Origin of the sequence: Butyrivibrio sp. YAB3001 (assembly GCF_900112195.1) — a bacterium.
Taxonomy (GTDB): Bacteria; Bacillota; Clostridia; order Lachnospirales; family Lachnospiraceae; genus Butyrivibrio.
Genome location: NZ_FOKR01000010.1, coordinates 57,672 through 165,909 on the forward strand (window position 1 = coordinate 57,672; position 108,238 = coordinate 165,909).

The following is a 108,238-nucleotide window of genomic DNA, read 5'->3' on the forward strand; positions in this document are numbered from 1 at the left end:
TTTTATTTATCAACGATTCCAGTTTGATTTTATTCCTAAGATTCATTCTTAATGCTCCTTTAATACGAAATGTCCTTCGGCAACTTCTTCCCAGCCCTCATGCATAAATTCCGTTAACGACTTCTTATATCTTGTGCTAACCCGCGTTTTTTCAACTTCAGGGTCAGGTTTTGGCGCTGCGGATAAAAGAGCTTTTGTATACGAATGAACGGGATTTCTAAATAATTCCTTTGTTGGGGCAAGCTCTACAAGGTGTCCTTTGTACATTACTCCTACTCTGTCGCTTATAAATTCAACCATGGAAAGGTCGTGAGCAATAAACAGCATTGCAGTCTCATGATCTTTCTTTAGTTCAGATAATACTTCCACTATCTGAGCCTGAATTGAAACATCCAGTGAAGAAAGCGGCTCATCTGCCACAAGTAGCATCGGATTCATAACATAGGCCCTTGCAATATTGACACGCTGACGTTGCCCGCCGGATAGCTCTGATGGACGTCTTTGCATAAGCTGCTCATCAAGACCAACTTTTTTCATGATTTCTTTGATGCGCTCATCGGCAGCCTTTCGGTTTTTGTATACTCTGTGAATTTCCAGTGGCTCTGCGATTATGTCACGTACAGTCATTTTCATATCAAGGGCTGCGCCTGAATCCTGGGAAATAAACTGTATTTCCTTTGATATTCTGGCCTTGTCCTTTCTTGTGCGTCGCTTGGATGTGATATCTATTCCATCATAAAAAGCTTTACCACCAAGTGGCTTATACATTCCGAGAATACATCTTGCGAGTGTGGATTTACCACTTCCCGATTCTCCTACAAGAGCAAAAACCTCTCCTTTATATATGTCAAAAGAAACATGAGAAACAGCTTTTACATATGAATTCTGACCAAGCCTGAAATAATGAGTCAGGTCATGGATTTCCATCAGTTTTTCAGTTTGCTTTATATCATGGGCAGTTTTTGGGGGCGCTGTATTTGTAAGGGAGAATTGTATCTTTGGGGCTCTCTCGTCCAAAAGCCAGGTTGCGGCTTTGTGGGTAGGACTTAAATCAAAAAAAGGCGGTTCCTGTGCATAGTCAATCCTAAGAGCATATGGATTTCTTTCAGCGAAAGCATCTCCTTCAAAACCCTCTTTTAACACTGGAGGAGCTCCGGGAATGGGATATAATCTTCCATTTTCAGCAAATGAAGGCAAAGCATGCAAAAGTCCCCAGGTGTACGGATGAGTTGGCCTGGCAAATATTTCTTCGCACAATCCCTGCTCTATGATCTTTCCTGCATACATGATCGCAACTTTATCGGCAACTTTTGCAACAACGCCGAGATCATGGGTGATAAAAAGGATTGTCATGCCTGTTTTATTCCGGATTTCTTTGAGAAGATCTAATATCTCAGCCTGCACTGTAACATCAAGAGCTGTAGTTGGCTCATCTGCTATAAGAAGTTTCGGTTCCTGTGCAAGAGCCATGGCCATTACGCATCTTTGACGCATTCCGCCTGAGAGCATCCAGGGAAAAGAGCTATATCTTTCTACTGCCCGATCTATGCCAACAGCATCCATGAGATCTATAACTTTTTTCTTAAGAGCATCAGCAGTTATTTTCTTGTCATGGACACGGACAGCCTCAGCAATCTGTGCACCTATGCTATAAGTAGGATCAAGAGATGTCATGGGATCCTGGAAAACCATGGAAATATCAACACCTCTTACCCTGCACATTTCTCCATCAGAAAGACCTACGATTTCTTTTCCGTTTACAGCTATGTTCCCGCTTGTAATCTCAGTATTTGACGGTAGTATTCCCATAATGGTTTTACAGAGAACGCTTTTGCCGCATCCTGATTCTCCAACAACGGCAAAAACCTCTCCCTGCCCGATAGACAGAGAGAGGTCACGTATTGCACTTATACGTCCCTCAGGTGTATTAAATACTACCGAAAGATTTTTTACCTCAAGTATATTACTCAATAGTCCAATCCTTAACATTCCAGAAGATACCTACGCCATGATGGCCAAGAATAGTATCTTTGGTTATTCCGGTAATCTTTACGTTACTTACGTAATCAACATCAATGTAGCAGAAGAAAGTATATGCAGGATCATCAACCATAGCCTGCTGGAACTCAGAATAATACTTCTGTCTCTCAGCCTTATCTGTTGTCTGACGAGCCTTTGTAAGTGCCTCATCTACAGCAGGATTGCTGTAAGCACTGTAGTTGTTACCCTTGTCAGTTCCAAATACCTTGTAGGTATGATCATCAGCGTCAAACGGGCTTCCCCAACCAATGAGGAATGCTTCCTGGCCATCCCAGTCAATCTTGGACTTTACTTCGTACTTGGCATCAACACCAATGTCCTGAAGATTCTGACATGCAATAGCTGCAAGATCTGCTCTTACCTGATCACCTTCCTTGCAGTTGATAGTAAATGTGAGTTTCTTGCCTTCTTTTTCATAGATACCGTCAGAACCAAGTGTCCAACCGTTTTCCTCGATGATCTGCTTAGCTTTCTCAGGATCATAGGATTCCTGATTGATTGAAGCATCATTATATTCGTTTCTTGCAAGTGGGCCATATGCAGGAATGCCTTCGCCAAGAACAACGCTTGCTACCATGGCATCTCTGTCAACAGCACAGTTGAATGCATGAATGAGTTCTTTATTCTCCTTCCAGAGGTCATTGTTAAAGTTGTACATGATTCCTCTGTAGTCGGAAGTCTTCATCTGATAAACAGTGTAATTGTCTTTTCCTTCAAAATTCTTGGAATCCTTAGGTGTAAGCTGTGCAAAGTTAAGCTCGCCTGACTCAATCTGAAGAGCTTTTGCGTTGTCATCTTCAACAATCTTAAAGATGATAGTATCGATTGAAGGTGTTCCGTTCCAATATTCTTCATTTTTAACAAGGGTAATGCTCTGTCCCTCGTCCCATGCTGAAAACTTGTATGGACCTGTTCCTACAGGTGCCTTAAAGTAACCATCTTCCTGCATGTCTTTGCCTTCAAGAAGGTGAGCAGGAAGCATTCCGATTGTCATGTACTCAAGGAATGCAACGTTTGGAGCTGCAAGAGTAAACTTGACAGTGTAGTCGTCGATAACATCGATTGAAGTAACATCTTCGTAGTTAGAGAAAATCTCGGACTCATTGTCAGGATTCATGATAGCTTCGATGGTAAACTTAACGTCTTTTGCAGTGAAAGGCTCTCCATCGTGCCATTTTACATTGTTTCTTAAATGGAATGTGTAAACTCCGGCAGCATCGTCAGCATCAACGCTTTCTGCAAGTGCAGGAACAACCTCATTCTTTTCATTATGTCCCATCAGTCCGTCAAAGATGAGAAGATTTATCTCTCCGTGCTCGTCAATAGCAGGATTGATTCTTGTATAATCATTACTTCCGTATACAAGTGTCTTACCGCCTTCATTGGAAGCTGTGTCACCGCCATTTGAATTACCGCATGCTGTGAGCGCAATAATCATTGTCAGTGTGAGCAGCAATGCCATAAATTTCTTTTTCACAATAAATTTCCTCCTGTTGTGCGTTTTGAACGAACAACATTTTATCCAATGTAATCACACGCCACAAGCCCCCCTAGGGGTTATTAATTGATAAAAATGATATGCGACAATCACATCCATATCGGAGCGTTTTTTATTGAATAGGAATTTCAATAAAAAATAGATCTCCACAAACTTATGGAGACCTATTTGACTTTTTAAACTGTATTTATGATGTATTATTGGGAATTCTTCTTGAAATCCGATAGTCTCCTTCCTATTGAATCAGAAATCCAGCTCTTTTTTTCTAAAGAGCATATATGCCAGAATAATCGAAATAACACAGATTTTTGCAACGTGCCAAAGGAGTGTAAATATTGCTGTTCCACCGGTTAGAAGCAGATCTACTTTGGCACATGCAAGGGCATGTGAAAAAACGTGCCTGTCTATATGCCAGAATTTTATCACCGGAATCATATTCAGACCGCTCAGCAGTGTATCTCCCGCAAAAAGAAGAAATGCATCCACCAAAGTTGCATAGGCAACGTTCTTACTCCAGAAAAGAATAATCATGGATATGGTTGCATAACCCAGGATAAGAAAAGCATTGGTCAATATCGTACTGTACAAAAAGCTGCTCTCTGACATGTTCATGTCTGCGCCCATTACCAGACCTGTTAATGTGATAAAAAGGGTATAGATTCCATAAGAAATAAAGGTGATGATCACGCAGTTAATGAACTTGGCGACAAGGAGCCTTTTTCTTGATATTCCTCTTCCAATAAGGCACTGCATGGAATTAGACGAAAACTCATCGGCGTAGACGCTCACATAAATAGCAATCCCTATAAAAAGATTCATTGTATTTATAGCAGTTCCCTGATTAGAAGCGAAATCAAGTCCGCTTACAGTCCCGCCTCTTTTTGCCCCCAAAGACCAGAAAAATGAAATTACCAGACATATTGCAAGCACAATCCAATATGACGGCTTTCTCAGGATTCTTTTTACATCTGCAAAAATTAGATTTTTCAAAAATCAAACTCCTTTCTCCGGAAGAAATAGGTAGTGATCGCCAGTGCAGCCAAGAGATAGCAGGCTGCCGGAAGAATCTGCCACGGGAAAGCTTCCATCTCTATTCCGGTATATGCCCAGTCCAAAAGGCCATCAAAGGTATAGTCATATAATGACAGTGAAGAAAAAAACTCTATCAGGTTAAACACAAGTCTAAACACAACCGTAAATGCCACACATGCGACTATCCCCAGAACCGTGGAGCCCGAAATATACATAATCATAGCTGAAAAGACAATGTAGCCAAAATGTCTAAGCCACCTCAATATGATAAAAACAACAAGGTTTGTCTGTTGCTGCGAGCTTAATATAATTGCTGATTCTCCGTTTATTACTGCAAGGATTGCCACAATGATGACCAGGTACACGCAAAGAAGAACAATTGCCGCATCAAGAAGCTTGGCAACTATGAGCTTATCCCTTGTTATGCCATGACCAAGTACAGCCTGCATGGACTTTGAGGACAGCTCATGGGCAAAAACAGCATAGAAAGTGGGAAAAACTATAAAAAGAGCTATAGGTGCCCCGTTAAGCGACTTCTGCACACCTCTTACCAGTCCAATTGAGCCATCATTTACAACGCCTTCAAGCACCGTATATGAAATATAGATCAGCGCCAGCAAAAGCCCTATATAAATAAGCCCAACCCGAAAGATACGCTTCAAATCCGCTCTTAACAAATTTCTCATTCTGCAGATCCTCCAATGAGTTCAAAGTAATAATCTTCCAGAGTTACTTTTTCTTTTCCTTCTTTAAGAATATCAATACCATTCTCTGCCAGAATACTTTTGGCTCTTTCTAAATTACCGGCTGAGACTGTAAGTTCAACTTCGGGACGTTTAGCAGAAAGATCATCCTGTGTGATTTCTTTTGCTATAACACCTTCATGTACTATACCGAAACGGTCAGCAGTATTTTCCAGCTCTCCCAGAATATGGCTTGAAACTATGACTGTCATGCCAAACTCATCTCTGAATCGCCTTATCATATGACGAATATCTGCTATTCCCTGAGGATCAAGACCGTTGGTCGGCTCATCCAGAATGAGAATATCCGGATTACCCAGGATTGCATTGCCTATTCCAAGACGCTGTTTCATTCCAAGGGAATAGCCCTTAGCTTTCTGCTTTTCCTTACCGTCTGTAAGACCAACAACCTTTAGAACCCGGTCCACTTCCTCTTTTAATGCTTTCCCCTTAAGTCCCTTGGCTGCTGCGTAGTATTCGAGGTTTGCCCTGCCGGAAAGATAACCATAAAAATTGGATCCGACAAAGAAGCCTACCTTTGATCTGTTTGCAAACAGCTCTTTTCTATTCTGAGAACCGGCTATGGAAACATTACCTGAAGTGTATTCCGACAGACCTAAGATCATCTTAAAAATTGTGGTTTTACCTGCACCGTTCTTTCCTACCAGTCCGTAGATATCTCCCTTATTCACCTGCATGGTGACACCTTTAAGTACGTCATGTTTACCATAGCTTTTTATTATGTTATCAAGCCTTATTGCTGCATTTGAAGTCTCTGATCCCATAGTATGTCTCCTTCCTGAACAGATATCACCAGACATTGACTCTTTTTTCCGGACTCAGGTACATTCCGTCTCCCGACTTTATATCATAGGTTTCTATGAATTCATCAAATTGCTGAAGAACAATATTTATCCTGTGGAACGGAAGCGGATGCATGTCGCTTTTCATTGTATCAAGTTCATTTTCCTCAGTTGTCTGCTCTGCATACTGCCTTGCAAAAGCTCTGAAAAACTCATCATAATCAAAATCAGGCATTTCCCTTACCGCATAAAGTACTGATTTGACTCCTCCCATATCAGCAATAGCCTCATCTTTTACGGCATTTCCATTTACCTTCTGCTGTCCCGGAATCGGCCTTGCCAGTGAGAAGTATCCTGCCAGTTTTGATGCCTTTTCATCCATCTTTGACCTGTCCTGCGCTGTCATCCAGTCGATGGAGTTTTTATTATCATCAAACTGGCGCCCATACAGATCAAACTTTGTTCCATTTGAATCAAATCCATGGGTTATCTCATGGCCAATCGTAGTTCCTACGATACCTGCAAACTGCTCAAGTGATGCGTCTTCTCCGAAAGAAGCATCACACATAGCCAGATATCCCGCCATTATATAGATGCCATTCTCGTTACTATAGTACACACAGTTGACTTCAGTAGTAGTTCTGGAAACATCATAAATATCCCATTTAAATCTGTCCCAATTTGGGTCGGCGCTTTTGACTGCCATGTGAGTCTCAAGCACCCGTCTGCCCTCAGCAGCAGCATCTACAAGATTTCCTCCTTCTTCGTAGGACTTTATGTCTGCAGCCGAATAATCAGCAATATTATCCGGCCTTATGAGGTGCACTGCCATATTTTGCAGCTTTCCCCCTGCAGCGGTCCTCGTTTCTTCTGACATCCATTCTTCTTCATCAAGTATTTGTGCATACGCATTTATAAGTGCATTTGTAAATTCATTTATCTGAGCTGTCTTTTTGTCATCTGTATAATATTTTTCCAGATACAAAGTATCCAGCAATGGTAAATAACCACAGATTTTAATGTCATTTCTAAAAAGGACACTATTCTGCCCATCTGATATTCCCTCATAGTTCGCACCGCCGCTCATATACAGCCTGACCATCTTTTCATATGATTCGCGGTCGAGAAGATATTTAACTGAATCAATAGTTTGCATCATGAGGAATGACTTGATATCTTCAAGGTTCTTTTCGGTATAAATCTTATATAAAGACTTCAGATAGGAATAATCCACATAAAAACTGTCGCATTCCAAATAGCCTCTGCTGTCCAATATCTGTGAGAGCGGGTAATTCCCTTGTAATGCATTAAGCCCTTTCCTGTCGGTCTGAGCCTGGGAAAACATCTCCCCAACATTGAAGTTATCGATATTACTGTTTCTTGCAATAAAAGTTTCTATCCTGTAATTTCCTTTCAGGATAGCCTTGATCTCTTTTTCTGAAAAACCGAGTCTTCCAAAGAAATAGAAGGCCACATCATCTGTTTTTTCTTTAGATGCCAGTGTGTTGCTTGTATATTCCAGATATGAAGAAACAGACCCAAGAGAGAGCTTTGGAGCCTGAAGTTTTAACGTGCTCTTGTCCGGGAACTGTATTTGTGTACTCACAGCTTCCGGTATTAACAGCCCCAACCCAAAGGGATTTCTCGTAGTGCTCCCCTGGTACTGCGTAAGTTCACTTATAGAGGATATACTCTGTATATCTGAAATATACTTTTCAAGAGGTTTTACTCCAAGCTTGTTTCGCTCATCCCAATCAGAATGCAGTTTAACCAATGCTTTATATTTTTCTGCATTATCGCCTGTCATAGCCTCATCAGAAGCAATCTCCATATATCTTTCATACATCAGCTTATTTGCATCAAGAAATATACTGGACTCTTCATATGCGGGGTCCAGAACAGCAGATTCAATATAATCTTTATTGGCAGCCGCTGCAAAATCATCCTGAAAACGTATATTATCCTCAGACCTGACTGTGAATACAACGTCAGAATCAACCCATTTTCCTCCCCCGGGAATTCCGGAAGGATCAGAACCAGAGCCTTCCTCATTCGAAAGATTAGATTCAGCCGCGTTCCCGCCTTTTCCACAGCCCGCAGATATGAGCACCAAAGTAGCTGTAAGAATCACAGCTGTAGTTTTTCTGAATACGCTCCATTCTTTGTTTCTCATTAGCTATCCTTTCTCTTATCCGCAGGCATACTATTTAAGCTATACCAATCCTTCAAGACGTTTGCCCAAGCTTAACGACGTAGTTAAATTTCTATCCCTTTGTTTCCCGGTTTATATAAAGCAGAATCCATTGAGGCACTCCTTGATATATATTCGTGTTTCTTAAAATCATTCTATCTGAATCACGATCAATCAATTAAATTACCTGACAGTAATGTTGCGCAAAGTTGCATAAATACTATATTCTAATTATAATTAATTCTATTTCATATAGTCTACTTATAGGAATGAAATTCTCTTTTTTTAATAATGTTTTTATTTTGTATTTCGTTTTGTTTACATCTTCTTTAGAATGTGCCGTGTCTTCGCTAAAATTTCTGCAACGAGGCTTGGGCTGAAGGAAGGCACCGACTACAAAATATACTATTTTGACAACAAGAAACTTGGAACAGCCATTGTCTTTGTAAAAGCTATCAGCACTAAGGGCAAGGCAATAAATCTACAAGCACCACTTTCAAGATTGAACGAAGAGAACCATAAAGATTAATTAAAAAGAGCGGGCTGCAATTTGTATCAAATTGCAGTCCGCTGTTTTTATCAACCAATCTTCTGCGCAACGATGAGATATCTATGAATTGTCCCTTCAACAAATCCATTCTTATCGATCACTTCCTGTATTTCAAGAAGTCTGTCAAAACACCTATCTACAGAGAAGCCCGGAAACTCCCATTCTATGATATGTGCGAACCAGACAAATGCTCCAACATCATAAAAGCGGATTGGTCTGAAGGCCTCCTCTGCTCTGATAACTTTTAATCCTGCCTCCTCAAACTTTTTCTTTTGAATAGATAATTCAAGCTCAGGAAAAGGCTTAGGCACATCCGGAAGCACCATCTTTACAAGGTCCCTGTCATTCTCGCCACCAACCTGCTCTGTAATAAACAGGCCGTTTGGTCTTAGTAATCGTGATGTTTCCTCAGGATCAAAGTCACCATGTCTATTTATAATCATATCAAAAGAGCTGTCTGCAAAAGGAACTTCTGAAGCATCATCACAAGCCTTGAAGTCTATTCCAAGAGGCAACAGTTCTTTCTTGCACAGCTCAACATTTGGTGCGTAACCTTCCGTAGCTGCAGTGTTGCCATAAGGATGTCCAAGAGATAACAGGAACTCCCCACCGCCTGTATCAAAGTCCAAAAGCTTCATGCTATCTACACGGTTCTCATCAATTATCTGCTTGTAGTCCCAAGGAAGATCTTCCTCCTCTTCGTACCTGTCATGAATATGAGAAAAGTCCCAACCATGTATATGAGCTATCTTCTCCTCTGCTTCCCACTCTTTTCTTAATTCTGCTATTCTTTCTGTATTCATATCTGCTCCTTTTCAAATAATTGTTAGTAGTTATTATTTGGTCGGTGCAGTATGTGACAGCAAAACACTTCCATTAACCTCGGTACAACCTGCTGTCAGCATTAAAACTGCACCGAGTAGTTACCTCGTGTTTTCATGATTACCTCCATTGTGACTACAATTTGTTCTGATGTCACAATAATAGATATTATACTAAGTGAAAAAAGGATATGCAATTCTCAATATTTGCTGTCTTATTTCATAAAATCCGACGTATCTAATAGAATAGTTACAGGGCCATCATTAACAGATTCAACTTTCATATCGGCTCCAAATTCTCCGGTTCCTACTTCAAAGCCTCTGTTTCTGCACTCAGAAACCACAAGTTCATATAGTGGCTTAGATATCTCTGGCCTTGCAGCATCTGTAAAACCAGGTCTTCTGGAACTGCAGTCAGCATAAAGAGTAAACTGGCTCACGATAAGGAGCTTCGCCCCTGCATCCTTGGGATTCATGTTCATTTTGCCATTTTCATCCTCAAAAATTCTAAGGCCACAGATTTTGTCGGCAATTTTAATCGCCTGCTCTTTGGTGTCATCCTTGTGAACACCTAAAAGGACAAGAAGTCCCTTATCTATTGAAGAAACTTCTTTTCCATCTATAGTTACTGATGCTGAAAGCACCCTCGCTACTATTGCTCGCATATTTTAATGTCCCTTTCATTTTGTTGTATATTTATTTCCTATAACCCACCTTTCTATTTTATCGTAATACTACAATTTCACAATCAAATTATTTTATGATACCCAATGGTATTTATGACAATTATTATTTCCGGGAATATTTACATTTTAAAAGCGATGTACATTTTCTGCACATCGCTTTTGAGAGAGGGTTATTTTTTTCAGGTTAGTTTTTTACTAATAAACTTACCAAACCTACTACCAACAATATTGGAAGTGCTATATAAATCAATCCGCCGAGTACCATGACTACCAATATGATCGGTAAAAAGATAAGACCAAAACAAATCTTAAGGATGCCCCAGGATGCCCTGAAAGCAAATCCTAGCAGTTTTCCAAAAACCATAAAGAAAAATATAATGAACATAATTGTTAACATGTAACTCACCATCCCTTCTCATAACACATTGTTGTCTGTTGATAAGTCTATTATAGTTTTAGCTGATGTGCAAATATATGCTCTAATCAGGGAATAACACACTGTTATTTTACCAATAATGCGTATATTTATTATTATCACTTTTTAGTGAGTTTCAAAACCTTCAGATAACTAAGTACTGCAAGGATAGCAACCACCATTATCAGTACCAGTGTGATCAGATTCGGATTAACAATAGTTCCAAGCCATACGACAAGTACAATGAGTCCCATGGTTACTAACATATTTGGCAGTAGATAAATTGATACTGCCGAACCCTGTTTGATGACTTCAACTTCATTTTCCCAATCAAGGCGCATATGTCTGATACCGCAAACACAGCCCCATGCAGTTGAAAAAGCACATAAAACAAGTCCGAGTATCAGGTTGAGGATCATGTTCAAAGCAGGTAGATGAGCAGAAATACTAAAGCAAAGCACACCAAAAATCATAAATGGTACTGTTAGATACAAGTTGAATAGCATCTTTCCCTGGTAGATGGTTTTCTTTTCAAGGGGAAGACTTTGCATTATCCAGTAGTTTTTTCCCTCAAGCGAAGGTGAACAGACTGTTGTGGCCATCATTCCGATGAAGAAATAAACCATCAAAGGAATTGCAGGATACACAATTCCATGAGGAATTGGAGCGCCTTTTGTTACAACTCCAACAACTTTATCTAACCCAAGGATCAGGACTGCTATGCCTCCGACTACAGCAAATATCTCTCCAAGAGCAACATTTACAAAGTAAGTAGTAGAACCGGTAAGACGTTTAAGTTCTTTATAAGCAATGGTATTGAGAACACTTCTTTTCTTGAGACCGGCAATCTTGTAGTTCCTTTTTACATCATGACTTTGAAGTGCAGAATTGATCTGTCTGTAATTCTTACCCACAAGAATAAATATAATTTCAAACAAAGCTATTGTTATAACAACTAAAATAGCTCCGTATAAAAGGCCAAGTACATTACCTTGTCCCACCATTGTTATAGCTTTTGCAAACCACTCTGCAGGCAAATAGTATGTCGATATCATATCTGTCAGCTCTGATGCCTTTAAAGCAACCGCTGTTACCTGATCATTTTTGAAGATGGCTTCAATAATGTATTGAAAAGAAAAGCAGATCATCACAAAAATCAGCGTTAATACAATCTGAATCACATTCTTTTTCTTAAAGCCCGCACTGGCTTTGGCAATCAAGAATCCGACAAATGCTGCTATTACCATCGGAATAATAGGAACGAATAGTCCTAAAATCAGCCATAATGGATACACCCAAAATGAGCTTTTGGAAAAAATGCCATATCCAATCATCATTGGAAGAAGAAATCCCATATACCAGGGAAAAGATTTAATGTACATATATAAAAATTTGCAGATTGCTATATCTTTTACCTTAAAGGGAAGCGCCATCAGCATATCATATTCTTTAAAGTTAAGCAGATAGCCATTGGTCTTAAGAAATGTAAAAACAAAAGCAATGGCAGACACGCACAGAGCGCATGCAATAGGAACAGTTTCTATGACTCCTGCTGCATGAAGTCCCATACATGTTGAAAAACTGTAGACAAATAACATGATTTCAAGACATGATATTCCAATAAAACTTGCAATTGCTCTTCCTCTTTTTTTCTTATCCTTACTATATTTTCTTATATTCCAAAGACTGGTAGCCTTTAGAAGTGTCTTTATCAAAACCAGATTCTTACTTCTCATCTTCTACCTCCAGGAAAACTGATTCCAAAGATTGTCCCTGTGTCAACTCTTCCATCGTACCTGTTGTGATGATTTTGCCTTTCTTGATTATTGCAATCTTGTTACATAGCTTCTCAGCAACATCAAGTACGTGAGTGGAAAAGAATACTGCGCTTCCATTTTCGCACATTTCATGCATTATCTGTTTTAATGTAAAGGAAGCTTTGGGGTCAAGTCCTACAAAGGGTTCATCTAAGACCATAAGCTTTGGCTCATGAATCAGTGCCGAAATAATCGCAACCTTCTGCTTCATTCCATGGGAATAAGAGCTTATCAGGTCACCAAGAGCATCTGTGATTTCAAACATATCAGCGTATTTTTGAATAAGACTTTGTCTCTTTTCCACATCAATTTCAAAGACATCTGCGATAAAATTAAGATACTGTATTCCGGTAAGATTTTCGTACAGGTCAGGATTATCCGGAATATATGCTGTCAGTTTCTTACATTCCAGAGGCTCATTTTTTACTGAATGACCATCTATTAATATTTCGCCTTCGTTAAAATCAAGAACTCCAACAATAGCGCGGATTGTAGTAGACTTGCCGGCTCCATTATGTCCGATGAACCCGTAGATATCGCCGCTTTCAACAGTGAGATTGATGTTATCAGCAGCTTTTTTATCACCACCATAAGTTTTTGAATATCCTTTTATATCAAGTACAACGTTTTTCATGTCTGTTCCCTCCTAACATAAGTAGTTGTCTTACAATTTTTAAATAATTTATTATGAAATTTAATTGATATCATTATGATATCACTGTGTACAATTTTGTCAATGCACCATTTTAGCAAAATATAGATATAAAACAGTTAAAATTGAGTTAGAAATATGCTAATTAATTACCGATACAAGCAGGCAGCGAGCAAACAATAACGTATGATATGAATATTCATGCGAAAATGCATATTACTTAAGAATAAATTAGAAGCATTATATTTATTCACCAATTTTGTAAATGATTCATCTATGATTTGTTCAATGTATAGGAAAAACCTATTTCATCAACTATATAATACTATAAATCGATATGTTCTAATCTTAAATAAGTAAAAAAAGCAAATTTCATCCGTGCCTACAGGTTCATTTGAATAGTGCTGTATCTGCAAAAAATGACGTTTTTTAAGCTATAAAAAGCAAGAAATAAGTATAATGTTTGTTTGTTTTTTTATATGATAATAGAGCAAACCGAAAATGAAATATTTAGATAAAAAAGGGAGTCATTATATGAACCTAAAAACAGCTTATGAACCTTACTTTAAAGTCGGTGCAGCCATCTCAAGATGGAATCTGCATACTCCTGCTCATATGAAACTTCTTACATCGCAGTTCAATAGTTTCACATGCGAAAACGATATGAAACCTATGTACTACCTGGATAAGGATGCAAACAAGGCAAATCCTGAAAAGCACAATCTTAATCCGGCGCTTACGTTTGAAAGCGCAATTCCTTATCTGGAATTTGCTAAAGAAAACGGCATAGCTATGCGTGGTCACACTCTTGTGTGGCACAACCAGACACCTAAGTGGTTTTTCTGCGAAAACTACAATGAAATGTTCCCCTATGCTGACAGAGAAACCATGCTTGCAAGGCTTGAGAACTATATCCGCGGTGTGCTCGAATTTGTTCAGACTAATTATCCGGGAATCATATATGCCTGGGATGTTGTTAATGAGATTGTTGATGAAGGTGATTTCAGAAAATCAATCTGGCTACAGACCGTAGGAAAAGACTTTTTCATAAAGGCATTTGAATTTGCAAGAAAATATGCAGCTCCCGGCACTGATCTTTTTTATAATGACTATGAAACTGCAGAAGCCTGGAAAAGAGATTTTATCATAAAAGAAGTTCTTACACCTCTAATTGATAAAAAACTTGTAGATGGCATGGGAATGCAGTCTCATCTTCTGATGGATCATCCCAATCTTGATGATTATAAAAAAGCTGTTGAAATGTATGGCGCTCTTGGAATTAAGCTGAACATTACAGAACTTGATATGCACAATGCAGATCCAAGCGATGAATCAATGCATGAACTGGCGCTTCGATATAAAGAGTTTTTCAAGATATATATTGAGGCCAAAAAATCTGGAAAAGCAAACATTACAAGCGTTACATTCTGGAATCTTTTGGATGAAAACAGCTGGCTTTCCGGCTTTAGGCGCGAGACAAGTTATCCGCTGGTATTTAAAGGAAAATGTGAAGCAAAGGAAGCATATTATGCTGTTCTTGAAGCTGCTACTTCTGCGGATACGATTGACAAATGGGAACCAGATTACAGCGAAGAAGATTTTTTACTTAAAGGAATGCCTATGCCTCAGATTAAAAATTTTCGAGAGAACATCTGGGCAGATGGCGAATATGATTACGCTGCAGCTTACGGATTTGTACCAAATGTTTTTGCATATCTTCATAACGATGATGAGAAACGTGACTGCATGCTGATTGTACCGGGTGGCGGCTATTGCATGTGCTGCTCCCATGAAGGTGAACTTCCTGCAATGGAATTCTTCAACCGCGGAATGAATGTCTTTGTACTTAGTTACACTACAGACATCACTATGTCAGTTCCGCTTATGAAGCAGCCACTTAATGATATTTCCAGAGCTGTAAGATTCATCAGAAAAAATGCTTCAAAATACAATGTTGATGGAAAGAAACTCCTTATCTGTGGTTTCTCTGCAGGCGCGCACGTTTGCGGAAGTCTTGCAGTTCACTTTGGAGATGTTGAAGATAAGAATGCTGAATATAGTTCAGTTTCCAACCGCCCTGATGGCGTTATACTCTCCTATCCTGTAATAACTACAGGCGAGTACGCGCATAGAGATTCATTTAATGCGCTCCTTGGCTATGATCCGTCAGCTGAAGACCTGGAGTATTTTTCTCTTGAAAAACAAGTAACAGAAAATACTCCGCCTTGCTTTATCTGGCAGACTCAGGAAGATGCTCTTGTTCCTGTTGAGAACAGCTATCTTTTTGCAATGGCCCTCAGGAAAAAAAGTGTTCCGTTTGCACATTATGTATTCCCATCGGGATTCCACGGCCTTACTATTGCAAACAGTACATATTTTAGTGGCTGGTCAGGCGGCGATTACTCTATGGAACAGACCATGCGCGCTGCTTTTTCAGTTAAAAACGGTAAAGGAGTAAATGTCTCTGATAAACGAAAAGAAGAACTAATTGAACAGTTTTTCGGTGGAAATGAGCAGCCTGCAATGGGAATCGACATGAGCCTTAAGGAAGATGTTGGACTTTGGGCTGATTTGGCCTGGGCCTGGATGAAAAGGATTTAGAACTTTAATGTTTTAAATTGTTAAAGAAAATTGTTGTTTTTTAGTATTTCCTTGTGTTATTATACTTTAAAGGAAACAAAGGTGTTTCATGTTAAGCATGAAGCACCTTTTTCCTTAAATTTGGAAATTACGCAGGAGGGACTATGGAAAATGTATTAACAACTATCGAAAAAGTAAATGGTGCTGTGAACGGCTTTGTTTGGGGGCTGCCAATGCTGATTCTACTTGTGGGAACCGGAATTGTAATGACGATCCTTACAAAGTTCTTTCAGATTACTCACTTTAAGCACTGGGTCAAACACACTATTGGGGGAATAGTTAAGGATAAACATGTTACAGCTCACACAGATCGTGAGGATACGCAGATTTCACAGTTTCAAAGCCTTTGCACTGCTTTGGCCGCAACAATCGGAACCGGAAATATTGCAGGTGTTGCTGCTGCTATAGTAGTTGGTGGTCCCGGTTCAATATTCTGGATGTGGATTGTTGCATTCTTTGGAATGATGACAAATTTCTCTGAAAATGTACTTGGAATATATTACCGTCGCAGAAATGACAGAAATGAATGGTGCGGTGGCGCAATGTACTATCTTAAGGATGGTCTCGGCTCCAAGAAGGGCTGCAAGCAGATTGGCGCATTTTTGGCAATGATCTTTAGTGTATTTTGCGTACTGGCATCTTTTGGAATCGGAAACATGAGCCAGATCAACTCAATCGCAGTAAACATGCACACTGCATTTGGCCTTCCTACTATAGTGACAGGAATTTTCCTTATGATTCTTGCAGGTCTTGTAATTGTCGGTGGTCTTAAGAGAATCGCTGCTGTAACCGAAAAACTTGTTCCATTCATGGCTGTTATCTATATAATTGGTGCTCTCATTGTATGCTTCTTAAATATTAAGAATTGTGGTGCTGTATTTACAGCTATCTTTAAAGGAGCCTTTGGCGCAAGCGCTGTAGGTGGCGGAATTGTAGGAAGCGGAATCGCTATGGCAATGCAGATGGGAATGAAAAGAGGAGTTTTCTCTAACGAAGCAGGACTTGGCTCATCTGTTATGGTTCATTCAAGTTCAAACGTAAGAGAGCCTGTTAAGCAGGGAATGTGGGGAATCTTCGAAGTATTTGCAGATACTATAATCGTATGTACTATCACTGCTTTTGCAGTTCTTTCAAGTGGAATTGTTGATCTGAACACAGGAAAAGTATTATCTGACCAGGTATCTACAGCCCTTGTTGCTGAAGCTTTTTCAACTGTTTACGGCAAATTTGGCTCAGCTTTCATTGCAATCGCCATTTTATTCTTTGCATTTTCAACAGTTCTTGGCTGGAGCCAGTATGGAAGTAAAGGTTTCGAATATCTCTTTGGAACCAAAAACATGAAGTTCTATCAGGTTATATTTGTTCTATTTATTCTTGTAGGCGCAACTATGGATCTGACACTTGCCTGGGATCTTTCAGATACTTTCAACGGACTTATGGCTATTCCGAACCTTATAGGTGTTATCACACTTAGCGGAACAGTTGTTAAGATCACTAAGAATTACGTCGACAGAATTATTCTTAGAAAAAATGTTAAGCCTATGCTGTCTGCTATCGATGAAATACAGAAAATTCATGAAGAAGAAATTGCCTGATCAAGGTCGATTAAGAAAAAAACACCTTGCCAAGTCGACTTTCATGGTCTATATTACTTGATAAGTTCAAAAAACGCACAAGCTTCAATGAGTCTTGTGCGTTTTTTCTCTTTTATATTCAATTATCTCCACTTATCGATATCATCTTTCTCAATTATTATCATCAAAAGATTATCTTCTCTAAGTTTATGGGAAGGATCTACATAGGACCAGTTACCTCCCTGTCTTTTGATCGCAGCAACGTTCATGTTATATTTTTTTCTTAGATTAAGTTCAATGAGGTCTTTTCCAATCCAGGCTTTCTTGGGCTGCAATTCAATCATACAAAGATTCTCATCGATTTCAAAATAATCTCGAATATACTGCGACGTCAGAATTCTTGCAGAGCGAACACCACCCTCTTCTTCAGGACAAATTATCTTATCAGCGCCAACTCGCTCAAGGATCATCTTCATTCTGTCAGATGAAGCCTTTGCGATAACTACCGGAACCCCCTTCTCTTTTGCAATCGCTACAGAGAGGATGCTTGCAGAAAGATTACCACCCATGCAGGTGATCACTATATCCATATTTTGAAGTCCAAGTGCAGTAACTTCATCTTCATTATCTAGATTGGCACAGACTGCAGATGTAACTTTGGGTGACATATCTCTTACAACCGTTTCATTTTTGTCAGCAACAAGAACATCTTCGCCAAGACTATACAAAGACTCTGCAAGGCTACATCCATATTTTCCTAAACCTAAAACAGCTATTGATTTTTTGATCATTTTTATCATTCCTTCTTATCAGACTTTTTTATCCGACATAAAATATGCCTTCTGAATAGTTTATTTTATTGCTGTCCATCTTATCACGGGAAAAGAATGCCACCATTGAGATGGGACCGATTCTTCCCAGGAACATAGCAATGATTATTATAATACGCCCTGCTATTCCAAGAGTCGATGTTAATCCTCTGGAAAGACCTACTGTTGCGCATGCGCTTACAACTTCAAACAAAGCATCTTCCATTGGTACGGGATTTAGCATTAATAAGAGAATTGTAAGTATAAAAACAGCCACTACTCCAACAAACGTAATGGCTGAAGCTTTTCTCATGGAATCTTCAGATACACGGCGTCCAAAGATAACTTTTTCATTTTGGTGGCTAACATAAGTGCGTAGATTCATTATCAGCAAAAACATAGTCACAGTCTTGATACCACCTGCTGTTCCAATGGGTGAGCCACCTATAAACATAAGCACATAAGCCACCATGCAGGAAGCATATGATAAGTTTTCCTGTGGGTATGAAGCAAAACCTGCAGTACGAAGTGTCACTGATTCAAACAAACTATTTACAAGCTTTTCTCCCAAATTCATATTTCCGATAGTGCCGGAATTATTGAATTCAGTGATTGTAAAAATAATCATTCCACCGAATAGAAGTATAAGAGTAAAACTAAGTACCAGTTTAGTGTGCTCTGAGAACCTATTTATAATCAGAAGAGGCGAAAATCTTTTCTTATATCCTTCTTTTATCTTCTCTACAACATCAAACCATACGACAAATCCAATTCCTCCGGTAATGATAAGGATCATGGTTACTGACATTACAAGAGGATTGTTTCTGTAATCGCCCATGCTGTTTGGACCAATTACATCCATTCCGGCATTGCAAAAAGCTGAAACTGCATTAAAAATCGCGCACCATAGTCCCTTTTTTATTCCAAAAGCCGGGATAAAGTCAATTGCGTATAAAAGTGCGCCTATTCCTTCAACAAGGAAAGTGCCTTTTAAGACTCTAACCAGAAAGGACAGCAATCTTGATTCTGAATTAAGATTAAATGCATCCCTAAGAAGCATTCTGTCTGTTAGAGAAAACTTCTTTCCTATGAGAACCATGAGCATTGATGCAATTGCAATCATGCCAAGTCCGCCTATTTGAACCAGAACAAGAATTATAAGTTGTCCAACAAAGCTCCAATGTGCATAAGTATCAACCACCACAAGGCCTGTAACGCACACGGAAGTCGTTGCTGTAAATAATGCTGTCAAAAAAGATGTCCCTTCACCGCTTGCTGAAGCAACGGGAAGGGTTAATAACAATGCGCCGATAACAATTGTTATCAAAAAACTCAGCGGAATTATCTGCACCGGCGCTAGTTTAATTCCTTTTGTTTTAGCTAAAAAAAACATGTAAACCTCAATCCCTTACCTCGATCCAATCATCATATCTTTCATCATAATAATAAAATTTGTCACTATATTCATCATAGTAGTACATGGTATCAGTCTCATCATCATACAGATAGAGTGTGTCACCTTCATAGAGATACCAGATTTCCTCGTCATAATCGTAGATCCAGTCATCGCAGTACTCACTATTGCCATTGTCATAATCATAGTAGTAATAATTGCTATCATCATAATTATAACTGTATTCACATGAGCCACCATTACTGATGTTACAGCCATAATCATTTTCGTATGAGCCCCAGCCATCCCAACTGTTTTCGAAACCGCCGTAGTCATAATAATTTGAATTACCACTACTTGAGACAAATGCACCAAGCCAGTCAATATACTCTTTATCAAGATTTATGTCTGAATAAACAGATTTAAGCCGGTCATAAAAGTAAGAATCACCATAAGGAAGAGAAACGGCAAGTCCTGTCAGCTCATTTTTATCGGAAGTGTGACCATAATAGGCAACTGCAGCTTTAAGTGCAGACATAAGATTTTTTGCCTCATCACTGCTATTATCAATGCTCTCCATTAGAGCAAGGATATCACTGATATAGTAGTCTTTGAGAGTTACATCGCTGTCATCGAATCCCCAGGAATCCCAAAATCCTTTGTTCCTGCTTCTTTTCTTTGCCCTGTGCATTCTGCTGTAATTCTTGTTTAGAAGCGCAGATTCATTCTTATAGGCATAATTCTTCCATGCTGTAAAAAGATTTTTGGCAGTAGATACATTAAATAATCCCATGCAGGCAGAATCACCTGCAAAACTATTCTCATTATCTTCAATGATATCATCAACGATATATTTACCCAGAAGTGGTGTGGAAATTCCGGTGTTTTTTTCAAAGGCATTCATCCAGCCCTTGTAGTTCCAGCCAAGCCCTGACTCGAAATCCTCTGAAAGAAGCGCATACTTGCAATACGGAGCAAGTGCATAGCAGGTCTCCATACTTGCCATAATACAGCAATCCATTCCGATAATGTCAAAATGTATATCGTTATTCTCAGAAAAAGCCTTGGCCATCTCTGCAATTGTAAGGCTTGAGTCATCACTTTGCCATTCATCATAGCCAAACCCATATACAGGTCCGCCACCGTGATTCCAAAACAGGAAAATATATCGGTCTGCAGGATAATTACTTTTGCAAAAACCAATAAACTCTGACAATGTCTGGGATGCAGTGCAATCTAATTGTCCAAGATTATCCCGCACAAGAGTAAGAACACCGTTCTCAATTTTGTAGGTCTGTGCAGTATTGGACGAAATGCCATAATTCTGCCATTTCTTGGTTCCCATAGTCTGAACTATCACATTTACATTATTACCGATTCCGGATGAAATCATCTCGGAGAGGTCTGTTGTAGCTTCGCCTGCGTTTGTCTCAAGGTCTGATCCATTCATGTAAACCATTATTGTAGCAGATTTGGCATCAGTTCCAACAGAAACGACTTCAACATTCTCTTCCCCTGAAAAAGGACTGTTATCTTTTTTGCTATTTGTAGAATCTACAGTCGCTGCTACAGACTGTTCTACATTGCCTGAAATTTTTTCCTCTTCGTCATCAGGCATTAACATGATAATAATGAATAGCACTCCTAAAATTGCAAGCGCCCCAACTATTATCTTTTTAAATCCGCTTTTTTTCTTCTCTTTGTTATCCATACACTAATTTTTGTTTACTCCCGGAAAAATCTATTTCAAATATTCATCAAGTCTTTTCTTGGTGCTTTCAAAATTTGCTCCTATAAGCTTTTCACCAATAACATGTCCTTCATTATCCACAAAAAGTGAAGAAGGAATAACATCAATATCAGCAATCGCGCTATAAATATCATCACTGATACGAAGATTAATAAATGCAGCGCCTGAATCATTTAGTATTTCATTGGCATCAGAAACATTATTATCAATGCCATCATAAACATCGCATACAATTCCTATCAGATTAACATTGGAAGGAAGTTCATTATATAAGTTTGCATAGTCACCCATTTCTCTGATACAAGGCTGGCAGTAAGTTCCCCAAACATGAATTATTGTAATATCATATTCTGAAAAAATATCCTGAGTAACAGTCTGGTTATCCAAAGATACGGTTTTAAATAACATCTGTTTTCGTGAAAGCTCAGATGCCGGAATATTTACTGCTACTGTATTTCCTAAATTTGAAGATGCTAAAGATGTTTCCGAATTAGAAGATTCGTTATTCACAGTTTGTTCTTCATTTTGCACGTTGTTATTATTAGCAGTTGAATTATTATTTATGACTTCAGTATTATTATCTTCAGGCTTTTCGGAAACTTCAGCAGAAGACGCAACAGTATTAACTTCTACACTCTGTGAGCTGGAAATCTCACCTGCTGCAGATGTTTCATTAGAATTGTCATCTTCGTCATCAGGCCAGAGAAGAAGCACAATAAAAAGAACTCCGAGCGTTGCTAAAGATATTAATAATGTATGCTTAATCTTTTCCCACATATACTTCTCCTCTCAATTCTGCGCACCAATCGAATCCATAGCAGAGCGTTATTTATAGAATAAGTATTTCCTCATATCCCATAAAAAGACCATCAGAACAAATGGGTACAATTCCCAATTGGTCCTGATGGTCTACACCATTTCACATCAGGCACATCATAGTCAGTATAACATTTTTGTCTGCTATCTGCTATTAGTGCCGATGCAAAAATCCTTATTTGGTCAAAATCCTTATTTTTTAGTCATTTATAACCTGGTGAAGAGTTTTTCTTACAGCTCCGGGTCCTTCAATAAGAGATTTAAAATATGTAATTACTCTGTCAAGAAGTCCGGCTTTTTCAAGATCAACACCGAATATTGTTTCGTCCTTAAGAAGTGGAAGAACTTTCGCCTTAATCTCAACTTCGCTAAGAGATGAACCAAGAGAAATCTCTTTGACATATTCCTGTGATTTTGCAAGAAGTGGATCAGGGCTTGGCTCAAAACTATTGCCGTTATCATCAACCCCCATCAGATATCTAAGCCATCCTGCAAAAACAAGTGGAATGCACTTAAGGTCAGCAACATTGAGGCTGTCTGATTTCATATATGCCTTAATTGTCTCACCGAATCTGATTGGAAGCTTCTGTGATGTATCGCAGGCAATTCTCTGTGGTGTATCAGGCATGAACTTATTAGGAATTCTTACATTTACTACTGTGTCAATAAATTCCTGAGGCTTGATTACTCCGGGATCTGTAACAACGGGAAGTCCTTCTACATATCCTACCTGTTTAACCAGTTTTACAAGATCCTCATCCTTCATCTCTTCTGATATCTTGTCATATCCAAGAATGCATCCATATACTGCAAGTGAAGTGTGAAGCGGATTAAGACAGGTGCAAACTTTCATTCTCTCGACCTTGTCAACAGTTTCTTTTTCTGTAAATATAACTCCAACTTTTTCAAGAGCAGGTCTTCCATTAGGGAATGTATCTTCTATTACAAGATATTCACTCTCTTCGGCATTTACAAAAGGTGCAACCCATGTGTTTTTGCTTGTTACAACTGCTTCAAGGCCTTCTACTCCGTCATTTTTAAGGATTTCATTAACAGAATCATCAGGTCTTGGTGTGATCTTATCAATCATGGACCATGGGAAAGATACTTTGCTGTCATCTTCCACATAGCTCAAGAATTCTTTATCTGCCTTGCCATTATCTGTCCAGTTCTTTGCAAAAGCATGTATTGCAGCATATAACTTATCTCCATTATGAGAACAGTTATCAGTGCTGACCATGGCAATAGGCTTCTTTCCTGATAAAAATCTCTCATAGAGAAGAGCTGCAACTTTTCCAATATAGCTCTGAGGTTTTTCAGGACCATTTTCAAAATCAGCTGCAACGCTTGAAAGTGTCTCGCCTGCTGCATTTGTAAGGCAGTAGCCCTTTTCTGTTATTGTAAATGTGGCCATTTTAAGAGAATCGGCTCTAAAGATCTCTTTTAATCTGCCAAATTCTTTATCATTTCCCGAATCAAGAATGCATGATTCTGCGATACTCTCAATTACAGTCTTATCTACGCTTCCATCAGCTTTTAATGTTACAAGAATAGAAAGATTGTCATGAGGTCTGTACATTTTTTCGATTATCTCATAATCAAATCCCTCAACTACAGTGATTCCCTTTGAACCATAGTTATTTTCAAGCATTCTCTGAACAAGATTTGCCTGAAAAGCTCTGAAAATGTTACCTGCGCCAAAGTGTACCCACTCAGGAGAAGCAACAGTCTCTGCTATCATTTTTTCTCTGTCAAATGAAGGTAAAATAAAGCCTTTTTCTTTCCAAGAACTATCATTGCTTACGCTAGAAATATCTAATTTCACTTTTTTATTCTCCAATTTGTATTTATTCTAAAAAACTACGGAAATATGCGTTTAATGCGGTTTTGTGCATCAATGAATGAGTAAACAAACAGCCATTCATTATAAACTTTCCAATAATCCGCAAGATCAGATTCCGCGCTGGTGTGACTTCTCGATTGCTTCCCAAAGTCCATTAATATAAGTTGCTCCAAGTGCTCTGTCATAGAGACCGTAACCAGGCATAGCAACTTCACCCCAGATCATTCTTCCGTGGTCGGGGCGGATAGGTCCGTCAAAACCTGTCTCATAAAGAGCCTTAACTATCTCATACATATCAAATGTTCCATCTGCTGAAAGATGAGCTGACTCTTCAAAGTTTGTAGGTGAAATGAACTTAAGGTTACGAACATGTGCAAAGTGAATTCTTCCCTCAAGTGCTCTGATCATATGAGGAAGGTCATTTTCAAGGCTTGTTCCATAAGAACCTGAGCAGAATGTTACACCGTTGTGAACATCATCTACAGCTTTCATAAGTTTAAGGATATTCTTTTCGTTGTTGATGATTCTTGGAAGGCCAAAAACAGACCATGCAGGATCATCGGGATGAATAGCCATCTTGATATCATATTTGTTACATACCGGCATGATAGCTTTAAGGAAATAAACAATATTTTCAAAGAGTTTATCTTCATCAACACCTTTATAAAGCTCGAAAAGTTCTTTTACATGAGCCATTCTTTCAGGTTCCCAACCTGGCATTACAGAGCCGTTGGTATCTGCTGAAATAGATTCAAACATTTTTGCAGGATCGATAGCATCAACAGCTTCCTGAGTATATGCAAGAACTGTTGAACCATCAGGGCGCTTTCTTGCAAGCTCTGTTCTGGTCCAGTCAAATACAGGCATGAAATTGTAGCACACCATGTGTATGTCTTCTTTACCAAGATTTTCAAGTGTCTTGATATAATTGTCGATATGCTTATCTCTGTCTGCAGTTGCTGCCTTGATTGCATCAGAAACATTGACTGATTCAATTCCGGCTACTTTAAGGCCCTCTGCCTCAACTTCTTTCTTGAGAGCCTGAATTTCACTCTGCTCCCAAAGCTCACCGGCCTGTTTATTGTAAAGAGTAGTGATTACTCCATGAACTCCGGGAACCTGTCTGATCTGCCAAAGCTTGACAGTATCATAGTTTGTGCCATACCAGCGAAGTGTCATTTCCATAATAAAAAATACCTCCAAATAATTACTTTGATACTAATAGCATAATTATTTGGAGGCATATATTGAATAGAATTAGTTGTTGCCAAGTTTGCAAAAGTTGTTGTTATATTTTTACCTGTCTTCGAATTTCACACGCATTATTCCCTCATAGATCTTAATAAAGGCTATGGAAGCTTCTCTTGCGAATTCTCCCTCTTCCTCATTAAATCCATGTTCTGCGCCTTCAATTTCTTTCAAAGTCGCATGACCATAGTTTGCTGCAGCAGTTCTCGAATATTCTATGGGAACAATCGGATCTTTGTCTCCATGAAGAATAAGCACAGGTTTGTTAAAACCGGTCTGAAGATCTTCCACATCTATGTCCTGGGCAACTGCATCATAATCCTTTGACAGTTCAAATCCCATTGCTTCAGATTGGCCGTTCTTGATGCGTGATCTGGCATCATCGGGAATAACAAAGGCCGGATACCATAATATAAGTCCCTTTACGTCTTCCTGATAGGCTCTTCCTACTATTGCCGAAACAAAACCTCCCTGACTTTCACCCTGCAGATATATGCTGCTTGTGTCAACATAGGAAAGAGTTGCAACTTTTTCCATGACTTTAACAAGGTCACTGGCCTCAGTCATTACAGTCATGTCTTTCATGGAACCATCACTTGTAGATTCTGCTCCACCTCCGCAAAAATCAAAGAATGCACATACGATTCCGTGCTGCGCATATGCAGGTCCATGGTGCATCAGCGCATGGTAGTTTGAGCCAAATCCATGGGAAAAAATCACTACAGGAAACTGTCCCTCCGCTTTCGGTCTATAAATAAGTCCTCTTATCATCCTGCCGCTTTCATGCAGTACATCAAGCTTTTCTGTAACAGCCTCGTACAATTTAATACCGTCCATTAGCCTTGCCCCCTTTTATACTTTTTCTTTAATCTATCTGAAGCTTTTTAAATATTCCTTATGTTCCTCTGAAACCCTGAAACTCTCAACAGCTTTCTGAATAGCTTTTCGGTGAACCCATTCATCGAGCCTTCGATTTTCTATATAAGGAACACTTTCATCATATTTTTTTGCAAGAGCAGTAGCAAAAAACCATGCCACCATCATTTTAAGGTAATAGTCTTCTCCGCTCTTTGATGCAACTATTTCCAGGTATTCATCTTTAAAGTCGTCGCCCAAAAACTCATTCATCAGCATTCGTATACCGAAGCGGGCTGTATATACATGCTCGGATTCAATCCACTTCTTTATGTAGGGAAGAAGCTTTTCATGATTCTTTTTAAAAGCTTTGGGTGTAGCCTGATCAGATACAGGCCAGCAGTCAACATAGGGTAAAAATGTCTCGACTGCCTGAATGCACTCATCAAAATCCTTTATCAACGAAATCATAAAAAAGTGAACAAGATTTTCTTCATAATATTTATGTGGAAGATTGCTTAAAAATGCATCGCTGTCCTTGCCTGCAAACTCTTCTTTGGCAATTCTTCTCATATCCGGCGTTCTAACACCGATAATGATATCAGGTGATATGTTCGGAACCAGTTTAGCCTGAAAATCTCTGTATTTATCATCCTTACATTCAATCAGTTTTTCAAATACGCTCATGCTATGCTCCATTTATAGTGCATTTTATGGGAAAAGATACATAATACATTACAACATTTCTACTGATGATTATTTTTTCAATATGTAAAATTTCGTCACAAAATAATTATAAGCAAAAAGACGTTATTACGCCATATCATATGTTCTATAGTAAATGTCTTTTGGCAAATGATAATGTCGTTAATCATTATAAGTTTACTTCCAATAGCAATATCTGTCAGATTCTCACTAATATATGATAGGCACAAAATTACAAAAAAATATACACTATTCTCTTGAATAATCTTATAGGAGGCGCATGTAATCCATATTACTGTCATAGAATAATTGCAGTAATACCATGCAAAACAATGAAAAATAAATTACTGATCACTTTATGTGTATTGACTCTGACTCTTGCAGGATGCGGTAATTCTACAGCAAATGACACAACAACTGCTAATCAGTCAGAGACTCAGGCTTTAGCTGAAGCATCAACTACAGAAGAAATCTCATCAGCAATTGCAGAAGCCATTGAACAGGAAACTTCTTATACAGAAGATGCTATCAGCAGTGAAGAAGCTGAAAAAGAAGCCGCAGATTCAGAAAGTTCATCCTCAGAAAAACCTCAGGAAGCTTCAGCTGAAATTGGCGATAAAGTACTTCCTAAGTACACCGTAATGCGTTCGGATGAGGGTTGCGGAACAGTTGAACACATCACCTATCCATCCCATGATTACGCTAATGATGGCAGTGAGATCACCAAAGAAGCCAATGTCTATCTCCCTGCAGGTTATAGCAGCGACAAAAAATATAACGTTATGATTCTTTTGCACGGAATTGGCGGAAATGAAAATGAATGGGGACTTAATAAGAGTAATTCCAGAGTAAAAGCCCTGATGGATAACCTGGCTTACTATGGCGACATTGAGCCGTTTATAGTTGTTACTCCTAATGGCAGAGCCTGCAAGATTGGCGGCGAGGGCGGTTCAGGAAACAACGCTTTTTATCTTTTTGGAAAAGAACTTAGAAACGACCTTATTCCATATATTGATTCCCACTACAGCACCTATGCGGATTACAGTGAAGGATATGACCTTTCTGAAGCGAGAGCACACAGAGCTATAGCAGGGCTTTCAATGGGTGGAATGCAGACTATTAACATCGGACTTGGTGAATGTGTAGATATGTTCAGCTATTTTGGTGCATTTTCTGCCGCTCCTTCAAGCAACGCTGCAGCCAAAACAGCCTCAATATTACAGGATAATACCTATCCTATTTACTATTTCTACAATATCTGCGGACTTCAGGACAAAACCGCTTATTCAAGCGCAGCTGCAGCCGCCAAGACATTGCCATCCCTGTGTGATCAGTTTGTAGATGGCGAAAACTTCATGTGGCAGGAACTTGACGGAGGTCATGACTTCCACATCTGGTATCTTGGCTTCTACAATTTTGCGCAGATGGTTTTTAAAAATGCAGAATAATTAGTTTTTTACTTAATGATCTTCATTCCCATTGTAAACGCGAATGGATAGACAAACTTTCGTTGTTCGCCGCCATCAAATTCAACCATAAATTTGGTCGGCATTTCATCGTCATCATAATCAACATCAATTATAGTTCCCGCCCCATATCGGTCTTGGCTGACTCTTTCGCCAATGACCAGTTGCGGCGGGATTTTTGCTTTTACTCCGGCGTTTTCGGGCTTCTTTTTCTTAAGAAGAGGTGTTGCTGTCTTAGTGGTTACTTTTTTCTTTTCAGTCACCTTATCGTTGTCTTTCCCGGTGAGTTCTTTTACAAAGATAGAGGCCTTGTCTGCATATTTAAAAATGGTCAGCTTTTCCTTGGCTCTTGTTATTCCAACATAAAAGATTCTTCTCTCTTCTTCAAAGTCTCTAAGCTCCTGTTTGTCTGCTTTATCATTCTTTTTAATGACTTTGCTTGGAAAAACTCCATTTATAACATCCATGAGTATAACTGAGTCATACTCCAGCCCTTTGCTTGAATGAATCGTTGAAAGAATAAACTTTGAATTATAATCCGGAGCTTTTTCGGTGAGCAAAATCCTTAATTCATCCAGCCTTGCAAGAAACGAAGCTATATCGCTTTCATTCTTGGCAAGCATTTTTAAGATAAAAATCTTGTTTGTATCTATATTGTTGGTCTTAAGATAATCCCCGTATCCCATGTAGTTTTCAAGTCTGTTTATAGCCTTTAAAGGGGTCTCTGAAGCCATATTTTTAAAATGTGTTCTTAGGGACCTGCAATTCCCCAAAACTCTTGAACTTAATTCTATTTTTTCTGCTGCATCCAATATTCCTGAATGATCTTTGTCCGCAAAATAGCACATAGCTTCGGCATCAGGTTTTCTTAAAAACGCCTGAAACTTAAAATATATCTTCATAAATAGCTCAGGGTCAGATGGACTTAGCGAAAATTTCAACATATTTGTTATATCTACAACCACCCTGTGGGTAAAAAAAGCCATATCTGCGTTCTTTATTCTATAAGAAACGCCTTCTCTCTCAAGAATATCCACAAGCGGCAATATGCTCTCATTATCTCTGTATAAAACAGCTGTCTGTTTTTGAATATCAGATGCTATTTTAAAAAGATAGGAATACTGTGCCTCACGACTAGATAATGAAACAATACTTACATCGCTCATTGGCTCTCTCGTCGCACACATGTGCTTTTTGTGCCTGCTCTGATTGTGTTGGATAAAAAGATCCGCTGCCTCTACAATTCTTGCATTTGATCTATAGTTTTGATCCATTACAAGAACTTTTGCTCCGGGATGATCTTTTTCAAAGTTTAAAAGCGCATCCGGATAAGCTGCTCTAAAGCCGTAAATACTCTGATCTTCATCTCCAACCATGAAAAGATTGCCGGTTCTGCCTGCTAAAATTGATATTATCATGTGCTGAATCTTTGACGTATCCTGAGCCTCATCGACGCAGATATATCTGTATTCATTCTTATAATAAGAAAGAAGTTCTTTTGACCCCTTGAGCATTCTATATGCATAGATCATCTGATCATCATAATCCATAAGCGAGCGTTCTTTAAGTCCACTATTGTATGCAGAATAAATTTTATATAGATCTATGCCCTCATCTTTGCCTACCTGCTTTATTTCATTTTCATTCAGGCACATATTTTTGCAATAGGTTATGAGTGTTCGGATGCTCTTAATATCACTCTCTGTAGGATATTCCCCGACAACCTTCAAATATATATCTGTTAAAAGCTTTCCTGTGATTCTTTCGTCAGTCACAAGTTCAAAAGAGCTTTTACCAATAATCCTGCCGTAATGAGCTATTATCTTGGCGCAAATACCGTTTATAGTTCTAAATTCCAGTCTTCCTGCAAGCTCTTCTCCAAACAGCTTTGTAAATCTTTCTGCCATATCCTTCGTAGCAGCTACAGTATAGGTCAGGGTAAGTATGTTTTCAGGTGCGATTCCTTTACAGTAAAGCATATATCCAAGCCTGTTTACCAATACTGTAGTTTTACCGCTTCCCGGAACTGCCAGCAAAAGCACAGGCCCTTCTATGGTTTTTACAGCATCTAACTGATTGCTATTAAGATTTATGCAGTATCTATTCAAAAATTCTGATTCGTTCATTGAAAATAAATCACTCTTTCATAGATTTTATTTTGTATAAATTAAATTCACCCTATATTAACATAACTACAATGATATAGGAATAAAAAACGTGGGACCACATTTTCATGTAAATCCCACGCTTTCTCAATACCTTTCATTATTACTTAATTTCATCTGTAGTTCCATCTTTTTTTACTACTTCAAGTCTGCATCCAAGTCCGAATGCTGCAACAGATCCGGCAATCAATGCCCAAGGAGCAGCTGCAAGTCCAAGTAATCCGCCGACGATTCCAACATTAACAGGAACACTGAAAACAACTTCATCGCCCTTTTTGATCTGAACTCTGTCAGCGTTTCCTTCTTCAACTTTCTTTTTAAGCTTATCAATCAATTCCTTGATGTCATCGCCTATATCCTTTGTATCCGGCTGTATAAGCTTGATTGCTGCATCAGCATCTCCATCAGTCTTAATGAGTGCTTCCTTTGCAGTCTTGTAATCAACTCCTGTCTGATCCATTACCTTTTCAACAGCTTCTAATGAAAAATTCATACTCAAGTCTCCTTTCCCAAGTAACTTTTTAATTGTTTATTGGTTTCATTTATAGTGATCAACTTTTTTAGTTGTATGAACTAATTATAAATCCATTATATTCACGGGTATATTCTCTTTGCAGCAAAAAGAAAAACGCTATTTTGCAAAATGTGGAAATATAGAAGCTTTCTGTCATTTTAAGCAGTTTTCCTTAGAAAAACAGGAAAAATCTAAATAACAGTGAAAGAATCTGAAGTATAATAAAAAATCTGAAAATCTTCCCAAGAATCGAAAATCCATATACAGGTGTTCTATTCCATCCGGTCCAGTTATTCCATGTATTCCAATTATCCTCAGGGCTGTTGTTACTTCTAAAGCCGCCTGTGCTCCACTCCCAATATGTTCCTGCATTTTCAAAAGGATTTTCTTCCTTTTGGGCATATGTAGGTTGTTCAGTATAGGTATAGGTTTGTCTGTATCTCTCAGCTCCGGGTCTTGTAAGAATATCATAGGCTGCATTTATTTCGTTCATTCTCTCTGCAGCGCTTGCATCACCCGGATTAAGATCAGGATGATATTTCTTGGCAAGACGCCTATGGGCTTTTTTAATTTCTTCTTCCGAAGCTCCGGGATTGACTCCAAGAACTTTGTATGGGTCCATCATCATAAGTACTTCCTCCGGCCTGGTCAGGTCTTCTTAATGAAACGCTCGCCACATTTCGGACACCTTATCTCTATACGTCCCTTCCCTTTTGGAACTCGTATCTGCTGATGGCATCCCTTGCAGATGTAATATCTGCTTGTTGCCCTGTCTCTCCACTGTAATACTGCCAGTTTCATATATTTTCTTGGCATTTCCGTCATGCTCATAAACTTCTGATTTTCTGCATATCTCTTAGATATATTTTTGGAAAAAATTCTGAAACATGCATACCCTAAAAGAGCTACCCATAAAAAATATATTACAGCATTCTGCGCAAACAGATTGATGACCAAAAGGACAAAAGCAGTCATATAACTTGTTCTTGCCATATTATCGAATCCGTTTCTCCCATATAAAACCTGCGCCATCCTGCTCTGCAGCAGATATCCAAATTGTCTCATTTTATCCATGGTATTACCTCCGTTCTATCACAAATCATAAACCAGAAACCTTAAAAGAACTTTAATCTTTCCGGTTTTCTAAATAATCAAGTACACTCATCATAGTTGAAAATGCCAACTTGTACTCTTCTTCACCAAGGCTTTTATACTTTTCAGCCGTTTTTTCCATCAGGCTGATAGCATTTGTCCAGTCAACATCTGTCATTTCACTATTCTTCTTATCAAGTGTCTTTGAAAAGGTCCAAAGATCATTACATACATTATAAAAGAGTTTCTGTTGATCCATAGCAGTTACCTTTACTCATCAGATTTAAACAACATTATTTAATCCAATAGTTCAAATTCTTGTGAATTCTCAGTTGCACTGTCAAAACCAACGAATACACTAAACTTGCCAGGCTCACTGTCATAAATGTTTGCTGCTGTCCAGAATTTTAACATATCATCAGTTATTGCAAAAGAAATTTCAGCTGATTCGCCTGGCTTAAGCGTTATTTTCTTAAAGCCCTTTAATTCTTTTATTGGACGAACTGTACTTCCTACCATGTCGCGAATATAAAGCTGTACAGTCTGTGTAGCGCATTTATCACCAACGTTGCTTACTTTTACAGTTGCTGTAATCTTATCATCAGGATTGCTCTTTGTAAGTTTTTCTTTATCAAGTACAACCTCAGATATTTCAAAATCAGAGTAAGTAAGACCATAGCCAAATGGATATCTTGCCTCATTAGGGCAGTCTAGATATCTTGTTGTAAAAATAGTATCGCCCTCTACAGGCTTAGGTCTTCCGGTATTAAATCTATTATAATAAAGCGGCTCCTGTCCTACATACCAGGGGAAACTCATTGGGAGCTTACCTTGAGGAGAAACCTTTCCTGTTACAACATCGCATATTCCATGCCCACTTTCAGTTCCCGGTCTCCAGCATATAAGTACAGCATCTGATTTATCTGCGATTTCATTGAGTTCAAGTGGTCTTCCTGTAAAGATAAGTGTTATAAGCTTCTTGCCCTTTGCGCAAATCTCATTAAACAGGCGAAGCTGAACTTCCGGAAGAGTTATCCTTGTCTTACTTGTAGACTCTCCTGATTGAAATGCACTCTCACCAAGACAAAGAACAACGGTATCTGCCGAATTTGCAATCTCAAGCGCTTCTGCAAGGAGTCTGTCATTATCCTCATCAAAAGTATCGGAATGATATGTGGTAAATCCAAGGTCTGAATCATTATCAAGCAGCGTACAGCCTGCAGAATACTTTATTTTTGTGTCGGTTTCCTTAAATGCTTCTTCAAACGCTGTTCTGAGCGTAACATTCTTGTCCGCATCACAGGTTATTGCCCATGAACTCTGTGTATTCTTTTCATCTACATATGGTCCGATGAGCGCAATACTCTTACTATTAAGAGGAAGTGCATTGTTTCTGTTTTCAAGAAGTACCAATGATTTTCTTACTGCATCTAAAGCAAGTTCTCTACTTTCAGGTGAAAAACTTACTTCTTTATATCTTTCAGCTGAAGCGCCATGATATGGGTCCTCGAAAAGTCCAAGGTCATTTTTGAGTTCCAAAACTCTCAGAACGGCTTCGTCCAACAGTTCTTCTTTTACATTACCTTCTTTTATCAGAGAATCAAGGTAATCACTATAACTGTCAGCGCACATGTCAATATCGACACCGGCGTCCATAGCAAGCTTGGCTGCATCTTTTAAATCTTCTGCAAAGCCCCAGTCAACCATTTCTCCAATTGCACCCCAGTCTGATATAAGCACGCCGTTAAAGCCCATTTCTTTTCTCAGGATATCGCGCATGAGCCACTTATTACCGGATGAAGGTATGCCGTTTAAGGGGTTAAAAGATGTCATAACAAGGCGAGCCCCTTCACTTATTGGGCGTCTGTATCCATGAAGATACTGGTCTCTTAGCGTATGTTCTGACAATTCGCAATTATTGTAATCTCTTCCAGCCTCAGCTGCGCCATAAGCTGCAAAATGCTTAACACACGCTGCCACATGATCTTTGTCCGCAATGGAATCGCCCTGATATCCCTTTACCATTGCAGCAGCCATGAGCCCGTTAAGATAAGGATCTTCTCCTGTTGATTCAACAACTCTGCCCCATCTGGCATCTCTTACAAGATCAGCCATCGGAGAAAAAGTAACCTGAACACCATCTGCAGAAGCTTCTTTTGCCTGAACTTCAGCAGCTTTCCTTGATATTTCCGGATCAAATGTTGCTCCCTGCGCTAGTGGACAGGGAAAAACGGTGTCATGACCATGAATAACATCAAGCATAAATAAAAGCGGTATATGATGCGGATGTTTTTGCATGTAGTCCTTCTGTATTGCAATTATTTTATCAGCGCCGTGAAGTCCTAATACGCTTCCTGCCAAATATTTGGACTTCTCAGCTTTTTCCATATCAGCAAGGCCAGTAACCGCAGCAGATTCTTCATAGGTCTGCCCCGGAACCTGTACAAGCTGCATTATTTTTTCTTCTAATGACATATCAGATAAAAGTGCCAGTAAATCTTCTCTTTTCATAAAAACCTCATCAAATAATCAAATTATGTTTTCTTGATACATCATATCCTATCATTACCAATATTTCTATATAAAAAAGAGTTTTGCTTGCGAAAGTATCGCGCCGAGTGTGGATGTATTTATATTCAATAAAAAATGCCCCCAGCCACTATATGAGTGACTGGGGGCAAAACACATTTAGCCTTCTATAGCTATAAGGTTCTTCTCAGGAATCTTTTCCATTGCTTTCTTAGGGACAGTCAATGTGAGTACGCCATGCCTATAGGTTGCTTCAACATCCTCTTTCTGAACATTCTCTCCTATGTAGAAGCTCCTTGTCATAGAACCTGCATACCTCTCCTGCCTGATAAGCTTACCCTTCTTGTCATTCTCATCCTTGTCAAGCCCCTTGGCAGCATTGATTGTCAGATATCCGTTGTCAAGTTCAACTGTTATCTCTTCCTTCTTGAATCCCGGAAGATCGATTGATACTTCATAATTGTTGTCCTTCTCCCTGATGTCGGTCTTCATCATCCTGCTCGCATGTCTGCCGTAAAGCTTGCGTTCCATGTTGTCAAAGTCCTTCATGTATGGGAATCCAAACAGATCATCCATAAAGTTCTCTTCAAAAATACTAGGTGTTAACATAATGTGTACCTCCTTTGCACAAAAACAATTGATAAAGTTAACTGTTATTGAGCATTGGGACGGAGGGTTCGGATCTAGGAACCTTAAGTTCTATTGGTCTTCTCTGTTCCTTTGTTCTATCTATGGTATAACACAAATTAGCACTCATGTCAATAGAGTGCTAACAACATTTTTAAGTTTCTTTTTAAGTTGCACAAAAAAGCCGCTAATCCTGATAAGCGGCTTTTTGTAATAATATGCATTTTATTATTTGTTTAATGAATTATAAATTAAGAATGATGTTCATTTAACCACTTCCTGGTAATTTATGATCTCTGCCTCTGAATAATCCTTGAAGAATTCCTGAAGCTTTGTATCATCTGAAACCTGCTCGTAACCTTTGCCTGCCTCTGTTCCATAAAAGTACTTTGAATTGCCTGCTTCATCATATTCCTCATAAGCTGTTATCAACTCTGAAAGCTTTCCGTCTTTTACTTCATATTTAGTTACAAAATGATGACCTGCTACCAGAAGCTTTCCATCCTTGATTGCCAGAGGATTTGCTGTGCCCTGGGACTGAACTTGTCCAAGGAATATTATTTTTCCATCTTTGTCATAGCAAAAAGCAGAAGAATCAATAGCTGCCTGATTGCCATCCAGATTGTCATAGCTGCCGCTTGCAACAAGAAGCACATCAGTTTCATCAATTGTCACATTGGCATATGCCATCCCCGGATAAAGGCTGTCAACAATCTGGGTAAAAGTATCATATTTAGACATATCAGCCTTTGAAAAATCAATTCCAGCCACGTACGCTAATGGAGTGTATTCCAAAGTCATCTTTCCCTCTTTTACCCTATCCATTGCAGCATTAAAATCATCCTCAGTCATAGCTTCCCATTTCATGTCATTATATGCAGTAAACCAAGGACTCTCGGCGTTTTCATTCGCGTCATATTTATACGCAACCTGGCAGAAGAGCTCAGTATCATTAGGTGTAAGAGTAGAAATGATATATCCGTTTTCAGCAGCTCCACCTGAATACTCATTTAAAATCGCATAATTAGCGTAACCATAGTATCTGTTTCTTGCTGTTCCGCTTACAACATGAGTTGCCACTCTTTCAACCATAGTGTAAATGTCATAAACAGCTCCATCAAGCTCGCCGCCTGATATGTCACCAATAAAAAGATCATCTATTCCGTCGGTATTGATATCAACATACGCATAGCCGATGTTTTCAAATGGCTTATCTGAGTTTGAAACAATAACTGCTATTTCAGGACTCATGCCCTCTTCTTCTAATTTAGATGCATCCCAGCCTTCATTGATTGCTGTCACATACTTATCAAGAACAGTAAAATACAGGTCCTCACCCTTTGTTCCAGCCTTATATGAAAACATATTCTGGCCAACACCCTGGATATTCGCGATTATGCTGTCAGAAGAATCATAAATCTTTTTATAACTCTCAGGCATATCAGGTTCATTATAATCCCACTGGATTTCAGAAGCATACCCTTTTCCGACATTGTAAATCTTGCCATCTGAGGCAAATATCTCGCCCTGCTTAACGTACATGCCCCCCGCATATACTGTGCAGTCCGGTGATACGCCGATAGAAAAAACAAATCCCGGAAAGCCTGAATCTACCACAGCCTTGTCATAAATCTCAATCCTATCGTCGACGATATTGGCATAAGTTGTTCCCTTTAGTTCATCAGGAATAGTAACAGTAATAAGGTCTGTAGAAATAATATCATCTGTTATATAATTATTATCTGCAGTCTCATTTACTGATACATCGCTCTCTTGAACCTGTTCGGCAACAGATTCCTCCTCGCTTGCAGTTTCCGCTGGGATTTCCGTAACTTCTGCCTGCTCTCCACACGCTGTCAAGAGTAATGTAATACCAATTACTGATGTTAATAATTTCTTCTTCATTGTTCCCTCCTCATAAGAACCCAATCGCAAGTCTATTAACATTTTTAATTATAATTGCCTGTGTCCTACATATGTCCATCAAACGTTTAAGCTAATACATTTTTTTCTTAACAATAATAGAGACGGCTCTTTTTACGAACCGTCCATGTGCTATTATTAAGCTTTTAATGCTTTCTTATTCTGATACATTTCTTCGTCAGCACGCTCAAAAACAATCGAAACACTATCATCTCCATCAAATTTTGATGCACCGACAGCAATAACAATATCGCCATTTTCCTTATTTTTTAAATTATTCTGGTTAAAACTCTTTAAGATTGAATCAATGTTGGCATAGTCTTCGCCTTGAACAATAACTGCAAACTCATCGCCGCCAATCCTAAAAACAGGGCTATGCATGAAATAATGACATATTATCATGCATCCATCCCGGATGAACTTATCCCCAGCCTGGTGACCTAAGGTATCATTTACCTGCTTTAATCCGTTTATATCACATACAGCTACAGCAAACGGGGATACATTCTTTCGTTCAATCTGATAATTAAGTCGTTTCTCGGTATCAGCATAGGCATGTTTATTTTTGATACCGGTTAGCTCGTCGATGTTAGCCTTGTTTTCTGCCGCAAAGATATGTTTTTCATATTCCTGATCGCGTCTTACTCTTTCCTCTACATCTATGATACCGAAAATAAGCACATTTTTATCATCTTCTCTATTGATATTGGCACGGGTGATGACATGTCTTGGTTTTCCATTTATCATGAGCCTGTGATGATTTTCAAATAATCCTTTGGTTTCAATCTCATTAAGGACATTTTCCTTGGTAAATGCTGTAATAAACTGATCAACATCATCTTTATATATGCCCTGAGGAATTCTTTTTACAACTTCTTCAAAAAAGTTTTCGCCCGCTTCAGGCATACCCATGTCCGAAAGTACGTTAGTTGGATTGTACCTTACAAAACTGAAGGTATCCAGGTCAATTGTATAGATATAGAGAATGTCTCCGGTAAGAGCACCAATTCTAGAATAAACCTGTCGTTCTTCTTTAGCCAGATTCACCTCTTCTCTTGCTTTCATCTGCTCATTAACGTTATTAATACCAACGATGATATAGTTGCCCTCGCCACGGACTTTGACAGCTTTGATATTTACGTAAATAAGAGCACCACCAATATTTATTTTGGAAAAAGTTGAATAGATGCCCTTCTTACTGATTTCCTGCATTACTTTTTCTTTGGTGAAATCTTTTTGCAACTGCTTTTTTTCTTCTTTGGGAACATCAAAACCAAAACTTTCCCTGTAGATGTTAAAGAAATCAGTACCCTTGTTTGTTTCAGATATATCGCGGCTATCACCATCAGCAGCATATTCTGTATATTCCGCTGTATCCACATTAACAAAGTAAAGAGTAATGTAATCGGACGAAAGAGCTCTTGCCACATAGTTATAGGTAAGATTATCTACAGCTTTGTCATTTATTGCCAGTACAGCAGCTGCGACTGCAGAAGCACCTGTAACTTGATTATCAGCGATTTTTCTGATAAAAAGCTGAATACCACGCCCGTCAGACAGTCTATCATCTATAATCACACGCTTTCCATCTTTGGCGCATTTTCTAAGACAGTTAAAAGCATAATACCCCGGTCCTGGCTTTAACGATTCTAGCGGAATAACACTTTTTTCATAAATATTGAAATGATAATTAGAAAACAATTCCCTAAAACTTTTATTACCGCGGAGAAAGTATACATTCTGTTCATCAAATGAAAAGATAGCCATTGGCATAGTATCGAAGTAATTGTTCAAGGAAGCGTCATCACCTCTTGAGATGTTCAAATCATACAGATTCACTTTTCCTATCTTGTCATAGTATTCCATCTCAGCAGGATTCTCAAATCCAATCTGAGTGCCGGTATCATTTCTGTTAATAATGTCTGCCAAAGAAATAGGCTTTGTATAGTAATAGCCTTGTAGCTTCGTACAGCCAACTTCTTTCAGGAAATCTGCCTGTGCTTTGGTTTCAACGCCCTCTGCCACGGTATACATTCCAAGTGAAAGCGCAGTTTTGATAAGCTCAGTCAGGATAATCTGCCCTGCTGCATGTTTTTCTATCTGATCAACAAAAATCTTATCTATTTTCAGTAGATCAAATTTGATTTCAAGAAGAATCAGAAGGGATGAATGTCCGCTTCCATAATCGTCCATCCAGACCGTAATTCCTTCTTTTTGGAACCGATTTACCTGAGTCTTGAAAAATCCCATATCCGAAGAAATAATCTGCTCGGAAAGTTCCACAGATAGTTTATCGCGAGAAAGCCCGGAAGCGTCAATCCTTTTGGCTATTTCTTTTACCATGTCACAGCATTCAAAGTCTGATTTAGCCAGATTTACCGATTCGGGAACCACAAAAAGGCCGTGCTCCGCCTGCCCGACCATCTTTTTGAGGACTCTTTCAACAATGTATAGGTCAAGTTTATAGGTAAGTTTTTCTTTTTCTAAAACCGGAAGAAAATCTGCCGGAGTCAGAACACCCCATTCAGGGTCTTCCCATCTTGCAAATGCTTCCTCGTCTGAAACCCTGCCGCTTTCCGCACGAATGAGTGGTTGATGATAAGCCTTTATCCATTCCTCAGATATAGCTCTGTCAAGATTTTCGATGATGTACTTGTCTAGATCTTTTCTATTTGCTAATGTTTGAGTCAAAAATTTGTCTCCTATGAGTGTTAAGTAAATTATCTCTATTGCAACCCAAACGGTATTACGTCTATATTTTATCACATTTTATTTCGGGGGGGGGTACAGCATATGGCAAATCGGGAAAAATATCATAAAAATTTTATTATTGAACAAAGTTGTTTTGATAGTTTTTTCGACATAGTAAATGACTTTATATACGTTAAATGTATAACATTGTTAAATTCATTTTTTAAATTCCCTGTATATTGGGCAAAAATAAAAATGAATTACACTTTTTGGACCTAAAAAGTGTAATTCATTTTAAAACGTTCATTTTTTTCTCTAGAAATTCCTTCATGAATGCTTTACTGTATGATGTTATAATTAAGTATATCAATTAACGTTTATTCGAGAGGTGATGTAATGCGTTCACTGAGAACAAAACTAACTGTCACAATGCTCTGTGTGATATTTTCAGTTATTCTGGTTATAACACTACTAAGTGCGTTCTTCATACGCGCTACTGCAAGTCGTAAATCAGATCAGCTGCTTCTTATGCTGTGCGAAAATGGGCAGTATAGCCTGAATTACTATTTTGACAGTGTTCAGAGCTCGGTTAACGATATCACTTCCTTTGTGGAAAATGATTTGCAAGGGCTTGGGGATGAACAGCTTGAAGAACATATGAGAAATGCCCAGGAGTATTTTGATTTTGTTGTTTCTCATACGAATGGTGCTCTGACATATTATTACCGCATTGATCCTTCTGTTTCATCCAAAGTGAAAGGCTTTTGGTATACGAATCTTGATGGCATGGGATTTAGTGAACATGAAGTAACTGATATCACGCTCTATGATGTAAATGACACCTCAAAACTGGTATGGTTTACTGTACCTAAATTTGAAGGGAAATCCATCTGGCTATCTCCTTATGTCACAGATAACCTTGATATTAAGGTTATTTCTTATGATGCTCCCATTTACTACATGGGACAATTTATCGGGGTTGTAGGGATAGAAATTGATTATTCCGCAATGGCAAAAGAGGTTGACAGTATACGTTTCTACGATAACGGGTATGCTTTTCTAAGTGATGCGGAGGGAACACTTTTTTACCATCCATATATTGACGTTGCAAATCTCACATCGGATGCCAAGAAGCAAATGCCCTACAATAATAAAGCTGAAAGTTCTTCGGTCAGGTATGTCTATGATGGTATATTAAAAGAGGCAGTATGGCTTCCACTAAGTAATGGCATGTATCTTAACATAACAGTTCCCCTTAATGAAACTCAGGGCGAATGGCGCGGACTGATTGTGAATATTTCAATATGCGCCGTTATAGCGCTGGTAGCTTCAGGAATCTTTTTGGTTTTTTCCCTTGGATTAATTACCAAACCTCTTGAAGCACTTACCGAAGCTGCAGAGAAGGTAGACAAAGGTAACTTTGATGTTAACATAAGTTATAACAAAGATGATGAAATTGGAAGGCTTACCAAATCGTTCAAAAAACTATCCGGTAATATGAAAGCGCATATTACTGCCTTGAACGAGCAGGCATTTATCGATTCTCTTACTCATGTCAGAAATAAAGGAGCCTTCTTACTTGCTATAGAAGAGCTGCAGGAACAGATTAATAACGGCTCTATTGATCCAAATTTTGCCTTGGGTGAATTTGACTGTGACGGTCTGAAGCGCATCAACGATGAGTATGGGCATGATAAAGGCGACATATATTTACAAAGAGCTTGCCACGCAATCAGTGATGTGTTCAAGCGAAGCCCAGTATACAGAGTTGGTGGTGATGAATTCTTTATCATTCTGAAAAACGAAGATTTCCATAACCTGGAATTTCTCCTGGGGCGACTGGATATTGTCATTGATAATATAAATGCAACAGCCGAATCCCCTTGGGAACAAGTATCGCTGTCAAAAGGCTTTGCTATCTATGATCCTGCAGAAGATAATATTGTTCAAAAAATGATGCAGCGCGCAGATATGCTGATGTATGAAAATAAGCGCGAAAGAAAAATGTGCCGTGAAAACTGACAGTACAGAACACAGAAAAATGCATTCTTGAACATATAGTCCAAGAATGCATTTAAATAGGCTATCTGATTATTTACTCCATTTTTCATTCCAGATTTTCATTATCTTGTCATAATTCTTATACAAAATAACGATAGCGGATATGCCAATGGCAACGTTTACCAGAACTGCAAGAAGCAATGATAAAGTTATGCTTTCCTGCATCATTATACCATCCTGAAGAGTAATATCTGTTGTAAAGCAATAAAAATCCCAGAAACTGTGGACGATTATCGGTATCAAAATACTTCCTGAACATATAAAAAGCATCGCAAAATAAAGGCCCATAAACATTGTTGCAAATGCCTGTAATGCAATGACTGCCGGGGCTCCTCCGGCTCCGATATTTGCCAAATGTAATAGTCCAAAAACGACACAAGAAATACCAAGTGTTATTGCTACTTTCTTCTCAGACTTGATATAACCGAGGCCAATAGGAATCGTTGCAGACCTGAACATTGCTTCTTCGCCAAATCCGGCTGCAAGCCCCATGCATAGCTTGGTCAATGATGGAGCAAATCCAAACTCTTTAAAGATGATTGACATCACTAAAGAAACTAAAACATATACAAAAAACGGTATCAACAATCTGATCAATTCACCGGCTGAAGCATGAAGTTTTATTGCTCCTTTATATGCCGGAAGAAACCACAGCCTGACTAAAGCCAGAATAACAATGCCCATGAAAGCTGTAAACAGATAGTGTAATGCTCCATTTCCAAACAGAGACTCTCCTATACTATCTGTAATACCGGCTATCAAAAATGGAATAGCAATACCCAGTATTACAGCCAGGACCGGTATTTTCTCGCATATAGCATGAGGAATTCCCTTTTTCTTTTCCATATCAGACGTCTCCTTTCAAAGGCATGAGTAAAGATAATCGATATACAGATATTATGTTGACATATTTACATTATAAAGCATTCTGAGCATTTGTTCCATACACGATTTCGTAATACTGTCTTGATGTAATCTTATAAACCAGTATATACACACACAGAAACACAATGCTTACTGCCAGAATGGCCACAATAAATGTAAGTGTATCTACATAAAGTCATCCTCAACAAGTAGTACTTTTATGTCATTCTCCTATAGTTGTCAAAATCAGTGCTATTCCTGAAATGATCAGCATTATGATCACAATCTTTTTAACTATGCTGTCATTTATCTTCTTAGCGCTAAACATCCCGGCTCCAAGTCCAATCAGCATAAATGGCGCAAGCAAAAGAGCTCTCTTTAGCGCAGCCACGGTTATAATACCATAGATACTGTAAAGAATAATCCTGAAAGTATTCTCTATTATGAACACAGTACATATATTTGCCTTAAAAGCTTTCGAATCGTTAGTAGTTCTTCCTATGTATGCTCCAAGCAGTGCTCCTACGCCATATATTCCACAAAGAAATCCGGACAGTACGCCTATTACAGTAAAAAGAAGCTTCGACTGTTCTTTCTTTTTACCGGCTATTTCTCGAAAGAACATCTCCGCTCCAACTAGTATGACCAATACGCCGAATATCACTTTAACGACAGTAATATCTGCATTTTTAAGAAATACAACTCCTGCCAGGCTGCCAATTATTACCATGATTGCAAGCGGAATACATATTTTCCAATCTATGGATTTCCTCTCTTTCCAGCTTATTATCAGGTTAGTGGGATATCCAAGCACAAGTTCAACCGGCGATATATTAATATTTGCCGTGCCGAAGCTCAGAATTGACGTGAATACTAACGTATTTGCAAATCCACATAGTCCTTTTACATAAAAAGCGCATAAAGCAGCTATAATCCAAAAAATCATTTTGTTTTACTTAATTTCCTTTTTGCTTATTTCTTAAACCCTAATCGGATAGTCCAGAAACTATCATATCACTATTGTGCCAAGGTAAAACAGATGATATTTTTTAAAATAGTTTTTTATTAACACCTAGGAACTGTATAGAACAAAAAAGCTGGCAGACGCCAGCTTTTTTGCCTTGCAGTTACTATCATTTTTTTACATGGAAAGCATTCATTCCAGGATAAACAGCGCTATCACCTAGCTGTTCCTCAATTCTAAGAAGCTGATTATACTTTGCCACACGCTCAGAGCGACTTGGTGCTCCGGTTTTAATCTGGCATGTGTTAAGAGCAACTGCAAGATCTGCAATTGTAGTATCTGCTGTTTCTCCGGATCTGTGTGACGAAATTGCTGTGTAGCCTGCATTATGGGCCATCTTAATTGCTTCAAGTGTCTCAGATACAGATCCAATCTGATTAAGCTTTATGAGTATTGAGTTGCCTGCTCCAAGAGAAATTCCCTTGCTAAGACGTTCCGTATTCGTAACAAAAAGATCATCTCCAACGAGCTGTACTTTGTTGCCGATTTTTGCTGTCATTCTCTGCCAGCCTTCCCAGTCCTCTTCATCAAGTCCATCCTCTATTGAAATGATCGGATACTTATCTACAAGACTCTCCCAGTGAGCGATAAGTTCATCTGAAGTAAATTCTTTTCCTGATTTAGGCTGCTTGTAGAATCCTTTTCCTTTCTCACTCTTCCATTCAGAAGCAGCTGCATCCATAGCAATCATAAAGTCCTTACCAGGTTCGAAGCCTGCAGCCTTGATTGCTTCCAATATTTTTTCAATTGCTTCCTCATCACTCTTAAGCTGATTAGGAGCAAATCCACCCTCATCACCTACAGCAGTTACGTCTCCCATATCCTTAATAAGCTTCTTGAGGTTATGAAATACCTCTGCACACCAACGAAGTGCTTCCTTAAATGAAGGAGCTCCAACAGGCATAATCATAAACTCCTGTGTATCTACAGCACTGTCAGCATGTGCTCCACCATTTAGAATATTCATCATAGGAACCGGAAGTCTGTTCCCTGATACTCCCCCAAGAAATCTGTATAATGGAATACCAAGTGCCAATGATGCTGCTCTGGCAGTAGCTATTGAAACGGCAAGAATCGCATTTGCGCCAAGCTTCGATTTATCCTTAGTACCATCAGCCTTTATCATAGCTGCATCAACTGCATAGGTATCTGATGCATCAAGCCCAACAATCGCATCATTTATAACAGTATTGATATTCTCTACAGCTTTTGTGACACCTTTGCCTAAATATCTGGATTTATCACCATCTCTAAGCTCCAGAGCCTCGAACTCACCTGTCGAAGCGCCACTTGGTGCCGTGCCGGTAGCCACTGTTCCGTCTACAAGAGTAACCTCTGCCTCAACAGTAGGATTTCCTCTTGAATCCAGAATCTCTCTTCCTATAACTTTTTCAATTTCTAAGTATTCCATTTGATGGTCTCCTTTCCTCTTAAACACAGAATTCCTCTTTTCACAGCCGGTCATAGGCCCCGGTATGAAAAAGAGGAACTCACATGATTTACTCAACATGTTAGCATTTGCTAACATGGATAATTCTATTACTGTGCCTTTAAGGTGTCAACCGCTCTAAATGAGTATTTTTCTCACACAAGTATCACGAGAACACAATACACATCAAACAAAATAGTACCAGCCACAGTGAAAAAAGGTTCATAGTGACTGGTACGTAGCCTCTTGCATTTATGCATATGCCCGGTTACTTATCATTTGCAACATAAACTTACTTAAACCAAGAAAATATGGACCAATACACCGCCTTCGATTCCTTCGACAGTTGATGATAGATTTGCTTCCTCAAGATAAGAAAGTTCTTTACTATCAGTAATGATATGCGGAACAGCTTTTATTTGCCCATCTTTTCCAACCTGTCCGTTGTTTTCTACAAAGATTCTGCATTTGTTTCCGGCACTGTCCTGCCCCTCTAAGATATATCTGGCAGATAACAAAGTTTCTTTATCTGCAGTGTCCTTCTGGGTATCAACACCTCCCGGAAGAACATTGCCCTTAAATACGGGACAATCACAGGTGCCCCCAAACAGAATCATCCTGGCACTTTCGTTCTTTCCTTTTACTTCCAAACAATCTGTAATAGCAACTCTTATTGCAAGTACTTCTTCCATTTTTTATCTTTTCCTTCCACATCTTATTTTAGATATTTGTTCAGTGCAAAAAGATTTTTCTTTGCATCGTTGTAGCCAAGCCAGTATAGATTCCCAAGCTTGTTCATGTTGCTCTCAACTCTCTTTACAGTTACATGCTCAGAAGGCGCAATTACAAATATCCTGCCTTTTTTTCCAGAAGGTCAATCTCATCGCACTCTTTGTTATAATCATCATCCATGGTCATGAGGCATATCACTTTTATATCTTGCTATGTCTGTCAACGATAAATATTCATTTTCTGTAATATTCTTTTTTATCCTTATACATCTGTTCATCAGCTGCCTGGATAGCGGCGTTTAGATCATATTCCCCATGGCAATAAACGCTGCCCACAGCAAAGCTTACATCGTATGTATTATCTGCCATACCCTTTAGTTGAGATACCTGCTCTCTCATCTTTTCCTCGGTAATATCCGGACAAAGCACCACAAATTCATCGCCGCCAATACGATAAATCTGATTGTCACCAAAGACAATTTTTAGAAGAGATGCCGCCCTCATAAGCAATTTATCTCCAGCATCATGTCCCTTTTCATCATTAGCCTTTTTAAGTCCGTTCAAATCTGTAAATATAACTGCCATGGATTCAGGTGCTTTTCTATGTTCCTGAGCAAGTCCGGTAATATACTCATCCATTGCATTACGGTTGCCAACCTGTGTCAGTGTATCCACAGTGCTCTTTATCTCCAGCTTAGACATAAGCTGATGGTTTTTTATAACTGCAGCAAGCAAAAACGTTGAGAGTTCCAGCGTTTCCTTTATCTGATCTGACCTAGTCACATCATAGTTTGCAGCCCAGATAAAGCCTACCAGCGTCTGACCATATCTAATAGCATAGAGAATGATATTGTGGATACCATAATCGCATAAAGATTTATGCCATACAGGATCCCTCTCTTCTATGATATGAAAATCATCAACCAGTAAACAGTCAGAAAGTGCCAGATCATCTTCCCAGGCCTTTGCTACTTCAAATGGAGTTCGCCCCATCTGCCTGGCAATTTCTTCCATAAACTGTTCTCGTCTTCCAGTAGAATCGATAAATGAACAAATCTGGGTATCATTATCTACTGTATACAGAGCACACCTTTCAGCACCGCAAAATTCTCTGATCTGTGTCGCAACATCAGTAATAGCCTGGTAAAAATTCTGTGTTTCATGCAGTTTGATTCCTATATTCAACACAGCACTGGCGATTTCCGGAGTCTTAAGAGACATGGAATCAGTTTCCATCTGCTCTGAAAAAGTGATCACATAAAGACAGAATAATCTCTTACTTCCCGCAGGCGCTTCCGGCATCTTGTCATCATCCCATATATTTGATATAGGAATATAAAATCCCTTTAACCAAAGGCCACGGGCATTAACATATGAATACAATGGCTTGGAAGTACTGGCACATTTATAGACATAATCTTCAAAATTCAGATCCATCCAATAGTTCCGGTAAGGTATTCCGGGATAAAACTCCGGCGCTTCCGGATTCATCTGAAGCATGACCACATTTTGCTTATTAACGGCCATCAGCCTAATCTCGCTATAACTTCCATCTTCCAAAAGATCAAAAGAATAAAGGCTCGCAAAGCCATCTATACCCTCTATCCAAGACTGGTAATCCATAAAATTTCCCACCTCATATAAATCTATTATTCATAAAAATATAAATATTATTTTTTCCTATCTCAAATCATAGTATTATCTAAGCATTTTGCCAACTCAAAAAATGATAATTACACAAGAAAGAATGTCGCTCGCGACATTCTCGCGCCGAGCGCGTTTGCATTTATGCAATATATTCCTATCGCGCGAGTGCGCATCCATAGCGGAGCGTTTTTTATTGAATAGGTATTTCCTATTAAATAAAAAATAGATACTGATTGCTTGCATCAGTATCTATTTGCCTGCTCAAAGGTTACCGTAATCCTTGTGCCAATTTCCTGTCTGGAGAGAACTTCTACACTTCCCTGATGAGCATCAATGATCCATTTGGCGATGGAAAGGCCAAGGCCAGAGCCCCCTGTTGAGGAATTTCTGGCTTTGTCGGATCTGTAGAAGCGTTCAAAAATATGGCTGAGCTCTTCACCGGCCATGCCAATACCTTCATCCTGAACGATGTATGAAATCTTACCGTCAGTTCTTTTAACAAAGAGCTTGATAGTATTGCCCTTGTCAGAGTACTTGGCTGCATTCTGGACAAATATTCTTATAGACTGCTTGATCATTGCCTTATCACCATTAATATAGCAGTTTTCATTTTCTTCATAGATATACTTGTGATCCGAATCTATCATCATAGACTCTTCCCACACCTCTCTCATTACATCAGAAAGATCCAGCTTTTCCATTGATAGCTTCTGACGACCATTATCACCTCTTGCAAGGAAAAGAAGCTGGTCAATGAGCTCTTTCATGTTCTCTGATTCATTCTTGATAGCCTGGATAGCTTCCTCAAGGACAGCCGGATCATCTTTTCCCCAACGGTCAAGCATATTTGCATAGCCCTGGATAACAGCTATGGGAGTCCGAAGTTCATGAGAGGCATCGTCAACAAACCTTGCCTGCTGCATTCTTGCATCCTGCATCCTGTACAGTAAGCTGTTAAGCGCAGCTTCTATGCTGGCAAGATCTTCGTCACCTGTCGATATCTTCGCTCCGTTTTTCTCAGCAGGAACCTTTAAAATAGCCTCTTCCAGCTCTTCAAATTTGGTTGTATCAAGAGGAACCTCACTTATAGCTTCGGCCTGCAATGCCAGTTCATTCAATGGTCTTAACTTTCTTCTTATCCTTGCAGTGTGGGTAAAAGAAAACAAAAGATTAAGAAGCTGATAGCCTCCGACAGCAATAAGTATTATTCCGGTAAAATAGACGTATTCACGCATCGGAAAACTATACGCTGAACTGTCTGTAAAGAAATTGAGAACAACATTTGTATAGCTATCACCTGTTATTGAAAAACTTCTGACAGATTCATGCTCCGGAAGCGTTTGAAAGCTGTTATAGCCAAATAACCCAAATGACGCAAAGACAATGAGCAGATCTACAGTAAAAAAAGCTTTCAGTTTATTAAACCAGAAAGCTGTATTAATTCTTCTTGCTATTGATGATGTACGTTTGCTTACATTATTCATAGCTACCTTTCTTTAATAACATATCCGACACCTCTGACTGTCTGGATAAGCTTTATTCCGTATCTGTCATCTATTTTGGTGCGAAGATGTCTTACATAGACATCAACCACATTTGTTTCACCATCATAATCATAGCCCCAGATCTCGTTTATAAGACGTTCTCTGTCAAGGACTATGTTACAATTCTCCATAAGAATCCTAAGGAGCTCAAACTCGTAGTTAGTGAGCTCCACAGGATTTCCATCTGCACATACTTCATGTCTGTCAATATCTATAGTGACTTTGTCTATTGTGAGCTGTCTTGAAGCTGCCGCGGATGCGCCTTTTCTTTTCAGAGCTACTCTGATACGTGCAAGGAGCTCCTCAATAGCAAAGGGCTTGGTGATATAATCATCTGCCCCGGCATCAAGGCCTGATACCTTATCCATTACCGCATCTCTCGCAGTTACAAGGATAACAGGAGTTTCTTTTTTGGCCCTGATTCTCCTAAGTACCTCAAAGCCGTTGATGCCCGGCAGCATAACATCTAAAAGAATCAGATCATAATCGTTAGAAAGAGCCATATCGAGGCCTGTTCTACCATCCTCTGCCTTATCTACAGCATTTCCCTCATGAATAAGTTCAAGTTCGACAAAACGTGCCAGTTGTGCTTCATCCTCTACGATTAATATTTTACTCATTATTTCTGTTCTTCTTCCTTTTTGAATTCGTTTTTAATGTTCTCTGCAGTCTGAGATGCCTTGTCACAAACATCGTTTACATCTACAACCACTTTGTCTATACCTGTAAAATTGTAGCTGATTCCAAAGAAAAGACCAATTATGAGAAGTGGAACTGTGATCCAGAAGAATCCCAGAAGCAGAAGCACCAATACAAGAAGCGGAACACTTGCAATCTTCTGGCCACCCTTATTTAAGCAGAAGTCGATCTCGAGGCTCTTTTTGAATAATACTCTAAAGAAATCTGCCAGATTCTTGAATCCCTCCTTGAAGTTGTTCTTATTGCAGTCTTTTTCGTACTGCTTCTGAGCAATCTCAAACTTCTTTACATTTTCCATATCCTGACTTGCTCCGGCTGTGTAAGAGCCATCCTTCGGTGCAGCTACTTTGCCCTGACGCTCAAGTTCAATAACAGCATCCAGCATATCGTAGTTCTTTTCCTCCAGAACTTTTTTAGCTTCCTCATAGGATACGCCAGTCTTCTCTCTAAGCTTTTCAACCATTTCAAAATTTTCCATAACATTTACCTTCCTTTCAGATATTTATGAATTGCTTGTTCATTTGATATCTGAAATGATACACAGCCAAGATTAATATAAGATTTTTGAAAGATTAAAATCAGATTAAAATCAGATCAAATTTGCATGTATCATGCACTATTGATTTAATCACATCATTCCCATTATAGCGCATACATCTCTTGTGTTGGCGCAAAATCCGGCGAAACCATATATTTATATATGCTATCCTGCAGTGCTCTTGCCTCCGGATATTCCTGTAGATTATGCAGGTTCATGGAAGAACACAGTATTTTCCCATTTCCATATTTCGCTTCGAAAAGCTGCGCCATTGACCTTAAAGAAACATAAGAATCCATCTCTGCCACGATTGTTTTCATATAACCCGGCAATATGAACGCCCTTTGGGACGCCATGTGAAACCATTGCCAGTTACTGTGATACTCAGTTGGGAAGTTCCTGAAAATCGGGTGCTTGTCGTCTATAAGCTGCCCCATAGCGCCTTCCTGAAAAGGAAATGTTCCCACAGACCAAAAATCCGTTGTAAACTGTGCCTTAATAGAATCTGGAATAGCTTCCTTAGTTGAATCTGGAGAAAAATACACTTTCCCGCCACTTTTCAGGACATCCAACGCTTTTTCGTCCATTACCCGTGTTTCATATATTTCCGATGGACAAACCGGATTAGTTTCCGGATATACCCATATCGGATACGCAGCTTCGATATTCTCGACGCTTACCTTAAGATCAAATCGTGATGATTCATCAATTTGGGATAAGGGTATTTCCAAAAAGCCGAGGCTTGTCAGCTCACCTGCTTTGCAGCTATAATCATTTTTCTTTTCACCGTTAAAATACAATTGTTCCTTACCATCATTATTTTTTAGAGCAAGCTCAAAACTGAAATCCCCGGAAATATCGGTCTTTCCGTAATTTGCCACCTTTACTTCAGCTTTCAGGACATCCCCTGTGGTATATGTGTACCTATCCATCAAAACCAGGACAGTCTGTGCCTTAAAAAATGCTTTAAATCTGCGACAATCAGCAAAGGGATATGATTTGGGACGTAAGTGTGAATTGAGCATACCTACAAGCGCCGTTCCCTGTCCGGTAAAATCCTGAAGCCCAAGGAGTGATATTCCAGACATCTCAGGAGTTCTAAGAACTGCCTCAATTTCCTCTCTATATGCCAAAAGCGAAAGCTCACCTGTTGCGGAAACTCTCTTTTCATATTCGGAAAAAGAAAGCCCTGAAGTCTTTATCCTGTCTCTGACTATTAAAAGATTGTCAGGTCTTGTAACGCCTTTAAACAGCTCAAGTTCATGCATATCAGGCAAAATCTCGTATTGGCCCACCTCAAAGCTAAAAAACGGTCTGTCATACTCTGCCCTTAAGTTCTTCATTTGGGCATCGAAATTTCTGTCAGTACACGGTGCTGACGAATTGATAATTCCGTTATTTCCTGCAACCGCAAGTCTTAAAACATCGCTTCCAACATTTGATGATGTATAAAAATCACTCTCGTTGTCTGTTCCCTTTGCACCGTAAAAATTGTTTGAGCCCCAGGCATAAAGTCTTGTGGAATCGATTTTCCTTGCAATCCGCATCAGATTGTGCATTTCCTCAATCCCTGCTTCATCTGTATGTAGTTCATTTCCCAGTGTAAGCATCACAAAGGATGGATGATTTGCATAACACTTAACAATTTCCTTAATCTCATTCCTGTAAAACGTCCTGCTTTCATCGCTTGAGAATGCATCTCTTGGATTCCAGTTGGGAAGTTCCGGCTGCACTAACATACCAAGCTCATCTGCCGCACAAAATGCCGCTTCCGGCGGGCACCAGGAATGAAATCTCACGCAGTTAACGCCATAAGACGCATACGTTTCCATGATTGTAAGCCAGCTTTTTTTATCCATCGGAGGATGCCCCGTTTCAGGAAATAAGCCGCAATTTGCCTCTCCCCTTAAAAAGATTCTCCTTCCGTTTAATGTAAGCCTTCCGCTCTCGTCATAGCCAAAATATCTAAGCCCAAATCTGACTGTTTTTTCATCGAGACTATTATATTCTTTAAGATTGCCACGTTTACATTCATCGCAATCAACGTTTTTACAATCAGTTAGCAATGTCACCTTTATTGTATGAAGCTTTCCATCCTCTTCATCCCATCTGTTTTCAGAGGCTTTATCGTTTAGTTCTACATGCTCAATCTTTATTGTATTATTACCATCTTCAACATTTACCTCTGTAACAATTTCTTTATCCAGGCATTCACCTTCCAACTTCAAATAGTATCCCGCACAAGCTTTGTCCTCAGATTCAGGAAAAGAAATCTCCACATGAACATCAATCGTGCCTTCTCCGCTAAGCTCCGGATAAACACGCACATCAGATAAAATCGCTTCATTCTTTTCTTCTATATAAATATCTCCGATTATCCCATTCCAATTTGTCTGAGTTTCATCGGTAGCTGCCGAAGAAAAAGTAATATCTCTGTAAGGAAGCCCCGGATAAGTATTATCCACTGTCACCGCAAGTTCGCTTCCCTTTTTCAAAAGACCTGTAAGCTCAAATATCGTAGGCGTGCTAAGTCCCCACCTGAACACTTTCACATCTTTTCCGTCAACCATTAAGGATGCTTTTCTTGTTCGCTCCAGGAAAAGAAAATATCTCTTATCATCACTTACTTCTTTGTCAAAAGATCTGGTAAAAGTAGCTGCACCTTCATAAGTAAATTTTCTTGTAAGCCTTGTAGCAATTCTCGAATCGCATTCTGAATTTTTTTCTATTTCTTTATTTCGTTCTTCAACATCCGGATGCCATGCCTTTGCTACTTTATCTTCATCGCCAATTTCATTCTCATCAAGACTTGCAGGAAGAAATCCATCTTCCTTTACTCTTTGGTCCGAGAGAGAAATTTTCCACTTTCCACTTAAATCGTATTTCATGATCCTATCCTTTATTCTGTAGCCATTTTAAGGTATATGTATGCGTTTTGATGAGTATTTCCTTTGCGCAATTACAAAATTATACTCAATTCATATTTCAATAATATTGCAAATCAGGCGTTTGAACAATATAGAATCTTGTGCGCATCCATAGCGGAGCGTTTTTTATTGAATAGGAATTCAATAGAAAATAAGGTCTGAGCGATTCCGATCATAATATTATAGCTAATTACATGTTAAAGTATTCATCTAACGAATCTACCAGTGCGAAGTCCTCTGCCACATCATAAATAGCACCATTTTCAACATATACCGGAAGAATGATATATGAGCTTGGATCCTCTGATCCATCTTTATAAATTCCAAGAATAGCATATCCTTCGCCTTCAACTATATCTGCTTCAAACTCTGCATTGTACACATTTCCCTCAATCCATGCATTTTCAACAGATGTTGAATCTTTTACGTTTAACGCACTGACTTCAATACCCTCTGTATTGATGGTTGTCTCAATATAGGCAAAACCTTCATCCGCACCATAACGTATGTCTATATCATTCCCACTTATTTCTGTTGACTCTGTTACAGTAGTTTCGCCATTTACTGTCTCGGATGTGTAATTATAAGAAGTAGTGGTACCATCAGTTGTTGCAGAAATATTGAATTCAGTTGTTGATGTACTCTCTGAAGCGCAGGCACACAGTCCTGTTGCAAGCATTATTGATGCAGCTAAGATAGATAATCTCTTCATTTCTTTTTCTCCCTCTTGTATATAAAAATTTTTCTATGTTTTTTTGTTTACAAGAATAAGATTATCACCTGCTTTATCACAAAAATGTCACAAGATAATGATTTGAAACTCAGAATTGCCGTCCACAGTTGGGTGATTTTATTTGATAATCACAATAGGAAAGCGAAAAGACCACCGATAAGCCTTTTAGCCTATCTGGTGGTCTTGTTATTTTTATTTAAATGCTATCTGGGCGAAATTGTAGAAACCAAGGTACCAGATATTGAAATCATGAGCACCATTAAGCTCCTGCCACATGAAGTTTTCGCCGTCTACGAACTGGTTACATACTGAAGGCAGATTTTTTGCTGCTGCAGATGCGCTTGAGTATGCTGTTCCATCCTGGAGTCCACAAATGTTGTAGAAGAAGTGGATTGGATAGCTATTGCCATTAAGGATTGATGCAGTCTTAGATGCAGTATTACTTGTAGGTGCAGCTGAGAAAGCTCCGAAATAGCTGAACAGGTCAACACACTCTCCGATTCCGATATTGATTGTCTGCATACCACCCATTGAAAGACCTGCGATAGCTCTGTGATCTCTGTCTGTGTAGGTGCTGTAGTGTGAATCAATGTAAGGAATCAAATCGTTTCTGAGTTCTTTTCCAAAGTTGTAGAAGGAATCAACAGATCCACTTGCTGAAGCTTTTCCGTTAGGAGTTACAACGATGAAGGAATCGATGTCTCCATAGTATGAAAGGTTATCCATGATTGCCTTTACTGTAGATGAGTTATCGTACATCCCCCATTCGTTCTCATTTCCGCCAATTCCGTGGAGAAGGTAAAGAACATTGTAATTCTTGTCTGTTGAATAGCCTGCCGGCAAATAAACGTTGGCTTTCTTTGTGTAGGCACGTCCATTATTTTGTGTATCATGTGCTGTATAAGAAATGTTTACGATAGTTCCTCCGTCCTGTCCGCCTCTGACCTGCTTATACTGAGAAGGAATAGAATCTTTAACCACAGATGTAAGGTCCTTCACAGGTGTAGGCTCCGGAGTTGGTTCAGGCTGTGGTTCCGGTGTAGGCTCAGGTGTCTCTGAACTACCCTGACCTCCCTGACTTCCCTGGCTTCCTGATGTGCTTCCGGATGCTGACTCAAGTACATATTCAAAAGAGTCACCTGCCTGTCCAACGCCGATTGAACCAAACTCAACGCTTGATCCGTTTGCGATTGTCTTGTTCCAGTCAACAGGAGTAATGACATAGTAATTATCGCTTGTAGTAACATTTACGTTCCAGCAAGAATCAAGATTTACCTGATCTTTATTAACCTTAAGTGTCCAGCCATCTACTGTGCTTCCTGTGTTATTGGAAATCTTGTAGGTAACCTGGTAGCCTGATCCCCAATTGTTGATCGTGTAGTCAAGCTCAAGCCCTGAACCCTCTACAACGATTGGTGCCGGTTCTGGCTCTGGTTCTGGTGTAGGTGTTGGTTCCGGATCCGGTGTAGGCGTTGGCTTTGGATCCTGCTGCTGAGCATTACCATCGACCTTTTCAAACTGCCACTGCTGGTTAGGATTTCCGTTGTAAGTCCACTGTACTACATTGGTTCCATCAGATGTCTTTTTCTCGTAGCAATCAAGGAACTTTGTTGCATTTGAAGCCTTTGTTCCGATCGTATAGATTCCAGAATTTGCTGTTTTCTTTACGATAAACTGCTGAGCATTTCCGCCATAACCCTGATATGTTCCTACGTTAGCTCCATCAACGTCCTCACCATTTGCAACATCCATCATGATGTTACCAAGTGCACTTGTGAGTGTGATGTAACCATCATTTCTGTTTGTAACATACCACTTCTGTCCGTCAACGCCTGTTCCGGAGCTGATAATAACGCTATTCCAGCCGCTTGCCTTATTACCTTCAACTGTAAGATATTTCTGTGACTGAACGCCCTTAATGTAGTACCAGCCATCTTCGATATGTGCTGTAGAATCAGTATTTTCTACTGAAGGCTGTGGATCCGGTGTAGGATCCTGACTCTGTGAAGGATTTCCAAATACGTCTGTATAAGCATTTACCACATAATCATAAGCCTGCTTGTTTACACCGATGTTTGACCATGGAAGTGGCTTTTGACCTGTAAGCCATGTCTCAGCATCTGAAGGTCCCCACCAAGTAATGCAGGAGATATTTCCACCATTTTTCTTGGCTGTGTTGATGTTTTTAAAGAGCTGGTAAGCATAGTTATTAAGATCCTGATCGCCATTATTCTTGATATCAAGCTCTGTGATCTGAACCTCAAAGCCAGCCTTGATAAATGCATTAAGAGCATTTGTGTAATAATCAACTGAAGGATAGCTTGTGCTAAGATGTGACTGCATTCCGATACCTGCGCAAACCTTTTTATCCTGGTTGATGTAATTAACAAGCGCAATCTCATCGTTTACAACCATGTATGTGTTGTAGTCATTGTAAAAAAGCTTTACCTTATCTGTAAGATTGTACTGTTCAAGTACGTCATAGGCATAGTTGAAGGCTTTTTTTACATAGGTGGCCTGAGTCTTGCTGTTGCCGTAAATAGCCTCCCAACCTGAATTCTGAGCATGCATGATCTCATTTGCAACATCCCAGAAAACTACAACGCTGCCATACTGACTTGAATAAACATGCTGAAGAACCGACTTTACATAGAATTCAAGACGAGCATCCATAACGTCCTGGCTTACGAAGGCGCCGTTTGATGAATAGTTCTGTCTAAAGAGCCATGTAGGAGTCTGTGAGTGCCAAACAAGAGTGTGTCCTCTCATCTTAAGGCCATTCTGAAAGCATAGTTTCATTGCTTCATCTACAGTAGAAAAATCAATCTTTGGAACTGTATTCTCTTTGTAATTTGAAGGAATATAGTAGCCAAGACCCTTGGCTTCTGAAACGGAGATAAGTGTTGCTGATCTGCTACCAAGAAGGAAATCCGGCTTAAACTCGTTACCAAGAGTTATTATGTTTGAGTCCTTCTTAATTGCATTTACGGTGCTCTGATTTCTGAGCATATAAGTATGTACGCAGTTTCCTGAGTAGCCATACTTAGCACCGTAGGTTTCCATGAAGTTGTAATTTGCTGCCTTGGCATCAACATTGCTGCACATCCCCAATGTGCTCACAAGTAAAACCAATAGCATTAGTTTTGCCAGTAAACCCCTTACAATACTTTTTTTCATATTCTTCCCTTGTCACCTCCTAGTGATGTTTGCAGATTACAGAAAGCCGCTGTAATCCTGTTGTCTTGCATATGATATTTCGAAAGCCCCCAGCCATCTGCAATATCATACGCTGTTCCTGCTCGAGCACAGTTACCATCTGCGTTTCGGCGTTTCCAAATGGTAACTAAGTAAACCAATTATAGCAATTTGGTTTCCTTCTCACTTCTTGATAATTGCTATTTATGTGCAAATATTGCTATTTGTGTAACAATTCTTAACATTCATTTTTGTGCACTTTTATCTCACCCCATATATATGCCATTTTATGCAGCTTTAACGGTCTTTTTATTTGTTACGTTTTGTGTAATGTTTCATGCCTGGATGCAGAATCCTTACTCCCTGGATCAAGCTGCATCGCATCAAAGGGCAGGGAAACCGGCATCCCGATTTCTCTGCCCTTCTGGTAACATATCCAATTTTTATTAAAATCTATTCTTTTTATAATCTAATTTTATAATTCAATATATTTTCTCTATATCCCCACTAATTCCGTATTCATCCTTAAACTGAAACAGATCTTCGGAATTTCTTATCAACATTATTTCTTCAAACGCCCCTGTATGAATATCTTGAAATCCTGCAACCTGCTCTCCATTACAGATACTTGCCTTTATTACAGGCTTTTTACTTTCTTTGTCGTAGTTTTTCCTGACAGTTTTCTTTTTAAAGAACATCCGGCTTCTCCTTTTTCATCAGTATCGCATATATAAATGGCATGTTAAAAAAGACACTCCGATTATCGCGTCACTAATCCACTGTTATGCTTCAGTGAGCATCTTTCTTTTGCGGTCATATATGATGCAGGCTACTCCTACAATAGCAAAGCAAAATGCTGAGAGCAGATCCCAGATATCAACCACTGGTTCACCAATCATAAACCATAAGCCGGCATTTATTATAATCATGAATGGAAGTGATACTATGAACGCGATCCCAGTAGCCAGGAACTTCCTATCCATAAAATGAGCAAACAAAGTATATATTACCCATATAAATGCTATTGAGACGGCAGCCATGACACCACCTATATGAAATATTTCTTTTACCCCAATAATGGTTCTTAAGATAAAAAGATATGGAAGAATCAAGGTAGTCAGTACAATTAGCGCAGTCTTTATGCCTTTCTTGCCAAGCAGAATCATTGGAATAGTAATACTCCATCCTAAAAGACAGGAAACAAGCACAATCGGTGACCATGTAAAGCTTCCTGAATTAGCAAAATCACATATAATGCACACAAGAATTGCAATTCCAATTGATGCCGAAAAAGCAATCGCCAAAAGCTTACCAATATTAAAACTATTCTCATTCTGCTTTTTGAGTTCAATGAGGTTCTCACTGACCTTTTCTTCGTAATTATTCATATTAATCCTCTCCCCGCTTAATAGCTCGTTAACCGTCACGCCTAGAATGCTGCATAGTTCAAGCATAATAGACGAATCCGGCATGCATTTTCCAGTCTCCCATTTAGAGACCGCTCTGTCTGTAATGTTCAACTTCTCTGCAAGCTGTGCCTGTGTGAGTCCTTTCTCCTTTCTACAGCTTGCAATAAACTTCCCTGTTTCAATTTGATTCATTTAGTTTTTTCCTCCTTCAAGTTAAACATTACGTGATATTGATTCTTTTTAACACGAACTATTAGTTGATTTATCAGACTCAACCGTTGGTTGGGAGAGGTAGAGATGCTGATAAATACTGAATTTATTCTATATTATAACTCGCGACTATTTCCTAAAGCATTTCAGAACTGAATCCTTCGCGCAGAGATGATTTATCATCTGCCTTGTTTTCCATCCTTTTCCAATAAAATGAATAATGATACTTTCAGGATTACTGTTCGAGTACTATGAGTACTATTAATTAGATACACGAGTTATCATAATTATCCAACAGCATTTTTGCCTTTGTGCACCACTTAAGGTACGCCTCATAGGTATCGATTCCAAAGGTCACAGTCAGGTAATAGAAGATATGATCTTCTTCATCCAGGACTCTTTCCAGATTTTCTTTGTACGTCTTCAGCACTGCCAGATTCCGCTTAACGTCCTCCTCGAAAATCTGAATATTCCTGATCGTAACGCTCCTGTCCTCAGCTCCTCCAAAATACAGTTTTAAGAGAGTTTCATATTTTAGCTCGTTGGAAGCCTGTTCTTCCTGAAGCCATTTTCTTAAAGCCTTTGTTCCCTGCTTCGTAATGTGGTAAGGAATTTTCTCTCGACCCCCGGTCTTGGTGGTCTTCTTTTTAGAAATAAGGCCCTCTTCCTCCATTGAAGTCAGCGCAGGATATATATTTCCATAGCTCCCTTTCCAGAAAAATCCAATTGCTCCATCCAGCCTCTTTTTTATATCATATCCAGTCAGATCTTCATGGGATAAAAGACCTAATATCACTACATCTATTTTCCTGTCTTTTGCCATATTTCTTTCTCCTGATTCATTTCCATGTAAACTGGTATTTTAGAACAGATTTGGGGCATTCATCAATGCATGCTCCGCACTGGATACACTCAGTGCATTCAGCATTTCTACCTTCTGCAACCAATTTCTTAACATCAAGTCCCATTGGACAAGCTCTGCTGCACTTTCCGCAAGAGATACATTTTTCCTTGTCTGCTTCTATACGAAGTTGCGGCAGATGTAGAAACCTTCCTATACTGCTTCCAATCACCATGAACGGTGCCATCCAGCAGATATAATGACAGGCTGCTCTTCTTCCATGGATAAGCGACGGAACCAGCAGTAGAGCTATGACACCATAATAGATCACATAATTGTATATGCTTGCAATAGATATGCCATGGTCTGTCATGTATAAAGGATCAATGGTCACATCGTTCTTGCCAATCACAAATGTAGCGATTACGGCGCATATCCAGATGATCCAAATCATATATTTGATTTTATCACGTTTTCCCTGCCTGGCTGGATTATCATTGATGCGAAGCGCGCATTCCTGAAGCCCTCCCGCCGGACATAAGTATCCACACCAAACTCTACCGAAAAAAACGGAAAAGATAAGCATCGCAACAAACACAATAAAACTGCCGTTTATAACATGTTCCATGGCTGCGTTGATTATTAAATAAGGGGAAAAATACCACATTGTAATCGGGAAGAGAAGTAATGATATCAGCAGAGTTGTTTTTCTTATTCTTTGTCGCATAACTGAAACCTCCTTTTTTGCAAAGGCATATATCTTTTTGATATATATCTATTTGATATATTATACCCATTCCAATATTACGTCAACCAAGAAAAACAGACCCTATTTTCACTTATTAGGGTCTGTTCTCACAACTCTTTTCTGAAAAATCTGTTCATGGTACTGTGGACCACCTCGTTAGGACGCTCTATCTCTTTATATCCCTTCTTTTCATAGATATGAATGCCGCCCGGAGATTATCATGAGTCTCCAGATAAGAAACCTTATACCCTGGTTCCCGCATTCTATAATTCTTAGAAATTCCATTTTGCCTGTCATAAATCAATTATTTTCCATCTGGGAAACTTGTAAATGCATTTTTCTCCACTTCCGGCAGACCATACTTCTCCTTTGCATCTGCAAATGCCTTTATCATGAAGGACATATTCCTTGCAAGATTTCTCATTGTTTGAAGTCCCTCAAGGTCTTTTTTTACATCTTCAGCAGTGAACCCATGCACCTGATTCCAGTATGTGCTTGAAGCCAAAGGCATTCCGCTTATGGTAAAGTACTTATTGAGCACATCAAAAGTTGCTGTATTTCCACCTCTTCTGCAGCTCACAACAGCGGCACCTACCTTCATCTGCTTGGAAAAAGATGTACTGTAAAAGAGCCTGTCCATAAATGAAAGGATTGTTCCATTAGGGGAGCTGTAGTAAACAGGGCTTCCCACAACAAGACCATCAGCCGCTTCAAACTTTTTAGCAACTTCATTTACAAGATCATTAACAACGCACTTGCCATTCTTCTCACAGTATCCGCAGGAAACACATCCTCTGATGTCCTTGTTTCCAACCTGGATGACCTCAGTCTCTATCCCTTCTTCTTTGAAAATCTTTATCATCTCATCAAGTGCTGTAGCTATGCAGCCATCTGCCTTTGGACTGCCGTTAAGTAGTAATACCTTTGCCATTTGAAATCTCCTTTCTCATCTAATACTATACACGTTCTTTCTTACATTAACGTATTCTTCTCTTGCTTAGCACCCTCATAAGGGAGTTCCATATCTGCATCCGGCATCATTGTCACAGCGGATTTTGTCGGCTTTACCTGAAAGAGTTTCATCTCTATAAAAGTCTTGTTCATTTCGCGTCCCCAAAAGTCTCTTTTCATAAAAAAGAAATCTGTCTAACTATTTACACCTTGCATACTCATATAATCTTCTCTAAGCATTCCGTAGATATTATAGTCGCAATAAACGGAAACCATTTTTCCTTGTCGAACGGTTCCTTCTTTTATAAAACCACATTTTTCCATAACCTTATTTGAAGCAGCATTTCTCACATCCACCCGTCCATTCAATCGGTCAATTTCTGTGTTCTCAAATACAAACCGTAACACTTCCTTCAAAGCTTCTGTAGTAATTCCCATACTCCAGTACTCAGGATTAATCCTGTATGCTATATCGCCCATTCTGGCATTTTGAATATCAAATACTGCGATCATACCTACCACTTTATTGGTTTCTTTCAATACAATTCCCCAATCAAGATCAAGAGAAGGTTTTCTTTTTACCCAAGGACGTGGATCAATAAACATGAGTTCAGGATTTTTCTCGCCCTTGCTTGCTTTTCTTCCCCAATATGTATAAATCTCATCTCTTCCCAACCACTCTTTTAAATCAGCCACATCGTTTTCGTTAAGCACACGAATAATCAATCTGTCTGTTTCAAGGATTGGTTTATCTATCTCATAATCTTTTAACATGGTTCCCTCTGTCAAACTCCGATTTGTTGTCGTAAATAATACTGCAAGATAATTTTTAATCATTTATCATCATATATCTGTTTCCATCGTCTCGATACACTTTATAGCCAAGCCTTTCGTATAACTGAAATGCTTTCGTATTAGATTTTTCAACATGGAAAAGTATGTGCTGTATACCAATTTCCTGTGCGTATGATAAATTGCATTAAGCATCTCTATAAACAATTCCCGTATTCTTTGTTCATCTGCAGGAACTGCCCTTCTAATTCCCTTAAATCTAATTGTATAACTATTCTTGTGTATTGCAGAAACTCTGCCTTTGCATAAATTCTTGTCTGTATTATTCATTTCTCTCCATCCTATCTTTTTCGACCAGTATGAAGACTTCAGATTTGAAATATACTAAGATGTAAAAAGCCGTGACTAATAAGCCACGGCCAAAGATAATCAGATATTTATCTATCACAAACCGAGGTCTTCATACTATATTCACTTACAATACTTATTCTTTTTACACTCATCATGAATACCTCGCTTTCTTTAAGATTTTTGAACTAAAAACAGTATATCAACAGTATCTACTGCATTCAATACGTTTGTTCAGATTTTTTCGAAATTTTCTATTAAAATCTACACTCACTTATCCGAACAACTTCTTCGCTGTGTTTTCCAATTCTTTGCGCTCCTGATAAGAATCATAGCCACTTTCCTTGTCATCAATGCCTTTAACAATATCCATCGAAAGGCGCCCATCATGATTACAGTAAAAGAAAAGCAGGCCCACCCTTTTCACGGATAATGACCTGCTATACACTGATTTTGGCCTGTTTTATTCCCCACAATCCATTCCCCCTACTGTGCCAGTTTTAAGAACTTCTTGTCATTCATCTGTTCATTCGTAATATACTTCCCATCACAGAATAGCGAATAAGTTGTGATCGGCGTCGGTGCATTCTGAGCATCATTCCTACTCTCGATCTTCATAGCTCTGAATGGAATGCCATTGTTCTTGGCTGTCTCTTCCAGCACAGGTACATACTTCGCATTGAACGGACACTGGTTCGTATAGTAAAGAACATATCCTTCCTCATCTATGTGCGGATGCTTAGCACACTCTTTGAACATCGGCTTCTCGGCCCCTTTCTCAAAGGGCAGATACCATAACTGTATGCCGTTATCCGCTTCATCACACACTTCAAAGCCTTTATATTTCAGGAATTTCGGATCAGCCAGAAATGGCTTTTTCTTTGCTGCAGCAAGAATGCAAAGTCCTTTCTTTCCCTTCTCCTTGCTGTCTTTGATGCATTCGGAAAGCAGGTCGCTTGAATATCCATGACCTTTGAAAGAACCGGAAACCCATAGGCAGTCTATATACATATACCCAGGTGCTTCGATTGGATTCCATGCATGCTCTGCCGGAATATATTCTATGAAGCATTTCCCGCGCTCCACACTTTTTAAGAATACAAGCCCCTCATCAAATCTGTCCGCAAGCCACGCCTTCTTTGAAGATACCTGTACATCTTTATTGTTGGATATGGCACAGCAGATATGCTCCTCTTCCAGATTCTCTTTTGTAACCCTGATATACTCCATAGCCCTCTCCTCCTACTCTCTCCGTTCCACTTCGGTCGGCGCAGAGCAATCGTCCCCCGGACGATTTGCGCCCTCCGGATCTTTCCAATATCCACCCTTATGGAAGTTCTCATTCCCTAGAGGTTTTGCTGTCAACCGGAACATAACGCAGCCATCCGGGCAAACAACAGTTTTCGTGTACTTGCTGTCTCCACCAAGGTTTTCAAGATCTCCGCCGCTTCGAACAGCCTCCATCAACGGATACAGCATCATCATGGTTTTGGAACAGATTCCGTATCCACCTTTGTTTACCGGGCATCCGTATGTGCAGGTGTATGTATCGCCTATCTCTTCTCCGTTACGGCAGTACCGTTCTGTGTGATCTCCCCTGAGAAAGCCTGTCACTTCAACCGTAAACTCATACTCTTCATCAAACCACTTCTTCATCGTCAGCTCTCCTTTCTGATCGGATGCCGGATCACTGTATTCATTTCCTCCGACTGAACTTTTCTCGCATCAGATAGATAAATCTCATGCTCTTTCCCCCATATAATCCTTAAGTTCTTTGACCTCACAGCCCTTTTTCGCATAGTATGCGTACATTTCATCCATCTTTTTCAGGTCATAGCTTGTAACACAATCGGATATCACGTGAACGCTATATCCTGCCTTTGTCATATTGAAGCATGTGGACTTTACGCAGCCTGTGGCATCCGCACCGGCAACAAAGAACTCATCAATTCCATTCTTTTCAATGAACTCTGCAAATTCCCCACTCGTAAGCGCATTTGCTTTCGTCTTTACAAAGATATTATCGGATAACACCTTCATTTCATGAACCAGCTCAGCCCCTTTTGTGTCCGGCTTAAAGGTTCTGGTTCCCGGCGACAGATTATTATGCTTGATATAGATGATCTGCATATTCTCTGCCACAGCCCAGTCGATAGCCTGATTGATCCGATCAATGATCTTTCTGTAATTCTTTGTAATGTCATTTTGAATGTCAATCACCATCAGTGCTTTGTTTCCCATGTTTCTTTCCCTTCCTTTCAAAAGCTCCGCATGGCTACGCTTCGCTCCCGCCATGCTCCAAACATTCGCAATCCGCGCTATTGCGCTACTTGCTCATGTTTGAGCGTTCGTCAAGGTCATGTGCCTGCTCGTGCAAGCACGACAGTCTCATGACTTTGACTCACTGCTTCTTGCATATTTTTTCGCCATATCACAGGCGATTTCATAAAGCTTTTCCCTGATAGACTCCGGTTCGATTACAGTCACCTTATCCCTGCAGGAAAGCATCCATGATATCAGGCCTTCATCGTCCGCATATTCATGTTCAAAAAGGAGTGATCCATACCTGATGCCTGTTATTATATTTGACATCACTTAAATATCTTCGCGGTAAATAACTGAAACATGAGTGATTTCATTTGCTTCACCCGGATACTCTTTGTCAAAATGCATACCGATTGCTTCAGCGGTTTTGATGGAAGGTATATTTGTGTACTTGCAATACGAATACAATGCCGGATAAACTGTGTTCTGAAACGCCCAACTTCGCACGGCTGCAGCAGCTTCTTTTGCATACCCCCTGCACTGGCAGTCACGCCTTATGTGATAGCCTATTTCAGGCAGCATCTCTCCATCGATATTCTGAAGAGTTAAACCACAATCTCCGATCATTTCACCGGTTTCTTTCATACATACAGCCCACAGGCCGAATCCATTTTCTTCATAGCGTTTCATATTACGCTTTATCCATTCCCTAACTCTTTTTTCATCAAAAGAATATGGATAGTGCTGCATGATATCGGAATCCGCCAAAACCACATATAAAGCATCAAAATCATCCATATTCATTTCGCGTAAGAAAAGTCTCTCTGTTTCAAGAATCACTTTCATATAATTTCGTCACCTCCGTTGTTTTTCGTTGCAGAACGCATCCACCTCTTTTTCCAATAATCGAAAGACATTTGCAACCAGATATCCGTCCGCTATCGCATGATTCATAAGAACCGAGACCGGCATCATCAGTCTGTCATTTTCATCCCTATATCTCCCCCAATTAACGATTGGTAGAAAATAGAGCAAACCCTGGTCCCATCAAACCTGGCCTGATTATGAATTATATAACTCTGTCCGATTATTATCATCATGATAATAGCAATAATTGCTATTAATATATCTTTCTTTCTATTCATGCCACTCCTGTTTTCATTCTAATATGTCAAAAGCCATATGGTACATATCCCTGGAATCAATACCACACCCATTGAATTTATTTCATGTTGCTTCTCCATCTCAGTTTCCTCCTATATTGTATCTCTTTTATTTAATATGCATATTCTTATAGCTACTCAATAATTTTCTCAGGCCATTTACATATCCCAACCTCAAGAGCACGTTCTTCTTTAAGGTGAAAATCTGCATATTTGCAGTACCAACAGCCTTGTATTGAGGGTATGGCATCCTCTCTTGGTGTATATGCAGGACAGATATCCTCCGGCCAGACGCTTCCATCTCTTTTGGGTACTTCATATCTATTTGAATTTATTTCCATTTACCGCTCTTTCCTCCTCATAAATAGCACTTACTTCTTTGCTCATATACAATCTAACACGCAAAGAAAAGCAGGCCTTAGCGTACACCGCATTAGGCCTGTTTTGCACTGCATTCACTAATTCCGCGAGAATAGCATATCCGCTGTCTTTTCCAGTTCGCGTCTTTCCTGCGTATCATCGTATGATTTTTCCCTGTCATCAATGCCCTTAACCACATCTATAGAAAAGAGTCCGTCTTTATTGCAGTAGAAAAAGATTTTCTTTATCCCGGAAACTTTAAAATGCGCCTCGGCATTTCCTTCAGGATAGAGCTTCACCATTTGGATGCTGTCCGTGGATGTGGCTGCAATAAATGAAATGTAATGGAGCTTGGTCATCTCGTGATCAATCCTGACATAGTACTCATCCTCAATACGTTCTATGAAGATCATATGGTTTTCATCTGAGTTTTCTGCCTCTTCCGGAAGGAGCTGTACTCCATGGCACTGTATGACAGCATCACCCATGGCATGTACAGCATTCCCGCAGATGGGACATACATAAAACTTGGACCTGAGCATATTTGCAGATACGTTTTCGTTCTTTATCCTGTTTCCTGAGATCAGTTCTGTAACCGAAATCTGAAAAGCATCAGCGATAGGCTCTAAAAGAGCTATGTCAGGATATCCTTTTCCGTTTTCCCATTTACTGACTGTTTTATCGGTCACTCCAAGATGATCGGCAAGCTGAAGTTGTGTCATGTGCTTCTGCTTACGCATCTCCTTTATCACATCACCTGTTACATACTGGTTCATAATCAGCCTCCTCATCAGTACATTTAAAACATCTAATGTAATGATATATCGGAGCTTTCATTTTAACCATCCACGGAAAGTAGAGTACTGCGGCTAAAAAATTTCACGTAACATCGCATTTAAGTGCCTCAATTATACTGTCATTTCGGATCCTTGCTGTCCAAAAGCAGATCAGCTATAGCACACAGGATTCCCCCGATTATTCCGATAATTCCCAAAACAAATCTTGCAGTATCCGTCATTTTTTGTACTCCTCCAAAATCATCTCCGTAACCCCCATAGTCCATATGGATCGCGCTTTAATTCTTTTTCATATAAAGAAACTACTGACCATATATCAAAAAACATCACCTTACAAGGACCGATAAACGCTTCTTTTATAAGTTTTTTTTCATAGGCCATATCCTGTATCTTGTACCATGCCTTCACCGGCGGGTGCCCGGCTTCTATCATCCACTTATCTGGCGGATAGATTTTACAAATTTCTTCTGACGGAGCATAGATATCATTTATATCATCCGGGGTTATTCCTTCCACATAGTGCATTGCCGTAAGCTTGTAAATATCAACTCCCAGTAAAAGTGCTTTCCCACCATTATGAATCGGATAATCCAACCCGCCACTTAGTGCTTCCCCGCCATGTTTACCCCATCCGGACGTACTTATAGTGTCTGCTCCGGTATAAGTGTCAGGAAGCTTTCTGAAAGTATCAGCCACAACACCCATCGCCGTTTTTTCAGCATCAGCCTCCAATATCTTTATCTTAACAGTAATCCCCAGCTTCTTATCTTCCTCTGAGAGATCCAACTCTTTACTCAGCCTGAGTGCAGGCATAAAGATACTGCCCTCTTCAGTAACCAGTTCTTTTAATGTATCTATGACTGTCTCTGCACCACCTTCAAGTTCTCCAAAACTGCTAAGTGAAGAATGCACTTCCAAAGTCATTCCTTTTTCAATTCCAAGCTTTTGCAATGCCGACTTTAGTTCCTCTTTAGTTATAGTTCGTTTGCTCAAAGTGACCTCCTACTTCCATGTGTCAAAGAAAAACAAACTAATAAAAGAAAGACAGCACCCAGCGTATTTTGTTTCTCCGATTCTATCATTTGCCCATTTAAGCATGTTATCAATCAAATTGTTTTTCATCATGACCTACCTCAGCTTTCTTTTTTAAATATATGAGAGCAATTATCAAAATATACACTGCTGACAAGCCGGCGTAGAACCATATATCAACCTGCAGGAAACAGTACAGGAAATTAAAACAGAAATGGATCACTATGCCATAAATCAGATTGTCGTTTTTCTCCATGAAATAGTTCATGATAAAACAAAGTCCGGTCATTACGATGACATTGGATAGGATATATGGAATCATCTGGATCCCCATGTAATCTGAATCAACAAACCATAGTATTGTATGCCAGAATGCCCATATAACTCCCTGGATCACAGATGCTTTAAAAAAGCTGTACTTTCCGTTCAAATATGGGCGAAGATACCCTCTCCATCCGGATTCCTCTCCTGTAGGTCCTGTCGTTATTGAAAAAAGAAATGATGCCCAAAATGGATATGCTCCAAAGCTCCAGTATTCACTAAATGCTCTGCCCTGATGCAAAGATAGCAAAAGCACCGTAATAAGAGTCGCCCCAAGAGTTATAATGGCTGAAACCACTAATGTAACTATGTTGATCTTTCCGCCAAAGGCTTTTTTATAAAACTCACTTATTGTTTGTCCCGGACAGAAATACTTAAAACCTATTAGCAGCACAATTGTAGGTGCCCATGCACAGACATTTGATAAAACTCTCATTACAACCGGTGAGCAGTGAAACACCATACTTGCAGTCCCACACAATCCCAGCACCATAAACCAGAACACAATATAGCTTAATGCCACATACCTTTTCATTTGCTTTTCCATGCGTTACCCCCTCACCGACAGATTGTCGGTCTAATTGTCAAATAATCGGGACTTACCAAATCACAGATAAGTCCCACATGTATCTGACTCTATATTACATATCAAGTCGCGCTGCATCTCCTATTACACTTATTAAGTTCAATTATGCACGGATATTGCTTTGCTCAGAAAAACCGCATCAATGCCTTCTCAAGGCTCCCTGCCTTTGCCCCGAGCATCTTTTCGATGTTGTAGATGAACGCGTTTCCCTTACGCTTCTTCTGCCTTGGCGTAAGGTTTTCATTATCATCGAATGCAATATTCCCATAGAGCATGATCATCTCGGCAGCTTCGTTTGGATACTTTGTGTCAAAGATACCGCTCTCATTCCCTTCCTTTATCAACTGAGCAATAAGCGGAACAACACCATTTATCAGACGTTCCTGCATCTTTTGGTGCAAAAGAGCATTCTGAGGCTTATGCATCTGCTCCATCACTTCATTTCCGGCGCTTCCTTTTACTTGTAAGGAACCCAGTACTCCTGTCAGCCTCTTAAGGCTGGGAAGGCTTTTATCATTTACAATACTTCTGGCCTGACTAATTCCCTCCCTGGTCATTCTGTCGACTATTGCATCCAGAATTTCTTCCTTAGAGCCAAAGTGATGATACAGCGTTCCACGGGCAATTCCAATCCTCGCTATAATATCGTTTGTGCTTGCATTATCATAGCCCTTCTCTGCAAACAGCTCCTCAGCGACATCTAGTATTTCGTTCTTTCTTTCCTCTGCTGTTTTTACAGTTCTCATATCCTTACCAAATTCAGCCATTTCAAACCGACACATTGTCGGTTATTATTGTATATTCCATCTACGAAAATGTAAATAGTATAAAACAGGCACAGCCCTTACATGGGTTTATGCCTGTTTTTCACTTCATTGTTTTTTGATATCAGTTCGAATCAGTCAGTATATTTGTATTTTTTCATAATCTGACCTGATGTTATGCATAGCACAGTTCCGGTTACTCCAAGTATGAACATCATCAGTGCTGCTCCTGAGCCCTTTCCGCTTCCAAAAAGAAATGTCCAGAATGTATCATCGCTTCTCAAAGTCATAAATGGCTCGCAAATTTTGTCTACAAAAATTCCTCCAAGAAATAGTCCAATTGGAATGGTAAAAAACTGCAACGTATTTCTGCAGGCATACACTCTTCCCTGGAGCTCAATCGGTATAACATTCCGCATTATTACATTCTGGTTAGCAGCCATAAGCGGTACGAACACCCATCCAATGATCTGACCAACACACCACAAAACCGGGCTTCTCGAAAATGCCAATAAGAAATTCTCTATTCCAAGAGCAAAAAGCATCGTCAGATATATGACCCTAACTCTGTCCTTTGGTTTCGGCAGAACCATTGGCAAAAAGCTCCCTGCTACCATTGCAAGCCCTGAACAGGCTGTTACAATCCCATACACATTGTTACCTTTTTGTGGGATAACAAGTGCCGGAAGTACTGCATCAAAAGCTGAAGCTGTAAGATTAACTCCTGACATGAACAGGATTACAGTATGTATAAGTGGTGTTTCTTTAAGGAATCTGATTCCCTCTTTTGCCAACTTGATCACGTTTTCGTTCTTATCAGTTCCACTTTGAATCTCTGGTAACCTGATAAAGAGCAGCAGCGAAATAAAAGCGATAGCAAAAGTCAGAAGATCTACAGCTATTACAACATCCAGCCCTGCCAGTCCATAAAGCGCTGCAGCAATAAGCGGATTTCCTATTGATATGAGCGAGCGTGACAACTGCTGAAAGCCGCTGGTCTTCTGATAATGCTCCTTGGGAACTAAAAGTGTATATGCCACCTCTGAAGCCGGCTGCTGAACAGTATTCATTAGCCCCGAAAGCGCATTAATTGCGTACAGATGCCACATAGTAAGTGTGTCAGTCTTGTACAAGACAAATACAATAACTGTAGTAAGCGCCGCCAAAAGGTCACAAATGAGCATGGTTTTCTTTTTATCGAATTTGTCTGTAATTGCCCCGGCAAAAATGCTCATAATAACGTATGGTGCATATGTGCAGATTGTAAGCGCCGCTGTGCTCAGTGCTGATCCGGTCTTTTCATACATCCAGAGCGTCAATGCAAACGACGTTATTGCACTTCCAAGCTGTGACAGACTCTGAGTGCTCCAAATTATGTAAAAATCTCTTAATTCCTTTATTCTGTTTTTCATGATAGTTTAACCTCCATACAAATATGTTTTCATTTGCATGGAGCATAAACACTGCAGTTGATCATGACCTTCCTCCTCTATGATATGTTATCATTCAAAATAATGCTTGTCATTCCTCTGAACTCATTCATACCACATAGCTGTGCGAAATTCGCTCATTCTTTCCTCTCCTTCTGGTCTTACATTATCCATCAATGTCCTTTGTGCTTCTCTTTCTTTTTCTGCTGCTTTAGTTCAAAAAGTCTTAACTCCTCTGCCTCTTTCTGTTCCCGGCTTTTGACCTTGCGCTCAAGTTTATTCTGCTCCTGCAATAGCTTTATCGCCTGTTGAGATTTTGTGCAAATACCTTTTTCTAAGACCATTTTCTTTGCATCACGTTGTAATTTCTTAGGATTCCTTTTTCCTTCCTTGACCACTGTATCTACAGCAGGACTAAACTTCAGCCGATAATATTTTCGGATAATAAATTCCTGAATCTCATAATCCTTGGGCTCTGCTCCAAAAGTTACTTTTGCCACAGACAATTTCCCATTTTCTACGCGTTCAAAAATTCCAACCCAGAAGGGATCATAAAAATATACTATTAATCTGCCACTCAATTGTTCAATTAACATAATCAATTTCTGCTCTGATAAAACATGTAGTGGTATTTATTTCTGAAACCGAGTCTGGAATAAAAATCCATGTCTGATATTACAAAAGCTCTCTTAGCACCTAACCTCTTTGCCCTACTCAGCGCTTCATGAATTACAGCCTTAGCTATTCCTCTTCCCCTATAGCTTGGGATAGTACAGACAGGCTCTACATACACGTAGTCCGTCTTGGGGTTATACCATAGACCGCATATGGAAATGAGTTCTCCCTCCTCATTGCATGCAGCCACACAGATATCCCTGTTAAAGTGCCTACGCGCCCTTGGGGTAGCGATCCCTTCTTTTTCAAACTTTTGTTTATCTTCTCCGTGATCAAACCCTTGCCAAAAAAGCCATGATAGCTCATAAATATCCTTAACAGGATTCGGGTTCACAAACTTAAGGTCCTCTGGCAAAGGAGCTCCAAATTCCCTTTTCAGGTCCAGCTCCATGATATTTTCTGTTTGCTCATTCCTGATAAAGCCCTTGTTTAAGACCAAATCTATTTCATCTGTGTTGTCATCGCAGACTGCAAGGGAAAATCCAGAATCATCCATGAGATTAGTGCAGGCATAATCTAATATTTCAGGATATAACTGCTTATACTCAGGTAAGACTCCACAAAATCCCTCACCGAAATACATATCATAGATTGCTGCACCAACAACGTTACCATCATCAAGCCAAAGCCCAATGGACTCAATCAAATCCTTATTGAATTCCGGATGCTCATACATCCACTCAAATCTCGCCCAGTTCCAATTAATATGGCTTGTATCCCGAGCATTTAGTTCTATAAGAAAATCACATACTGCCTCATAATCATTATCTGCATATTTCTTGAAATTCATTTGCCCTGCTCCTTATAAACAATAAACCTGGGTCCCTCTTCTCCAATTTCTCCATTAGCTACAAATCCACATTTCATCAGCACTCTTTGCGACGCCGCATTGTCAGGATCTGTCTCTGCCTCAACAGCCACTATTTCCGGATGTTCAAATGCCCATTTTATTGCCAGGCTCACAGCCTCTGTTGCATAGCCATGTCCCTGAAACTCATCTAAAATTCCATATCCGATTTCAGGATTTTTCTCCTCAAGCCCCTTGAAACACAGATCTCCGATATGTGTTCCATCTGTCTTTTCAATCATCCACATGGCATACCAGTCCCACTGATCCGGATGCGTAAGGCACCCCTCCAGCATTTCACCATATGCCTTCTTAAGCTCATCATCCTTTTCCGCCTGGATTATTCTTTCCATCTGCTCTCTACTAGCGGGATATATCTTTATTCTTTCTGTTTTTATCATCATTCTCCTCTTTATTTCTCCTGATTTCATATTATCTTAAAACCAAAAACAGACCTACCTTTACACGGATATAGGTCTGTTTTACACTACTTAAAATTCTGCTATAGCATCTGACAAAACTCGCTGAGTCTATGCGTATTATCTTCTGAAGGTTTATCTTTCGGATCAATGAAAATCGCAGTCGCGGCAAAGCTGGTGATTCCAATGCAGTCCTTTAGCTTAGAAAAAGCTCTCTCTGCCCCGGAACCGCTTTGGCAGGCAAATGCAGCTATAGTCTTATTTTTCAAGTTCTCTTTATTCTCCAAAATAAACGTCCGAAGCGGAGGCGTGAACGTTCCTGCCCAAACAGGAAATCCAAAAATAATCTCATCATAAGCTGACACGTCCAGATCGTATGCCTCAAGCTCGGGCTTTTCTGCCATAACAGCACTCTTACCACCCCAGAAAAACTTTGAGAATCCACTGGTCGAATACGCTTTCTTTGGAACAAGTTTTAATTTATCTGCTGGAAGTACCTTTGCCAGTTCATCTGCTATATACTCTGTGTTACCTTCTAATGAGAAATAAATTATAATCCTTTTCATGCCAGAACCTTTCTTGCTTTGTTGCACCATTTCAAATATGCCTCATAGGTTTCTATTCCAAACAGTATCGTAACTGTGTATATTTATGGATTATCCGTTCCATTTGCCATGCAAGCTCTCTGTAATCTTTCATATTAACCCACTTCTTTTTGGTTATTAGTAATATGTCTCTCACAATTATACCCGGGTAATAATCGCCTTACAATCTACATATGCTCCTTATAGTATTCCAAAAACTCCGGAGTTTTTGACCAATATTTTATTTCCCAGTTCTCGAAGTCCCACTCTTCCATATAGTCATTGCACTCATAATCAATCATTTTGGGCATTCTGATTCCAATCGCCGTCAGTCTTCTGTAATCATTTATTTCAGACTGGATCTTGTCACCAAACTGGTAATATGCACAAGGCTCGTGGTGTATCTGTTTTAAGACATACTCCTTACCATCCTTTACTGCCAGGTATGAATATCCTCCCTTACCCTTGCCAAGGAGCTTCTTAATTTTATAGCTGACTCCATTAACGCTACATGCTTCTCCATGACCTGTTTCAAACATAAGACTCCCTTCCCTCTGTCATCAGTCAAACAACTGCCCCGGGAGTTTTTTCTTTTCCTTGGGTGGGAACTGTTTATCGAATTCTTCTACATCCTCATCTTTAACATAGTAGCCCTGAGGGGTCTGATATACTCCGGTTACGTCATCAAGATATCCTGGGATCAATTCTCTGCACAGAAAAAATGATGAATCTGCGTCTTCACGCAGATCATGATAACGAATTCCAAACTTGCTTGCATAGTCGAATCCGCAGTGGCTATAGAATCCGATATTTCCTTCAAAAAGAACTGCTCCGAATCCCATTTCTGTTGCTTTCTCAAGGCAGTAATCAAGCAGCTTCTTACCATAACCCTTGCGCTTAAGCTCCGGCGTGATTCCTATTGGTCCCATGGTAAGTACCGGGATCTCCCTGCCATCATCAGCTTCAATAACAGTTTTCATAAACATGTTCTGACCGATAAGCATTCCGTCCTGTTCTGCAACAGAATGATCACCCGGATCATTCTCCTGCACGCTTAGGTGCATGACAAAATCAAGCTCCGGAACAAATGCCGGATCGTCCCTCAGCACATGAATTACATAGTGCTCACTGCATCCGGGACGATACACGTTCCAAAATGACTCTCTTACAAGATTTTCAACATCTCTATAATCTTTCTGTTCTTCTAAGCGAATTATATAATTACTCATTGTTTTCATTCTCCTTTATAATGAAGTTCTGCCCGAACTAGCTTATTCACTAGGCTCGTCAGTACCTCGCCAAGTGATTAACCTAACCAGATATATGCAATACGCCAGAAGCACTGCAAACTGGATAGTTCCAACTATTATGTTCAGTTTCATATCACCTTCATTCGTGATGAAACCGCAGAAATCATGAAATGCATGTAGCAAAATGCATGGCCAGATACTCTTTGTCCTGAGGATCACAAAAGCCATTACAACTCCGTAGGTAAATGCAAACGCCATCTGCAAAAGTGTTTCTGCAAGTCCAGCCCCACCCATTACATTCAGCAGATGACTCATTCCAAAAAGAACTGATGAAATAATGATGGCCTTTGTCTCCTTTTCTTTCCACATATTGCAAATGATGCCCCTGAAGTATAGTTCCTCTGTCAGCCCTATCCCCAGTGTAAATATAAGATTAGGGATAAATAGTCCGCTGTCATCAGACATGATTCCACCGGCAAAAGCAGCCAGGGCCACAATTATAAGTGGAACGTAATACAAAAACCTTGTAGCCATACCGCTCACGGGCTTCTGAAAGCCAAGCCCTCTAAGACTGTGATCCTTGACAAGAAAAAATGCAATTGCTACTAATGCACAGCTCCATATAATAGCTGCCTGTGCTGTAATAGCCTTAAGACCCTCAAGCTGTCCCATGACCACCGCAGCCCCCTGGGCAAAGTAGAACAAAAGAACCGTAACTGTTGCTAAAACTGTATTCCTTACTAAATGCTTTGACATAATCCCTCCTGAAACACATGATTTTTCAGTACGACTTCATTCTTCATCCTTCTTTTCGCCTGAAACCAGAGAGTAGGCATGACGCTTAATACCAGGAGTGTTGTAGACGATGGATAAGATGCCTCCATAAATCCATCTATCAGGACCGGTCTGTAATTGATTGGGATCATTTCAAATATCAGATATCCAAATATCACTATAATATAGTATATCCCAAGTACTATTATGTCGTAATCGACTCTAAACAGGCTCTTCCTTTGTATCAACTGGGTAAGACCGATACCTGCAAATATCAGACATATGAATATAGGCACAAGTCCCAACCAGTCAGTTATGGTGTATATGACCATATGAACCCCGGTCAATTTGTGAAAATAGCAGTTGATCGTGGCAAAACCTATGTCTGTCCCATTTTGCCCGACAGGCTGAACATCAACGATTTGGATCAGTAATGTCCAGACTACGAATACAATTAAATACAATGCTCCAAATAATAAACTCTTAAATTCTTTTCTTTTCATTTCTCATAATCCTTTCTGTTTTGTTTGCGAGGCTATATGAACCGTAACAAGAATCATGAAAAAACTAAAGAAACGCTTGGTGACATGTATGACACGATTCGTATCATCTGCATAAACAAGCCTATCACACAATAAAAATATGGTCGTCATCTACACGGATAACGACCTAAAAATCACTGATATTATATTTCTTGATTTCTCACTCTGTTGGAAGTGAGAGTGCTTTTTCATTAAACTCCATCACTGTGACATAGTTACAATATCATCCAACAGCAGGACTAAATCTCAACTGAAATAAATCTTCTACGCCTCCAACAATTTTCAGATATTTCTCTTCTACTATATCCGTTTTCATATTCTTTTGTCCAGTTCTTGCTTTTTTCGGCATATTCTTTATAAGCAGGAGTATCTCCCCACTGTTCTTTAGCCTTTTTGTGTATTCATCAAGCTTACTTGTATCAAATGCTGAAAAATTCAATTTCCTCACTCCTCTCACTTTAAGGTATTTGCACATGTTCAGCAGATTCTCAATGTGCTCCTTCTTAAGTTCCAGAAAGAGCCATGTATCAGTTTATATCAACCGAAACATGACCCTTGCTATTTCCCGGAACCTTTAAGCCGCATCAGTGATTGGCTCAGCTACAGGTTCCTCAGATATTTTTTTATTAAGTTCCTTCAATGTTATAGCGGACATGATCACTACAGCGATAAGTGTTCCAACATCTGCAATAGGTGCAGAATATAATGCTCCTTCTACACCGAAGAACATGGGCAGGACTATTGCAAGAGGAACACTAAGGATAAATTCTCTAAGGAGTGAGAGCCCCATTGCCATAGAAGGTTTGCCAAGTGCTTGCAGGAAAACGCTTACCGACTTCTGGATGCATGTGAAGATTATCATTGACAAGAATATCCTAAATGCCTTTACAGCAAACTCGTTGTATAGTCCGTCTTCGCTTCCGAATATCGCGGTTATCTGAAGAGGAAATGCCTCAAAGAAGACAAGTGCAACCGCTCCTACTATTGCCTCTACTTTTACTATTGTGGTAAACAGCTCTTTTACCCTCTTATACTCTCCTGCTCCATAGTTATATCCTATGACAGGCTGAGATCCTGCTGCTATTCCGATGCATACAGAGATCACTATCTGGAATACCTTCATGACTATCCCCACAACTGTGAGAGGAATATCTGCACCATATTTGCTTCTTGCACCATAGGTGACGAGAACATTGTTCATTACTCCCATGATAACCACAATCGAAATCTGTGTAAGAAAACTGCTGATTCCAAGAGGCATAAACTTCGAAATAATATTTCTGTCGGGGATAAAGCTCCTTTTATCAAGCTTCACAGACTTTGCTCTCGTAAGATATACAAGGCCGCAGACTGCTGTCACTATCTGTCCGGTTATCGTTGCAAGGGCAGCTCCCATCATCCCCCAGCCAAGAACAAAAATGGCAATCGGATCTAGGATTACATTAAGAAGACATCCGATCAGCGTTGTTATCATTGCGAACTTAGGACTGCCGTCCGCCCTGATGATCGAATTAAGACCATTTCCAACTACAAAGAAAGGAATTCCTATTATTATGAAATTAAAATACTCGTCGGCAAGAGCAAAATTGTTTTCTGTTGCACCAAATGCTGTTAGAATCTGATTCTTAAGCACTGCAAAGACAGCTGTCATCACTATACCAGTAAGTACAAGCAAAGTCACAGCATTGCCAACACTTTTATTTGAACTCTCAATATCTTTTTTGCCCTGGCAGAGGCTAAGGTAAGCTGCACATCCATCACCTATCATAAGTGCGATAGCAAGTGAAATGACTGTTATCGGAAACACGACATTTGTAGCGCCATTACCAAGATAACCCACACCTCTTCCGATAAATATCTGATCCACTATGTTGTAGAGTGCAGATACGAGAAGCGACATGATACACGGGATTGAAAATTTAAGCAGAAGCTTTCCTATCTTCTCTTCTGCAAGATATCTGTTTGTGTTCTGATTCATTGTTTTACCTCCATAAAAAAAGAACGCATGCAAAGGTCTTCACTTCACACGCGTCCAGTTACAACCTGATTGCCGGAGCACCACCGACAACCAATATTCTATTTTCCTTTAGCTCAGTTTTTTATTTTACTCATTTTCAGATTTGAAGTAATAGGCAATAATCACAAATAATCCTGAAGATTTTCAAAATTCATGCGCATTATAATAATATCATGCTTATAATCGGATGACATTTTCAAGAATCATTGTACTTCAACCACTTTATCATGGTAACTTATAGCTTCTATATATAAAGCTCTTATGTCTTCTACTCCAGTTGTTCTTGGATTCACCCTTATATTTCCACTTTTCATGGCATCTTCTGACATCTTATTGATCAATGCATCATCCTGTCTCTCTAATCCTTGCACATAAAGTCATTTCTTTATCCATATCATGGAAAATACATACATTATCATGCGAAACGTCAAATGCCCCGATTATTTCTCTATACTCATAATATTCAGAGCCACTCTCAGAAAAAATGTTATCATATCGGCATAAAAAATCCGGATTGAATAGTAACGTCTTCTCATTCTCAAAGATTGCATTATAGAGAATCCCTGCCTCCACGAGATCCTGAAAAAAATGACTTCCATAAGACAATTCCGGATTATATCCAACCTTTGAATCAGCTATTTCGCATACTGCATCAAATTCGCTTATATCTGAAAAAGCGGTTGGAACTCCCAGCTCCGGTGAGGTTGTGCCTACTCTTCCCGGAACCATGAGAAGCATATGCTTTCCCATCCCGCGCATTTTCCAGTTGATACTTCCAATGGCCTTGGCTATCCGATATTTCTCCTGATATGGCATCCTGTAATACTTAACGGGATCAACATATACTATAATATCAATCCTCTCTTCTCTTGAGAGTCCCATTGAAGATTTTTGGCACCTGAAAAGGATCCTGTCATTTTCAATATTCTCAGGAATCTTCATACTTTCCGTGTCTTTATAAACCTGCAGCGGCCTGCACTGCAGAATATTTATTACATAGTCACCGTCCTCAGAAAAGTTCATTGTAAACTCTATATCCACAGGATGCTGATACTCATTTTGTATAACACGCATTATTTCCTTCATCTGACTCATCAGTGTATCTTTTCTGACAATACCCTGACAAGAAATGAATTCGATATCCCTATTCTCTCCTCTGTCTCTGAACATCCTCTCTGTATCGGTGTCGTGCTCCAGAAGAAGTCTCTTAAGGGGGAATGTAAGGAATTTTTCAATATTCTCAAGCGATATCCTTTCAAGTTTTCTGGATGTCCTGTTCATAACTTCAAGCTTTCTCTGAGAATACTGATGCTTTTCAATGGAATTTCTCGCGTTTGTAGCCAGAGGCTTATCAAGGCTCACAAGTCTTGGATAAGAGCCTTCGGTCCTGTCTACAGCTGATGTTCCAAGTCCCATGACAAGACGCAGCATTCCTGCAGTTTGGTCAAGAGATTCCATAAATTTATAAGGGCTGTATGAATACCCAACACCGGCTGCACATGGCATATAGTATTCACCATAGTATGAGCCCGAAACTCTCTGCACCAAGAGAGCCATCTGCTCATCCCTCGCCTGCAGTCCCCTTCTGCTGCGATAATCAAGTGCAGACCTGCTCATGGTGCTTGCATAAACACATCTGATAGCATTTTCCAGTTCCTCAAGGCGCTGCTCAAGGCTCCCCGAATTTGAGCAGAAGACAGATTCATATTTTCCGGCAAATGCATTTCCGAATCCGTCCTCCAATATGGAGCTTGATCTGACGATTATTGGATCCTGTCCATAATATTCCAAAAGCTTTACAAACTGCTCTTCCATGTCCCTTGAAAAGGTACCCGTCAAAAGCTTCTTTGCGAACTCATCTGCAAGGGAAAAGAACTCCTCTTTGGTCCGTTGCCTTATCCTCAGATCCCAGAACCTGTTCTCAACAATAAAGGAGTAAAAGACATCTGAACCGATATAAAACGAATCATGCGGCTCAAGATACTCAAAAATCTGAGGTGCTCTATGTTCTATTATCTTCCTGGCAAGAAGCATCCCACAGGCTTTCCCACCTATCATGCCTGTTCCAATCATTCTGTCCTTTACAGAAAAGTAATCCTCAGGTGTAAACAGTTCTTTTATCATGACGCGCAGCCTCTCATCCCGGGTCATCATGATATTGCACATGCGGCTGCAATTGTCACTTACATCTGCTCCGGATTCATTGAGAATCCTCGTAGTATTAAAGAATCTGTCCCAGCTATCCATATTCTCCGTATCAGAAAGAGCATTGTTTTTTCCAAGTACCTGATAAAAATGACTAGCCATGACTCCATCAAGTATTGGTTTGAAATCTCCTGTATCAGGATTGTAGATTTGCGGCAGAAACATGACTTCTGAATATCTGTTCCATATCTTATCCGGCCTCACATATATGTTTTTCCGGTCGGAATATACATCCAAAAAAAGCTGCGTTGTATCCCTTATCTTGGCAATAGCCTGAAATGAATGCTTGCCTCTTATCAGCGGAAAGAAGGCAACGGTATCAAGTATGAACAGATATGGACATGTTACCTGAAAAAAATTCCCCATCATAAGGTCGGTAGCCCAGGCTGTCTGCAGGTCCGAAAGGCAGTCAAAAACATAAAAGGCATCCCTGCCCTCTTTTCTGATTATTTCATGAATCTCTACCGTAAAATTTTCAAATCTGTGATTTAATTCCACATGTACAATCTTAAGCCCCTCCTGCTCCTTAAGGAGTGCTTCATGGGTAGCAAACCTGACATAAATCAGATTCCTTTTATCGGCTATTGCCTGATTTACATAGGGCTCAACAAAAAGTTTGAACTCATCAAGATTATCCACACGCCATACAACGTTATCCCCAAGACGAATATTATCAAAAGCTTCATCCATCTGAGGAATTCCCGAACATACTCTGTCAAATGCTGCCATATCCACCTCCGCAAATAAAAAAACAGGCAAAGACGCTAAAATAAAAAGCGCCTTTGCCTTCATAAATAATAATACCACATTTATCCTCCGATACACTGTCCTCAAACAGAAAATCTATTTTCATTCATACCCATGCTCAGCATCTTTCCGATCAGCTTGATTTATTGCACCGTCTTCTTATTCTTCCCGCTATCGTTCCTCTTGATGCTCTATGGAAACAGTAAATTCCTACTGGCCTTTGTTGGAAGCTCCACTATAAACCTGCTTCCAGTGCCTGGTTCACTTTCGCAGTAGATCACTCCTCCATGGGCCTTAACGATTGCCTTGGAAATAGAAAGACCTATGCCTGCCCCACCTGTTTTCCTGGTTCTGGATTTATCTGTCCGGTAAAAGCGTTCAAATACACGTCCAAGATCTTCCTTGGGGATACCAATTCCTGTATCCTCCACGATAAGGACCGCTTTGTTAGTATCTCTTTTCACCAGGACAGATATACTGCCTTTCTCATCAGTATATTTAATGGCGTTTGAGAGCAGATAGGTGATTACCTGGCCAATTCGCTTCCTGTCAGCAACTACATGGGCCTCATCTCCCATTATCTTAGCGTCAATACCTTTTTCCCTGAACTGATTTGAAAATCCTTCAAAAATCGACTTGGACAGCTCATACAGATCCACATCTTCTTTTTCAAGGGCTACATTATCAGGCTCAGCACTCTCAAGGAGCTCTAAGTCCTTTATAAGTAAAGACAGGCGAAAAAGCTCGTCATAGCAGCTACTAAGCCTCTCTTTCGTCGGTTCCATGACACCTTCCACCATCATCTCAACGTATATGTCCGCATCTTCCAATCTCTCAAAATATCAAGTCCAAGCAACAATGCTTTCTCATGGGACCCTGTACCAAATGACCTGGCATCATACTCATGCACATTAGCCAATGAATCAGCAGTGAACAGGAACTGTCCAAACTTCGCTCCACGTTTCCTGCAGCATGCTGCAAGGGCTGCACATTCCATTTCCACCACAGAACAGCCTTCCTCAAGGCGGTATCTCACCATATCCTTGGTCTCTCTAAAAAAGCCATCTGTTGTCCAGGTTGTACAGGTTACAAACGGAAGATCATGTTTATTAAATGAGCTTTCGATAGTTGCTATCGGTTCCTGATCAAGTTCAATATATCTGGATGCTGGAAAATAGTGATATGAAGTACCTTCAGCTCTCAACGCCTTTACCGGAACAATAAAAGCATCCTCCGGAAGATCCGCAAGAACTCCGCAAGAACCAACTGCAATTATCTTCGTACATCCACAGTTAACAAGTGTATCAAGAACCTGCGTTGCTGATGCCGAGCCTATAGGTGACTGCACCAGACATATATCTTCTTTTTCCTCATGTAGCACATATATCTTTATATTGTGAGAGACTGTAATAAGCTCTTCTACCATAGCTGCATTATTCTCTTTGGCGTATTTATGGACTACATCTCCAAGGAATGCAAATAAACACTTCTCCGGCAATCTCTCAGCTGTCCAGTCATGATCAGGAGCTATAACTTCCGATGAACTGTCATAATATTCCAATAATGGTATTTCATTTTGTATTATCATAGAAACCTCCGATCTTCGTGTTTAAATCACAGAAACAAAATTATATTAACTTCATCAATGTATGTTCCGTCCTTCAGTTTGAATGCCTTTGGAGTTCTTCCGCATTCTTGAAATCCCATCTTTTTATATAAAGCAATCGCTCTATCATTGTCCGCATAGGCTCCAAGTTCCATCTGTTCAAACCCAATTTCCCTAGCTTTGTCTATAGCCTTCTGCATGAGTATTGTTCCAAGCCCACCGTTACAATATGCCTGTTCAAGGGCAATTGCAAAATCACACCTGTGCCTGAGCTTGAGATGATTTCTGTGACGGCTTATAGAACAGTTACCTACAGCCCTTTCCCCATCAAATACGGTAAACCAGGCAGAATCCTCAGCCCCCAGATTATTCCTGATTATCTCTTTTTCTCTTTCGAGTTCAATATTTATTTCTTCAGGATATCTTACAAGATAATGCGTTTCTTCTGCTGTCTGCTTTATGTAGTCCAGCATGGTAACAGCATCTTTTTCCTCTGCAGATCTTAGGACAAGTGTTCTTCCATCATTAAGCGTTAACATTTCTTCTGCATTCCACTGTCAATCAGCAGAGCTTCCTTCTTACCCATCAAAAGAAAAAATCTCACTCCACCTTCATCGTACTGATATGTACTCTCATCAATCTTTTCCCAACTCATCTTTATCCCCTTACTTTTCTACCCAGGTTACCGGATTACCTTTTCTCTCAAGCGGTTCCCTGATTGGCTCTCCTGCCTCAGAATATCCCAATATCATGCCTCCGGTTATCGTTTCATCTTCCCTAAGACCATACTTATACATGAAGTTTCGCACAGCCTCATTTTCATCGAGCCAGTGAAGCTGATTGATCCAACATGAGCCCATGTCAAGAGCATTGGCAGCTATCATCATGTTTTCCAGTGCACAGGCGCTGTCTGCTATAGCGTTGCTATAGCCTTTTTTATTGGCTGTAACTATGAAAACAGGTGCTCCGTAGTGGAATTTATATCCACCTTTCTTTGCCGCATTTATCGAATTCTTCAAAGAAGAATACATACCCTCAGTGATTTCCATTTCTGCGAACTCTTTGCAGACTAATCCCGCCATGTCAGAAAGGGTTTCGGCATCTGAAAAAACAATGAAGTGGGTAGTCTGATTATTTCCACCGCTAGGCGCATATCTGCCTGCCTCAATCACTTTTTCTACAAGCGCTCTTTCCGGCATTTCTCCGGAATATCTTCTGGTACTTCTTCTTGTTAAAATTGCTTCTATCGCTTCCATCTTTTGCCAACCTTTCTCATACTCCTGCCGGCCACTCAGAGCCAACATCCAGTCCATTCTCTGTAAGCCAATCATCTTCCACTGACACAAGTTTCTCATTCCCTGCATCATCAACAAGCGTTACCGATACCTTAGGTTTCTGTCCTGGCTGTAATTCCTCGCAGCCATAATCTCCATCAAGGATCCTCACTTTTCCAAATGAGTCTTCCAGAAATTCAAACAATGGTTCCCGTATATCCTTATCATAAAATATATCCTTACTCATCTATCCCTTAACAGCCTTTTCTTCCGCTTTTATGATCTTCTATAGAGCAAGCATCAGGTGTCCCATACTCAATAAGCCCCACAACTGCCGGGTCAAGCGTTATGCTACCATCTTCAAGAACAAAGGCTGGTATACCAACATCACCCATTTCCTTAGAATGATCAAATGCCGGATTGGTATCACGAAGCCTTGTAAAAGCTCCCATGTTTCTGATATTCTCACCGATGTTTATGTACTCAAATTCATTTTCTCGTCCAACTATCTGCTCATGAATATAATCGCAGTAAGGACATGTAGGCATTCCGTATATCTTGATCATTGTTTCCCCTCCAATATCAAATCAATCAAGAAGTCTTCATATACTATCAACTAATTATATGAAAAAAAATACTCCGATGCTATATTAGGCATCGAAGTATTAGTTGCAGTACCCTACGGATTGCACCTCTTGCAAAAATGAGAGCTCGGGACAAACCACCGATAACCCTACCTGCAAGCATAGCAACAATCAGGCTTATATAAAGATCCGCATATATCTTTCCTGTATTTACAAGTTTTATCAAAATGCCTGTACAGATACCATAAACAGCAAGTTCCACCATCATTGCAGGCAAAATAGCCATTGGTGGCATTCCTGTAATAATCGATGAAAGAAGCGGTCCGACAAGTCCGCAAACAAGACCATACTGCAATCCGCATATTTAGGTCTATTAAGTTGAATCTCTCTCCAGCAGTACCGGAGTAGTGCAAAACGATTGAGTCTGAAGATTCGGCTTTTTTATCTTCTGGAGCATGAACCGTGCAGCTTGAGCGCCCATCTCATACATATCAACTTCAATTGCAGTCAGTGTAGGCTCAGCCAGCATTGAGAAGGGATAATTATCAAAGGTCATGAGAGCAATATCTGAAGGAATATCCAACCTTTTTGCATGTATGCTCTGGATACATCCAAGAGCAAGATAATTATTGGTGCACAGGATGACCTCGGGAATATTCTTCCGCTTTAATATCTCTTCAGTTACCGCACGGCTCTCTCCATAGCTGGTGACATTGGTAATGGTTTCTATCTGCAGCTCTTCTTCCTCAAAAACCATATTGATTCCATCAAGTCTTCTTAAGGATATCTGATCCTCCTTTTCATCTCCCATTAGGAAGATGATCCTTCGGTAGCCCTTATCCAGAAGGTAATTGGCCGCAATCTGACCGGCAGATTCATGGCTGACGTCTATCCAGCTGATGGTGGTAGTAAAATCAGGCTTTCCTATCACCAGATGAGGATAAGCTTCCTTTCCCAGAACAAAAGCCAGCTGCTTAGTCAAAATCCCCGCATGAAGAATTATCCCGTCAGCTTCTTCACTGTGCATCAGCTCTTTTATAGCCTCTGGAGCTGTATCCTTTGAAACATGCTTTAAGATAAGCGAGTATCCTTTTTCCTCAAGGTATCTGTCCACACCCGTCACAATTTCAAACATGTGCGGGTTTTCAAATCCTACTCCCTTGGACAGATCTGCCGCGAAAAGTATAATCCCGTTTTTTCTTCTGGCAAAACTGCGGGCTCTGGCATTGGGCTGATATCCCATGCTCTCTGCAATCTCTCTTATTCTTTCTTTTGTCTTTTCAGAAATAGAATAGCTGTCGCTGAGAGCTTTTGATACCGTTGAAATTGACACTCCTGCTGCTTTGGCAAGATCATAAATTGTTGCTGCCATAAATCACCTAACTCATTCCTCTGTTGTCACTACATATCCATTTTCAAAAAGTTTTCCGTCTTCGTAATTCTTACTAATAATTATGCGTCCTGACAATTTCAAAGGCAATGTCTTTTCACCGTTATTCATATAAACAGTAACAGTTTCTGTGTCATCCGACCTTCTGTATCCGTATGTGTTTTCATTAACAAGGACAGTTTCATATTTCCCGTTCATAAAGCATGGGTGAGACTTCCTAAGTGCTATGAAGCTCTTGTAAACCTCTTCAAGTCTGTCTTCCTTGCAGAATTCCATAGGTCTTCTGTACTCAGGCTCTTTTTCTCCCTCAAGCCCCTTCTCATCACCATAAAAAATGCTTGGCATTCCAACGAAGGTCATTTGGAACAAAATTGCCAGCTCCATCCTGTCTCTATCACCTCCGCAAACCGTTAGAAAACGGCTCACATCGTGGCTGTCAAGTAGGTTAAGCTGGGCATAAGTGGCCTGCTGGGGATATCTCATGAGCAGGTTGCTGACCCTGGCATCAAACTCAGCGGAATCTATATTGCGATTTGCAAAGAATTGCCCGCAGAACCTTCTAAAATCATAGTTCATGGCGCTGTCCATCATACTTCCGTTTATGTAATGATTGGCGTTTTCCCAAACTTCTCCGATAACCAGCGCATCCTCTTTGGCCTCTTTAACAGAATTTCTAAAGGCCCTGAGGAACTGATCATCAACCTCGTTGGCCACGTCAAGTCTCCAGCCGTCTACATCAAATTCTCTGATCCAGTAAGCACCCACATCACAAAAATAGTCTCTCAGCTTTCTATTCGCGGTGTTGGTTTTAGGCATTTCCGGAACATAGGCAAAGCAAAGATATCCCGGCTCTTCCCCACCTTCCGGATACGCAGGATGCTCCGGTAACTCATAGAAATAGTCGTAAAACTCAGAGTTTTTGCCCTTTTCAAGCACATCTTTAAAAAAGGGATGTCTGTAGCATACGTGGTTAAAGACGCCATCGATGATAACCCTTATGCCCTTGCTGTGAGCTGTCTCTACAAGCGATCTGAAATCCTCATCCGTACCTCTTGTAGGATCCACATGATAGTAATCCAGAAGATCATATTTATGATAGGATGATGCCGCAAAGAACGGATTCAGATAAACACAATTGCATCCCAGATTCCTAATATAATCAAGATTTTCCTCAATTCCTTTTATGGTTCCGCCGTGAAGAGATCTGCAGATTTCTCCCTGATATTCAGCTAAACTTTCCGCATCTTCGATTTTTCTTTTCCCGTTTGCAAAGCTGTCGGGGAAGATATTGTATACTACTGCCTCCCTGACCCAATCCGGAATTATAACCCTGTCGGATCTTAAGTTAAACGGCAGCTGGAAAAACTCATAGCGCTCCACATCCGGAGTCTTGCTAAAACAGTCGCCAAGATAAAAGGTTTTCTCGGTGCCGTCGTCGATTTCAAAATAGTATGCAATCCTTAGAAATGTTGTTTCTATAAGCACTTCAAAGTAGTCGTAATACTTATCACACCTCACCTTGTTCATTAGTGCTGGAGAAAAAGTTAGAGTCGGAGCCATCTCAGCCCTATCTGCAAACCAGAATGTACAGTTTCTGATATCATTTCTTTTGCATCTCAAGCGAAAGAGATAGTGGGTATCATCCACCGCACCCGCATACTCACTCATAGGTCTGTGAAATATTGATGCGTAGTCCATTATGTTATCCTTTCGATGCCCCGGCAGTAACTCCGGCAACATAATATTTCTGTAGTCTGATAAAAAGGCACACGATTGGTATCGAAACCAGCACGGCACCTGCACAGAAGGCGGTGTAGTACTCAAATATGTTGGCCTTATCAACCATCGTGTATAAGCCCTTTGCTACTGTATAGTTCTTGTAGTTATCTTTCATGATCACTGACACAAAGATGAAGTCCACCCAGGGAGCAATAAATGCATTTATAGCAGTATTGACTACGATTGGCTTTGAGTTTGGAAGTATAATCCTCCAAAAAATAGTATGTCTGTTGGCTCCGTCTATCCTGGCAGCTTCATCCAGTGATCTTGGAATTGTGTCAAAAAATCCTTTGGCTATGTAATAGTTAAGCGCTGCCCCTCCTGAATACACCAGAATCAGCGCTAAGAGAGTCTGGTCAAGGCCGATGGCTTTCATGAAATGGTAGATTGCTATCATGCTCATGAACCCAGGAAACATCCCAAGGATAAGGGATATATTCATAAGTCCCTTTCTTGATTTAAACCTCAGCCTCGAATAAACATAAGCAACCATCAGCGTGAGAATAGTGGTTATTATACAGCTGCAAGTGGCCACAAACAGTGTGTTCATAAACCAAATTTGAGCTCATCGGTGGGAATTGTTATATCTAGTTCCTCCACTTTTGTCCTGGTTTTTCATAGATCTTTTGTCATGGATTTATTTCTTCAACAATCAGTGTGAAGAAAATGGCGTTAATATGTGGAAGTGGATGTCTTCACAACTTCCTCATAAGGATCAGTAATTCTCCGCTTTATCACTGGACATATTATGCTGCAAGAGATCAAGCCATAAAGAGAATTACCAATGATCATTGGCACAAGAATTGAGTACGGCATAAGAGCAAGTATTATGAACAGATAAATTGCTGTATATATAATAAGCTTCAGGCTGCTCTTCCACTCCAGAATAAGGAGTATTGCTGCGTTTCTTATTATACCTGACAATCCAAGTCGCAGATGAGCAGCCAATACAAAAGTCCATGCTGCAAAAAGAATGCCTATGCCAAATATTGCGCAGCCGGCACCCATGATGATCACATATGAAGTATTGTCAGAGACAGCTTTAAAGTTTCCCGCAAGGCTCATGAGATAATAGCCATAGAAAATGACTGCAGACTCCATGATGCCCAAGACAAGCTTTTTAATAAAGCCATCTTTAAATTCTGCAAGATAGTCCTCCAGGGTAAAGTCATAACCCTTCAGAAACATTTTGCCAGTAAAAGCGCAAAGTGCTGTCCATGCAGCCGGTATTGTGATTAGAGGAATGCAGCTTATGATAAATACTATATTTATCATGAACAGCTTTCCTGGAAAATTAACAACAAGATATAAGATGCGGAAAAAGCCGTCCTTAGGCGGCTCTTTTTCCACATCGTTTTCTCCAAGATACCATTTCATAAAACGATTCAAGTATTTCATTTTTTCCCCTATATATTAGTTTTTCATACCAGTCAGTACTATACCTTCTACAAAGCTCTTTTGCCCTAATATATAGATTACTATACCAGGCAGAATAGTCATAAAAGTGGCTGCCATAGCCATGGGCCAGTTTGTTCCAAAAGAGCCTGTGAAATTGGTGAGTGCAATGGCAAAAGTAAACTTGCTCATACTGTTAATGTAGATTATCTGCTGGAGCATATCATTCCAAATCTGTATAAATAACATCATTCCAACAACAACTACTGCTGGCTTGATCGAAGGAACAAGAATTGTCCACAATATCCTCATGCGGCTGGCCCCATCTATTGATGCAGCTTCATCAAGATCCCTGGGGATTGTCATAAGGAACTGCCTGATCAGGAAGATGTTAAAGAATCCTCCACCTGTTAAAAACGGCAGGATCAGAGGCCAATATGTGTCACCAAGTCCAAAGAATTTTGTCCACGCAATATAAAGTGGAATCAGCGTAACCATGCCTGGAAGAAGAATTGTGCTGACACAGATCTTAAATATAAGATTTTTGCCTCTAAACCTTAGTCTGGCAAAGGCGTAGCCACAAAAGATGGCAGTAATAACACCAAATGTCACAGCCGGAATGATAATTGAAAAGGTGTTTTTAAAATATGTCCAGTATTCGAAGGTCTGAAGGGTCTTGGTGTAGTTGGACCATAGCCACTCTGTTGGAATAAAGGATGGCGGATAAGCGTTGACCTGCGCAACACTCATAAGTGAAGATCTGAATATCCACCATATTGGAAGGAGTGTCAGAAATGCAAAAAATAAGGCAATCAATGTTACAACTGAGCGGTTTGCCAGTTTCCTTTTTTCTTTTCCTGTCATGTCTGCTCCCTCTTTCTCATGCTTCATCGCTAAAGATGCTATCTTTTTGAGTTACAAATAATACTATTGTAAAAATGCCTACTAGAACAAAGAATATAACTGAAAAAGCTGCTGCATATCCAAGCTTATTTTTTTCAAATCCATACATGTAGATAACATAAGATAAAAACATAGACTTCTTGGCCGGGCCGCCATTTGTAAGGGCTAGAGCCGGATTAACTACCTGCAGATGTGTGATAAGAGCAGTCAATACATTATAAAAAATAATAGGCTTGATGCATGGAATAGTTATGTTCCAAAATCTCTGCCATGAGTTGGCTCCATCTATCTGAGCTGCTTCCTTGTACACAGTAGGTACATTTTGAAGTCCTGCAAGGAATATTACTATGAGATTTCCGCTGGCCCATACTGCGATGAGAACAAGGGCCGGTATTACCTGCCTTGGACTGTCCAAAAATCTCTGGGGTGGAATTCCTAGCATTCTGAAGATGAAGTTAAAGAGTCCATAGTTCTGCTCATAAAGCCATTGCCAGCCTTTGAAAACACCTATTGCCGGTAGCAGATAGGGTATAAAAAAAATAGATCTGAAGATAGTTCTTCCAAAAATATCCATGTTTAGAATAAGTGCTATCACCAGAGAATAGATAACCGCGCCGATAACTGCCAAAAATGCATACAAAAGCGTTGCCTTTACAGCACTTGCAAAATACACATCTTTTGTAAAAATCCTAATGTAATTATCCAGACCCACAAATTCAGGGGTGGACAAACCATTATAGCTAAACAAACTAAGTACAAACACTGCTATGGTAGGAAGATAACTTATAAAGGTGATTCCAAGGAATGCTGGAATCAGACACAAATAGGCACATCTTTCCTCTTTTCTATTATATTTGGACTGAGAAGTACGTATTTTTCTTTTGCCGGATGCTCTTTTCATACTCTTCGCCTCGCCTGTACTATATATCCCCGCAACTTCCATTGTATAATCCCTCTCCCCTGATATCAACGCCGGCGAAGGCAGTTATACTGCACTTTTGACCATGTTTCAAAGGCTATAATAAACTGTCTTCGCACGGCAATGTATTAAGTGTTAATTATTTGTGCTGAAAATATCATTTAGCTCATCATAATACTCATCGATAGCTTCTTTCATTGTCTGATCACCAGACCAAACAGCCGAGAATGCTGAATCAAGAGTTGCATTAAACTCGTCTGTTGCATTGATGTAATACCATGCTGTTGACTGAGAATTTTCTCTTGCGTAGTCTACTACTGCACTCTTGTACATATCATGGTCAGGATAATTAGGGTTATCAATCCACTTATTTGTAAATTCATCATCTGTGTACCACTTATCAAGAATAGGCATCCATGTTCCTGCTTCAATAAGTGACCAGCTGTTTTCTTCCTGGTAGTACCACTTGAGCCATGTCATAGCTTCTTCAGGGTGCTTGGTTGTAGCAAATACCACGTTTGGTCCGCCAGTACAAATTGTAACCTTCTCCTTCATGTAAGGAAGAACGCCTACGCCATATTTAAAATCTGCAGATGGTCCAAGGAAGGTTCCAACATTCCATGTTCCATCTGTAGCCATAACAACCTTCTTGGAACCAAGTGAGGATTCAAGCGCGTTAGCTGCGCTTGTTACAGGAGGTGCACAGTGATAAACATCTGAAAGGTCTGCAATTTTCTGCAGTGCTTCTACTGTTGCATCGTCATTGATAGTACATTCTTTGCCGTCAGCACTATAATATCCGCCACCATTACTCTTTGCCCATACTTCAAGCTGCCATGGAAGAGTGTTAACTGTGCAGCCGTAAACATCAACGTTTGCTGGATCAAAGTCTGGACTTAATGCGTTATTACCGTTGATATCAACTGTGAGAGTCTGAGCTATCTTAACAAATGTATCCCAGTCCCATGCACTGTCTGCACTTGCAGGAGGTGTAAAATCAGCAACATTTAATCCCTGTTTGGAACAAATTTCTTCCAAAAGATCTATGTTGTACCAAAGGGTAAGTACCTCATTGGCTGCTGAATAAGCCACAGGTGTTCCCTGATATTTAAAGGTTATGGAATCAAGAGGTTTGGAATCACCTTCATCGTACATTGAGCTGATGTCTGCAAGTAATCCATTCTCTGCAAATTTCAATACTCCAGCTTCACTCATGATGGCTGTGTCAGGAAGTTCTCCTGCTGTAGCCATTGCGTTTAACTTGGTTACATAGGTATCATGGTCAATCTTGATTACTTCTACTTCAATTTCATCCTGGGACTGATTGAACTTATCAGCCACCGCCTGAGTTGCAGCAGTCTCTGTTTCATTGCCCCACTGAGCATAGGTAATATGTACCTTTTCTCCAGTGCTCTCACTAGTTGAAGCAGGTGTCTCTGTCTCTGTTTTAGGTGTCTCTACTGCGTTCTGCGTTATGTCCTGCGCTTCCCCCTGTGCGCTTTGAGAACTTGCACCACAACCTGTTACCAACATTGCCGTAGTAGTAACAACAGTTAATGCCATGCTCAACAATCTTTTCTTTTGCATACTTGAAATATCCTCCTTTAGAAAATTATTTTTCAGCAGTAATGTTCTATCTTTAGATAGAAATATTCTGCCAGACTTCCATCTCTCCAATACCTCTGTTGTTCCAAAAAGCATAGGGAACCGCTCTGATCTTCACAGGCTTCTTAGTAAATCTTGCCTCTCCGTAAAGGCTGCCATCTTCAATACCAACACTCTTAACCCTGTAGCCCTCATACTCTATCGCCGGTACTTCTCCCGGGAATTCTTCATAAGCTTTGCCCTTTAGCAGATTAGCATCAGTGTCCACGTAAATGTCAGATAAGTTCTGGCCATTGTCCGCCTCCTCCAGGCAATAGACCATAGGTCCATGCATTACAGCAACCTTACCTGCATCAGCCCTAACATTGTGGTCTGCTGCCACAAATCTTGGATGAACCCCCATATTAAGCTCAATCCTGTGTTTACCACCCTTAAGAGCAATTACTGCATAGTTATTGTCAGCTATATAGGAAAGCTTTTCACCATCAAGGGCTATCTCCATATCTTTGGCATAGGCTGGAACTCTTATCCTGATATCTGTAGCCTGCAGAGTAGAAATCCTGATATCTACTGTTCCATCTGTCAAAAGAGCTGACTTAAGCTCCACTAATATTTCCTGACCGGAATTATCCACCGAAAGGGTTGATGATATGAACTGATTAATGTAGATTCCCTTTTCATCACAAGCATATAAATACTGAGAAAGAGAAGCCAGCGTTCTCGCAAGATTAGGAGGACAGCAGGCAACACTAAACCATTTCTGCCTGACAGGTTTAACGTGATCCATATAGGTATTCTCAGTACAAAACTGCGGAATCATCTCTAATGGATTTACGTAAAAATATCTGTCTCCTTCCAGATTCATAGCTGCCAGAATAGTGTTGTACAATACTCTTTCAACTGTATCATAATAGCTTGCATTTTTCTTTAGGGCAGCCATCCTCTGTCCAAACATCATCATTCCCACAGAAGCACAAGTCTCACAATAATTTGTGCTGTTAGGCAGGTCGTAATCTGTGGTAAAACACTCCAAAAATCCGCTGCTGCCAATTCCTCCTGTGATATACATTCTCTTGCCTACCATGTTATCCCACAGTCTGTCACAGGCTTTTTCCATTTCTTTATCCTGCTGCCATTTTGCCAGGTCTGCCATAGCACTGTACAGGTACATTGCCCTTACAGCATGACCTTCAGCCTCAGTTTGTTCTACTGGAGGTTTCTCTGCCTGTGCATACTTCATAGAATAGTTTCTAAACTCAGGAAAGAACTCAGGGCCTTCTCTGCCATCAATCTCATTCTGCAAATAATTAGGTGCAGTTCCCCTCTGTCTGACAAAATAATCAGCCTGCTTTAAGTACTTGTCATCCCTGGTCCACCTATAAAGCTTGATCAAAGCCAACTCAATTTCTTCATGCCCTGGAACTCCAGGAATCTGTCCTTTCTTTGTTCCAAATACCCTGCAAATAAGGTCAGCATTCCTCATTGCAATTTGAAGAAATTTCTCCTTACCAGTGGCCAGTGCATAAGCAACTGCTGCCTCAATCATATGTCCTGAGGTATATAATTCGTGTCCCTCAACCAGGTTTGTCCATTTCTTTTCCCGAGCTGTTATCTGAAAGTAAGTATTTAAATATCCGTCTTTTTCCTGAGCCTTTTCCAAAATATCGATCACCTGATCAATTTTACCTTCAAACTGAGTCCCGCTGCCTATTGCAATGCAATAGGCAGCTGACTCTATCCACTTATATAGATCAGTATCAAGAAAAACTACTCCTTGCCGTTCTCCCTCTTGTAGTCCGGCAGCTATACGGAAGTTTTTGATACATCCCGTAGGATCAGTTCCTTCCAGTTCATCATTTAGAGCTTTCCACTGATGAACCAGCATGACTTCACTTACTTTATTGATATAATGCCCGAATAAAGGATCAGTGACTTTTACCTGCTGAAGTTTCAATGGTCTTATTTCTTTTTCCATGCCCAATGCCCCTTCATATTTTTTAGTTAATAAGCACTCCGTTTTCATCAAAGGTGTACTTCTCTCCTTCTAGTTGTGTGCAAAGTTAACGTTTTCCCTTTTCATATATAAAGCTGTAGTCTTCGCTACAACTCATGATATTCTTTTAACTCATCTCCCAATTTCATTTTAGGTAAACGTTTACCTTAATTTGGATTTTAAATTGTTGCATTATATATGTAAATAGCAATTTTCAATAATATTGCGAGCAATTTTTTGGTTGTTTTTTATTAAGAAAACGTTTACCATTATCTTGTAATTAGTATTTTGGAAGTGAGGACGAACTGTGTCTAATATGAAGGACATCGCAAAAAAAGCTCAGGTATCTGTCGCAACAGTATCCAAGGTTTTAAATGGCACCGGAAATATAAGTGAAGAGACCACCAGGAAAATTCTGGAAATTGCTGAGGAACTTAATTATCATCCCAACCTCTATGCCAGAAATCTAAAAACTGGTTCCAGCAGGACAATTGGGATCCTTGCAGAGGATCTTACCGTATTCAACACTCCTCCAGTAATAGACGGCATCGGAGCCTGTTGTGAAGAGAAGGGTTATCGTTATCTCTTGGAAAATCTTCGCATAAACACTCTTGGTATTGATCCTGACAATGACAAGGATAGATACTCAGAAATCAAAAACAATGCAGTTTCACACATGAGTTCCATGCAGGTTGATGGAATTATTTATCTTGGCTGCCATTCTCACAGAGTAGTAGCAAGCATATTTGAAAACAATATTCCTTTCGTATGCGCTTACTGCATTTCTCCATCCCTTGCGATTCCTTCTGTTTTGTATGATGATCAGCACGCCGCCTATGAAGCAGTTTCTCTTCTGATCAAAAAAGGGCACAAAAAAATAGCCACCATAACTGGCAAAGTAAGCAGTGTTCACACCAGATGGCGACTAACAGGTTATCAGGAATCCTTATATGATCACAACATACCATATAATCCGGGATATGTAATCAACGGAGACTGGTCAAGAGACAGTGGCTACAGTGCCACCAAGAAACTTATCAGACAGCATGTGACTGCTATTTTTTCCCACAACGATGAAATGGCCATGGGCGTAATAGATGCCTGCAATGATGCTGGGATTCAGGTTGGCAAGGATATTGCACTTATTGGCTTTGATAACAGAGAATTATCAACAGTGTGTCGTCCAACACTCACAACTGTCGAGCCTCCACTTTTTGATATCGGCTACAAATCAGCCGAAGGCCTGATTTCAAAAATTGAACATAAAGAAGACATTCTGCGAGGCGAAGTGCGACTTCCTTGCAGGATAATAGAAAGAGATTCTACCTGATTGGTAGAATCTCCTTTTTTCACTCCGCTCTTCCTAGTACGCAAGGAAAGCCCTTGGTTGTAAATGAATCTACTACAACCAAAGGTCTTTTGAATTATATGCTACTGTTCTTTATTAGGATAGATGGCACAAATGAAGAATCGGAGGAGAGTGTAGACGCTGAGCAGTTATTACCGTTTCTGTGATTCGCTCTTGCTTTCATTTCCATTTCATTCATGTTCAAATTCTCATCAAAACTCGTTTTTATGCTTTTCAAAAAACTCAAAGTAAGTCCTTACTCCCTCAAGCTCCGTCCACTTCTTGATATCTACTGGCCTTTCATCAAGGACATAAATCAGTGCACCTTTTAACGCCAACAAAAATGGGGAATGTGTTGCTATTATAAACTGGCATCCAAAGAACCTTGCTGAATTCTGGATAAACTCAAGCAATTCCAACTGCCTCTGAGGCGAGAGTGAGTTTTCAGGCTCATCCAACAGATAAAGTCCATTATCTTTAATCTTTTCAGAGAAATATTGCAGAGCACTTTCTCCATTGCTGTGCTCTATAATGTTATTTCCAATCGTATCTCTAACATACTTTGACTGTGTCTTGGATCTGGCATCCACAACTTTCTTGAGCTGCTCATAATCATCAAGTGACTTCATCTGAAACTTTGAATGCTTATTCTCAATCCATTCATCAAAAGCCTGCTCTCTCTTCCGGTCAACGCCATCGTTCAGAGCCCTTAAGTTAAGCATGAAATCAAATACATCATCACTTGTGATCATCCTGATTTCTTCAGGTCTGCCTTCATGTGTCATCTCAAAATCACACATACCGATATAATCACCAAAAAAACTACTTCTGTTGAACAATGTATCTCTTTCGGCTTTCAGTTTCTCTGCCATAACGTTCAGGGCTGTGCTCTTTCCTGAGCCATTGTTTCCATACAAAATCGTTATTTCAGAAAAAGACAGCTCCCGAAGCTCATTCTCTGCGAACACCCCAAACGGATAGAACGAGGTATAGCACGTTCTTCTTATATAGTTTACAAACTGCTCTTCATTTTCCACTCCTGGAAACTTAAATGAGTCAATATATCTCATTTTAAACCTCAAAATCCAGGCAGCTTCTGATCTTGGTATAAGGTCTTACCTTAGAATCAGCTACTGCTACGTGCTCAGGATGTACTGAATATCCCTTAAGCGCCTCTATGCTCTCAAAAGTTGAATCCAACATAAGGTCTGCATTTGAAGATTCAAGACCGTTGATATTGACCTTGATATCAACAATTCCAGGCACCTTGCCCTTTAATCCTTCAAGACCTTCCTTTATTTCCTGCTTAATAGTCACCTTTTCTTCTGCAGAAAGCTCATCCTTAAGTGTCCACAAAATCACATGCTTAACCATTCTCGTTCCCTTTATCCTTTCCATCAATTCCTTGTTCCGCTCTAGCGCATCATATATGCCATCTTCAGAAAGCACTCCTCGCTTCAGGTCTTTGGGCAAAAGTCCATCTTCATCCATGACATAATCATTTTTCCAATCCTGGCTGGAATAATATTCGTCAAGTTTCTTGATCTCTGTCTGATAGTCCAAGAACTCTTGTGGAGCTTCCTCAGCGTCATCCATTCTTCTCAAAGCTTCATCAAGAATAGATTCCATTTTAAAGATGCGCCTTACAGCTCTAAGAATCCGTTCCTTTTCCCTGCAGATGTAGTCCCAACTGCAGTCTCCGCAAATGTCGCTTCTGATACCGGCATCAATGATTTTCTCCCGCACCAGTTCGGTAAACTCGGCAAAAGAAATCTCATCACCCTCTACTAAACCGCAAGCCTTCAGGACTTCTTCATCATATCTTTTAACCTTATCAGCAGTAGTGCATTCTCCCGCCTCATTATTAGGGCAGTTCCTGCAGACAATATCCGTCTCAACCTTCAGCCGAATCTTCTGAGACGGATCCGACTCCATCTCCCTGATTATTCTGCCCATATGGTCGGTGAAGTCCTCGCTATAGCCCTTACCTTCATAAAACTGAAAACACATTCCATGATGTGGTCGTAAAACTCTGCTCATCTCATTTCCTTATACGTCCAGATGCTGTCTGTTCCCAAAGCCATCCTTTTTAAGATCCGAATCCAAAAGATCATAACTCTCCGGCACAATCTTTATAAGATTCATAGGCATCGGAAGTTGTTTCATTGCTTCCACAGGAATCTTCTTATACTCCATGATTTTCAGATATTCCTCGGTGAACGGCTCAATCATGCTGGCAAGTCCCATCACCTGTAAGCTCTTAAGCTGATGGAATCCACCATAGGGCTCATAGATAGCAAATGCCACATGCTTATTATCCTTCAGAGCCTTGAACTTCAGACCCCCTTCGGAAAAGAGATAGAAGTTGCCATCTACGTAGTTGTATTCAATAGGAGTGCATCTCACAAAACCCCCTGATGCGACAGCCAATGCACATGTATTGTGTGCCTTTATAAACTCATCAATCTTATCCTTAAGAGCATCTTCCTTCATGTGAACAGAATTCTTATCCTTTTCTACCCACACTGACGCTGCTTTGTCATAATCTATTTCCCACATTTTCTACTTCATTGCCACCAATACGGCATCCTTTCTATCAAAATAATCATCCATATTGCTGCTTAGCCCAGCAGCCTTCCATGCCTGGTCAAAAGAAATATCCTCTATATTGCTAAGATAGACAAAAGTACTGTCCTTGACAGCTTCGCCCATTCTGCCGGTAATCTCAAGGCGATACTTATAAGCACACTCATCTGTCTTCCAGGTTCCGTCAGCCATCTCATAATAACGCACCATGGTCAACAACTGATTATTTGCTATGAGCTCCTCTGCCCGGTTTCCATCCGTCACTTCATAAGTCCTTACAGCATCTGAATCAGCAATCAAGAATTGTGCACTAAGAGAATAATTAATTAGGATAGCTGCCGCAATTACTCCAAGAGTTCTTTTTATTCGCATTTCATCCCTTTTACAACTTCTCCTTCATTTCATCGAATTGACCGAGTATATTTACATCTAGGATAACTACTGCATCCAACAAATCTGCCATTCCTACCATTTCTTTCAACAAGCCTGCTACTGCATTCGGGACACACGGTCGGATCGTATCTATTAGCATTACTTTCCCTATGTGGAATACTAATTTGTACTGCTGCATCAGGATTGTTTCTGGAGCATTCGATACATGTTCCCAGGTTCACATGATTCTTCCCACCATATGAAGAAAATTCCCTATCCATGGCTATCTTTCCGCAGAACTCACACTTAACCCATCTGTTCCCATCGGGATCTTTAATAGGATTTTCCTGTTGTTCAAAACCAGAAGCCATGTTGCGGGCAAATTCTTCCCGGGCTCTGCGCTTTTCTGACTCAGCAGCCTCCTTCTCACGAAGCAACTGCTCCTCACGTTCTCTTATCTTTCGCTCGTATTCCTCTTGGAGTTTCTTTTCTTCTTCCAAGCGTTTTTGGCGTTCAGCCTCGCGCTTTTCCTGCTCCATTATACGTCTGTCGTGTTCACGATCCTGCTTCTTTCTGAATTCATAATATGCTTTATCATATAATAAATCCAAACTATCTCTGTGAAACATTAGATTGTTATTCTCATCAAAAGAATAGTCACTGAGTCTTCCTTCTGTAACAATCGTCTCACGCCATAGTCCATCTATATCCTGATCATAAAATACAGCTTCAAGTCGAGCCTCTTCATACTCAATCCCATCTATTGACAGAAGAAGGCAATAGCCCTGTCTGCTTTCTATTTTCATAAGCCATTCCGGAAACTGATCTTCAAAACCTCCATTCATGATATCTGCAATATAATAACTCCTGATATCCTGTGTATTCATATCAAGAATATCAAGTTTATCATCTGTGATATTTGCCCTATCATGAAAGTAACTGATGGCCAGCTTATGGGACTCTGATAAAAAAGAGAACTCATACTTCCTATTAATGCTTTCATCAACTGTATTTATAGGCACTCTGGTGTCTATGTCCCCGGTTTTAAGTTTATCATCGAGCCAGCATTTCAATACTATCTTTGACTCTATCGAAGTCTTGCCTTCAGTTACTGCCGTACACTCAAACTCTGTATCAGAATCCTTTATCCTAAAATGCTGTTCCCTAAGATTTCTATCCCCGGCTACAAGTATAAGATTGGCACCACAACCGCAAGGACAGAACAGTTCTCCTTTTTTGCTCTTCTCACGAAGCCAATTTAGTTTCTCCGGGATATTGATCTGCTTATCACCAATGACAGTATATATGGACTCAATTCCTATAGATTTTCCGTTATATATAGCCTCCGTCCTCTGGGCCATTGAACTCTGCTCCTTATCTTACATAGTGTTTTGCATACCCGATTTCATCTATAACAGATAACGCTCTCCAGCTGTTGATATGTTTTACCTTCTTCCAGCTTAAACGGATGCTGCTTAGCTTCACCTCCGAACCATTGATATGGAAGATCATTTTCTGTTTTGCCTTCACATATCTCTACATCCCCACCTTTTATAGGTTTGAACGCAGGCATAGTCAGTCCAACCTTTTTACATTCTTTAATAAACTCAGGGGCATTTATAAAAGATTCAGCAAGCTCATTATCCTTAGGATTCATATAGACTTCGTCAAAATACACCTTGTCAAAAATACAAACACACATGCTTATCGCCTGCTTCAGTTTCTTCCGCAGCATTTCTTAAACTTTTTACCGGAACCGCAAGGACATGGATCATTGGGATATACCTTCTTGGTCGTCTTCTCAAAAGGGCCATTCATACCCATAGGCATGTTCATAACCGGCATTTCAACTGACTCTCCATCAACGTCAACACCAAATCCCATCTCCCTGATATGCGGAGCTGCCTCAGCAAGCATCTTAGCTGCATGACTGCTTCCTGGAATTATGGTTGGCATCTGTCCCGGCTTAAGAACCGGCCTTGGCATATCACTTGGTGCATATCCCCTGTTAATGAGCATATTGGTTCCATTTGTCAGCGGCATGTACAGACTAACAATCTTATTCACCTGCTGATCATTTGCAAATTCGAACTGATCCCAGAACCATTGCATGGTATCGTGTGGATTATCATCCTGCCATGAGATCCTGTCCCAAAGCTCATACAAAAGATCAATCGCATCATCTCGCTCCATCTTCATATCTTTCACAAGAAATGCCAGCATATCCTTATACACCTTGTGAGATAAAAGAGCTCCCGTAAAGAACAACTCCTCAACTTCTGCAGGAGTAGGAATATAAAAATCTTTATCCGCCTGTGCTCTACGTAACCTGTCCAAAGAATCCATATGACCGATAAAGAGCCTCTCAATAAGCACATTTTCTATCTTGACTGACTTAAGCAGATCATCTGGGATACGCCTATATATCACATCAAGTTCCTCTGCGTCCATATGCATTTCTTTTTTCTTGTTAACTACTTTCAGAAAAACATCTACCGGTGTGTATGCGTACATGGTTTCCGCCCATCTAAGGCACATCCATACCCAGGCAGCTCTTGCTCTGTACTTATTAAACTCCTCACCAGCAATCTCTTTTGTATAGATCTCCCACACATCTGTAAGCGTTGAGAAATAATGGTCTTCATCGAAGTATGCCAGTTCCATCTCATTTAATGTGCAAGCCATATCAAACACTGGCTCATCCGGTTTTACCTCAATGACCTTTCCATATGCTTTTTCCAAAAGAAGCAAGGATGCTTCATCCAGAATCGCCAACCGGTTAAAAAGACTCTCCTTTGAAAGAAAGTTCTCTGCGATCTTTTCAATAAGATCTGCCTTTTTGAGCTGAGAAGTTTTCCCAATATAAAGATCTCTGGCAAAGATTTTAAGCGACTCCTTGTCATACATATCCATCTTGTCTCTAAACTCAAGCAAATTCGACATATCCGCGCCCTCCAACTACGCTAAATCCCCATGCATTCAACTTACTCTATTATATGCAAAAAAGCACTTCCATGCTATATGAGTCATGAAAGTGCATCTATGAAAAAGTGTTGTGTGGAGTTCAAGAAGTGCTGAGCTCTTCTTGATGTACTCATAATACAATTCGCTCCTTAAACGAGCCTTAAAGCCTTGTGAAAAATTTGTGTCCTTCCTCCGAACTGAAAATGTAGTAAGATATCAATGAAGAATAAAACATTTATAGATTAAATGGAGTCATTACATGAAAAAGAAAGCACTACTCTTGGCAATTGCTGCTACACTCACTCTAAGTGCCTGCTCCGGCAAAGCCATCACCACAGACCAGAATACTAACTCAGATACGGTAACTTCTGTGTCCACCGAAAAAGCAACAACAGACTCAACATCAGACAATACTGCAGAAGAACCAAAAAGCAGTTCTGACGCACCCTCCGACACAAATAATGAGGAGCCTTCTTCTGAAGCTGGATACAAACAAGCTTACAAAGAAATTATCGAAGCCGATCGTGAAAAGAAAGCATCCCTTACAGAAGAAGCCTCTTATGATGAACTTGCAGAGTGCATCGACTGTTACTGGCTATACGATATAGACAAAGATAATATACCTGAACTTTTGATAAGGTATGGCGACTGCGAAGCTAATTATCATGGGATGCTATATTCCTATATTGACGGGCAGGCTACTTTCATTGACAATCTCTCAATGGGTCACACTGGATTCTATGCTGTTCCTGATGAAAACGGTATTCTCAGCTATTGGGGACATATGGGATATGCAGAATGTTGGAAAATGACACTTAACGGCACTGAACTTAGCTCTGAGGAATTATACTCTGAGGATATCAATGAAAAACTTAATGCTGGGGAAGATGTCTGGTACAAAGCTTCAAATGAGATTGTGCCTGGGGCCTACTACCTGGATTCATATGACTACAACAACGCCTATCCAATAGAGATGTATGAAACCATTACAGCTTACGCCCACGGAAAAGAAAAATCTGATTCAGAAAGCTACTCTTTCCCCAATAATGATCCAAACTTCTACACTGATCTTATGCAAAATGATGGCCTCGTTAACGCTGTTGCCCTTGACCAATACATGAACACTATAGGCAAAGTACCTTTCAGTAACCTCTTAGAAGAAAAGCAGATATATGACTATGCTCCAGGAGGGCTTACTCCCCTTAATATCACTTACGCCGACTTAAATACTGACGGCATATATGAATGCATTTTCTACCTTAACGAGAGAAATAACCCAGAGAATCAGTACATGGATTATAGCGTTATCCTGAGCCTTCAAGGCAATGACATTTTTGCATACCTGAATTTCTGCCCTTATGAGACTTCCATTACCGAAGATGGCTACTTTATAACTGAACCCGACGAGTACACCAGTGAGCGTTATATAAAAAGAGTCCTCTATGATAGGGAAAAATGTTTTATCTATAGTGTTCCTTCAGAAGGCTGAAATCATTAATGTTATCACGATGATATTTTATGGGAAAATCATATCTTTTTCGGTGAAACAATGCTATGATTATTTCACTCCATGTAGGGAGCCGTCGAGCACCTACATATAGAAAACGGAGAGCGGCCTCATCCTGTTTTAGCTCTCCGTACTACGTTTATGGGTATTACATCATCAATATCTAATACAGCTCCGGTGTCAGATACTTCTTCAGAATCCCTTCCGCATCCACCTTGCCATTCAGATGCAGGTTGCTGTTACAACTGCTCCTTTGATTGCCATACGATCACCTTCTCGCCTTTCTATTTCCACGTCTGTTGTAGTCGTCCTCAATCTCGTCGTTCCATCCGCTTCCGGTAAGGCTAAGATCACCCAGCTTTGCGAAATGCGCACTGTATAACATCCCCCTTATTGAGAGTGAGCTGTGAACAGATGGTGCTAAATTTAAATAGTGCTTTGCAAAGCTCAGCACCGGTGCTATTATACTGAAATAATCACTTATTCCTCTAGAACAACGGATTTATCCGCTCTTTCCCGTAAAGATAAGCAACTTCACTAATGCCTAAAATAGACGTCAACCTGATTCTTTGGGGACTCTGGTCTTCCTTTTTACGACACTCAAGGTAATATTTCTTCTTACATTTCTATTAATTCACTCATCTATCAGCTTCTTAGCAGCATCAACTCCACACTTATTATGCCTTGAAAAATCCGCCAACATCCTACTTAGTTTTTTCATTGTCATTGTTGTATAACATTTCTTTGAGCGCTTGTAATCCTCTTTGCATATCTCCGTAGAACCCTGGCATCCAAACCACTTCAATATTCTTCGAAGCCATAAATTCGCTTTTGCTTAGTAATTCAACAGCATAATTATCATGCTATACCTGTTTACTCCCAGGAATCTGGAGTATCTATTTCAATATATCCAATCTCATATTTGCCATTTACATAATTCAAATTGAAGCCCATCATTGGTCCCCATCTGTGAAGTGGCTCCACGTAGCATCTTAGCACTGAACCAGAGTCTCCCTTATTCAGGATTTCCGCGTAAAAGACTGGTTTTTGTTGCATTGTCAGGTCATCTGACCACCAGTTAGAAAGATAGTCTTCATCGACTTCTTCTATTCTTGATAAGCCTGCTTCCCTAAGTGTAAACTTGATTTTGCTATCTTCAAGCTTATCGTAGTCTACGTTAAAGCCCTTGGCGCCATTTTCAATCTTTACCAGTGGAAGCTCGACTTCTACATACTCGCCAGTAGTCTGATCTCGGTCAAAGAGCCACATATCACCGAATGAATAAGTATCGGTGCTAGTGTCATAGGTAAGGGTTACCAGAATCTCTTTTACGCCATCTCCATCAAGATCTCCTGCCTGAACATGCGGAAAGCCTGTTTCATAACCTTCAGGAGTAATCAGTTTGTCACCATTGCCAAACTCGATAGTGTATGTGGCTAATTCCTTGTCTCCGTTCCAACTACGGCTAAGCCTGTCAGTCTTACCATCACCGTCGTAATCGCAGTTTTGAAACTCTCCCTGCCATGTGTATTCGTTGCATTCGTCCACATAGCCTTCAAATTCCCAGATGCCAAAAAATGATTTCTCGATATCAGATACAGATTCTGTCGTAGGTGCGGAATCAATAGCGGTTGAATCTTCTAAGCCGTTTATTTCTTCTGGCATGGTAAAACTCTCGGCATTAATCACCAAAGAGCCGTCCTTGCCGCTTATGCCTATGGTATATGTCTTCAAGTTTCCATCTTGCCCTTTATAGCTATATCCGTTCAGCGACATGTCTCCAGGAAAATTTAATGGAACAGCAATCGGAGCATCTTTCTTTAGTTCCGCTGTACTGTATACCTCTGTGGGAATGTAATCCACGCTGCCATTTTCATCGATGTTAAGCTCCAGAGAAAACACCCTAAAATCCTCTACGTTCTTGTCAGTATGAAAAAGAATAACTGTTTCGTATTCCGCACTGTCAACATTCATAGTCTTTGAAGAATCCACATAATCTGAATATTGCTCCTTCACATCATCGAGATAATCTGCAGATACCTTCGCATCCGTAGTATCTTTTCCACACGAAGTTATTCCAGTGCATACCACAACTGCTGCAATCAATAAACCTAATATTTTTTTCATGATTCCCTCTTATACTATAATTTAAATATCCAACGCTACTAAATCCACTCACTCATAACGATTATGCCCAGCAAGGCTCTTTTTATACTTCCAACACTTAATCGCTTCTTCCAAGCTCTTTCCCTTATTGTCATCAAAGAAATCGCGAATATAAGTATTATACTCAAACTGTGATTCTGTATTTCTTAGCAGATCTCATCTTTCAATTATATCAGTACGAAGCCCGCAGTAAATGCGGATTTCTGTATTTTAGTTCTTGATGTCATACCATAACGGACGAACATTCCGATTTACAGAAGGTGGCAGAATTGATTTATGAAATGAACACTGATGCGCAAACAAAAGAAATCCTAGAAGGACAGCGCCGCTATAGAGAGCAGCTTGCCACTCAGTACGCTGCCGGTCAGATAGATACTGAGAAAAAATATAAGGCAATTATCGAAGAGAAAGACTCTTCTTTAGCTGAAATGAATGAAGAACTAGCTAATAACAAAATTACCATTGCTGAAAAGGACACTGTTATTTCTGAAAAAGACTCTACCATCGCAAAGCTCTTAGCTGAAATTGATGCCCTAAAAAATAATAGCTAACTACAAATAATTCTATAAGAAGACTCCCAATGCGTACATAGCTTTCAATGAACCTCATTGTGAGTCCCACTTAACTCAGCATAATTACCATAATCAGATTTTCCTGACATCTGAGCTTATACTACCTTTAACTCATTATCCAGCTTTTTAATTTTCAAGGACACATTTTTTTCACTTTACAAATCTCATCATCCAAAGTAAACTAACTTTCGTTGATTCAAAAAATCAATCCGCTCGTTATGAGCAATCTTCATGTCAACAGTGCATCCAAAGCGCTGTGAAACATTCTGACATGCAAGATTTTTCCAAACTTAAAGCTTTTGGGATTCATTCTACGCAGGTTATTATTTGACACATTTGCCTGATAATCAAGATTAAGTTTTGTCATAAATTTTCTTTGTCGGTATGCAAAGGTCTTAAAGACAAACTATGTCCTCATTTTTATAATTGCAAAATGCATAATTCTTTTACATTTTTTGCAATTATCAAGCTTCCCCAATCCCAAAGCCATTACAATTATCATTTTAAGAAAGGTAAAAAATATTGACTACAACAGAAGAATTTTCAAACAATCCATTAAAAGCACAAAGCTTTAAAACTGCAACAGGCACAATCGAATTCACATTAAAAAGTGATATCGTATTCCACTATGCTCTGCAAAAATCTAAAAAAGCTCTGACCGGACTCGTCTGCGCCCTAAACGGCATAAGCCCTTCAAAAGTTTCAGATATTGTTGTTCTGAATCCCATAGACTTAAATAACCTGTCAAAAGAAACAGTTATGGATCTTAAACTCTTGTTAAACGACGGAGTTATTATTAATATCGAACTCCAGATGTATACTGATTCCTTCTGGGTTCCAAGATCACTCTTGTACCTCTGTAGAGGATATGATTCCATCTCCGAAGGTGATAACTACTCCATGTTAAAGCCCGCTTTCCATTACTGCATCACAGACCAGAATCTCATTAATGACGAGCCCGAGTTTTATTCCAAATATAGACTGCTAAATGTCAGAAATCATAATCCATATACTAAAAATTTCGGAATTAATGTGCTAAACTTACATTATACAGATTTAGCAACACCAGAAGACATCGATAACAATCTTGTCTACTGGTCGAATCTTTTCAAAGCTACAACATGGGATGAAATCCGTGCTTTAACAGATGAACATTCCGATTTACAGGAGGTGGCAGAATTGATTTATGAAATGAACACTGATGCACAAACAAAAGAAATCCTCGAAGGACAGCGACGCTACAGAGAGCAGCTTGCCACTCAGTACGCCGCCGGTCAGATAGATACTGAGAAAAAATATAAGGCAATTATCGAAGAGAAAGACGCTACCATCGCCGAGCTCTTAGCAGAAATTGATACCCTAAAAAATAATAAGTAACTACAAATACATCTAAAAAAGGCTCCCAATGCTCCATCTACTTTCCCTAGACGACATTGGGAGTCTTAATCTATCATTCCATATACAATGCCTTTGTTAAATCATATACTGCCTGCTTCTGCGAATCGCTCAAGTTTCTGTAATAATATACAAGCTCATCCACCTTACGCGCGTCGTCTTTTATCTTCTGAAACTCTGACGAAGCCGCAGAAGGCAAGACAGTATTTGATTCAGAGGTCTCACTTAACTTGCCAGAATTACCAGAATCAGGCTTACCTGCCTGCTGAGCAATTGCTATCTTTAACTCATTCTCCAGCTCTTCATTTTCATCAAGTCTTGCTAAAAAGACTTCCGGGCTAACACCATAAAGTTTTGCCAGAATATTAAGTTTATCAGCAGACGGAATTATCCTTCCCGTTTCATAGGCAGAATACGTAACGCTCTTAACTCCTAAAAGCTTTGCAAGATCCTTTTGAAACCTACCTGAATCCTTCCTCATCTGCTTTAATAGCTCTGCTAAAGACATATTCCCTTTTTCTAT

The 108,238-nt window shown here is 39.8% G+C and carries 105 protein-coding genes and 5 pseudogenes (1 of these 110 running past the window's edge); 8 read left to right on the top strand and 102 right to left on the bottom strand.

What is annotated here, in order from left to right; genetic code table 11:
- The 11 genes from BM086_RS11585 to BM086_RS11640 all read right to left on the bottom strand — a co-directional run.
- A protein-coding gene (locus tag BM086_RS11585) for an ABC transporter permease (protein ID WP_092326645.1) crosses the window boundary here: on the bottom strand, window positions 1-46 show its start. The gene continues 998 nt to the left of window position 1, outside the view; only the first 46 of its 1,044 coding nucleotides appear in the window; the start codon lies at window positions 44-46; its stop codon lies off the left edge, out of view.
- 2 nt (window positions 47-48) lie between these two features.
- Window positions 49-1,971 carry a dipeptide ABC transporter ATP-binding protein gene (locus tag BM086_RS11590; RefSeq protein WP_242952182.1) on the bottom strand — a complete coding sequence of 641 codons (1,923 nt, stop codon included), beginning with the start codon at window positions 1,969-1,971 and terminating at the stop codon, window positions 49-51.
- Window positions 1,964-3,517, bottom strand: coding sequence for an ABC transporter substrate-binding protein (locus BM086_RS11595; protein WP_242952183.1), 1,554 nt, complete (start codon window positions 3,515-3,517; stop codon window positions 1,964-1,966). Before BM086_RS11595 ends, BM086_RS11590 begins: the two co-directional genes overlap by 8 nt.
- 264 nt (window positions 3,518-3,781) lie before the next feature.
- Complete coding sequence (locus tag BM086_RS11600) at window positions 3,782-4,528, bottom strand: ABC transporter permease (RefSeq protein ID WP_092326650.1); 747 nt, start codon at window positions 4,526-4,528, stop codon at window positions 3,782-3,784.
- The gene (locus BM086_RS11605) at window positions 4,525-5,256 is read right to left on the bottom strand and encodes a hypothetical protein (protein WP_092326653.1); all 732 of its coding nucleotides are present in this window, start codon (window positions 5,254-5,256) and stop codon (window positions 4,525-4,527) included. Before BM086_RS11605 ends, BM086_RS11600 begins: the two co-directional genes overlap by 4 nt.
- Entirely contained in the window at window positions 5,253-6,098 is an 846-nt protein-coding gene (locus tag BM086_RS11610; protein WP_175560238.1) for an ABC transporter ATP-binding protein, read from the bottom strand. The genes BM086_RS11605 and BM086_RS11610 overlap by 4 nt, the downstream gene beginning before the upstream one ends.
- A 25-nt stretch (window positions 6,099-6,123) precedes the next feature.
- A complete protein-coding gene (locus BM086_RS11615; protein ID WP_092326659.1) occupies window positions 6,124-8,289 on the bottom strand; it encodes a M13 family metallopeptidase in 2,166 nt (721 codons plus the stop codon).
- Window positions 8,290-8,886: 597 nt separating this feature from the next.
- A complete protein-coding gene (locus BM086_RS11620; RefSeq protein ID WP_092326662.1) occupies window positions 8,887-9,660 on the bottom strand; it encodes a methyltransferase domain-containing protein in 774 nt (257 codons plus the stop codon).
- Between the two features lie 233 nt (window positions 9,661-9,893).
- Window positions 9,894-10,343, bottom strand: coding sequence for a D-aminoacyl-tRNA deacylase (gene dtd, locus BM086_RS11625; protein ID WP_092326665.1), 450 nt, complete (start codon window positions 10,341-10,343; stop codon window positions 9,894-9,896).
- Between the two features lie 555 nt (window positions 10,344-10,898).
- The gene (locus BM086_RS11635) at window positions 10,899-12,515 is read right to left on the bottom strand and encodes a putative ABC transporter permease subunit (RefSeq protein ID WP_092326668.1); all 1,617 of its coding nucleotides are present in this window, start codon (window positions 12,513-12,515) and stop codon (window positions 10,899-10,901) included.
- Window positions 12,505-13,230: an ABC transporter ATP-binding protein gene (locus tag BM086_RS11640; RefSeq protein ID WP_092326670.1), complete on the bottom strand. Its 726-nt coding sequence runs from the start codon at window positions 13,228-13,230 to the stop codon at window positions 12,505-12,507. Before BM086_RS11640 ends, BM086_RS11635 begins: the two co-directional genes overlap by 11 nt.
- A 552-nt stretch (window positions 13,231-13,782) precedes the next feature.
- Between BM086_RS11640 and BM086_RS11645 the strand changes: the two genes are divergently transcribed.
- Window positions 13,783-15,849: an endo-1,4-beta-xylanase gene (locus BM086_RS11645; RefSeq protein WP_175560239.1), complete on the top strand. Its 2,067-nt coding sequence runs from the start codon at window positions 13,783-13,785 to the stop codon at window positions 15,847-15,849.
- Window positions 15,850-15,992: 143 nt separating this feature from the next.
- Entirely contained in the window at window positions 15,993-17,483 is a 1,491-nt protein-coding gene (locus BM086_RS11650) for an alanine/glycine:cation symporter family protein (RefSeq protein WP_092326675.1), read from the top strand.
- Between the two features lie 122 nt (window positions 17,484-17,605).
- On the opposite strand, the gene BM086_RS11655 is transcribed toward BM086_RS11650, so the two are convergent.
- The 8 genes from BM086_RS11655 to BM086_RS11690 form a co-directional block, all read right to left on the bottom strand.
- A complete protein-coding gene (locus BM086_RS11655; RefSeq protein WP_092326678.1) occupies window positions 17,606-18,253 on the bottom strand; it encodes a potassium channel family protein in 648 nt (215 codons plus the stop codon).
- Between the two features lie 28 nt (window positions 18,254-18,281).
- Entirely contained in the window at window positions 18,282-19,664 is a 1,383-nt protein-coding gene (locus tag BM086_RS11660; RefSeq protein ID WP_092326681.1) for a TrkH family potassium uptake protein, read from the bottom strand.
- A 7-nt stretch (window positions 19,665-19,671) separates the two neighbouring features.
- Window positions 19,672-21,375, bottom strand: a complete 1,704-nt coding sequence (locus tag BM086_RS11665; RefSeq protein WP_092326684.1) for a clostripain-related cysteine peptidase — start codon at window positions 21,373-21,375, stop codon at window positions 19,672-19,674.
- Between the two features lie 30 nt (window positions 21,376-21,405).
- Window positions 21,406-22,191 carry a TlpA family protein disulfide reductase gene (locus BM086_RS11670; protein WP_092326687.1) on the bottom strand — a complete coding sequence of 262 codons (786 nt, stop codon included), beginning with the start codon at window positions 22,189-22,191 and terminating at the stop codon, window positions 21,406-21,408.
- A 238-nt stretch (window positions 22,192-22,429) separates the two neighbouring features.
- Window positions 22,430-24,055, bottom strand: a complete 1,626-nt coding sequence (locus BM086_RS11675) for a mannitol dehydrogenase family protein (protein ID WP_092326690.1) — start codon at window positions 24,053-24,055, stop codon at window positions 22,430-22,432.
- A gap of 126 nt (window positions 24,056-24,181) precedes the next feature.
- Window positions 24,182-25,258 (bottom strand): mannonate dehydratase, encoded by a 1,077-nt coding sequence (uxuA, locus tag BM086_RS11680; RefSeq protein WP_092326693.1) that lies wholly within the window; start codon window positions 25,256-25,258, stop codon window positions 24,182-24,184.
- 111 nt (window positions 25,259-25,369) lie between these two features.
- The gene (locus BM086_RS11685; protein WP_092326696.1) at window positions 25,370-26,158 is read right to left on the bottom strand and encodes an alpha/beta hydrolase family protein; all 789 of its coding nucleotides are present in this window, start codon (window positions 26,156-26,158) and stop codon (window positions 25,370-25,372) included.
- Between the two features lie 33 nt (window positions 26,159-26,191).
- Entirely contained in the window at window positions 26,192-26,863 is a 672-nt protein-coding gene (locus BM086_RS11690; protein WP_092326698.1) for a DNA alkylation repair protein, read from the bottom strand.
- A gap of 350 nt (window positions 26,864-27,213) precedes the next feature.
- Here BM086_RS11690 and BM086_RS11695 point away from each other — a divergent pair, with 350 nt between their 5' ends.
- Window positions 27,214-28,329 (top strand): alpha/beta hydrolase-fold protein, encoded by a 1,116-nt coding sequence (locus BM086_RS11695; protein ID WP_092326700.1) that lies wholly within the window; start codon window positions 27,214-27,216, stop codon window positions 28,327-28,329.
- A gap of 8 nt (window positions 28,330-28,337) precedes the next feature.
- On the opposite strand, the gene BM086_RS11700 is transcribed toward BM086_RS11695, so the two are convergent.
- The 9 genes from BM086_RS11700 to BM086_RS11740 form a co-directional block, all read right to left on the bottom strand.
- Window positions 28,338-30,473, bottom strand: coding sequence for an ATP-dependent helicase (locus BM086_RS11700; protein ID WP_092326703.1), 2,136 nt, complete (start codon window positions 30,471-30,473; stop codon window positions 28,338-28,340).
- A 142-nt stretch (window positions 30,474-30,615) separates the two neighbouring features.
- Window positions 30,616-31,005, bottom strand: a complete 390-nt coding sequence (locus tag BM086_RS11705) for a DUF4342 domain-containing protein (protein WP_092326705.1) — start codon at window positions 31,003-31,005, stop codon at window positions 30,616-30,618.
- 193 nt (window positions 31,006-31,198) lie between these two features.
- The gene (locus BM086_RS11710) at window positions 31,199-31,654 is read right to left on the bottom strand and encodes a J domain-containing protein (protein ID WP_092326708.1); all 456 of its coding nucleotides are present in this window, start codon (window positions 31,652-31,654) and stop codon (window positions 31,199-31,201) included.
- A 20-nt stretch (window positions 31,655-31,674) separates the two neighbouring features.
- Complete coding sequence (locus BM086_RS11715) at window positions 31,675-32,100, bottom strand: hypothetical protein (RefSeq protein WP_092326710.1); 426 nt, start codon at window positions 32,098-32,100, stop codon at window positions 31,675-31,677.
- Between the two features lie 52 nt (window positions 32,101-32,152).
- Window positions 32,153-32,377 carry a hypothetical protein gene (locus BM086_RS11720; RefSeq protein WP_092326713.1) on the bottom strand — a complete coding sequence of 75 codons (225 nt, stop codon included), beginning with the start codon at window positions 32,375-32,377 and terminating at the stop codon, window positions 32,153-32,155.
- Between the two features lie 38 nt (window positions 32,378-32,415).
- Complete coding sequence (gene bglX / locus BM086_RS11725; RefSeq protein ID WP_092326715.1) at window positions 32,416-34,629, bottom strand: beta-glucosidase BglX; 2,214 nt, start codon at window positions 34,627-34,629, stop codon at window positions 32,416-32,418.
- A 177-nt stretch (window positions 34,630-34,806) separates the two neighbouring features.
- Complete coding sequence (locus BM086_RS11730) at window positions 34,807-35,256, bottom strand: Hsp20/alpha crystallin family protein (RefSeq protein WP_092326718.1); 450 nt, start codon at window positions 35,254-35,256, stop codon at window positions 34,807-34,809.
- Window positions 35,257-35,538: 282 nt separating this feature from the next.
- Window positions 35,539-37,179 (bottom strand): hypothetical protein, encoded by a 1,641-nt coding sequence (locus tag BM086_RS11735; RefSeq protein ID WP_092326720.1) that lies wholly within the window; start codon window positions 37,177-37,179, stop codon window positions 35,539-35,541.
- Window positions 37,180-37,335: 156 nt separating this feature from the next.
- Window positions 37,336-39,888: a bifunctional diguanylate cyclase/phosphodiesterase gene (locus tag BM086_RS11740; RefSeq protein WP_175560240.1), complete on the bottom strand. Its 2,553-nt coding sequence runs from the start codon at window positions 39,886-39,888 to the stop codon at window positions 37,336-37,338.
- A gap of 396 nt (window positions 39,889-40,284) precedes the next feature.
- On the opposite strand from BM086_RS11740, the gene BM086_RS11745 reads away from it, so the two are divergent.
- Window positions 40,285-41,910 (top strand): diguanylate cyclase domain-containing protein, encoded by a 1,626-nt coding sequence (locus BM086_RS11745; protein WP_092326723.1) that lies wholly within the window; start codon window positions 40,285-40,287, stop codon window positions 41,908-41,910.
- Between the two features lie 69 nt (window positions 41,911-41,979).
- Here the strand turns inward: BM086_RS11745 and BM086_RS11750 are convergent, their stop codons facing one another.
- The 62 genes and pseudogenes from BM086_RS11750 to BM086_RS12035 form a co-directional block, all read right to left on the bottom strand.
- On the bottom strand, window positions 41,980-42,795 hold the full coding sequence (locus BM086_RS11750) for a CPBP family intramembrane glutamic endopeptidase (RefSeq protein WP_092326726.1): 816 nt from the start codon (window positions 42,793-42,795) through the stop codon (window positions 41,980-41,982).
- Between the two features lie 241 nt (window positions 42,796-43,036).
- Window positions 43,037-43,759, bottom strand: coding sequence for a sulfite exporter TauE/SafE family protein (locus tag BM086_RS11755; RefSeq protein WP_175560241.1), 723 nt, complete (start codon window positions 43,757-43,759; stop codon window positions 43,037-43,039).
- 187 nt (window positions 43,760-43,946) lie between these two features.
- Complete coding sequence (gene eno, locus BM086_RS11760) at window positions 43,947-45,248, bottom strand: phosphopyruvate hydratase (RefSeq protein WP_092326729.1); 1,302 nt, start codon at window positions 45,246-45,248, stop codon at window positions 43,947-43,949.
- A gap of 314 nt (window positions 45,249-45,562) precedes the next feature.
- Window positions 45,563-45,958, bottom strand: a complete 396-nt coding sequence (locus tag BM086_RS11765; RefSeq protein ID WP_092326732.1) for a DUF3237 family protein — start codon at window positions 45,956-45,958, stop codon at window positions 45,563-45,565.
- 23 nt (window positions 45,959-45,981) lie between these two features.
- The gene (locus tag BM086_RS22060) at window positions 45,982-46,119 is read right to left on the bottom strand and encodes a DUF6363 domain-containing protein (protein ID WP_442857337.1); all 138 of its coding nucleotides are present in this window, start codon (window positions 46,117-46,119) and stop codon (window positions 45,982-45,984) included.
- A 112-nt stretch (window positions 46,120-46,231) separates the two neighbouring features.
- Window positions 46,232-47,620, bottom strand: a complete 1,389-nt coding sequence (locus BM086_RS11770; RefSeq protein ID WP_092326735.1) for a sensor domain-containing diguanylate cyclase — start codon at window positions 47,618-47,620, stop codon at window positions 46,232-46,234.
- A gap of 266 nt (window positions 47,621-47,886) precedes the next feature.
- Window positions 47,887-49,128 (bottom strand): sensor histidine kinase, encoded by a 1,242-nt coding sequence (locus BM086_RS11775; RefSeq protein ID WP_092326737.1) that lies wholly within the window; start codon window positions 49,126-49,128, stop codon window positions 47,887-47,889.
- A gap of 2 nt (window positions 49,129-49,130) precedes the next feature.
- On the bottom strand, window positions 49,131-49,808 hold the full coding sequence (locus tag BM086_RS11780) for a response regulator transcription factor (protein ID WP_092326740.1): 678 nt from the start codon (window positions 49,806-49,808) through the stop codon (window positions 49,131-49,133).
- The gene (locus BM086_RS11785; protein WP_092326743.1) at window positions 49,808-50,365 is read right to left on the bottom strand and encodes a hypothetical protein; all 558 of its coding nucleotides are present in this window, start codon (window positions 50,363-50,365) and stop codon (window positions 49,808-49,810) included. The genes BM086_RS11780 and BM086_RS11785 overlap by 1 nt, the downstream gene beginning before the upstream one ends.
- A 164-nt stretch (window positions 50,366-50,529) precedes the next feature.
- Entirely contained in the window at window positions 50,530-53,313 is a 2,784-nt protein-coding gene (locus tag BM086_RS11790) for a glycoside hydrolase family 2 TIM barrel-domain containing protein (protein ID WP_092326745.1), read from the bottom strand.
- Between the two features lie 229 nt (window positions 53,314-53,542).
- Complete coding sequence (locus BM086_RS11795; RefSeq protein ID WP_092326748.1) at window positions 53,543-54,064, bottom strand: hypothetical protein; 522 nt, start codon at window positions 54,062-54,064, stop codon at window positions 53,543-53,545.
- Window positions 54,065-54,277: 213 nt separating this feature from the next.
- Window positions 54,278-57,262: an endo-1,4-beta-xylanase gene (locus BM086_RS11800; protein ID WP_092326751.1), complete on the bottom strand. Its 2,985-nt coding sequence runs from the start codon at window positions 57,260-57,262 to the stop codon at window positions 54,278-54,280.
- Between the two features lie 500 nt (window positions 57,263-57,762).
- Window positions 57,763-57,978, bottom strand: a complete 216-nt coding sequence (locus BM086_RS11810) for an aspartate dehydrogenase (RefSeq protein ID WP_092326756.1) — start codon at window positions 57,976-57,978, stop codon at window positions 57,763-57,765.
- 84 nt (window positions 57,979-58,062) lie between these two features.
- Window positions 58,063-58,881 carry a helix-turn-helix domain-containing protein gene (locus tag BM086_RS11815; RefSeq protein WP_092326759.1) on the bottom strand — a complete coding sequence of 273 codons (819 nt, stop codon included), beginning with the start codon at window positions 58,879-58,881 and terminating at the stop codon, window positions 58,063-58,065.
- Between the two features lie 283 nt (window positions 58,882-59,164).
- Window positions 59,165-59,722 carry a PadR family transcriptional regulator gene (locus BM086_RS11820; protein ID WP_092326762.1) on the bottom strand — a complete coding sequence of 186 codons (558 nt, stop codon included), beginning with the start codon at window positions 59,720-59,722 and terminating at the stop codon, window positions 59,165-59,167.
- A gap of 16 nt (window positions 59,723-59,738) precedes the next feature.
- Window positions 59,739-60,467, bottom strand: coding sequence for a 4Fe-4S binding protein (locus BM086_RS11825; protein WP_092326765.1), 729 nt, complete (start codon window positions 60,465-60,467; stop codon window positions 59,739-59,741).
- A 325-nt stretch (window positions 60,468-60,792) separates the two neighbouring features.
- Entirely contained in the window at window positions 60,793-61,419 is a 627-nt protein-coding gene (locus tag BM086_RS11835) for a flavodoxin family protein (RefSeq protein ID WP_092326768.1), read from the bottom strand.
- 41 nt (window positions 61,420-61,460) lie between these two features.
- Window positions 61,461-61,592 carry a hypothetical protein gene (locus BM086_RS21625; RefSeq protein WP_255367815.1) on the bottom strand — a complete coding sequence of 44 codons (132 nt, stop codon included), beginning with the start codon at window positions 61,590-61,592 and terminating at the stop codon, window positions 61,461-61,463.
- A gap of 42 nt (window positions 61,593-61,634) precedes the next feature.
- Window positions 61,635-62,213, bottom strand: a complete 579-nt coding sequence (locus tag BM086_RS11840; protein WP_092326771.1) for a GNAT family N-acetyltransferase — start codon at window positions 62,211-62,213, stop codon at window positions 61,635-61,637.
- 69 nt (window positions 62,214-62,282) lie between these two features.
- Window positions 62,283-62,561, bottom strand: a complete 279-nt coding sequence (locus BM086_RS21405) for a hypothetical protein (RefSeq protein ID WP_092326773.1) — start codon at window positions 62,559-62,561, stop codon at window positions 62,283-62,285.
- Window positions 62,562-63,065: 504 nt separating this feature from the next.
- Entirely contained in the window at window positions 63,066-63,809 is a 744-nt protein-coding gene (locus tag BM086_RS11850; protein WP_026658842.1) for an N-acetyltransferase, read from the bottom strand.
- Window positions 63,810-63,821: 12 nt separating this feature from the next.
- Window positions 63,822-64,235, bottom strand: a complete 414-nt coding sequence (locus tag BM086_RS11855) for a TIGR04076 family protein (RefSeq protein WP_092326776.1) — start codon at window positions 64,233-64,235, stop codon at window positions 63,822-63,824.
- A gap of 2 nt (window positions 64,236-64,237) precedes the next feature.
- Window positions 64,238-64,324: pseudogene (locus BM086_RS22065) on the bottom strand (GyrI-like domain-containing protein); the annotation flags it as partial.
- Window positions 64,320-64,820, bottom strand: a complete 501-nt coding sequence (locus BM086_RS11860; protein ID WP_092326894.1) for an isochorismatase family cysteine hydrolase — start codon at window positions 64,818-64,820, stop codon at window positions 64,320-64,322. The gene BM086_RS11860 and the pseudogene BM086_RS22065, both read right to left, overlap by 5 nt.
- A gap of 147 nt (window positions 64,821-64,967) precedes the next feature.
- The gene (locus BM086_RS11865; protein WP_141107738.1) at window positions 64,968-65,171 is read right to left on the bottom strand and encodes a WYL domain-containing protein; all 204 of its coding nucleotides are present in this window, start codon (window positions 65,169-65,171) and stop codon (window positions 64,968-64,970) included.
- Between the two features lie 3 nt (window positions 65,172-65,174).
- Complete coding sequence (locus BM086_RS11870; protein WP_330391591.1) at window positions 65,175-65,690, bottom strand: GNAT family N-acetyltransferase; 516 nt, start codon at window positions 65,688-65,690, stop codon at window positions 65,175-65,177.
- Between the two features lie 9 nt (window positions 65,691-65,699).
- Window positions 65,700-65,879, bottom strand: coding sequence for a CatA-like O-acetyltransferase (locus BM086_RS11875; RefSeq protein WP_207650982.1), 180 nt, complete (start codon window positions 65,877-65,879; stop codon window positions 65,700-65,702).
- Between the two features lie 262 nt (window positions 65,880-66,141).
- Window positions 66,142-66,348 carry a hypothetical protein gene (locus tag BM086_RS11880; RefSeq protein ID WP_044913968.1) on the bottom strand — a complete coding sequence of 69 codons (207 nt, stop codon included), beginning with the start codon at window positions 66,346-66,348 and terminating at the stop codon, window positions 66,142-66,144.
- A gap of 117 nt (window positions 66,349-66,465) precedes the next feature.
- The gene (locus BM086_RS11885) at window positions 66,466-67,143 is read right to left on the bottom strand and encodes a helix-turn-helix domain-containing protein (RefSeq protein WP_092326782.1); all 678 of its coding nucleotides are present in this window, start codon (window positions 67,141-67,143) and stop codon (window positions 66,466-66,468) included.
- A 261-nt stretch (window positions 67,144-67,404) separates the two neighbouring features.
- On the bottom strand, window positions 67,405-68,157 hold the full coding sequence (locus BM086_RS11890) for an AAC(3) family N-acetyltransferase (protein WP_092326785.1): 753 nt from the start codon (window positions 68,155-68,157) through the stop codon (window positions 67,405-67,407).
- Window positions 68,158-68,266: 109 nt separating this feature from the next.
- The gene (locus BM086_RS11895; RefSeq protein WP_092326788.1) at window positions 68,267-69,064 is read right to left on the bottom strand and encodes a CPBP family intramembrane glutamic endopeptidase; all 798 of its coding nucleotides are present in this window, start codon (window positions 69,062-69,064) and stop codon (window positions 68,267-68,269) included.
- A 164-nt stretch (window positions 69,065-69,228) separates the two neighbouring features.
- On the bottom strand, window positions 69,229-69,870 hold the full coding sequence (locus tag BM086_RS11900; protein WP_242952184.1) for a TetR/AcrR family transcriptional regulator: 642 nt from the start codon (window positions 69,868-69,870) through the stop codon (window positions 69,229-69,231).
- A 131-nt stretch (window positions 69,871-70,001) separates the two neighbouring features.
- Window positions 70,002-71,279: an MFS transporter gene (locus BM086_RS11905; RefSeq protein WP_092326791.1), complete on the bottom strand. Its 1,278-nt coding sequence runs from the start codon at window positions 71,277-71,279 to the stop codon at window positions 70,002-70,004.
- A gap of 191 nt (window positions 71,280-71,470) precedes the next feature.
- Complete coding sequence (locus BM086_RS11910; protein ID WP_092326902.1) at window positions 71,471-71,887, bottom strand: YjdF family protein; 417 nt, start codon at window positions 71,885-71,887, stop codon at window positions 71,471-71,473.
- Window positions 71,888-71,895: 8 nt separating this feature from the next.
- Complete coding sequence (locus BM086_RS11915; protein ID WP_092326794.1) at window positions 71,896-72,762, bottom strand: GNAT family N-acetyltransferase; 867 nt, start codon at window positions 72,760-72,762, stop codon at window positions 71,896-71,898.
- The gene (locus BM086_RS11920) at window positions 72,759-73,223 is read right to left on the bottom strand and encodes a GNAT family N-acetyltransferase (RefSeq protein ID WP_242952185.1); all 465 of its coding nucleotides are present in this window, start codon (window positions 73,221-73,223) and stop codon (window positions 72,759-72,761) included. The genes BM086_RS11915 and BM086_RS11920 overlap by 4 nt, the downstream gene beginning before the upstream one ends.
- A 98-nt stretch (window positions 73,224-73,321) precedes the next feature.
- Window positions 73,322-73,804, bottom strand: a complete 483-nt coding sequence (locus BM086_RS11925) for a flavodoxin family protein (RefSeq protein ID WP_026659941.1) — start codon at window positions 73,802-73,804, stop codon at window positions 73,322-73,324.
- Window positions 73,801-73,887 carry a hypothetical protein gene (locus BM086_RS22070; protein WP_141107742.1) on the bottom strand — a complete coding sequence of 29 codons (87 nt, stop codon included), beginning with the start codon at window positions 73,885-73,887 and terminating at the stop codon, window positions 73,801-73,803. Before BM086_RS22070 ends, BM086_RS11925 begins: the two co-directional genes overlap by 4 nt.
- Before the next feature lie 123 nt (window positions 73,888-74,010).
- Complete coding sequence (locus BM086_RS11930) at window positions 74,011-74,361, bottom strand: hypothetical protein (RefSeq protein WP_092326797.1); 351 nt, start codon at window positions 74,359-74,361, stop codon at window positions 74,011-74,013.
- 21 nt (window positions 74,362-74,382) lie between these two features.
- Window positions 74,383-75,051 (bottom strand): GNAT family N-acetyltransferase, encoded by a 669-nt coding sequence (locus BM086_RS11935; protein ID WP_092326800.1) that lies wholly within the window; start codon window positions 75,049-75,051, stop codon window positions 74,383-74,385.
- Between the two features lie 42 nt (window positions 75,052-75,093).
- Window positions 75,094-75,828: a CPBP family intramembrane glutamic endopeptidase gene (locus BM086_RS11940; protein ID WP_092326803.1), complete on the bottom strand. Its 735-nt coding sequence runs from the start codon at window positions 75,826-75,828 to the stop codon at window positions 75,094-75,096.
- Window positions 75,813-76,349 (bottom strand): phosphoesterase PA-phosphatase, encoded by a 537-nt coding sequence (locus tag BM086_RS11945; protein ID WP_175560242.1) that lies wholly within the window; start codon window positions 76,347-76,349, stop codon window positions 75,813-75,815. The genes BM086_RS11940 and BM086_RS11945 overlap by 16 nt, the downstream gene beginning before the upstream one ends.
- A gap of 262 nt (window positions 76,350-76,611) precedes the next feature.
- Window positions 76,612-76,827 carry a hypothetical protein gene (locus BM086_RS20960; RefSeq protein ID WP_175560243.1) on the bottom strand — a complete coding sequence of 72 codons (216 nt, stop codon included), beginning with the start codon at window positions 76,825-76,827 and terminating at the stop codon, window positions 76,612-76,614.
- 135 nt (window positions 76,828-76,962) lie between these two features.
- Entirely contained in the window at window positions 76,963-78,366 is a 1,404-nt protein-coding gene (locus BM086_RS11955) for an MATE family efflux transporter (protein WP_092326805.1), read from the bottom strand.
- A 242-nt stretch (window positions 78,367-78,608) separates the two neighbouring features.
- On the bottom strand, window positions 78,609-78,746 hold the full coding sequence (locus BM086_RS20560) for a hypothetical protein (RefSeq protein WP_175560244.1): 138 nt from the start codon (window positions 78,744-78,746) through the stop codon (window positions 78,609-78,611).
- Window positions 78,747-78,750: 4 nt separating this feature from the next.
- Entirely contained in the window at window positions 78,751-81,417 is a 2,667-nt protein-coding gene (locus tag BM086_RS11960; protein ID WP_242952186.1) for a PEP/pyruvate-binding domain-containing protein, read from the bottom strand.
- Between the two features lie 131 nt (window positions 81,418-81,548).
- Entirely contained in the window at window positions 81,549-82,142 is a 594-nt protein-coding gene (locus BM086_RS11965; protein ID WP_175560245.1) for a sensor histidine kinase, read from the bottom strand.
- Between the two features lie 14 nt (window positions 82,143-82,156).
- Window positions 82,157-82,945, bottom strand: coding sequence for a nucleoside phosphorylase (locus BM086_RS11970; RefSeq protein ID WP_092326811.1), 789 nt, complete (start codon window positions 82,943-82,945; stop codon window positions 82,157-82,159).
- Window positions 82,946-82,971: 26 nt separating this feature from the next.
- A complete protein-coding gene (locus BM086_RS11975) occupies window positions 82,972-83,502 on the bottom strand; it encodes a GNAT family N-acetyltransferase (RefSeq protein WP_092326814.1) in 531 nt (176 codons plus the stop codon).
- The gene (locus BM086_RS21630; RefSeq protein WP_255367816.1) at window positions 83,496-83,618 is read right to left on the bottom strand and encodes a hypothetical protein; all 123 of its coding nucleotides are present in this window, start codon (window positions 83,616-83,618) and stop codon (window positions 83,496-83,498) included. Before BM086_RS21630 ends, BM086_RS11975 begins: the two co-directional genes overlap by 7 nt.
- A 10-nt stretch (window positions 83,619-83,628) precedes the next feature.
- Window positions 83,629-84,219, bottom strand: a complete 591-nt coding sequence (locus BM086_RS11980) for a nitroreductase family protein (RefSeq protein WP_092326816.1) — start codon at window positions 84,217-84,219, stop codon at window positions 83,629-83,631.
- A 16-nt stretch (window positions 84,220-84,235) separates the two neighbouring features.
- The gene (locus tag BM086_RS11985; protein ID WP_242952187.1) at window positions 84,236-84,484 is read right to left on the bottom strand and encodes a hypothetical protein; all 249 of its coding nucleotides are present in this window, start codon (window positions 84,482-84,484) and stop codon (window positions 84,236-84,238) included.
- A 7-nt stretch (window positions 84,485-84,491) separates the two neighbouring features.
- Window positions 84,492-84,803: a glutaredoxin-related protein gene (locus BM086_RS11990; protein WP_092326819.1), complete on the bottom strand. Its 312-nt coding sequence runs from the start codon at window positions 84,801-84,803 to the stop codon at window positions 84,492-84,494.
- Window positions 84,804-84,882: 79 nt separating this feature from the next.
- Window positions 84,883-85,176, bottom strand: coding sequence for a hypothetical protein (locus tag BM086_RS11995; protein WP_175560246.1), 294 nt, complete (start codon window positions 85,174-85,176; stop codon window positions 84,883-84,885).
- Window positions 85,177-85,194: 18 nt separating this feature from the next.
- The gene (locus BM086_RS12000) at window positions 85,195-86,193 is read right to left on the bottom strand and encodes a LacI family DNA-binding transcriptional regulator (protein WP_092326821.1); all 999 of its coding nucleotides are present in this window, start codon (window positions 86,191-86,193) and stop codon (window positions 85,195-85,197) included.
- A 12-nt stretch (window positions 86,194-86,205) separates the two neighbouring features.
- Window positions 86,206-87,909 (bottom strand): glycoside hydrolase family 13 protein, encoded by a 1,704-nt coding sequence (locus tag BM086_RS12005; RefSeq protein ID WP_175560247.1) that lies wholly within the window; start codon window positions 87,907-87,909, stop codon window positions 86,206-86,208.
- Window positions 87,910-87,913: 4 nt separating this feature from the next.
- Window positions 87,914-88,540 (bottom strand): sugar ABC transporter permease, encoded by a 627-nt coding sequence (locus BM086_RS12010; protein ID WP_092326827.1) that lies wholly within the window; start codon window positions 88,538-88,540, stop codon window positions 87,914-87,916.
- A 122-nt stretch (window positions 88,541-88,662) separates the two neighbouring features.
- On the bottom strand, window positions 88,663-89,388 hold the full coding sequence (locus BM086_RS12015; RefSeq protein WP_092326830.1) for a DUF624 domain-containing protein: 726 nt from the start codon (window positions 89,386-89,388) through the stop codon (window positions 88,663-88,665).
- Window positions 89,389-89,403: 15 nt separating this feature from the next.
- Window positions 89,404-90,249, bottom strand: a complete 846-nt coding sequence (locus tag BM086_RS12020; protein WP_092326833.1) for a carbohydrate ABC transporter permease — start codon at window positions 90,247-90,249, stop codon at window positions 89,404-89,406.
- Between the two features lie 16 nt (window positions 90,250-90,265).
- Window positions 90,266-91,231 (bottom strand): carbohydrate ABC transporter permease, encoded by a 966-nt coding sequence (locus tag BM086_RS12025; RefSeq protein ID WP_092326836.1) that lies wholly within the window; start codon window positions 91,229-91,231, stop codon window positions 90,266-90,268.
- 111 nt (window positions 91,232-91,342) lie between these two features.
- Window positions 91,343-92,794 (bottom strand): ABC transporter substrate-binding protein, encoded by a 1,452-nt coding sequence (locus tag BM086_RS12030; protein ID WP_092326909.1) that lies wholly within the window; start codon window positions 92,792-92,794, stop codon window positions 91,343-91,345.
- A gap of 52 nt (window positions 92,795-92,846) precedes the next feature.
- Window positions 92,847-94,787, bottom strand: a complete 1,941-nt coding sequence (locus tag BM086_RS12035; RefSeq protein WP_242952188.1) for a glycoside hydrolase family 127 protein — start codon at window positions 94,785-94,787, stop codon at window positions 92,847-92,849.
- Between the two features lie 334 nt (window positions 94,788-95,121).
- Between BM086_RS12035 and BM086_RS12040 the strand changes: the two genes are divergently transcribed.
- Window positions 95,122-96,135 carry a LacI family DNA-binding transcriptional regulator gene (locus tag BM086_RS12040; protein WP_242952189.1) on the top strand — a complete coding sequence of 338 codons (1,014 nt, stop codon included), beginning with the start codon at window positions 95,122-95,124 and terminating at the stop codon, window positions 96,133-96,135.
- A 35-nt stretch (window positions 96,136-96,170) separates the two neighbouring features.
- Here BM086_RS12040 and BM086_RS22075 read toward each other — a convergent pair.
- The 9 genes and pseudogenes from BM086_RS22075 to BM086_RS22080 form a co-directional block, all read right to left on the bottom strand.
- Window positions 96,171-96,233 (bottom strand): annotated as a pseudogene (locus tag BM086_RS22075) (helix-turn-helix domain-containing protein); the annotation flags it as partial.
- Window positions 96,234-96,365: 132 nt separating this feature from the next.
- Window positions 96,366-97,223, bottom strand: a complete 858-nt coding sequence (locus BM086_RS12050) for an AAA family ATPase (RefSeq protein WP_092326844.1) — start codon at window positions 97,221-97,223, stop codon at window positions 96,366-96,368.
- 1 nt (window position 97,224) lies between these two features.
- Complete coding sequence (locus BM086_RS21945; RefSeq protein WP_092326914.1) at window positions 97,225-97,527, bottom strand: Dabb family protein; 303 nt, start codon at window positions 97,525-97,527, stop codon at window positions 97,225-97,227.
- Between the two features lie 27 nt (window positions 97,528-97,554).
- Window positions 97,555-98,193 (bottom strand): annotated as a pseudogene (locus BM086_RS21780) (DUF1284 domain-containing protein); the annotation flags it as partial.
- A 9-nt stretch (window positions 98,194-98,202) separates the two neighbouring features.
- The gene (locus BM086_RS12070; protein ID WP_092326847.1) at window positions 98,203-98,712 is read right to left on the bottom strand and encodes a pyridoxamine 5'-phosphate oxidase family protein; all 510 of its coding nucleotides are present in this window, start codon (window positions 98,710-98,712) and stop codon (window positions 98,203-98,205) included.
- 3 nt (window positions 98,713-98,715) lie between these two features.
- Window positions 98,716-99,111 carry a hypothetical protein gene (locus BM086_RS12075; RefSeq protein ID WP_092326850.1) on the bottom strand — a complete coding sequence of 132 codons (396 nt, stop codon included), beginning with the start codon at window positions 99,109-99,111 and terminating at the stop codon, window positions 98,716-98,718.
- A gap of 29 nt (window positions 99,112-99,140) precedes the next feature.
- On the bottom strand, window positions 99,141-100,472 hold the full coding sequence (locus BM086_RS21255) for a topoisomerase DNA-binding C4 zinc finger domain-containing protein (protein ID WP_092326853.1): 1,332 nt from the start codon (window positions 100,470-100,472) through the stop codon (window positions 99,141-99,143).
- 44 nt (window positions 100,473-100,516) lie between these two features.
- Window positions 100,517-100,813, bottom strand: coding sequence for a hypothetical protein (locus BM086_RS12085; protein WP_092326856.1), 297 nt, complete (start codon window positions 100,811-100,813; stop codon window positions 100,517-100,519).
- Window positions 100,814-100,827: 14 nt separating this feature from the next.
- Window positions 100,828-100,905 (bottom strand): annotated as a pseudogene (locus BM086_RS22080) (SEC-C metal-binding domain-containing protein); the annotation flags it as partial.
- A gap of 1,429 nt (window positions 100,906-102,334) precedes the next feature.
- On the opposite strand from BM086_RS22080, the gene BM086_RS12095 reads away from it, so the two are divergent.
- Window positions 102,335-103,564 (top strand): hypothetical protein, encoded by a 1,230-nt coding sequence (locus BM086_RS12095; RefSeq protein WP_092326862.1) that lies wholly within the window; start codon window positions 102,335-102,337, stop codon window positions 103,562-103,564.
- Between the two features lie 891 nt (window positions 103,565-104,455).
- Here BM086_RS12095 and BM086_RS12100 read toward each other — a convergent pair.
- Entirely contained in the window at window positions 104,456-105,709 is a 1,254-nt protein-coding gene (locus BM086_RS12100) for an FG-GAP repeat domain-containing protein (protein WP_092326865.1), read from the bottom strand.
- A gap of 48 nt (window positions 105,710-105,757) precedes the next feature.
- Window positions 105,758-105,886: pseudogene (locus BM086_RS22085) on the bottom strand (DUF6434 domain-containing protein); the annotation flags it as partial.
- Window positions 105,887-106,017: 131 nt separating this feature from the next.
- On the opposite strand from BM086_RS22085, the gene BM086_RS12105 reads away from it, so the two are divergent.
- Together BM086_RS12105 and BM086_RS12110 are read left to right on the top strand one after the other, a co-directional pair.
- Window positions 106,018-106,299, top strand: a complete 282-nt coding sequence (locus tag BM086_RS12105) for a hypothetical protein (RefSeq protein WP_092326867.1) — start codon at window positions 106,018-106,020, stop codon at window positions 106,297-106,299.
- Window positions 106,300-106,842: 543 nt separating this feature from the next.
- Window positions 106,843-107,697 (top strand): PD-(D/E)XK nuclease family transposase, encoded by an 855-nt coding sequence (locus BM086_RS12110; RefSeq protein WP_175560248.1) that lies wholly within the window; start codon window positions 106,843-106,845, stop codon window positions 107,695-107,697.
- A gap of 73 nt (window positions 107,698-107,770) precedes the next feature.
- On the opposite strand, the gene BM086_RS12115 is transcribed toward BM086_RS12110, so the two are convergent.
- Window positions 107,771-108,238: helix-turn-helix domain-containing protein (locus tag BM086_RS12115; protein ID WP_207650983.1), on the bottom strand; the 468-nt coding region annotated here is incomplete at its 5' end.

Coding starts and splice junctions, on each gene's coding strand:
- BM086_RS11650 (WP_092326675.1), top strand. CDS start 15,993: ATGGAAAATGTATTAACAACTATCGAAAAAGTAAATGGTGCTGTGAAC.
- eno (WP_092326729.1), bottom strand. CDS start 45,248: ATGGAATACTTAGAAATTGAAAAAGTTATAGGAAGAGAGATTCTGGAT.
- BM086_RS11925 (WP_026659941.1), bottom strand. CDS start 73,804: ATGAAAAGGATTATAATTTATTTCTCATTAGAAGGTAACACAGAGTAT.
- BM086_RS11795 (WP_092326748.1), bottom strand. CDS start 54,064: ATGAAGAGATTATCTATCTTAGCTGCATCAATAATGCTTGCAACAGGA.
- BM086_RS12020 (WP_092326833.1), bottom strand. CDS start 90,249: ATGACAGGAAAAGAAAAAAGGAAACTGGCAAACCGCTCAGTTGTAACA.
- BM086_RS12070 (WP_092326847.1), bottom strand. CDS start 98,712: ATGTGGGAAATAGATTATGACAAAGCAGCGTCAGTGTGGGTAGAAAAG.
- BM086_RS11730 (WP_092326718.1), bottom strand. CDS start 35,256: ATGTTAACACCTAGTATTTTTGAAGAGAACTTTATGGATGATCTGTTT.
- BM086_RS21630 (WP_255367816.1), bottom strand. CDS start 83,618: ATGAGTTGGGAAAAGATTGATGAGAGTACATATCAGTACGATGAAGGT.
- BM086_RS11935 (WP_092326800.1), bottom strand. CDS start 75,051: ATGAGTAATTATATAATTCGCTTAGAAGAACAGAAAGATTATAGAGAT.
- BM086_RS11790 (WP_092326745.1), bottom strand. CDS start 53,313: ATGAAATACGATTTAAGTGGAAAGTGGAAAATTTCTCTCTCGGACCAA.
- BM086_RS12015 (WP_092326830.1), bottom strand. CDS start 89,388: ATGAAATACTTGAATCGTTTTATGAAATGGTATCTTGGAGAAAACGAT.
- BM086_RS11735 (WP_092326720.1), bottom strand. CDS start 37,179: ATGAAGAAGAAATTATTAACATCAGTAATTGGTATTACATTACTCTTG.
- BM086_RS11955 (WP_092326805.1), bottom strand. CDS start 78,366: ATGAATCAGAACACAAACAGATATCTTGCAGAAGAGAAGATAGGAAAG.
- BM086_RS11905 (WP_092326791.1), bottom strand. CDS start 71,279: ATGAAAAACAGAATAAAGGAATTAAGAGATTTTTACATAATTTGGAGC.
- BM086_RS11965 (WP_175560245.1), bottom strand. CDS start 82,142: ATGGAACCGACGAAAGAGAGGCTTAGTAGCTGCTATGACGAGCTTTTT.
- BM086_RS11840 (WP_092326771.1), bottom strand. CDS start 62,213: ATGTTAAAAGATTATGAGATAGATAAACCAATCCTTGAAACAGACAGA.
- BM086_RS11860 (WP_092326894.1), bottom strand. CDS start 64,820: ATGGGAAACAAAGCACTGATGGTGATTGACATTCAAAATGACATTACA.
- BM086_RS11670 (WP_092326687.1), bottom strand. CDS start 22,191: ATGTGGGAAAAGATTAAGCATACATTATTAATATCTTTAGCAACGCTC.
- BM086_RS11915 (WP_092326794.1), bottom strand. CDS start 72,762: ATGAATTTCAAGAAATATGCAGATAATGATTATGAGGCAGTATGTGAT.
- BM086_RS11835 (WP_092326768.1), bottom strand. CDS start 61,419: ATGGCAAAGGTATTACTACTTAACGGCAGTCCAAAGGCAGATGGCTGC.
- BM086_RS11820 (WP_092326762.1), bottom strand. CDS start 59,722: ATGGCAAAAGACAGGAAAATAGATGTAGTGATATTAGGTCTTTTATCC.
- BM086_RS11645 (WP_175560239.1), top strand. CDS start 13,783: ATGAACCTAAAAACAGCTTATGAACCTTACTTTAAAGTCGGTGCAGCC.
- BM086_RS11710 (WP_092326708.1), bottom strand. CDS start 31,654: ATGATGATGGACCCATACAAAGTTCTTGGAGTCAATCCCGGAGCTTCG.
- BM086_RS21255 (WP_092326853.1), bottom strand. CDS start 100,472: ATGGCCCAGAGGACGGAGGCTATATATAACGGAAAATCTATAGGAATT.
- BM086_RS11605 (WP_092326653.1), bottom strand. CDS start 5,256: ATGAGAAATTTGTTAAGAGCGGATTTGAAGCGTATCTTTCGGGTTGGG.
- uxuA (WP_092326693.1), bottom strand. CDS start 25,258: ATGGAAATGACACTTCGCTGGTATGGCACAAACTATGATACTGTCAAG.
- BM086_RS11615 (WP_092326659.1), bottom strand. CDS start 8,289: ATGAGAAACAAAGAATGGAGCGTATTCAGAAAAACTACAGCTGTGATT.
- BM086_RS12075 (WP_092326850.1), bottom strand. CDS start 99,111: ATGCGAATAAAAAGAACTCTTGGAGTAATTGCGGCAGCTATCCTAATT.
- BM086_RS11775 (WP_092326737.1), bottom strand. CDS start 49,128: ATGAATAATGTAAGCAAACGTACATCATCAATAGCAAGAAGAATTAAT.
- BM086_RS11970 (WP_092326811.1), bottom strand. CDS start 82,945: ATGATAATACAAAATGAAATACCATTATTGGAATATTATGACAGTTCA.
- BM086_RS11810 (WP_092326756.1), bottom strand. CDS start 57,978: ATGTTCTTTAAAAAGAAAACTGTCAGGAAAAACTACGACAAAGAAAGT.
- BM086_RS12050 (WP_092326844.1), bottom strand. CDS start 97,223: ATGAGATATATTGACTCATTTAAGTTTCCAGGAGTGGAAAATGAAGAG.
- BM086_RS11985 (WP_242952187.1), bottom strand. CDS start 84,484: ATGAGTAAGGATATATTTTATGATAAGGATATACGGGAACCATTGTTT.
- BM086_RS12025 (WP_092326836.1), bottom strand. CDS start 91,231: ATGGAAGTTGCGGGGATATATAGTACAGGCGAGGCGAAGAGTATGAAA.
- BM086_RS11900 (WP_242952184.1), bottom strand. CDS start 69,870: ATGGCTGAATTTGGTAAGGATATGAGAACTGTAAAAACAGCAGAGGAA.
- BM086_RS12005 (WP_175560247.1), bottom strand. CDS start 87,909: ATGGACTACGCATCAATATTTCACAGACCTATGAGTGAGTATGCGGGT.
- BM086_RS11895 (WP_092326788.1), bottom strand. CDS start 69,064: ATGGAAAAGCAAATGAAAAGGTATGTGGCATTAAGCTATATTGTGTTC.
- BM086_RS11770 (WP_092326735.1), bottom strand. CDS start 47,620: ATGGATTACCAGTCTTGGATAGAGGGTATAGATGGCTTTGCGAGCCTT.
- BM086_RS11800 (WP_092326751.1), bottom strand. CDS start 57,262: ATGAAAAAAAGTATTGTAAGGGGTTTACTGGCAAAACTAATGCTATTG.
- BM086_RS12010 (WP_092326827.1), bottom strand. CDS start 88,540: ATGAACACACTGTTTGTGGCCACTTGCAGCTGTATAATAACCACTATT.
- BM086_RS12030 (WP_092326909.1), bottom strand. CDS start 92,794: ATGCAAAAGAAAAGATTGTTGAGCATGGCATTAACTGTTGTTACTACT.
- BM086_RS11850 (WP_026658842.1), bottom strand. CDS start 63,809: ATGGAGTATATCAGGGTTACAAAAGAGAATCTGGAAGAGGAGCATATC.
- BM086_RS11655 (WP_092326678.1), bottom strand. CDS start 18,253: ATGATCAAAAAATCAATAGCTGTTTTAGGTTTAGGAAAATATGGATGT.
- BM086_RS11695 (WP_092326700.1), top strand. CDS start 27,214: ATGAAAAATAAATTACTGATCACTTTATGTGTATTGACTCTGACTCTT.
- BM086_RS11885 (WP_092326782.1), bottom strand. CDS start 67,143: ATGAACCAGTATGTAACAGGTGATGTGATAAAGGAGATGCGTAAGCAG.
- BM086_RS21945 (WP_092326914.1), bottom strand. CDS start 97,527: ATGGTTAAGCATGTGATTTTGTGGACACTTAAGGATGAGCTTTCTGCA.
- BM086_RS11880 (WP_044913968.1), bottom strand. CDS start 66,348: ATGGAAATAAATTCAAATAGATATGAAGTACCCAAAAGAGATGGAAGC.
- BM086_RS12000 (WP_092326821.1), bottom strand. CDS start 86,193: ATGGCAGCAACAATTTATGATCTTGCCAAAGCAGCAGGAGTGTCAATT.
- BM086_RS21405 (WP_092326773.1), bottom strand. CDS start 62,561: ATGAATAATACAGACAAGAATTTATGCAAAGGCAGAGTTTCTGCAATA.
- BM086_RS11635 (WP_092326668.1), bottom strand. CDS start 12,515: ATGAGAAGTAAGAATCTGGTTTTGATAAAGACACTTCTAAAGGCTACC.
- BM086_RS12085 (WP_092326856.1), bottom strand. CDS start 100,813: ATGTGTGTTTGTATTTTTGACAAGGTGTATTTTGACGAAGTCTATATG.
- BM086_RS11765 (WP_092326732.1), bottom strand. CDS start 45,958: ATGGAAGAAGTACTTGCAATAAGAGTTGCTATTACAGATTGTTTGGAA.
- BM086_RS11620 (WP_092326662.1), bottom strand. CDS start 9,660: ATGAATACAGAAAGAATAGCAGAATTAAGAAAAGAGTGGGAAGCAGAG.
- BM086_RS11750 (WP_092326726.1), bottom strand. CDS start 42,795: ATGGAAAAGAAAAAGGGAATTCCTCATGCTATATGCGAGAAAATACCG.
- BM086_RS11660 (WP_092326681.1), bottom strand. CDS start 19,664: ATGTTTTTTTTAGCTAAAACAAAAGGAATTAAACTAGCGCCGGTGCAG.
- BM086_RS11705 (WP_092326705.1), bottom strand. CDS start 31,005: ATGAATTTTTCATTAGAAGCTGTTGAAAAGGTAATGGATCAGACAGGA.
- BM086_RS11610 (WP_175560238.1), bottom strand. CDS start 6,098: ATGGGATCAGAGACTTCAAATGCAGCAATAAGGCTTGATAACATAATA.
- BM086_RS11690 (WP_092326698.1), bottom strand. CDS start 26,863: ATGAGCGTATTTGAAAAACTGATTGAATGTAAGGATGATAAATACAGA.
- BM086_RS11755 (WP_175560241.1), bottom strand. CDS start 43,759: ATGATTTTTTGGATTATAGCTGCTTTATGCGCTTTTTATGTAAAAGGA.
- BM086_RS11780 (WP_092326740.1), bottom strand. CDS start 49,808: ATGAGTAAAATATTAATCGTAGAGGATGAAGCACAACTGGCACGTTTT.
- BM086_RS21625 (WP_255367815.1), bottom strand. CDS start 61,592: ATGAACAAGACTTTTATAGAGATGAAACTCTTTCAGGTAAAGCCGACA.
- BM086_RS11815 (WP_092326759.1), bottom strand. CDS start 58,881: ATGAATCAAATTGAAACAGGGAAGTTTATTGCAAGCTGTAGAAAGGAG.
- BM086_RS11930 (WP_092326797.1), bottom strand. CDS start 74,361: ATGTTTGAAACAGGTCATGGAGAAGCATGTAGCGTTAATGGAGTCAGC.
- BM086_RS12035 (WP_242952188.1), bottom strand. CDS start 94,787: ATGGAAAAAGAAATAAGACCATTGAAACTTCAGCAGGTAAAAGTCACT.
- BM086_RS12095 (WP_092326862.1), top strand. CDS start 102,335: ATGAAAAAGAAAGCACTACTCTTGGCAATTGCTGCTACACTCACTCTA.
- BM086_RS11825 (WP_092326765.1), bottom strand. CDS start 60,467: ATGCGACAAAGAATAAGAAAAACAACTCTGCTGATATCATTACTTCTC.
- BM086_RS11720 (WP_092326713.1), bottom strand. CDS start 32,377: ATGGATCAACAGAAACTCTTTTATAATGTATGTAATGATCTTTGGACC.
- BM086_RS11945 (WP_175560242.1), bottom strand. CDS start 76,349: ATGAAAAGAAAAGAATTTAAGAGTTTATTATTTGGAGCATTGTATTTA.
- dtd (WP_092326665.1), bottom strand. CDS start 10,343: ATGCGAGCAATAGTAGCGAGGGTGCTTTCAGCATCAGTAACTATAGAT.
- BM086_RS11940 (WP_092326803.1), bottom strand. CDS start 75,828: ATGTCAAAGCATTTAGTAAGGAATACAGTTTTAGCAACAGTTACGGTT.
- BM086_RS11700 (WP_092326703.1), bottom strand. CDS start 30,473: ATGAACGAATCAGAATTTTTGAATAGATACTGCATAAATCTTAATAGC.
- BM086_RS11685 (WP_092326696.1), bottom strand. CDS start 26,158: ATGGACGGTATTAAATTGTACGAGGCTGTTACAGAAAAGCTTGATGTA.
- BM086_RS11990 (WP_092326819.1), bottom strand. CDS start 84,803: ATGATCAAGATATACGGAATGCCTACATGTCCTTACTGCGATTATATT.
- BM086_RS11920 (WP_242952185.1), bottom strand. CDS start 73,223: ATGATGATAAAAACAGAAAGAATAAAGATATATCCCGCTAGTAGAGAG.
- BM086_RS11745 (WP_092326723.1), top strand. CDS start 40,285: ATGCGTTCACTGAGAACAAAACTAACTGTCACAATGCTCTGTGTGATA.
- BM086_RS11640 (WP_092326670.1), bottom strand. CDS start 13,230: ATGAAAAACGTTGTACTTGATATAAAAGGATATTCAAAAACTTATGGT.
- BM086_RS12100 (WP_092326865.1), bottom strand. CDS start 105,709: ATGAAAAAAATATTAGGTTTATTGATTGCAGCAGTTGTGGTATGCACT.
- BM086_RS11665 (WP_092326684.1), bottom strand. CDS start 21,375: ATGGATAACAAAGAGAAGAAAAAAAGCGGATTTAAAAAGATAATAGTT.
- bglX (WP_092326715.1), bottom strand. CDS start 34,629: ATGAAAAGAGAAGATTTACTGGCACTTTTATCTGATATGTCATTAGAA.
- BM086_RS11715 (WP_092326710.1), bottom strand. CDS start 32,100: ATGGATAAAATGAGACAATTTGGATATCTGCTGCAGAGCAGGATGGCG.
- BM086_RS11975 (WP_092326814.1), bottom strand. CDS start 83,502: ATGTTAACGCTTAATGATGGAAGAACACTTGTCCTAAGATCTGCAGAG.
- BM086_RS11870 (WP_330391591.1), bottom strand. CDS start 65,690: ATGAAAGTGATTCTTGAAACAGAGAGACTTTTCTTACGCGAAATGAAT.
- BM086_RS11855 (WP_092326776.1), bottom strand. CDS start 64,235: ATGAAGAAGTGGTTTGATGAAGAGTATGAGTTTACGGTTGAAGTGACA.
- BM086_RS12040 (WP_242952189.1), top strand. CDS start 95,122: ATGAAGGACATCGCAAAAAAAGCTCAGGTATCTGTCGCAACAGTATCC.
- BM086_RS11785 (WP_092326743.1), bottom strand. CDS start 50,365: ATGGAAAATTTTGAAATGGTTGAAAAGCTTAGAGAGAAGACTGGCGTA.
- BM086_RS11980 (WP_092326816.1), bottom strand. CDS start 84,219: ATGGAAGCGATAGAAGCAATTTTAACAAGAAGAAGTACCAGAAGATAT.
- BM086_RS11865 (WP_141107738.1), bottom strand. CDS start 65,171: ATGTCAAATATAATAACAGGCATCAGGTATGGATCACTCCTTTTTGAA.